Annotated in this window: 86 protein-coding genes, 1 tRNA gene, 1 rRNA gene and 3 pseudogenes (1 of these 91 running past the window's edge); 31 read left to right on the plus strand and 60 right to left on the minus strand. The window is 70.8% G+C overall.

Going from position 1 to position 111,514, the window contains the following annotated elements; genetic code table 11:
- Positions 1-527, minus strand: partial view of a citrate synthase/methylcitrate synthase gene (locus tag ACZ3I3_RS14115; RefSeq protein WP_467364844.1) — the 5' end (the start) only. 634 nt of this gene lie to the left of the window's left edge; only the first 527 of its 1,161 coding nucleotides appear in the window; it begins with the start codon at positions 525-527; its stop codon lies off the left edge, out of view.
- 109 nt (positions 528-636) lie between these two features.
- Between ACZ3I3_RS14115 and ACZ3I3_RS14120 the strand changes: the two genes are divergently transcribed.
- From ACZ3I3_RS14120 to ACZ3I3_RS14135, 4 genes are all read left to right on the plus strand, one after another.
- Positions 637-1,896, plus strand: coding sequence for a citrate synthase (locus tag ACZ3I3_RS14120; protein WP_467364846.1), 1,260 nt, complete (start codon positions 637-639; stop codon positions 1,894-1,896).
- A gap of 53 nt (positions 1,897-1,949) precedes the next feature.
- A complete protein-coding gene (locus ACZ3I3_RS14125; protein WP_467364848.1) occupies positions 1,950-2,894 on the plus strand; it encodes a sucrase ferredoxin in 945 nt (314 codons plus the stop codon).
- A 103-nt stretch (positions 2,895-2,997) separates the two neighbouring features.
- Positions 2,998-4,668 carry a sensor histidine kinase gene (locus tag ACZ3I3_RS14130; protein WP_467364850.1) on the plus strand — a complete coding sequence of 557 codons (1,671 nt, stop codon included), beginning with the start codon at positions 2,998-3,000 and terminating at the stop codon, positions 4,666-4,668.
- Positions 4,668-5,348, plus strand: a complete 681-nt coding sequence (locus ACZ3I3_RS14135; RefSeq protein ID WP_467364991.1) for a response regulator — start codon at positions 4,668-4,670, stop codon at positions 5,346-5,348. The genes ACZ3I3_RS14130 and ACZ3I3_RS14135 overlap by 1 nt, the downstream gene beginning before the upstream one ends.
- A 29-nt stretch (positions 5,349-5,377) precedes the next feature.
- On the opposite strand, the pseudogene ACZ3I3_RS14140 reads toward ACZ3I3_RS14135, so the two are convergent.
- Positions 5,378-5,876, minus strand: a pseudogene (locus ACZ3I3_RS14140) (type 2 periplasmic-binding domain-containing protein); the annotation flags it as partial.
- On the opposite strand from ACZ3I3_RS14140, the pseudogene ACZ3I3_RS14145 reads away from it, so the two are divergent.
- Positions 5,862-5,954, plus strand: a pseudogene (locus tag ACZ3I3_RS14145) (two-component system response regulator); the annotation flags it as partial. The pseudogenes ACZ3I3_RS14140 and ACZ3I3_RS14145 sit on opposite strands and share 15 nt — an antisense overlap.
- A 31-nt stretch (positions 5,955-5,985) precedes the next feature.
- Here the strand turns inward: ACZ3I3_RS14145 and ACZ3I3_RS14150 are convergent.
- From ACZ3I3_RS14150 to ACZ3I3_RS14175, 6 genes are all read right to left on the minus strand, one after another.
- Positions 5,986-7,578 carry a solute symporter family protein gene (locus tag ACZ3I3_RS14150; RefSeq protein WP_467364852.1) on the minus strand — a complete coding sequence of 531 codons (1,593 nt, stop codon included), beginning with the start codon at positions 7,576-7,578 and terminating at the stop codon, positions 5,986-5,988.
- A complete protein-coding gene (locus tag ACZ3I3_RS14155; RefSeq protein WP_467364854.1) occupies positions 7,575-8,129 on the minus strand; it encodes a DUF485 domain-containing protein in 555 nt (184 codons plus the stop codon). Before ACZ3I3_RS14155 ends, ACZ3I3_RS14150 begins: the two co-directional genes overlap by 4 nt.
- A 69-nt stretch (positions 8,130-8,198) precedes the next feature.
- Positions 8,199-8,882 carry a response regulator transcription factor gene (locus ACZ3I3_RS14160; RefSeq protein WP_467364856.1) on the minus strand — a complete coding sequence of 228 codons (684 nt, stop codon included), beginning with the start codon at positions 8,880-8,882 and terminating at the stop codon, positions 8,199-8,201.
- Positions 8,879-10,030, minus strand: coding sequence for a sensor histidine kinase (locus ACZ3I3_RS14165; protein ID WP_467364858.1), 1,152 nt, complete (start codon positions 10,028-10,030; stop codon positions 8,879-8,881). The genes ACZ3I3_RS14160 and ACZ3I3_RS14165 overlap by 4 nt, the downstream gene beginning before the upstream one ends.
- Entirely contained in the window at positions 10,027-10,551 is a 525-nt protein-coding gene (locus tag ACZ3I3_RS14170; RefSeq protein WP_467364860.1) for a DUF1453 domain-containing protein, read from the minus strand. Before ACZ3I3_RS14170 ends, ACZ3I3_RS14165 begins: the two co-directional genes overlap by 4 nt.
- 381 nt (positions 10,552-10,932) lie before the next feature.
- Positions 10,933-13,056, minus strand: a complete 2,124-nt coding sequence (locus tag ACZ3I3_RS14175; RefSeq protein ID WP_467364861.1) for a DNA gyrase/topoisomerase IV subunit B — start codon at positions 13,054-13,056, stop codon at positions 10,933-10,935.
- Positions 13,057-13,498: 442 nt separating this feature from the next.
- Between ACZ3I3_RS14175 and ACZ3I3_RS14180 the strand changes: the two genes are divergently transcribed.
- Positions 13,499-13,732 (plus strand): DUF7455 domain-containing protein, encoded by a 234-nt coding sequence (locus ACZ3I3_RS14180; protein WP_356923528.1) that lies wholly within the window; start codon positions 13,499-13,501, stop codon positions 13,730-13,732.
- Positions 13,733-14,018: 286 nt separating this feature from the next.
- On the opposite strand, the gene ACZ3I3_RS14185 is transcribed toward ACZ3I3_RS14180, so the two are convergent.
- From ACZ3I3_RS14185 to ACZ3I3_RS14215, 7 genes are all read right to left on the minus strand, one after another.
- The gene (locus tag ACZ3I3_RS14185; RefSeq protein WP_467364864.1) at positions 14,019-14,855 is read right to left on the minus strand and encodes a S1 family peptidase; all 837 of its coding nucleotides are present in this window, start codon (positions 14,853-14,855) and stop codon (positions 14,019-14,021) included.
- A 137-nt stretch (positions 14,856-14,992) separates the two neighbouring features.
- Positions 14,993-16,531 (minus strand): RNA polymerase sigma factor, encoded by a 1,539-nt coding sequence (locus ACZ3I3_RS14190; protein ID WP_356923530.1) that lies wholly within the window; start codon positions 16,529-16,531, stop codon positions 14,993-14,995.
- A 428-nt stretch (positions 16,532-16,959) separates the two neighbouring features.
- Complete coding sequence (locus ACZ3I3_RS14195) at positions 16,960-17,847, minus strand: FadR/GntR family transcriptional regulator (protein WP_467364866.1); 888 nt, start codon at positions 17,845-17,847, stop codon at positions 16,960-16,962.
- A 161-nt stretch (positions 17,848-18,008) separates the two neighbouring features.
- Complete coding sequence (locus ACZ3I3_RS14200; protein WP_467364868.1) at positions 18,009-20,210, minus strand: ABC transporter ATP-binding protein; 2,202 nt, start codon at positions 20,208-20,210, stop codon at positions 18,009-18,011.
- Between the two features lie 110 nt (positions 20,211-20,320).
- Positions 20,321-21,079 carry an NUDIX hydrolase gene (locus ACZ3I3_RS14205; RefSeq protein WP_467364870.1) on the minus strand — a complete coding sequence of 253 codons (759 nt, stop codon included), beginning with the start codon at positions 21,077-21,079 and terminating at the stop codon, positions 20,321-20,323.
- Positions 21,080-21,209: 130 nt separating this feature from the next.
- Complete coding sequence (locus ACZ3I3_RS14210) at positions 21,210-23,132, minus strand: glycogen debranching N-terminal domain-containing protein (RefSeq protein WP_467364994.1); 1,923 nt, start codon at positions 23,130-23,132, stop codon at positions 21,210-21,212.
- Between the two features lie 617 nt (positions 23,133-23,749).
- Complete coding sequence (locus tag ACZ3I3_RS14215; protein ID WP_467364872.1) at positions 23,750-25,606, minus strand: DUF4192 family protein; 1,857 nt, start codon at positions 25,604-25,606, stop codon at positions 23,750-23,752.
- Between the two features lie 141 nt (positions 25,607-25,747).
- Here ACZ3I3_RS14215 and ACZ3I3_RS14220 point away from each other — a divergent pair, with 141 nt between their 5' ends.
- Both ACZ3I3_RS14220 and ACZ3I3_RS14225 read left to right on the plus strand, forming a co-directional pair.
- A complete protein-coding gene (locus ACZ3I3_RS14220; RefSeq protein ID WP_467364874.1) occupies positions 25,748-27,913 on the plus strand; it encodes a RecQ family ATP-dependent DNA helicase in 2,166 nt (721 codons plus the stop codon).
- A 361-nt stretch (positions 27,914-28,274) separates the two neighbouring features.
- Entirely contained in the window at positions 28,275-28,889 is a 615-nt protein-coding gene (locus ACZ3I3_RS14225; protein WP_467364876.1) for a hypothetical protein, read from the plus strand.
- 352 nt (positions 28,890-29,241) lie between these two features.
- On the opposite strand, the gene ACZ3I3_RS14230 is transcribed toward ACZ3I3_RS14225, so the two are convergent.
- The 3 genes from ACZ3I3_RS14230 to ACZ3I3_RS14240 all read right to left on the minus strand — a co-directional run bounded on the left by ACZ3I3_RS14230 (position 29,242) and on the right by ACZ3I3_RS14240 (position 31,344).
- Complete coding sequence (locus tag ACZ3I3_RS14230) at positions 29,242-29,871, minus strand: hypothetical protein (RefSeq protein ID WP_467364878.1); 630 nt, start codon at positions 29,869-29,871, stop codon at positions 29,242-29,244.
- 68 nt (positions 29,872-29,939) lie between these two features.
- Positions 29,940-30,641, minus strand: a complete 702-nt coding sequence (locus ACZ3I3_RS14235; RefSeq protein ID WP_467364880.1) for a ribonuclease HII — start codon at positions 30,639-30,641, stop codon at positions 29,940-29,942.
- 82 nt (positions 30,642-30,723) lie between these two features.
- Entirely contained in the window at positions 30,724-31,344 is a 621-nt protein-coding gene (locus tag ACZ3I3_RS14240) for a TetR/AcrR family transcriptional regulator (RefSeq protein ID WP_467364882.1), read from the minus strand.
- Positions 31,345-31,531: 187 nt separating this feature from the next.
- On the opposite strand from ACZ3I3_RS14240, the gene ACZ3I3_RS14245 reads away from it, so the two are divergent.
- Positions 31,532-33,079 carry an MFS transporter gene (locus tag ACZ3I3_RS14245; RefSeq protein WP_467364884.1) on the plus strand — a complete coding sequence of 516 codons (1,548 nt, stop codon included), beginning with the start codon at positions 31,532-31,534 and terminating at the stop codon, positions 33,077-33,079.
- A gap of 369 nt (positions 33,080-33,448) precedes the next feature.
- Here the strand turns inward: ACZ3I3_RS14245 and ACZ3I3_RS14250 are convergent, their stop codons facing one another.
- The 3 genes from ACZ3I3_RS14250 to ACZ3I3_RS14260 form a co-directional block, all read right to left on the minus strand.
- A complete protein-coding gene (locus ACZ3I3_RS14250; protein ID WP_467364886.1) occupies positions 33,449-34,357 on the minus strand; it encodes an ADP-ribosylglycohydrolase family protein in 909 nt (302 codons plus the stop codon).
- 12 nt (positions 34,358-34,369) lie between these two features.
- On the minus strand, positions 34,370-35,029 hold the full coding sequence (locus ACZ3I3_RS14255; RefSeq protein WP_467364888.1) for a histidine phosphatase family protein: 660 nt from the start codon (positions 35,027-35,029) through the stop codon (positions 34,370-34,372).
- 151 nt (positions 35,030-35,180) lie between these two features.
- The gene (locus tag ACZ3I3_RS14260; RefSeq protein WP_307177836.1) at positions 35,181-35,786 is read right to left on the minus strand and encodes a YdbC family protein; all 606 of its coding nucleotides are present in this window, start codon (positions 35,784-35,786) and stop codon (positions 35,181-35,183) included.
- A gap of 155 nt (positions 35,787-35,941) precedes the next feature.
- Between ACZ3I3_RS14260 and ACZ3I3_RS14265 the strand changes: the two genes are divergently transcribed.
- Positions 35,942-36,475, plus strand: coding sequence for a TerD family protein (locus tag ACZ3I3_RS14265; protein ID WP_467364889.1), 534 nt, complete (start codon positions 35,942-35,944; stop codon positions 36,473-36,475).
- Positions 36,476-36,787: 312 nt separating this feature from the next.
- Here ACZ3I3_RS14265 and ACZ3I3_RS14270 read toward each other — a convergent pair whose 3' ends face one another.
- Positions 36,788-39,664 (minus strand): vitamin B12-dependent ribonucleotide reductase, encoded by a 2,877-nt coding sequence (locus tag ACZ3I3_RS14270; RefSeq protein WP_467364891.1) that lies wholly within the window; start codon positions 39,662-39,664, stop codon positions 36,788-36,790.
- 164 nt (positions 39,665-39,828) lie between these two features.
- Complete coding sequence (gene nrdR / locus ACZ3I3_RS14275) at positions 39,829-40,389, minus strand: transcriptional regulator NrdR (protein ID WP_467364893.1); 561 nt, start codon at positions 40,387-40,389, stop codon at positions 39,829-39,831.
- A gap of 621 nt (positions 40,390-41,010) precedes the next feature.
- Here nrdR and lexA point away from each other — a divergent pair.
- On the plus strand, positions 41,011-41,790 hold the full coding sequence (lexA, locus tag ACZ3I3_RS14280; protein ID WP_030845416.1) for a transcriptional repressor LexA: 780 nt from the start codon (positions 41,011-41,013) through the stop codon (positions 41,788-41,790).
- A gap of 206 nt (positions 41,791-41,996) precedes the next feature.
- Here lexA and ACZ3I3_RS14285 read toward each other — a convergent pair whose 3' ends face one another.
- The 4 genes from ACZ3I3_RS14285 to ACZ3I3_RS14300 form a co-directional block, all read right to left on the minus strand.
- Positions 41,997-43,973 carry an ATP-dependent DNA helicase gene (locus tag ACZ3I3_RS14285; RefSeq protein ID WP_467364895.1) on the minus strand — a complete coding sequence of 659 codons (1,977 nt, stop codon included), beginning with the start codon at positions 43,971-43,973 and terminating at the stop codon, positions 41,997-41,999.
- A 273-nt stretch (positions 43,974-44,246) separates the two neighbouring features.
- Entirely contained in the window at positions 44,247-45,140 is an 894-nt protein-coding gene (locus ACZ3I3_RS14290) for a GNAT family N-acetyltransferase (protein ID WP_467364897.1), read from the minus strand.
- An 82-nt stretch (positions 45,141-45,222) separates the two neighbouring features.
- Positions 45,223-47,427 (minus strand): IucA/IucC family protein, encoded by a 2,205-nt coding sequence (locus ACZ3I3_RS14295; protein WP_467364996.1) that lies wholly within the window; start codon positions 47,425-47,427, stop codon positions 45,223-45,225.
- A gap of 132 nt (positions 47,428-47,559) precedes the next feature.
- Positions 47,560-48,969: a diaminobutyrate--2-oxoglutarate transaminase family protein gene (locus ACZ3I3_RS14300; RefSeq protein ID WP_467364998.1), complete on the minus strand. Its 1,410-nt coding sequence runs from the start codon at positions 48,967-48,969 to the stop codon at positions 47,560-47,562.
- Between the two features lie 340 nt (positions 48,970-49,309).
- Here ACZ3I3_RS14300 and ACZ3I3_RS14305 point away from each other — a divergent pair, with 340 nt between their 5' ends.
- Positions 49,310-50,533, plus strand: a complete 1,224-nt coding sequence (locus ACZ3I3_RS14305) for a trypsin-like serine peptidase (protein ID WP_467364899.1) — start codon at positions 49,310-49,312, stop codon at positions 50,531-50,533.
- A gap of 249 nt (positions 50,534-50,782) precedes the next feature.
- Positions 50,783-51,985 carry a trypsin-like serine peptidase gene (locus ACZ3I3_RS14310; protein WP_467364901.1) on the plus strand — a complete coding sequence of 401 codons (1,203 nt, stop codon included), beginning with the start codon at positions 50,783-50,785 and terminating at the stop codon, positions 51,983-51,985.
- A 100-nt stretch (positions 51,986-52,085) separates the two neighbouring features.
- On the opposite strand, the gene hflX is transcribed toward ACZ3I3_RS14310, so the two are convergent.
- The 6 genes from hflX to miaA all read right to left on the minus strand — a co-directional run bounded on the left by hflX (position 52,086) and on the right by miaA (position 60,723).
- Positions 52,086-53,579 carry a GTPase HflX gene (gene hflX / locus ACZ3I3_RS14315; protein WP_467364903.1) on the minus strand — a complete coding sequence of 498 codons (1,494 nt, stop codon included), beginning with the start codon at positions 53,577-53,579 and terminating at the stop codon, positions 52,086-52,088.
- A 156-nt stretch (positions 53,580-53,735) separates the two neighbouring features.
- The gene (locus ACZ3I3_RS14320) at positions 53,736-55,268 is read right to left on the minus strand and encodes a M1 family metallopeptidase (protein WP_467364905.1); all 1,533 of its coding nucleotides are present in this window, start codon (positions 55,266-55,268) and stop codon (positions 53,736-53,738) included.
- 353 nt (positions 55,269-55,621) lie between these two features.
- Complete coding sequence (locus ACZ3I3_RS14325; RefSeq protein WP_467364907.1) at positions 55,622-57,817, minus strand: RelA/SpoT family protein; 2,196 nt, start codon at positions 57,815-57,817, stop codon at positions 55,622-55,624.
- Between the two features lie 309 nt (positions 57,818-58,126).
- Positions 58,127-58,999, minus strand: coding sequence for a diaminopimelate epimerase (gene dapF / locus ACZ3I3_RS14330; RefSeq protein ID WP_467364909.1), 873 nt, complete (start codon positions 58,997-58,999; stop codon positions 58,127-58,129).
- A gap of 128 nt (positions 59,000-59,127) precedes the next feature.
- Entirely contained in the window at positions 59,128-59,676 is a 549-nt protein-coding gene (locus ACZ3I3_RS14335) for a hypothetical protein (RefSeq protein WP_467365000.1), read from the minus strand.
- Positions 59,677-59,784: 108 nt separating this feature from the next.
- Complete coding sequence (miaA, locus tag ACZ3I3_RS14340) at positions 59,785-60,723, minus strand: tRNA (adenosine(37)-N6)-dimethylallyltransferase MiaA (RefSeq protein ID WP_467364911.1); 939 nt, start codon at positions 60,721-60,723, stop codon at positions 59,785-59,787.
- 182 nt (positions 60,724-60,905) lie between these two features.
- Here miaA and ACZ3I3_RS14345 point away from each other — a divergent pair, with 182 nt between their 5' ends.
- Positions 60,906-61,175, plus strand: a complete 270-nt coding sequence (locus ACZ3I3_RS14345; protein ID WP_467364913.1) for a hypothetical protein — start codon at positions 60,906-60,908, stop codon at positions 61,173-61,175.
- A 25-nt stretch (positions 61,176-61,200) separates the two neighbouring features.
- On the plus strand, positions 61,201-61,611 hold the full coding sequence (locus ACZ3I3_RS14350; protein ID WP_467364915.1) for an antitoxin: 411 nt from the start codon (positions 61,201-61,203) through the stop codon (positions 61,609-61,611).
- A 150-nt stretch (positions 61,612-61,761) separates the two neighbouring features.
- On the opposite strand, the gene ACZ3I3_RS14355 is transcribed toward ACZ3I3_RS14350, so the two are convergent.
- The 4 genes from ACZ3I3_RS14355 to ACZ3I3_RS14370 all read right to left on the minus strand — a co-directional run bounded on the left by ACZ3I3_RS14355 (position 61,762) and on the right by ACZ3I3_RS14370 (position 65,763).
- A complete protein-coding gene (locus ACZ3I3_RS14355) occupies positions 61,762-62,475 on the minus strand; it encodes a class III extradiol dioxygenase subunit B-like domain-containing protein (protein WP_467364917.1) in 714 nt (237 codons plus the stop codon).
- A gap of 82 nt (positions 62,476-62,557) precedes the next feature.
- Entirely contained in the window at positions 62,558-64,081 is a 1,524-nt protein-coding gene (gene miaB, locus ACZ3I3_RS14360; protein ID WP_467364919.1) for a tRNA (N6-isopentenyl adenosine(37)-C2)-methylthiotransferase MiaB, read from the minus strand.
- 63 nt (positions 64,082-64,144) lie between these two features.
- Positions 64,145-64,798: a response regulator gene (locus tag ACZ3I3_RS14365; RefSeq protein ID WP_467364921.1), complete on the minus strand. Its 654-nt coding sequence runs from the start codon at positions 64,796-64,798 to the stop codon at positions 64,145-64,147.
- On the minus strand, positions 64,798-65,763 hold the full coding sequence (locus ACZ3I3_RS14370; protein ID WP_467364922.1) for a sensor histidine kinase: 966 nt from the start codon (positions 65,761-65,763) through the stop codon (positions 64,798-64,800). Before ACZ3I3_RS14370 ends, ACZ3I3_RS14365 begins: the two co-directional genes overlap by 1 nt.
- A 344-nt stretch (positions 65,764-66,107) precedes the next feature.
- Between ACZ3I3_RS14370 and ACZ3I3_RS14375 the strand changes: the two genes are divergently transcribed.
- Positions 66,108-66,593 carry a cation:proton antiporter regulatory subunit gene (locus ACZ3I3_RS14375; RefSeq protein ID WP_355855355.1) on the plus strand — a complete coding sequence of 162 codons (486 nt, stop codon included), beginning with the start codon at positions 66,108-66,110 and terminating at the stop codon, positions 66,591-66,593.
- A 4-nt stretch (positions 66,594-66,597) separates the two neighbouring features.
- Positions 66,598-67,821: a cation:proton antiporter gene (locus tag ACZ3I3_RS14380; protein ID WP_467364925.1), complete on the plus strand. Its 1,224-nt coding sequence runs from the start codon at positions 66,598-66,600 to the stop codon at positions 67,819-67,821.
- Between the two features lie 67 nt (positions 67,822-67,888).
- On the opposite strand, the gene ACZ3I3_RS14385 is transcribed toward ACZ3I3_RS14380, so the two are convergent.
- A complete protein-coding gene (locus ACZ3I3_RS14385; protein WP_467364927.1) occupies positions 67,889-68,296 on the minus strand; it encodes a pyrophosphohydrolase domain-containing protein in 408 nt (135 codons plus the stop codon).
- Between the two features lie 99 nt (positions 68,297-68,395).
- Between ACZ3I3_RS14385 and ACZ3I3_RS14390 the strand changes: the two genes are divergently transcribed.
- Positions 68,396-69,397, plus strand: a complete 1,002-nt coding sequence (locus ACZ3I3_RS14390; protein ID WP_467364928.1) for a TAXI family TRAP transporter solute-binding subunit — start codon at positions 68,396-68,398, stop codon at positions 69,395-69,397.
- Between the two features lie 61 nt (positions 69,398-69,458).
- Here ACZ3I3_RS14390 and ACZ3I3_RS14395 read toward each other — a convergent pair whose 3' ends face one another.
- Together ACZ3I3_RS14395 and ACZ3I3_RS14400 are read right to left on the minus strand one after the other, a co-directional pair.
- The gene (locus tag ACZ3I3_RS14395) at positions 69,459-70,862 is read right to left on the minus strand and encodes a sensor histidine kinase (RefSeq protein ID WP_467364930.1); all 1,404 of its coding nucleotides are present in this window, start codon (positions 70,860-70,862) and stop codon (positions 69,459-69,461) included.
- Positions 70,863-70,871: 9 nt separating this feature from the next.
- Positions 70,872-71,558 carry a response regulator transcription factor gene (locus tag ACZ3I3_RS14400; RefSeq protein WP_467364932.1) on the minus strand — a complete coding sequence of 229 codons (687 nt, stop codon included), beginning with the start codon at positions 71,556-71,558 and terminating at the stop codon, positions 70,872-70,874.
- Between the two features lie 290 nt (positions 71,559-71,848).
- On the opposite strand from ACZ3I3_RS14400, the gene ACZ3I3_RS14405 reads away from it, so the two are divergent.
- The 8 genes from ACZ3I3_RS14405 to ACZ3I3_RS14440 all read left to right on the plus strand — a co-directional run bounded on the left by ACZ3I3_RS14405 (position 71,849) and on the right by ACZ3I3_RS14440 (position 78,483).
- Positions 71,849-72,625: an amino acid ABC transporter ATP-binding protein gene (locus tag ACZ3I3_RS14405; protein WP_467364934.1), complete on the plus strand. Its 777-nt coding sequence runs from the start codon at positions 71,849-71,851 to the stop codon at positions 72,623-72,625.
- A gap of 75 nt (positions 72,626-72,700) precedes the next feature.
- Entirely contained in the window at positions 72,701-73,549 is an 849-nt protein-coding gene (locus ACZ3I3_RS14410; RefSeq protein ID WP_467364935.1) for a glutamate ABC transporter substrate-binding protein, read from the plus strand.
- 128 nt (positions 73,550-73,677) lie between these two features.
- On the plus strand, positions 73,678-74,355 hold the full coding sequence (locus tag ACZ3I3_RS14415; RefSeq protein ID WP_467364937.1) for an amino acid ABC transporter permease: 678 nt from the start codon (positions 73,678-73,680) through the stop codon (positions 74,353-74,355).
- Complete coding sequence (locus ACZ3I3_RS14420) at positions 74,352-75,260, plus strand: amino acid ABC transporter permease (RefSeq protein WP_467364939.1); 909 nt, start codon at positions 74,352-74,354, stop codon at positions 75,258-75,260. Before ACZ3I3_RS14415 ends, ACZ3I3_RS14420 begins: the two co-directional genes overlap by 4 nt.
- 272 nt (positions 75,261-75,532) lie before the next feature.
- The gene (locus tag ACZ3I3_RS14425; RefSeq protein ID WP_467364941.1) at positions 75,533-77,140 is read left to right on the plus strand and encodes an FAD-dependent monooxygenase; all 1,608 of its coding nucleotides are present in this window, start codon (positions 75,533-75,535) and stop codon (positions 77,138-77,140) included.
- A 108-nt stretch (positions 77,141-77,248) separates the two neighbouring features.
- On the plus strand, positions 77,249-77,320 hold the full coding sequence (locus ACZ3I3_RS14430) for a putative leader peptide (RefSeq protein ID WP_309544753.1): 72 nt from the start codon (positions 77,249-77,251) through the stop codon (positions 77,318-77,320).
- A 99-nt stretch (positions 77,321-77,419) separates the two neighbouring features.
- Positions 77,420-78,037, plus strand: coding sequence for a cupin domain-containing protein (locus ACZ3I3_RS14435; RefSeq protein WP_467364943.1), 618 nt, complete (start codon positions 77,420-77,422; stop codon positions 78,035-78,037).
- Between the two features lie 17 nt (positions 78,038-78,054).
- Positions 78,055-78,483: a rhodanese-like domain-containing protein gene (locus ACZ3I3_RS14440; RefSeq protein ID WP_467365002.1), complete on the plus strand. Its 429-nt coding sequence runs from the start codon at positions 78,055-78,057 to the stop codon at positions 78,481-78,483.
- A gap of 43 nt (positions 78,484-78,526) precedes the next feature.
- On the opposite strand, the gene recX is transcribed toward ACZ3I3_RS14440, so the two are convergent.
- The 4 genes from recX to ACZ3I3_RS14460 form a co-directional block, all read right to left on the minus strand.
- On the minus strand, positions 78,527-79,366 hold the full coding sequence (gene recX / locus ACZ3I3_RS14445) for a recombination regulator RecX (protein WP_467364945.1): 840 nt from the start codon (positions 79,364-79,366) through the stop codon (positions 78,527-78,529).
- Between the two features lie 3 nt (positions 79,367-79,369).
- Positions 79,370-80,494: a recombinase RecA gene (gene recA / locus ACZ3I3_RS14450; RefSeq protein ID WP_467364947.1), complete on the minus strand. Its 1,125-nt coding sequence runs from the start codon at positions 80,492-80,494 to the stop codon at positions 79,370-79,372.
- A 229-nt stretch (positions 80,495-80,723) separates the two neighbouring features.
- Entirely contained in the window at positions 80,724-81,995 is a 1,272-nt protein-coding gene (locus ACZ3I3_RS14455; protein ID WP_467364949.1) for an AI-2E family transporter, read from the minus strand.
- A gap of 84 nt (positions 81,996-82,079) precedes the next feature.
- The gene (locus ACZ3I3_RS14460) at positions 82,080-82,274 is read right to left on the minus strand and encodes a DUF3046 domain-containing protein (protein ID WP_467364951.1); all 195 of its coding nucleotides are present in this window, start codon (positions 82,272-82,274) and stop codon (positions 82,080-82,082) included.
- Positions 82,275-82,354: 80 nt separating this feature from the next.
- Between ACZ3I3_RS14460 and ACZ3I3_RS14465 the strand changes: the two genes are divergently transcribed.
- On the plus strand, positions 82,355-83,299 hold the full coding sequence (locus ACZ3I3_RS14465; protein ID WP_467364953.1) for a hypothetical protein: 945 nt from the start codon (positions 82,355-82,357) through the stop codon (positions 83,297-83,299).
- On the opposite strand, the gene ACZ3I3_RS14470 is transcribed toward ACZ3I3_RS14465, so the two are convergent.
- The 3 genes and pseudogenes from ACZ3I3_RS14470 to ACZ3I3_RS14480 form a co-directional block, all read right to left on the minus strand.
- Positions 83,300-83,608, minus strand: a complete 309-nt coding sequence (locus ACZ3I3_RS14470; RefSeq protein ID WP_467364955.1) for an AzlD domain-containing protein — start codon at positions 83,606-83,608, stop codon at positions 83,300-83,302.
- Positions 83,605-84,312 (minus strand): AzlC family ABC transporter permease, encoded by a 708-nt coding sequence (locus tag ACZ3I3_RS14475; RefSeq protein ID WP_467365003.1) that lies wholly within the window; start codon positions 84,310-84,312, stop codon positions 83,605-83,607. The genes ACZ3I3_RS14470 and ACZ3I3_RS14475 overlap by 4 nt, the downstream gene beginning before the upstream one ends.
- Positions 84,207-85,180 (minus strand): annotated as a pseudogene (locus tag ACZ3I3_RS14480) (AraC family transcriptional regulator). Before ACZ3I3_RS14480 ends, ACZ3I3_RS14475 begins: the two are co-directional and overlap by 106 nt.
- A 92-nt stretch (positions 85,181-85,272) precedes the next feature.
- Between ACZ3I3_RS14480 and ACZ3I3_RS14485 the strand changes: the two are divergent.
- Genes ACZ3I3_RS14485 through ACZ3I3_RS14495 form a run of 3 tightly spaced genes read left to right on the plus strand, consistent with a single transcriptional unit; the run spans position 85,273 to position 91,921 of the window.
- The gene (locus ACZ3I3_RS14485; RefSeq protein WP_467364957.1) at positions 85,273-90,273 is read left to right on the plus strand and encodes an ATP-dependent helicase; all 5,001 of its coding nucleotides are present in this window, start codon (positions 85,273-85,275) and stop codon (positions 90,271-90,273) included.
- Between the two features lie 29 nt (positions 90,274-90,302).
- Positions 90,303-91,124 carry an Fpg/Nei family DNA glycosylase gene (locus ACZ3I3_RS14490; protein WP_467364959.1) on the plus strand — a complete coding sequence of 274 codons (822 nt, stop codon included), beginning with the start codon at positions 90,303-90,305 and terminating at the stop codon, positions 91,122-91,124.
- Between the two features lie 32 nt (positions 91,125-91,156).
- On the plus strand, positions 91,157-91,921 hold the full coding sequence (locus ACZ3I3_RS14495; RefSeq protein WP_467364961.1) for an SDR family NAD(P)-dependent oxidoreductase: 765 nt from the start codon (positions 91,157-91,159) through the stop codon (positions 91,919-91,921).
- A 108-nt stretch (positions 91,922-92,029) separates the two neighbouring features.
- Here ACZ3I3_RS14495 and ACZ3I3_RS14500 read toward each other — a convergent pair whose 3' ends face one another.
- The 10 genes from ACZ3I3_RS14500 to ACZ3I3_RS14545 all read right to left on the minus strand — a co-directional run bounded on the left by ACZ3I3_RS14500 (position 92,030) and on the right by ACZ3I3_RS14545 (position 107,126).
- Positions 92,030-92,287 (minus strand): hypothetical protein, encoded by a 258-nt coding sequence (locus ACZ3I3_RS14500; RefSeq protein WP_467364962.1) that lies wholly within the window; start codon positions 92,285-92,287, stop codon positions 92,030-92,032.
- Between the two features lie 190 nt (positions 92,288-92,477).
- Positions 92,478-92,948 (minus strand): Dps family protein, encoded by a 471-nt coding sequence (locus ACZ3I3_RS14505; RefSeq protein WP_467364964.1) that lies wholly within the window; start codon positions 92,946-92,948, stop codon positions 92,478-92,480.
- 222 nt (positions 92,949-93,170) lie between these two features.
- Positions 93,171-93,551 carry a helix-turn-helix domain-containing protein gene (locus tag ACZ3I3_RS14510; RefSeq protein WP_003993396.1) on the minus strand — a complete coding sequence of 127 codons (381 nt, stop codon included), beginning with the start codon at positions 93,549-93,551 and terminating at the stop codon, positions 93,171-93,173.
- Positions 93,552-93,660: 109 nt separating this feature from the next.
- Complete coding sequence (locus ACZ3I3_RS14515) at positions 93,661-94,206, minus strand: CinA family protein (protein WP_467364966.1); 546 nt, start codon at positions 94,204-94,206, stop codon at positions 93,661-93,663.
- On the minus strand, positions 94,203-95,111 hold the full coding sequence (gene pgsA, locus ACZ3I3_RS14520) for a CDP-diacylglycerol--glycerol-3-phosphate 3-phosphatidyltransferase (protein WP_467364968.1): 909 nt from the start codon (positions 95,109-95,111) through the stop codon (positions 94,203-94,205). Before pgsA ends, ACZ3I3_RS14515 begins: the two co-directional genes overlap by 4 nt.
- Positions 95,108-96,589 carry a 30S ribosomal protein S12 methylthiotransferase RimO gene (gene rimO, locus ACZ3I3_RS14525; protein ID WP_467364970.1) on the minus strand — a complete coding sequence of 494 codons (1,482 nt, stop codon included), beginning with the start codon at positions 96,587-96,589 and terminating at the stop codon, positions 95,108-95,110. Before rimO ends, pgsA begins: the two co-directional genes overlap by 4 nt.
- Before the next feature lie 93 nt (positions 96,590-96,682).
- Positions 96,683-97,537, minus strand: a complete 855-nt coding sequence (locus ACZ3I3_RS14530; RefSeq protein ID WP_467364972.1) for a helix-turn-helix domain-containing protein — start codon at positions 97,535-97,537, stop codon at positions 96,683-96,685.
- 260 nt (positions 97,538-97,797) lie between these two features.
- A complete protein-coding gene (locus ACZ3I3_RS14535; RefSeq protein ID WP_467364974.1) occupies positions 97,798-100,539 on the minus strand; it encodes an FtsK/SpoIIIE family DNA translocase in 2,742 nt (913 codons plus the stop codon).
- Between the two features lie 127 nt (positions 100,540-100,666).
- Complete coding sequence (locus tag ACZ3I3_RS14540) at positions 100,667-101,347, minus strand: response regulator (RefSeq protein ID WP_059418393.1); 681 nt, start codon at positions 101,345-101,347, stop codon at positions 100,667-100,669.
- A 307-nt stretch (positions 101,348-101,654) separates the two neighbouring features.
- Positions 101,655-107,126 carry a HAMP domain-containing protein gene (locus ACZ3I3_RS14545; RefSeq protein WP_467364976.1) on the minus strand — a complete coding sequence of 1,824 codons (5,472 nt, stop codon included), beginning with the start codon at positions 107,124-107,126 and terminating at the stop codon, positions 101,655-101,657.
- Between the two features lie 378 nt (positions 107,127-107,504).
- On the opposite strand from ACZ3I3_RS14545, the gene ACZ3I3_RS14550 reads away from it, so the two are divergent.
- Positions 107,505-110,258, plus strand: a complete 2,754-nt coding sequence (locus ACZ3I3_RS14550; RefSeq protein WP_467364978.1) for a SpoIIE family protein phosphatase — start codon at positions 107,505-107,507, stop codon at positions 110,256-110,258.
- Between the two features lie 43 nt (positions 110,259-110,301).
- Here the strand turns inward: ACZ3I3_RS14550 and ACZ3I3_RS14555 are convergent.
- The 3 genes from ACZ3I3_RS14555 to rrf all read right to left on the minus strand — a co-directional run bounded on the left by ACZ3I3_RS14555 (position 110,302) and on the right by rrf (position 111,345).
- A tRNA-Thr gene (locus ACZ3I3_RS14555) sits at positions 110,302-110,377 on the minus strand.
- Positions 110,378-110,451: 74 nt separating this feature from the next.
- On the minus strand, positions 110,452-111,114 hold the full coding sequence (locus tag ACZ3I3_RS14560; RefSeq protein ID WP_467365005.1) for a DegT/DnrJ/EryC1/StrS family aminotransferase: 663 nt from the start codon (positions 111,112-111,114) through the stop codon (positions 110,452-110,454).
- A gap of 114 nt (positions 111,115-111,228) precedes the next feature.
- A 5S ribosomal RNA gene (rrf, locus tag ACZ3I3_RS14565) occupies positions 111,229-111,345 on the minus strand.
- Between the last annotated feature and the right edge of the window lie 169 nt (positions 111,346-111,514).

Raw genomic sequence — 111,514 nt, forward strand, 5'->3', positions numbered from 1 at the left:
AACATGTACAGGTAATTGGCCGCGTACGACAGGTCCTCACGCGGCTGCACCGGCTCGAGCCCCTTCCCCAGCCGGTGCAGCGCGGTGAGCAGCGTGGGCACGGCCGCGGCCGCCTCGATGGTGTCCTGCCTGCGCCGGTCGGCATCGATGTCGTACACGGGCCGGAAGCCCTTGGCCGCGCCCAGCAGCGACAGCGCCGTGCGCATCCCGGCGAGCGGGCCGGAGCGCCCGCCGGCCGCCGCGATGGCCGGCAGGGCCGTGCGGACCTCGTCGGGCAGCCGTCGCAGCGCCGCGGTCCGTGCCGTGAAGGCGGCGCTCTGCCCGGGGTCCGGCAGGTCGCCGTGCACGAGCAGATGCCAGACGTCCTCGAACGCGCGGGTCCGCGCGAGGTCGACGGCGGAGTACTGCCGGTAGTGGTAAAAGCCCTCGACGCCACGGACGTCACCGATCCGGGTGTCGGTGACGACGACACCGGCGAGTCCCCGCGGTGCGTCGATGAGAGCGGTTGCGGACCTGTTGACGGACATGACTTCCTCCCTGGACTTGATTCGACTGTCCATGGTTGACTTGACTTGTGTCAATATTGATTGGATCAATACATCAGTCAATGGACCGCTAGGCGGATACGGTGACCCCATGCGCGATCAAGAACCCGCCCCCCTCGACGCGGAACGGCGGCTGAGCACCAAGGAGGCCGCCGAGCTGCTCGGCGTGAAGCCGGAGACCGTGTACGCGTACGTGAGCCGCGGTCAGCTCAGCAGCCGACGGATGGCCGGCGGCCGGGGCAGCACCTTCGACGCCAGGGAGGTCGAGGCGCTCGCGCGGCGCAACAGGCGGGAGAGCGCCGGGAGTTCCCCCTCCGGCGGCGAGTTGTCCGTACGGACCCGCATCACACTCATCGAGAGCGACCGCTACTACTACCGTGGTGTCGACGCGGTCGACGTGGCCACGCGGCACACCTACGAGGAGGTCGCCGAGTGGCTGTGGACCGGCCGGATGCGGCCGGGCAGCACGTTCACCGCGCCGGCCGCCCCGGTCGCCGTGGCCCGCCGGGCCGTCGACGCGCTGCCCGAACACGCCGCGCCCACCGACCTGCTGCGCGTCGCGACGATCGCCGCCGCGACCGCCGACCCGCTGCGCTTCGACCTGTCCGAGGACGCCGTGCTCGGCACCGCGCGCACCCTCATTCCCACACTGGTCGCCGCCCTGCCCCCGGCGTGGCGCGACCGCCGTGACGAAGGCCCCCTGGCCCACCGCCTGTGGTCCAGGCTGTCGGCGCACAAGGACCCCGACGAGGCGTCCCTGCGTGCCCTGGACACCGCGCTCGCCCTCCTCGTCGACCACGACCTGGCCGCCTCGACCCTCGCGGTGCGCGTCGCCGCGTCGGCCCGTGCCCACGCCTACGCGGCGGTCTCCGCCGGACTCGGGGTGATCGAGGGCCCGCTGCACGGCGCGGCCAGCGGGCTCGCGCACCGGCTGCTCCAGGACGTGCTCGACCAGGGCGACGCGGCACCGGTGATCGCGGACGAACTGCGCGCGGGCCGCCGTATCCCGGGGCTCGGCCACCGGCTCTACTCCGGTGAGGACCCACGCGCGCGTGCCCTGTTCGCCCTCCTGGAGCAGATCCCGCGCGCGGAACCCGCCCTCCTCGCAGCCCGCGACATCGTCGAGACCACCGCCCGCCACGCCCCGCTGCACGCCAACGTCGACCTCGCGCTCGCCGTGCTCTCCACGTCCTGCGGCATGCCCCCGACCGCGGGCGAGACGATCTTCGCGGTGGCCCGTACGGCGGGCTGGATCGCCCACGCCCTCGAGGAGTACGGCGAGCGCCCGCTGCGCATGCGTCCGAGCGGTCTCTACGCGGGGCCGAAACCGCCGCAGCCACTGCCGGAGTAGGCAAGGGCGGGGCCGAAATGAGCTGCGGACCAAGTCAGGTTAGGCTCACCTCTGTGAGTACGTGCTCAAGCGTCTCCCGGGACTCCGACGAGCCCGTTTCGGGAACCGCGGCCACCGCGAGGACCTGGCTGTTGCTGGAACAGCCCGGTCCGTGGGGTGCCAAGGCGCTCACTTCGAGCCACCTGGACCCCGCACTGGGCCGCGCCCTGGAAGCGGCCGCCAAGGACACCGGCGTGCGGATCGTGCTCATCCGCCGCCCCGGACGCCACGCGGACAGCCGGATGCCCGCCACCCGCCGGGTGTACGCGGCCCACACCGTTCCGGGAAACGTGTGGCTGCACGGCGCCACCACCTCGGACCCCGGGCAGCTCCTCGACCTCGACTTCGCCGCACTCGGCCGGGGCGACCACAGCACCTTCGACGCGGTGCTCGGCGGACGGCCCCACGACGGTGATCCGCTCGCCCTCGTCTGCACCAACGGCAAGCGCGACCGCTGCTGCGCCCTCCTCGGCCGCCCTCTCGCTGCCGAACTCGCCGCGTCCGGGGTCGAGGGCGTCTGGGAGGTCACCCATCTGGGTGGTCACCGCTTCTCCCCGACAGCACTCGTCCTGCCGTACGGCTACGCGTACGGCCGGGCCGAGGCGCACACCCTCAAAGAGGTCCTGCACGGCGCTCGGGAGGGGCGGATCGTCGTCGAGGGGTGCCGGGGCAGCTCGGCCTGGGAACGGCCCGGCCAGGCGGCCGAACTCGCCGTGCGCACCACGACAGGCGAATACGCCGCGGAAGCGCTGAGCGTCGTGCGGACGGCCGGCGCGGCCCCGCGCTGGGAGGTGACCGTCGCCCACGCCGACGGACGCCGCTGGCAGGTCGAGGTGGCCCAGGGCGCGGCGCTGCCGCCCCGGCCGGAGAGCTGTGGAGCGGCGGTCCTCGGTTCACCCGCGCGGATGGACGTGGTGGCTGTGCGCGAGGTGAGGATGACGACGGCACTCGCCGGCTGAACGGTCCGCCGGCCGCAGTCCGGGCCGTCTCCTCAAGCATTGATCAAGAGATCCACGCCACACCCGTTACGGCAGGTAGCCGGCCCCACGTACCTTCTTGGGTATGAGCCCCACTCCCCCCGCACGCCGCCTGCGCCTCGGCCTGCCGCGGCGGGTGTTCTCGCAGGTACTGCTGATGCAGGTGGCGATCGCCGCGGGAGTCGCGGTCCTCGCGACCGGGCTGTTCCTCGCGCCGCTGAGCGACCAGCTGGACGACCAGGCGATGCGCCGCGCGCTCGCCATCGCGCAGACCACCGCGCAGCAGCCGGGCCTCGCGGAGGAAGTGAGGGACACGCCTCCCTCACCGAACGGTCCCGTGCAGCGGGAGGCGGAGCGGATCCGGAAGGCCACCAAGGCCGAGTACATCGTGGTGATGGACTGGCGAGGTGTGCGCTGGTCGCACACCGACCCGAAGCAGATCGGCGGCATCGTCTCGACCGACCCGGGCCAGGCGCTGGCCGGCAAGGAGGTCATGGAGATCGACAGCGGCACCCTCGGCCGCTCCGCCCGCGGCAAGGTGCCGCTGCGTGACAGCGACGGCACGATCGTCGGTGCCGTCTCGGTCGGCATCGCCTACGACAGCGTCCGGGCCCGGCTGATCCACGCGATCCCGGGGCTGCTCGCGTACGCCGGAGGTGCCCTGGCCGTCGGCGCCCTGGCCGCGTGGCTCATCTCGCGGCGGGTCCACCGGCAGACCAGGGACCTGGCCTTCTCGGACATCGCGGCACTGCTGTCGGAGCGGGAGGCGATGCTGCACGGCATCCGGGAAGGCGTCGTCGCCCTGGACCGCAGCGGTCGTATCCGCCTCGTCAACGACGAGGCGCAGCGCCTGCTGAGCATCGGGGACGGGGTGGTGGGCCGCTCCCCCGACGAGGCGCTCGGCGTCGGCCGTACGGCCGATGTGCTGGCCGGGCGCGTGACAGGCACGGACCTGCTCACCGTGCGGGGCCATCGAGTGCTGGTCGCCAACCGCATGCCCACCGACGACGGCGGCGCCGTGGCCACCCTGCGCGACCGCACCGAGCTGGAGCAGCTGGGCCGCGAGCTGGACTCCACCCGCGGCCTGATCGACGCCCTGCGCGCCCAGGACCACGAGCACGCCAACCGTATGCACACGCTCCTTGGGCTGCTCGAACTGGAGATGTACGACGACGCCGTGGAGTTCGTCGGCGAAGTGGTCGGTGACCACCGGGCCACCGCGGAACAGGTCACCGAACGCATCGCGGACCCGCTGCTCGCCGCCCTGCTGGTCGGCAAAGCGACCGTCGCGGCCGAGCGGGGCGTCGCCCTGTGGGTGTCGGACCGGACCAGGCTGCCCGACCGGCTGATCGATCCCCAGGGGCTCGTCACCGTCGTCGGCAACCTGGCGGACAACGCCCTCGACGCCGTCGCGGGCAAGCCGCACGCGCGCGTGGAGGTCGAACTGCGCGCCGAGGGCCGTACGGTGATCCTCCGGGTGCGCGACACGGGCCCGGGAATCCCGCCGGAGCACCAGGAGTTGATCTTCACCGAGGGATGGTCCACCAAGAAGCCGCCCGCGCATCGAGAGCGGGGAATCGGGCTCTCCCTGGTGCGCAGGCTCGCCGAGCGGCAGGGGGGCAGCGCGACCGTCGGGGATGCTCATGGCGGGGGTGCGGAGTTCACCGTCGTCCTGCCGGAGGCGCTGGCCGAGCCGGGCCCGGAACCGGCCCTGACCGTGCCGTCAGCTCCGCAGACCGCCAAGGAGGAGTCGTGATGATCGAGGTCCTGGTCGTGGACGACGACACAAGGGTCGCGCGGGTCAACGCCGCCTACGTCGAGAAGGTGCCGGGCTTCCATGTCGCGGGTGAGGCCCACAGCGCGGCGGAAGCGCTGAGCCGGCTGGAGACGCTGCCCCGGCTCGACCTGGTGCTCTTGGACCACTACCTGCCGGACGAGACAGGGCTCGCAGTCGTGCAGGAAATGCGGCGGCGCGGCCACCAGACCGACGTGATCATGGTGACGGCGGCCCGGGACGTGTCCACCGTGCAGGCGGCCATGCGGCACGGCGCGTTGCAGTACCTGGTCAAGCCGTTCGCCTTCGCCGGTCTGCGCGCCAAGCTGGAAGCGTACGCGGAGTTGCGCCGCACCCTCGACGGCGGCGGGGAAGCGGAACAGGCGGAGGTGGACCGCATCTTCGGGGCGCTGTCGGCCCCCTCCGAGCCGGATCTGCCCAAGGGTCACTCCCCCACCACCGCGGAGCTGGTCCGTCAGTCCCTGATGAACGCCGACGGGCCCCTGTCCGCCCAGGAGATCGCCGAACGGACCGGGGTGAGCCGCCAGACCGCCCAGCGCTACCTGAAGCTCCTGGAGCGCACGGGACGGGCCAGGCTGACCCTGAAATACGGCGACGCGGGCCGCCCGGAACACCGCTACGTGTGGGCGACCCGCGCCTAGGGAGTGCCGGTCGGAGGCCGTTTCGGGTGTCAGCCCGTGGCCTTCTTCGCGAACTCGGTCGCGTAGGTCCGACTCAGGTCGATCTTGGCGTTCTTGATGTCGGGGTTGAACGCCTTGAGCACCTTCTCGACCGTCTCGGGACCGTCCGCGGGCATCACACCGTCCTTGGTGAACATCGGCAGTGTGCTCTTGATCGCCTGTGCGTAAAGCACCTTGTCACCCTGCGAGTAGTCGGGACGACGGATAGGGACCACCGAGCGCCTCCTGGGACCCCTGCGGCATCCGCGTGTCGAGAAGGATCTTGCCTGCCTTCTTGTCCAGGACCTGAGCCACCGTCGGATCGGTCGTCATGCCGCCGTCGATCGAGTCCTTCTGGAGCGCCGAGATGAACGTCGGGCAGGCACCGACGGCGACGGGCGTGAAGTCGCTGACGCTCACGCCGTTCTTGACCGCGAGGTACTTGGTGAGGAAGTCCGTCGAGGAACCGAGGCCGGTGATGCCGAGCTTCTTCCCCTTGAAGCCCTTGGGCAGTCCGGCCGTCTGCGCCTCTCCCTCAAGTACGGCGACACGGGTCGGCCCGAACACCGCTACGCGTGGGTGACGCCGCAGCCCCACGGCCGTGCGGGACCGCCGGCCTTTACACGGCTCCTGCCCCGGTCAGCGACCGCACCTCGGTCTCCGCGTGCTTGGCCTCGTCCGGCACCTCCGCCGCGGTGACCGTGCCCAGCCAGCCCGCGAGGAAGCCCAGCGGGATCGAGACCAGGCCCGGGTTCTGCAGTGGGAAGTACTGGATATCGACGTTCGGGAACAGCGAGTCGGGACTTCCGGAGGCCACCGGGGAGAGCACGACGAGCACCACGGCCGGGATCAGACCGCCGTAGACGGCCCACACGGCACCCCGTGTCGTGAAGCCACGCCAGAACAGGGAGTAGAGCAGCACCGGGAGGTTCGCCGACGCCGCGACGGCGAAGGCGAGGCCCACCAGGAACGCGACGTTGAGATCCCGCGCCAGCAGACCGAGGGCGATCGCCACGACGCCGACGCCGACGGCCGCGACCCGGGCCACGGCCACCTCGCTGCGGGGCTTGGCGCCGCGTCGCCGCAGGGACGCGTACAGGTCATGGGCGACCGACGCCGAGGAGGCGAGCGTGATCCCGGCGACCACCGCGAGGATCGTGGCGAAGGCGACCGCGGCGACCACGGCGAAGAGAACCGTTCCGCCCGTGGATCCGGCACCACCACCCAGGTCGAGCGCCAGCAGCGGAACGGCCGTGTTCCCGGATGCGTTCGACCCGCGTACCGCGTCCGGTCCCACGATGGCGGCCGCGCCGAACCCGAGCACGATCGTCATCAGGTAGAAACCGCCGATGAGCCCGACGGCCCAGACGACCGAGCGGCGTGCGGCGCGCGCGGTGGGCACGGTGTAGAACCGGGACAGGATGTGCGGCAGCCCCGCCGTGCCCAGCACCAGGGCCAGCCCCAGACTGATGAAGTCGAAACGGGCGGTCCAGTCCCCGCCGTACTTCAGCCCCGGCGCCAGAAACGCTTCCCCGTGGCCGCTGCGCTCGGCCGCCGTGAGCAGCAGCCGGTCCAGGTCGCCGTGGAAACGCACCAGGACGAGCGCCGTCAGCGCGATCGTGCCGCCGAGCAGCAGGACTGCCTTGACGATCTGGATCCACGTCGTGGCCCGCATCCCTCCCAGCGACACATAGATCACCATGAGCGCGCCGACTCCGATGACGGTCCAGGCCCGCGCCGCCCCGCTCGTGCCCCCGAGCAGCAGCGCCACCAGGCTGCCCGCGCCGACCATCTGCGCCACCAGATACAGAACGGACACGGTGACCGAGGAGGTTCCCGCCGCGATCCGTACCGGCCGCTCTCTCATCCGCGCCGCCACGACGTCGGCGAGTGTGAACCGGCCGCAGTTGCGGACCAGTTCCGCCACGAGGAACAGCACCACCAGCCAGGCCACGAGGAAGCCGACGACGTACAGCAGCCCGTCGTAGCCGAACAAGGCGATGAGCCCGGTGACCCCGAGGAAGGAGGCGGCCGACATGTAATCGCCCGCGATGGCAAAACCATTCTCCATGGGTGAGAAGAGCCTCCCACCAGCGTAGAACTCCTCCGCCGAACCACGCCGGTTACGGCTCACCCATGTCGTGATCGCCAGCGTGACCGCGACGAAACCGCTGAACAACAGCAGCGCCAGCGTCTGGTGTTCATCCGTCACGAGGCACCGCCGTTCACGCCGCGCGTCAGCTCCTGTGTGTCCCAGCGCAGGTCGAGCGCCGCCCGGTCCCTGCGCAGTCGCGCGTGCCGCGAGTAGGCCCAGGTGAACAGGAACGTGGTCAGGAACTGCCCGAGCCCCGCGACCAGCCCCACGTTCACCGCCCCCACCACGGGCCGGGCCATCAGGTCCGGCGCGGCCGTGGCAGCCACGACGTAACCCACGTACCAGGCGAAGAACGCCACGAAGGCCGGCACCACGAATCTCCGGTACTGCCGCCGCACCTCCTGAAAGGCATCGCTGCGCTGCACCTCCAGATAGACATCGGCCGCCGCCACCCCGGTCTCGCCCTCCCCGCGTGCCGACGGAACCACGACCGGAGTCTGCACCGCGGCACCGTCGGGCTCGCCCCACCCGGAGGCGAGGGCGTCGTACCAGGGATCGTCGTACCTCAGGTGTCCGGCTTCCTCGGCCGGGCCGACACCGTCGAGTCCATCGACCGGACTTTCCTGACCAGCCCCGTCTCTACGGGGACGGCCCTTGCTTGGCTGCATGCCCAAGGATGGACAGAACGGGAAGATCCCTGACTCTTCTTCCCTTCGCTGTTCACCCCATCAGGTGACTCAGCCCGCCGGGGGACGCACCAGCCCATTCGCGTACGCGTAACGCACCGCCTGCGCACGGTCCTTGAGCCCCGTTTTGGCGAACAGGTTGTTGATGTGGGTCTTCACGGTCGCGGTGGAGACATGCAGCCTGCGGCCGATCTCCTGGTTGCTCAGCCCCTCGGCGATGAGCAGCAGCACCTCCGTCTCCCGCGCGGTGAGCCCGTCCGGCGCCTCGGGCGGCGCGGTCGGTCTCATCTCGGCTTCCGTCAGACGCTCCAGCAACCGCCTCTGAATGCTGGGCGCGAGCCCCGCGTCCCCCGACAGCACACTGTGCACCGCCCGCACGATCTCGTCTCCGCCGGCGTCCTTCGTGAGATAGCCGCGCGCTCCCGCTGCCAGCGCGGGGAAGAGCGACTCGTCGTCGGCGTACGTCGTGAGCACCACGATCTGCGTACCGGGGTGCTCCGCGCGGATCCTGCGGGTCGCCTCCACTCCGTCGCAGCGGGGCATCCGCAGGTCCATCAGGACCACGTCCGGGGCGACTTCGGCCACGAGCCGCACCGCCTCCTCCCCGTCCCCCGCCGCGCCGACGACCTCGATCCCGGGCAGCAGACCGAGCAGCATCACAATGCCCTCCCGCACCACGGTCTGGTCGTCCGCGACCACCACCCGAGCGGTCTTCCGCTCGGTCTCATCCGTCATACCGGCACCTTCAACGTCACCACGAACCCCTCCTCACCCGGCCCGGCCTCCAGCGAGCCGCCCAGCAGCTCTGCTCGCTCCCGCATGCCCAGCAGACCGTATCCGGCTCCCGTCCCGGTCAGCTCGCCCGGCGAGCCGCCCGAGTCCCGGACATCCAGGGTCACTTCGTGTGGGTCGTAGTCGAGGCGCAGGCGCACCTTGGCGCCCGGGGCGTGCTTGCGGGCGTTCGTCAGAGCCTCCTGAGCCGCTCTGCGCACCGCCTGCGACGCCTCGGCCGGCAGTGCTCTGCGTTCACCCGTGATGGTGATCTCGGCACCGTCGGTCGTTCCCACCAATTGGTTCAGGAACTCCTCCAGCGGGGTCAGCTCCCCGCGCAGGGCGGAGAGCGCCTGCCGTGTCTCGGCGAGCCCGCCCCGCGCCATCTCCCGTGCCGCCACCACCCGTTCGAGAACCTGCTCCTGCTCACCTCCGCGCTCGATCAGCAGCCGGGCCGCCTCCAGGTGCACGAGCTGAGCAGACAGGCTGTGCGCCAGCACGTCGTGAATCTCCCGCGCTATGCGGGCCCGCTCCGCTAGCGCCGCAGTCTCCGCCTCGGCCGCACGCGCGGCCCGCTCCTGGGCGAGCAGCCGCTGGGCGCTGCCGCGGGCCTCGGCGTCCAGGCGCAGCGTGTATCCGGCCAGCGCGAGGCCGACGCCGGTGACCAGGGATGTCATCGGGTCGTCGCTGTTGACGACCCCGAACGAACCGAGCGCCACACCCGCCGCGCTGAGGGCGACTGCCGGTGGGAGCCGCTCCAGCGCCGAGACGGCACATCCACACCACATGACCAGGGCCGCGGCTTGGAAGCCCGAGGTATGGGCCGCGACGGCGACGCCCTGAAGCAGCGCGAGCGACGCCAGCGACGGCCAGAGCCGGTGCTGGAGCGTGGTCCGGAAGAACACCCAGGCGAGCAGCGCCGCCAGAAGCACCCCGCCGGCTCCGGCCACCGCCTTCCAGCCACGCGCCTCGCTTTCGGCGAAGGCACCCCACACGAGCACGCCGAGGACCAGAGCCCGCACCGTCCAGGCCAGCAGGCACCGGGAGCGTGAGAGGCCCTCGCGGCTGAGCGCCTCCCGGGAAGGCCAGCGTGTCCAGGCGTTCTCCTTCACACGCACTCCTTCCACGCAGGCGCAGGTGTGCTGTCACCGTACGCCCAGCCCGAGTTCACGGCAGGGCGCAGCAACCGACCGCGCCAGGCCAGGATTCCGGCCCGGACGAGCAGGGTGCCGGCGAGCCCCAGCAGGAGGGCGGAGCTGTCCTGGTGGACGCCCACCGCGGCGCCGAACGCGAAGAGCCCGAAGCGCAGCCCGATTCCGACGAGCCAGACGGCGACGCTCGCGCCGCTGCCCCTGCTCCACACGGTGCCGTCCGGCTGCGTCCATATGCGGGTGGTCCAGGCCCAGCCCGCCCCGGTGGCCAGGCCGACAAGCAGTTCGGCGCCGAGCAGCAGCGCTGAGGCCGTGTGGTGACGATCGTCGAGTATGCCGGGCTCGCGCAGCGCGCCGACGGCCAGGATCGCGGGCAGGAGCCACCAGCGGCGCTCGCCGTCGATGGGGGTTGCGCGGAACTGCCGGGCGATCACCAGTATGGCCACGACCACGATCACCAGCGCGTCGACGAGCCCGGACATCATGACCTCCGTGAGCGAGGAAGGGGATGCCGGCAGCGGTGCCGCCGACGCCTTCGACGTTACGGAAACCGCCAGGTCACGGGATCGGAGTGCGGGTGGATCATGGGTGGATCCCCCACCGACCGCTTCTCCACCCAGGGGTGGAGAAGCGGCTCAGGCACGGGGCCCCGGCTGAGGCACGGAGACCCGGCGGCCCGGCGGCCGGGGTCGTATCCGGGCCGGGTCGTCCAAGCCGGTCCGTTGGGCACCAGGCATGGCTCACACCACGCGCCGACTTCCCGCCGAAGCCGGACCCAACGAGGACCACGGAGTACGAGCCAGGCCGAACCTGCCCAGCCCGGCTCGGCCCAGCCTCAGCGCCCGCCAAGGCCGGCGCAGCGGCTACGCGTCGATCCGCGACCGATCCAGCGTCGCCGCCGAGTTGGAGATGAACTCCTTGCGCGGCGCGACGTCGTTGCCCATCAGCAGGTCGAAGACCTGCTCGGCTGCCTCCAGGTCGGAGAGGTTGATCCGGCGCAGGGTGCGGTGGCGCGGGTCCATGGTCGTCTCGGCCAGCTGGTCGGCGTCCATCTCACCGAGACCCTTGTAGCGCTGGATCGAGTCCTTGTAGCGGATGCCCTTGCTCTGGAGCTCCATGAGCTTGTCGCGCAGCTCCCGGTCCGAGTACGTGTAGATGTACTTGTCCTGGCCCTTCTTCGGCTGGACGATCTCGATGCGGTGCAGCGGCGGCACCGCCGCGAAGACCCGGCCGGCCTCGACCATGGGCCGCATGTAGCGGTGGAACAGGGTCAGGAGCAGGGTGCGGATGTGCGAGCCGTCGACGTCGGCGTCGGTCATCATGATGATCTTGCCGTAGCGGGCGGTGTCGATGTCGAAGGTCCGGCCCGATCCGGCTCCTATGACCTGGATGATCGCACCGCACTCGGCGTTCTTGAGCATGTCCGTCACGGACGACTTCTGGACGTTGAGGATCTTGCCCCGGATCGGCAGCAGCGCCTGGAACTCGGAGTTCCGGGCCAGCTTCGCCGTGCCGAGCGCGGAGTCGCCCTCGACGATGAACAGCTCGCTGCGGTCGACGTCGTCGCTGCGGCAGTCGGCGAGCTTGGCCGGCAGCGAGGAGGACTCCAGGGCCGTCTTGCGGCGCTGCGCGTCCTTGTGCTGCCGGGCGGCGATGCGCGTACGGGCCGCGGCGACGGCCTTCTCCATGACCACGCGGGCCTGCTGGGCGGCGTCCCGCTTCGTGGACGTCAGGAACGCCTTGAGTTCCTTGGTGACCACGTTGTTCACGATGCGGCGGGCCGCCGACGTCCCGAGGACCTCCTTGGTCTGGCCCTCGAACTGCGGCTCGGCGAGACGCACGGTGACGACCGCGGTCAGACCTTCCAGGGCGTCGTCCTTGACGATGTCGTCCTCGGCGACGCGCAGGAGCTTCTTGGTGCGCAGCACCTCGTTCATCGTCTTGGCGACGGCCTGCTCGAAGCCCGCGACGTGGGTGCCGCCCTTGGGGGTGGCGATGATGTTGACGAACGACCTGAGCGTCGTGTCGTAGCCGGTGCCCCAGCGCAGCGCGACGTCGACGCCGAGTTCGCGGGTGACCTCGGTGGGCGTCATCTGGCCGTGGTCGTCCAGGACCGGGACGGTCTCCTTGAAGGAGCCCGATCCGGAGAAGCGGAGGACGTCGCAGACCGGCTTGTCGTTCGCCAGGTACTCGCAGAACTCGCTGATTCCGCCATCGAAGCGGAAGGACTCCTCGCCCTTGCTGCCGCCCTCGCCGAGCCCGTACTCGTCGCGCACGACGATGGTCAGGCCGGGCACCAGGAACGCCGTCTGGCGGGCCCGCTGGTGCAGGTTCTCCAGGGAGAGCTTGGCGTCCTTGAGGAAGATCTGGCGGTCGGCCCAGTAGCGCACGCGCGTGCCGGTGCGGCTCTTGGGGATCTTCTTGGCCTTGCGCAGGCCGCTCTTGGCTTCGAACTTGGCGTCCGGGCCGTTTCCGGCGAAGGCGCCGGGGACACCGCGCCGGAAGCTGATCGAGTGGGTGTGTCCACCGCGATCCACCTCGACGTCCAGACGGGCGGACAGGGCGTTCACCACGGAGGCGCCGACGCCGTGCAGACCGCCGGAGGCGGCGTAGGAGCCGCCTCCGAACTTTCCGCCGGCGTGCAGCTTGGTCATGACGACCTCGATACCGGAGAGGCCGGTCTTGGGCTCGACGTCGACCGGGATGCCCCGGCCGTTGTCCCTGACCTCGACCGAGCCGTCGTCCTGGAGGATGACCTCGATGTGGTCGCAGTAGCCGCCGAGGGCCTCGTCGACGGAGTTGTCGATGATCTCCCAGAGGCAGTGCATCAGGCCACGGCTGTCGGTGGACCCGATATACATTCCGGGGCGCTTCCGCACGGCCTCGAGCCCCTCGAGGACGAGCAGGTGCCGCGCGGTGTAGTTGGAACCGTCCCGGTCTGCTCCTGCCAGCAGAGCTGTGGACGGCACGGACGTTTCGGCGGTCACGCGGTTCGCTCCTCGCTGAATTTCAGATGGGGCCCTCGTGGGTAAGGGCGCGGCTTCAGTCACCGGTGAGAGGGTACCGAGGCCTGGTAGAGCCGTTGTAACGCCACCCTCGTCGGAAACTCACCCTAGTCCAGACTCGTATGCCTGTTCGATCCCTCGTTGGAGTGAAGCACACATCACGTTCCCTTCGAGGCATGAACCATTTAGGCTCCGGGCACGTCCTCATGAACAACCGGCAACCCAGCCGGGAGGACCGACCACCGATACAACGCGAAGCTCCGTAAGACACATAGACACGCAATACGGCACATTCGCCGCCAACCGGCAGCAGACAGCCGCCTCGCAAAGATTTTTTCGAGGAAAAGCCACGAGCGGGAACGTTTTGGGGCTGGTTGGATGTTGACCCTGGTACGACAGCTCGTCGAGCTAGAGAAGAGGCGACGTGACTACTGTTCTGACCCCTGCGAGCCAGTTGACGGCCGCTGATCGCTGCGACCGCTGCGGCGCCCAGGCGTACCTGCGCGTCGTCCTGCTCAGCGGCGGAGAACTGCTCTTCTGTGCCCACCACGGGCGCAAGTTCGAGCCGGAACTCAAGAAGATCGCCGCTGAGATACAGGACGAGACGGAGCGGCTGACGTCCGCTCCCGCGACGACTGCCTCCGAAGAAGAGCGCTGACACCTCGCGTCCGACGACGAGCCAGCCCGGCACAGGCCGGTGAACGGGCGGCTGCCTCCACCACCGAGGCAGCCGCCCGTCCTCATTCCCGCGCGTCCGCCCAGGCCCTTCTGTGCGCACGCCGCGCGTCTTCTTCACACCCACGCTCAGTCGAACGTGCACATGACCTTCACGCCGTGACCGGCTTCACCGTCACGCCCGTGGCCAGATCCACGCCCATATTCGGCTTCACGCCCGTGTTCAGCCCCACGCCGGTGTCCGGTTTCACGCCCGTGACCACCCGAGTTCACGCCCGTGACCACCCGAGCGTGCGCATGATGTCGGACACGCGCATGTACACCCCCGGGCTGCCGGCCCGGCCGCAGCCGATCCCCCAGGACACGAGGCCGATCAAACGCCCCTGGGCCACCAGCGGGCCCCCACTGTCACCCTGGCAGGCATCCCGGCCCCCCTTCGATTCTCCAGCGCACAGCATGCTCCGGGCGTCGTAGACGCCGTCCGCGCCCCCTCGGTACGCCTCCTCACAGAGAGCGTCGGGAAGCACCCGCACGCGTGCCGCCCGCAGGCTGTTCGGGTACTCCCCGGCGCCCGAGACGTCGCCCCATCCGTACACCGTCGCGGTCCCGCCCACGGCGTACGCGGGGTCGCCGGCGGCCGCCATGCCGATGACGGAGTCGGCGGGGAGGGGCTCGGCCAGCGTGAGCACGGCGAAGTCCCCGACGTTGCTGACACCGTCGTAGGCCGGGTTCACCCACGTGTCCCGCACGCCGACCTCCCGGCCACCGCCGTCCGAGAGCAGGTCTGTGCGCCCCGCTATGACCCTGAGGTCGCGTACGCGCTCCGGTGGCCCGCCCAGGACCTCCTCGTCCACGCAGTGGGCCGCGGTGAGCACAGTGGTGCGGCCGACCGCCACGCCGCCGCAGAACTGCCCCGCGCGCGTTCCCCCGAACCGGTCACGACTGGACAGGGCCACCGTCCAGGGGCTCTCCGACGCGTCGACGGGGAATCCTCCTATGACCACCTTGTCGGCGGCCACAGGCGCACTGGAGCCCACTGACAGGGCGGATACCGCGGCTGCCACGACCAGAGATCCGGCCAGGGCCCGGCCAAAGCGACGACGCATACACACTCCTCACTCGGTGGTGTCGGCGAGACACCCAGAGTGATTCACCTCGTGGTAGCCCGCACCCGCGGAGAGGCATGAAGAAGACCCGGTCCCCTGAGGGGGCCGGGCCTTCCGCGTCGTAACGACCGCGACGACTAGTCGAGGTAGTCGCGCAGCACCTGCGAACGGGACGGGTGACGCAGCTTCGACATGGTCTTGGACTCGATCTGGCGGATCCGCTCACGCGTGACGCCGTACACCTTGCCGATCTCGTCGAGGGTCTTCGGCTGACCGTCGGTGAGACCGAAGCGCATCGAGACCACACCCGCCTCGCGCTCGGACAGGGTGTCGAGCACGGAGTGCAGCTGCTCCTGGAGGAGCGTGAAGCTGACCGCGTCGGCCGGGACGACCGCCTCGGAGTCCTCGATGAGGTCACCGAACTCGCTGTCGCCGTCCTCGCCCAGCGGGGTGTGCAGCGAGATGGGCTCGCGGCCGTACTTCTGGACCTCAATGACCTTCTCGGGGGTCATGTCGAGCTCCTTGGCCAGCTCCTCCGGGGTGGGCTCGCGGCCCAGGTCCTGGAGCATCTGGCGCTGCACACGCGCGAGCTTGTTGATGACCTCGACCATGTGCACCGGGATGCGGATGGTGCGGGCCTGGTCGGCCATGGCGCGGGTGATCGCCTGACGGATCCACCAGGTGGCATACGTGGAGAACTTGTAGCCCTTGGTGTAGTCGAACTTCTCGACCGCGCGGATCAGACCGAGGTTGCCCTCCTGGATGAGGTCCAGGAAGAGCATGCCGCGGCCGGTGTAGCGCTTGGCCAGGGAGACCACCAGACGGAGGTTGGCCTCCAGGAGGTGGTTCTTGGCGCGGCGGCCGTCCTCGGCGATGATCTCCAGCTCACGCTTGAGCTTCGGGGCGAGCTTGTCGGCGTTGGCCAGCTTGTCCTCGGCGAACAGACCGGCCTCGATGCGCTTGGCGAGCTCGACCTCCTGCTCGGCGTTGAGGAGGGGGACCTTGCCGATCTGCTTGAGGTAGTCCTTGACCGGGTCGGCGGTGGCACCGGCGGCGGCGACCTGCTGCGCCGGCGCGTCGTCCTCGTCCTCGTCGGACAGCACGAAGCCGGCGTTCTCCGTGCCCTCGGGCTCCTCGACGGCCTTGCCGGGAGCGGCCTCCTCGAGCACCTCCTCTTCGAGAAGCTCGACGTCGTCCTTCTTGGCGCTGGTCTTCTTCGCCGCGGTCTTCTTGGCGGGAGCCTTCTTCGCGGCCGCCTTCTTGGCGGTCGTCTTCTTGGCTGCTGCCTTCTTGGCGGGCGCCTCTTCCTCGGCGGCGGGCTCAGCGGCCGGCGCCTCGGGCGTGGCGGTGGCGGTGGGCTTCCTGGTGGTCACCGCCTTGGCCGCGACCGTCTTGGTGGCGGTGCGCTTGGCGGGACTCTTCGCTGCGACGCTCTTTCGGGTGCGCTTGGGCTCTGCGGCACTGACCATCAGCGTCACACCCTCTTCCTCGAGGATCTGGTTGAGGCTGCGCAGTACGTTCTTCCACTGAGTGGCCGGAATCTGGTCAGCTTCGAAGGCCCGACGCACGTCATCGCCGGCGATCTGCCCCTCAGCCTTTCCCCGCTCAATGAGAGCCATGACAGAGACGGACTCGGCGATCTCCGGCGGGAGCGTACGGGATGTGCTGGCCGACACGAACAACCTCTCGGAACGTTGGAAAACGGCTTCCGGCCCCGTCCACAGTGGACAGGAGCCGACCGCCGGCTTGGGGGTGGGCCGACGGCGCGGGCGGGGGCCGGGAAGATTCACAGCGCCGTGAACGGCGTCCGTATTCCCTCCGCGGCTGTCACCTCTTAGGTCATCGCGTTCTTCCCGCGAGCGTTACGCCCAATTCGCGTGGCCCGAGTCACACCCCGTAAGCGCACAAAAGAGATCAGACGCGGGCAAAGCAGGTCACATCTGGTTGTTACCCGGCCGCTCCGGCGGTTCATGCGGCCCCTTCGCGCCGTCGGACCCCGCAGGATCACCGGGATCCTGCGGGGTCCGACGGGAGGCGGATCACCGAACGGGCACTGCCACAGGAGGGGGGTGGCACACCCGGCCGCGCCGCCCGCGGAACGCGGTCAGTGCTCGCGGGGAGCGGGCACTACGCGTTCCACCTCGGGATGGACCGTGAGAAGTTGCCGCATCGCCGCCTCGGCCGCGGCTCCGTCCCCGGCGGCGAGGGCGTCGCAGATGCGGCCGTGGTGCGCCAGCGACGTCTCGGTCGGCCGGTCACAGCCCGCGACCGGACCGCCGGAGACCTGGAGGGCCGCGGACACGATCCCGGAGAGGTGCTCCAGCATGCGGTTGCCGGCGACCTGGATGAGCAGCGAGTGGAACTCGGAGTCGGCACGGGAGAAGGTGAGCGCGTCACCCTGGGCCATCGCGTGCCCCATGATCTCGACCATGTCCGTCAGGCGCTGCTGGACGTCCTCGCGCCCGTGTCCGGCGGCCAGGCGGGCGGCGAGCGGCTCGATCGTCCAGCGCAGCTCGCTCAGCTCGCGGCGCTGGTCGTCGCGCTGCGGACCGAAAGCCCGCCACTCGATGATGTCCGGATCGAGGAGGTTCCAGTCGCTGACGGGGCGCACGCGCGTGCCGACGTTCGGGCGGGCGCTCACCAGGCCCTTGGCCTCCAGGACGCGGAGCGACTCGCGGACGACGGTGCGGGAGACCTCGAACCGCTGGCCGATCTCCTCGGGTACCAGCGGGCGGTCGGCGCCCAGGTCGCCGGAGACGATCATCTGACCGAGCTGCTGGACGAGTTGGCCGTGCAGCCCGCGTCCGCGGCTGCCCGCGGCGCGCCTGCCCACCCGGCCCAGCTCGGGGTCCCCGCCGTCCCAGGCAGGGGCACCGACGCGGTCGACGGCGGGGGCCTCCGCGAAGGGGTAGCGGTCGAGTTCGCCCGGGCTCGCGAGGCCGGAGTCAGCGGAGCGGGCGGCGGTCATCATGGTGTGCGCAAGGGTACTCACGCATCCTTTGTCGGCGCCGTCTCCAACTCCCTTGAGGTCTTTGGTGAAAAGCACACGAAAGGGTGATCGCTCACCCCGTCGCAATTGACGCCTTATCGGAAAGAAATGGGCGTTCTGCGGGGAGTTGTGCGCATGGCCGGACTAAGGGTTACGGACAGTCGTCACCGGAACCGGCTCCGCAGCGCGGTGAGCAGGTACGCGCAGAGCAGTGCGGTCAGCGACAACGTCAGTGCGCCGCCGACAGGTTGGGAGATCACGCTGAGCGCGGCTTCCAGGTAGCGCTCTCCCCCGAAGGGCCATCGCGGCAGGAGAGCCTCGCGCAGCCGCACGGGAAGTCCCGCCGCGGTCCGCACGGACGGTCCTTCCAGGACCTTGTGCACCGCGGGTACGACGAGAAGCGGCACGGCGGCCACGGCGGCGAGCCCGGCCGTGGTGGATCGGAAGACGCCCGCTGCCAGTACGCCCGCCCAGGCGCAGCCGACCACGAGCCCGATCCAACTCGCACTCATGGGCAGCCAGTCGGCGGGAACCTGGGCGAGCTCCCGTCCGTAGACGAGATAGAGCACTTCGGCGTCGCAGCCGACGGTGAGGGCGGCCAGCAACAGCGCGGTGGCCGTGGCGACGAGCAGTTTGGCGGCCAGCAGCCCCAGCCGACGGGGCACGGTGCCGCGGTCCGCGGCCAGTGCGGGGTGGCGGAACTCGTCGCCGAAGGCCAGCGCGCCGAGCAGTCCCGCACCGAGCGCCGCGGGCGGCAGGGGCAGCTCCCGTGGCCATGCGGCCAGCAGGCGCGGTTGCGGGGTGTGCCCGATCCGGGCGAGCACGACGGCCGTCACGGCGGACACGGCGAGCACGGCGGCCGCGGTGAGGAACCCGGTGCCGATCCCGGCGGCACGGCGGATCTCGTAGCGAAGGGGGCGGAGGGGGCTGGGGGCGGGGCGGACAGAGATGGGAGGCGGCAGCGGGGGCAGTGCGTCGAGCGTGCGCGCCGTGCGTGCGCCCGCGTGGTGAAGAGCAAGAGGTGCTGTCGTCTCCTCAGGACGGGCATCGGCGTCGGACAAGTGGCCGACCGAGGGAACGCCCGGGCTTTCCTGCGGCTCTGTGGCGGGCTGCGCGGACCCGTCGGAGGACAACGGCTCGTCAGCGACCGGCTTCGGCACGTCAACGGCAGGTCGTGACTCAGCCGGGGGCCGCGACTCGGCGCCGGCGGCCACGGGCTCGGCGGTGACCGGGACCGGCTCAGGAGCATCGAGGAAGGGGCGTGGTTCACCGTCGGCGGCCTGGGACTCAACGGTCGTCCGGTGCGCGTCGGTGACGTGCCCTGGCCCTGGGACGGCACACTCCGGCTCGTCGCCGATGTTCCCGAACGCGCCGGCCGAGGCTCGCACCGGGTCGGCGGCTCCGTGCGAGCCGCCCCCCGTCTGCCCTGCCGTGCCCGGTACCGGGTCACGGCGGACATGCGGCTCACCCGCCGGCGCGGCTCCTGCCCCCGGCCCCATGTCGCCGATCTCGTCGGCGAGTTGGTGGACGACGATGCCGTGACGGAACGCCGTCTCGCCGACCTCGGCGCAGGTACTGCCGTACACGGAGAGGCGGTTGCCGCCTTCTCGTACGACTTCGACGGAGCGCCGCGCGGTGCGGGCCTGCTTGGTCAGGAGAACCGTCAGACGCGCCGCGTGCGGGCTGCGTACGGCGACCCGGGGACGCAGGCGGGTGCGCGAGAACTCCGCGACCTCCTGGTCGGCCACGAGCCTGCCCTGCTCCAGCGTGACGACACGGTCGGCGGTACGGGCTGCCTCCTTGGGGTCGGCCGTGGTGAGCAGGACCGTGCCGCCCTGGGCGGCGTGGGCGCGCAGCATGCCGTGCAGCCAGTGGCTCTCGCGGACGGACAGACCGTCGGCCGGGTCGTCGAGGACGAGTGTGTGCGGGTCGGCCAGGAGGACGCAGGCGAGGCCGAGGCGGCGGTCCATGCCGCGCGAGAGGGTGCCGAGGCGTTCGTCGCGCAGGCTCACGAGCCCGACCGCCTCGAGGACTTCGTCGGCACGCCGTACCGGGACCCCTGCCGCGGCGCACAGCATGCGCAGATGACCGCGGACCGTGCGGGCCGGGTGCCCCGGCACGTCGCCCAGCAGCACCCCGACCTCGCGCGAGGGATGGGCGATGCGGTGCAGGGGGCGGCCCCGGAAGTAGGTGACGCCACGGCCCTGTTGGAGTTCCAGCATGAGTCTGAGGACTGTCGTCTTGCCGGCGCCCGGCGCTCCGAGCAGCGCGGTGACGCGGCCCGCTCGCGCCTCGAAGGAGACGTCATCGGCTGCGGGCGGAAGCCCTTTGCGGGGGTTGCTGGTCAGTCCGAAGGCCTGGATCACCCGCAGCAAGATAGCGCGCTATGTCCGGTTTTTCGGGCAGCACGAGGCCTGCCTCGGGCACGATAATCTCCCTTGTCCGGGCAGCGGGCGCCTGGCGTTCCGGCCCCGCGTCAGACCTCGGGGCGCAGCATCGGGGGGTTGAGGAGAGTCGCACCGCCGGCACGGAAGAGCTGAGCCGGGCGGCCGCCCTGGCGGGTGGTCGTCCCACCGGTGGGGACGAGGAAGCCCGGTGTGCCCGTGACCTTGCGGTGGAAGTTGCGCGGGTCGAGCGCCACGCCCCAGACCGCTTCGTAGACACGGCGCAGCTCGCCGACGGTGAACTCGGGCGGGCAGAAGGCCGTGGCCAGCGACGAGTACTCGATCTTGGAGCGGGCGCGTTCCACTCCGTCCGACAGGATCTGCGCGTGATCGAACGCGAGCGGCGCGACCGGTTCGGCCTCACGCCCGTAACCGCCCTGCCGCAGCAGTTCCTCCACCGGGGCCCAGCGCGCGTTGCTGGCGTCGCCGCCGGCCCTGGGTGCGGGCAGGTCGGGAGCGAGCGCGAGGTGGGCGACGCTGACGACCCGCATCCTGGGGTCCCGCTTGGGGTCGCCGTAGGTGGCGAGCTGTTCCAGATGCGCCCCGTTGTCCTGGGCGGGGACGGACGGGTCGTGGACGCGCAGTCCGGTCTCCTCGGCCAGCTCGCGTGCCGCGGCCTGCGCCAGGTCCTCGTCGGCCCTGACGAAGCCGCCGGGGAGCGCCCAACGCCCCTGGAACGGCGGTTCCCCCCTGCGTACCGCCAGCGCACACAGGGCATGGCGGCGAACGGTCAGCACGACCAGGTCCACGGTGACGGCGAAGGGCGGAAACGCTGACGGGTCGTAGGGCATGCCGCGATCATAGTCGTCTGCCTGACGATAAACACTCCCTTCGCCGGTCGCATCGGCGACTGATCCACTTCGGTCGGACATGGAATCCGCTGCGGGGCCCGGTTCTCCAGCAGTTGAACGTCGTACCAGGTCACACCCCCAGTTGAAGTCCGTCGGCCGCTTCCTCGACCATGGCGAGGCCGAGCCGGCTGACCCGCACGGAGAACGGGGCGCCGGCGATCCGCAGGCCCGTGAAGCCGATCTCGCCCAGGGGCGCACTGCGCATGGGGCGCAGGGTCACCGTCCGGGCCGGGGCGTCGGGGCGGATGCCGACGAGCGTGGTCAGCAGCAGCACTCCGGCGGCCGCCGATGTGGCCGCGGGGCGGCAGGCGGCCGGGTGCGGGAGCGGAGCGCTGCCCTCCGTGCGCTGCTCCCCCGCGTACATGTCGGGCAGCCGGTGGGCGAAGGTCCCGGCGGCCGCGAGTACGCCGCGCAGCAGCGAGGTCGCCTCCTTGTCGTAGCCGGCGGCGGCCAGACCCGCGACGGCGAGTGCGGTCTCCTGGACCCGTACGGCCCCGGCACGGTGGCCGAACGGATTGAACCCCGGTTCCTTGGCGCCCAGTCCGCGCAGGCCCCAGCCCGAGTCCATGACAGGGCTGCCGAGCAGCCTGGCGAGGTTCTCGGTCTGCACCTTGTCGAGCAGACCCGGTGCCAGGGCGCCCTCGCCCAGCAGGCCGGTGTCGAGGAGGTGGACGGCGGCCGCGCCCAGGTGAGGCACCAACCTGCCGTCCGGAGCGCGGGCTGCCGCGGGCCGGCCACCCCCGAGGTCGTCGACCCAGAAGTCCCCGCGGAAGGCGGTCCGTATGGCCTGTGCCCACTGCCGGAGTGCCGGTCCGCCCGTGCGGCCGCAGGCGTCGAGCAGGTCGGCGCCGAGGAGCGCGGCACGGTGGGCGTGGGCCTGTGTCTCGCAGCGGACGGGACCGCCGGAATGCGGGTCGCGCAGGTAGGTGTCGTCGCCCACCGTGGTGCGCAACCAGGTCAGACAGCGCTCGGCGGCGGGCAGCAGTTCCTCTGTCTCCTGCTCGCCGAGGCCCCAGCGGCGGGCCTCGGCGAGCAGTGCGGGAAAGAGCAGCGTGGCCTCCGTACCGGTGCACTGGGGCGGAAGGTGCGGGCCCGCGTCCCGTCTCGGGCCGGGGATCATCCCGGATTGCGGTCCCGGGCCGGTCAGTTGCGTACGGGCGAGGATCCGCAGCGTCCCCGCCGCCAGGCCCGTGCCGAGCGGCAGGGCCATCCGGGCGGCCACGAGCGCGTCGGCCGGGGCCAGACCGCAGCGCCAGGGTGCTCCGGCCGCGAGGTGTGTGTCGGCGGGGTTCGCGGAATCACGCAGCAGGAGGGCCTGGAGGTCCTCGATGCTCGTCCTCAGCAGTGCGGGGACTCTCGGGTCGTCGCCTTCCGCTCGTGCAGCGGCGAGGGGGCTGGTCGCCGCGCGGCCCACGGCTCGGAGGGGACCGGCGCCGTCGGGCCGCACCCGCAGTTCCACGGTTCTGCTGCCGCCCGGTGGCAGGTCGAGCTCCCACCGAAGCAGGCCGGCCGAGGCCAGGGCGTCCGAGGGAGGCGGTGCGGCCGTGACGGACGCGTTGCCGGTGGCGCAGGACCAGCGCAGGCCTGAGTCGTGGACACTGGCGGGGAGTTCGGGTCCGGCGCGGCCCGAGGCGATCGACCCCAGGTCGGCCAGGTCCGTGCCCAGGGACACCTCGACCGGCAGACGCAGCGGACGGGGAGCCGAGTTGTGCAGGGTGATCCGCTCCGTGCCGTCCGCGAGACGGTTGCGTTCCACGATCACGTCCGGATCCGGGCCTGCCTGCGGCGACGTGCGGAGCGTGCCCACGAACCTGGCGCGGTCGGCCGCGGCCATACGGGCCTGCACGGCGAGCGGTTCCCGCCCGGCCACGCGGACCTCGCACCGGGAGAGCACCCGTCGGCCGGCGCGGTAGAACCCTTCCAGTCCCCGGCCGGTCATCTGCCCTTCCTGCGTCGAGATGGCCAGCCCGGGAAGCGCGACACAGATCATCATGGTGTGGGCGGGCGGCAGGTCGGCGGACCAGCGCAGCCCGGGGATCGTGGCGCCCCGGGGCGGCGTGGCGGGCTGCCCTGTGGGGGACGGGCCCCGGCTCTGGGCCACGGGCGGCGAGGGCGAACCGTACCCCGACGCGGAACCGGGGCGGCGGTTCTGGCCCGTCCCCTGGGGTGACGAACGGCCCCGGGCCGGTGTCGAGGGCGGGCAGGTGTCCGGGCCGGTGGGCGGCGAGGCGGGTGAGGCACCTCCGGGGAACCTGGGCCCGAAGCCGTCGACACGTGCCGCCGCCCGCGGAGGGGTGTTCTGGGCCCCCGACCGTGGAATGCCTGCCTCCGGCCGGCCGGGGCCCGACCCACGAGGTGCCGGCGGCCCACCCGGGGTGTGGCGGTCGTCGGCGGCGGAGGGCGGAGTCGGCTGATGCATGGAGAGGCTTCCTCTGCGCTCTGTGCGCCTCGATCGGGTTCGGCGCCGGTGCCGGAGGGTTCCGGCGGGGCAGGAGCGGTGCGGCGTCACGGCCCGTCCAGGCGTTCCGCCACTCAGGTGAACGGCGTGAACGTCCTTCGGGTCACGCCCGTGTCCCCGCCCCGCGCGCGTCGCCGACCCCGTGGGGACACTCACTCCTCCCCCTCCGTGCCCTGGCCGGGCTGTACGCCTTCCTGGCCGATGCCCCCGCAGGGCATGGCCGTCTTCCCCGACGTATGCGCACGCGTGCCGCTCGTGCGTCCGCTGCCGGGCCGCGGGGTGCCCGCGGTCGCTCGCCCGGTACGCGTGCCGGCCTCTGCGGCACCGGCAGGGTGCGTAGGGCCTGCCGGTGTGCGCCGACGGGGAGCCCGGGCGCCGGGGATGCGGTCTCCCCTGCGGGCCTCACCCGGGGTGGTGCCCGCAGCACCGGTGGAACGGACGGAACGGGTACGGCGTCGACGCCGTGAGGGCACCGGCGTGGACGCGGCTGCGGGCTCCGGGTCGAACGCGGCCGCGGGCTCCGGCTCGACATCGGACGCGGCTGCCTCGCCCGGGGCCACCTCGTCGGTGGTGGAACGAGCCGGGGAGGTGTCGTGCTGCTCGACGGAGCCGGTCGCCCGCCCGGCCAAGTCGTCCATCGGGACAAGGGAGTCGTCCGGCCGATCGACAGACTCTTCCGCCCGGGCCAGGGAGCCGCCTGCCCCGATACCCATGCCGTCGACCCGGGCCGCCGACTCGGCGGCTCCCGAGCGCCCACGGCCGTCGCGCTCCGCTCGCAGGCAACTGCGGATCGATTCCGGGTCGAGTCCTTCGTTGCAGGCCTGGTGCAGGAGACGGGCGAAGAGATAGTCGGGGTCCGCGCCCAGGGCCATGGCGAGGGCTTCCCGGGCCTCCAGTTCGTCACCCGTGGACCAGGCGACCCATCCGGCGAGAGTGAGCGGCGCCGCGGCGTGCTCGCCGTAGGGGCCGACGCAGCGGCGGGCCAGCGACCGCCAGAGGCGCAGGGCGAGTCCGGCCTCGTCGCCCTCCATCCACTCGGCCGCGCGGTCACGCGTCGCACGGTCCTGGAGGCCGAGGATCAGCCGGGCCGCCTCGTCGTGCGTGAGGAGTTCGTCGTCCCGGAGATCCGCCATGAGCATGCCCGAGACGGGTTGTGCCCCGTCGAAGCGGTCCAGGACCCGCCCTGCCAGTCGCAGAGTCTCGTCGGCGACGTCGGTGCGGCCGGCCTCGTCCAGGATCCTCGGGACCAGTGCCAGGCTGGCGACGTCCAGGGCGCTCTCCTGCTCGAGAGCGGCGGCGTTCTCCCAGGGGAGCAGCCGGGCCCGCAGCTCCCGCAGCGTGCCGCGCACCTGAATGCCCGCGTAGGTGGCAGCGGCCGCCAGCACCGATGTGCCGGGCAGGCCCATGGGGGCGCCCTCGGGCGGGCAGCACACCGCGTTGTCACAGCAGAAGGACCAGTAGCGACCGTCGGAGATGCACAGCGCCTCGACCACCGTCACGTCCAGGGAACCGCACTCCACGCGCAGCCTCTGCGCCAGCGGTTTCAGCCGCTCCATGACCTGCCGGCCGGACTCGCCCCTCTCCGGTTCCTGGCAGAGGAAGGCGACCATCGACTCGGGGCGGGCCCCTCGACGCTCGCTGCCCGTCACCAGTCCATGGGCCAGCTGCCGGGCCGCTGACGGCCAGTCGTCCGCGTTCGCGGGGATGCCGAGGCGGGCCCGGCCCCCGAACCGGCCTCGTCCGTCCTTGTCGTGCAGGGCGACCAGGACGATGCTGTCCTCCGGGCGGTACCCGAGCAGATAGGGCAGGGCGTCGGCAAGCTCGGCCGGGGTGCGCAGGGTGACCTGGTGCTCGCCGCCGTGGCCGTCGAACGCGGGACCGGGGACGTGCGGCCCGGTCGCCTCGCCCGCCTGCCTCCGCGGTCCGCCGTCCTTGTGCTTGTCCTGTGCGTCGGGTCCCGTGATGTCGCCGTTTTCGGAGGATCCAGTCGCTTCGCTGTGGTTCGTCATGCGGAGACGATCTCGCGGAATCCGAAGCTCCGCTTGACCCTGTGGATAACTCCGATCAGGGACACGTCACAGGAACAGCGAGGTGCCGGATTGACTCGTGCACCGCTCGCGCTGTCAGTGCCGTCCTGTTGTATGGAACGCATGGAGCACACGAGCAACGCGGATCTCCGGGCGGCGGCCGACACGGTCCTCGCCCGTCTCGTCGGGGACATCTCGGAAACGGCCCGGCTGCGTGAGGACCAGTGGCGGGCGATCGAGGCACTGGTCGCCGACAAACGCCGCGCCCTGGTCGTCCAGCGCACGGGCTGGGGCAAGTCCGCGGTCTACTTCGTGGCGACCTCGCTGCTGCGGTCGCAGGGCAGCGGTCCGACCGTGATCGTGTCCCCGCTGCTCGCGCTCATGCGGAACCAGGTCGAGGCGGCGGCCCGGGCCGGTATCCACGCCCGGACCATCAACTCCTCCAACACCGAGGAGTGGGAAGCCGTTCAGGACGAGATCGCCGCGGGCGAGGTCGACGTCCTGCTGGTCAGTCCTGAGCGGCTCAACAACCCGGACTTCCGGGACCAGGTGCTGCCCCGGCTCGCGGCCGCCACCGGGCTGCTGGTGGTGGACGAAGCGCACTGCATCTCCGACTGGGGTCACGACTTCCGGCCGGACTACCGCCGGCTGCGCACGATGCTCGCCGACCTCCCGCCCGGTGTGCCGGTGCTCGCCACCACCGCCACCGCCAACGCGCGTGTGACGGCCGACGTCGCGGAACAGCTCGGCACGGGCGGCAGCTCGGACGCCCTCGTACTGCGGGGCCCGCTCGACCGGGACAGCCTGAGCCTGAGCGTGCTCCGGCTGTCGGACGCCGCGCACCGGATGGCCTGGCTCGCCGAACACCTCGACGAACTTCCGGGTTCCGGGATCATCTACACACTCACTGTGGCCGCCGCCGAGGAGGTCACCGCCTTCCTCCGGCAGCGGGGGCACACGGTCACCTCGTACACGGGCAAGACGGAGAACGCCGACCGGCAGCAGGCCGAGGAGGATCTGCTCGCCAACAAGGTAAAGGCACTGGTCGCCACGTCGGCGCTCGGCATGGGCTTCGACAAGCCCGATCTGGGCTTCGTGGTGCACCTCGGTTCGCCCTCCTCCCCCATCGCCTACTACCAGCAGGTGGGCCGTGCGGGACGCGGCGTGGAGCACGCCGAGGTGCTCCTGCTCCCCGGGAAGGAGGACGAGGCGATCTGGGAGTACTTCGCGTCGCTCGCCTTCCCGTCGGAAGAGCTGGTGCGCCGCACGCTCGACATCCTCGCTCACGCGGACAAGCCCCTGTCGCTGCCCGCCCTGGAGCCCCTGGTGGAGCTGCGCCGCTCCCGCCTGGAATCGATGCTCAAGGTCCTCGACGTGGACGGGGCGGTCAAGCGGGTCAAGGGAGGCTGGATCGCGACCGGGCAGCCCTGGACGTACGACGCCGAGCGGTACGCGTGGGTGGCGCGGCAGCGCAAGGCCGAGCAGCAGGCGATGCGCGAGTACGCGTCGACGACCGACTGCCGGATGGAGTTCTTGCAGCGCCAGCTGGACGACGAGGCCGCCAAGCCCTGCGGTCGCTGCGACAACTGCGCGGGCCCGCGCTTCACCGCGGACATGTCCGCGGAGGCGCTCGACGCGGCGCGCGTGGACCTGGGGCGTGCGGGTGTCGAGGTGGAGCCCCGCCGGATGTGGCCGACCGGGCTGCCGGCGATCGGAGTGGACCTCAAGGGACGTATCCCGGTCGGCGAACAGGCCGCGCCCGGACGTGCGTTGGGCCGCCTGTCGGACATCGGCTGGGGCAACCGGCTGCGGCCCATGCTCGCGCCCCAGGCACCCGACGGACCCGTGCCGGACGACGTGGCCAAGGCCGTGGTGGGTGTGCTGGCCGACTGGGCCAAGGGACCCGGCGGCTGGGCCCCGGGCGTGCCGGACCCGCAGCCCCGCCCGGTGGGCGTCGTCACCGTCGCCTCGCGCACACGGCCCCAGTTGATCCACTCCCTGGGAGCGCGTATCTCGGAAGTCGGCCGGCTGCCCCTGCTGGGCACCGTCGCATACACGGGGGACGTGTACCCGGGGCCCCGGAGCAACAGCGCCCAGCGGCTGAAGGCGCTCGACGGGGCACTGACCGTGCCGCCCGCCCTCGCATCCGCCCTCGCCGAGGCCCAGGGCCCGGTCCTCCTCGTGGACGACTACACGGAGACCGGCTGGACCCTCGCGGTCGCGGCCCGCATGCTCAGGCGCTCCGGTGCTCAGGGGGTGTTGCCGCTGGTACTGGCCGTCCAGGGCTGACAGCACGTCGGGAGGCGCGGCCGCCAGGTCCTGGCCGGGCACCGCCCTACGACCGGGCACCGCCACCCACCTGCCCGGTCGCGCAGACCTCTGGACGCCGCGCACGCCAGTGACGTACGAACGTGTCGTGCTCGAACGCCCCATGGGTGGCCCGGCGACGCACAGGGTGAGGATATTAGCCGCGCATCATCTGATAACGGTCGACTGCGCCAATTGCTCGTTGCCGCATTCAAGTTCGACAGGAAGAATTGAGGTCCGCTCCCGCACGGTACGACCGCCGATCCGGTAGGGCTTCGCTGCGGTGCGCGCTCCCCGATTCCGACCCCGCCCGCAGTGCGGGCGCGTAGCCGAAGGGAGGACCGTGACCTTCGGATTCGCTCCGGCCTCGGCAGCGGCATCGACGTCCGCCGCTTCCGCCAACCGCTTGCTCGAACCCGCGGAATGGGCCGCCGCCGGGATCCCGCTTCTCCGTAACCCCCGTGAAGTCGTCAGCGGACTGCACGCCCGGCACCACCCGCAGCCGGCGACCGCCGTCATCGCCGTGCTCGATCCGGACGAGCGGCTGCGGGCGAGCGCCTCTTTCGTCCGCCGGACGGCCGCGGCCGACGGCTGGATGTCCCGCAACGTGCTGCTGGCGCAGCTGCGCCGGATCATCCCGCACGACCTGCGACGCCGCACACCGGTACGCACCGCCGTGCTGCTCTACTGCCGTGAGGGCGACGCGCGTTGGACCGAGGAGGACGGCGCGTGGATGTGGGGGCTGCGCGACGCCTGCACCCTGCACGGGCTGCGCTGCGGGGCGTACATCACGCTGACCCGCGACGGCTGGCAGGTGCTCGGCGAGGGCCGCGGCGGACGCCGACCGCACTCTGCGTCGGCACCGGAGCCGTTCGACACTTCGGAGGCACCGCCGCCGCTGCCACGCACCGGTGGCGCCGCCTCCGAGGTGCTGCGCCGCGCTGCGGCGGCACGCTGAGGCCTCCGGACAGACCGTTCCTGGGACAGACCGTCCCAGGCACAAGCTGTCCCTGAGACAGCCCCCAGGAGGGGCAGACCCCCTGCGGCAGGCCGCCCCTGGGCAGATCGTCCCGCACAGGGAGGGCCCGCAACGGGCTGAGGAGCCGCGCCCCTTCCTACGGCAGACCACGGTTCCTGTGACCGGCAACCGGGGAACGAACATCCCCGAACAGCACTGGGCCACCCCGGCAGGACCATGCGCAGCCGCGGCGCCCAGCCCTCCGGGCATGCCGAACCATCCGCCGTGCGGAGCCGCCGGAGCGGCGCCTGAGGTCAGCCCCCGGCGCCCGACCGGACGCCACGGCACCGACTCAGACGCTCGTGCCCAGCACCGAGTTGATGCGCTGCGGATCACCGCAGACGATCAGCAGGGCGGTGGCCCGGGAGTGGGCCAGCGACAGCGCGCTCGCGGCTGCGGCCTCGGCGCCGCCGTTGACGGCGACCACGACCACCGGACGAGACGCGGCACGTCCGGCGACGGTGGCGTCCGTGTAGAAGACGTCGTCACCGGCGTCGTGCTGGGCCCAGTAGGAGGTCTCGCCGAACGACAGCTCGTGGGCGGCCCACGGGTGCTGTTCGCCGGTCGTGATCACCAGGACGTCACCGGGGGCGCGACCGGAGTCCAGGAGCAGGTCCACGGCCTCCTCTGCGGCGTCGAGCGCGCCTTCGGCGGAAGCCGGGATCAGCTGGATCTGCGGGGTGGCCGGAGCGGCGGCATCGGCTGCCGGACCCGACGGGACGGGCTTGGCGGCCGCGTCACGCGGCGTGCGCTGCACCGGCGGTGCGGGTCGCACAGGACCGGGACGGCCGGGGCGCGACGGAGCCGCGGGACGGGGGCCGGGTACGGGGCGAGGGGTCGGCGCGGTGCGGCCGCTGGCCGGAGTGGCGCGGGGACCCTGGGCACTCTCGTGAATCTGAGGCTCCTCGGGAATGAGAGGCATGGGTTGATATTTATCAAACGTTGGTACGGCCCGCGTCGGCGGGTGGCGCATGCGTGCGAACGGAACTGTCAGAAATCGAAGCCCAGCTGACCCTCGATTTCCGGAACGCTTCCGTCCGTCCAGCTGCGGACCTTCTTGAGGTGCCGCCACTGGGGCAGCGCATCAAGATACGCCCACGACAACCGGTGGTGGGGGGTGGGGCCCCGCTCCGCCAGTGCGGCCTTGTGCACGGGTGAGGGATACCCGGCGTTGTCCGCAAAACCGAAGTCTGCATGGTCGATACCCAGTTCGGCCATCATTTTGTCGCGCTGAACCTTGGCGATCACCGAGGCCGCCGCGACCGCCACGCACGACTGGTCGCCCTTGATCACCGTACGGACTCGCCAGGGCGCACCGAGATAGTCGTGCTTCCCGTCGAGGATGACGGCGTCGGGGCGGACCGGCAGGGCGTCCAGGGCACGTCCTGCGGCGAGCCGCAGCGCGGCCGTCATCCCCAGGCGGTCTATCTCCTCTGGAGAGGCGTGCCCCAAGGCGTACGACGTCACCCACTTCCGCAGTTCCTCGGCGAGTTCGGTGCGTCGCTTGATGGTGAGCAGCTTCGAGTCGGTAAGACCCTCGGGCGGCCGGCGCAGTCCGGTGATCGCCGCGCAGACGGTGACGGGACCGGCCCACGCGCCGCGCCCCACCTCGTCGACACCTGCAACGATCTTCGCTCCGGTCGTGGCTCGAAGGGAGCGCTCGACGGTGTGAGTAGGCGGTTCGTACGGCATGGCGACCCTAGGTTACGCCGCCCCGAACCGCCCGCGACACCCCGGTCGGGCTCAGCGGTGCGACGGCCCCGGCCGACCCCGGTCAGGTGCCGTTCGACCGCAGCAGCGGAACCATCAACTGGTCGATCATCTCCTCGATTTCCTGGTCCCGCCATTCACAGCCGCACATCTTGGAGCGGTACATCATCATCGCCGGGATGGCGTCGAAGACGTATCCGTTCGCAGCGTCGGAACGCACCTCGCCTCGCCTGATTCCACGCTCGATGACTTCCCGCAGCATCTTGATGGTGGGCTCCACGACCCCGTCGAAGATCACGGCATGGAAGCGCTCGGCCTGCGTCGTGTCACATTCGTGAATCACCGAGCGAAGCGCGAAGCCCGGGCGGGAGAACATCGCGTCGCGGGCTCTCCGGCAGAGCGCCAAGAGGTCCTCGCGCACGCTCCCCTCGTCCGGTACCGCGTCGAAGAGTGGCAGTCCGGCGCGCAGGGCGTCGGCGACGAGGTCCTCCTTGGAGGGCCAGCGACGGTAGACGGCGGCCTTTCCGGTCTGGGCACCGGCGGCAACGCCTTCCATCGTCAGGCCGTTCCAGCCGACGGTGCTGAGTTGATCCAGCGCGGCGTCGAGGATCGCGCGTTCGAGCACGGCGCCACGGCGGCGGGCGGCCGTCTGAGCGGGGGCGTCCGCCCAGCTCGGGGTAACCATCGAACTCTCTCCAACGAGCAGATGAAGCGGGGATTCCGGGGTGGGGGGACGTGCCGGGCGGCGGCAAAGGGGGACGTGCCGCACGACGACGCCACAAGTGAACGCTTGCGTTCACTGTCGGGGACTCACTACCTTTGACGCGGCAGTGAACGCGAGCGTTCACTAACGCACTCGTGGGGGACCCATAGTGACAACCTCTCCATTGCTCAAGGACCAGAAGCCAGGTGCGGCACGCCGGGAGGGACACCCCGGCATCGCGCTCACCGTCATCGCGGCCTGCCAACTCATGGTGGTACTCGACGCGACGATTGTGAACATCGCGCTCCCGCACATTCAAGACGCACTCAAGTTCAGCACCACCGACCTCACCTGGGTCGTCAGCTCCTACACACTCACCTTCGGCGGTCTGCTGCTCCTCGGCGGCCGCGCCGGTGACATCCTCGGGCGCCGCAGGGTGTTCATGACCGGCATCCTGCTGTTCACCTTCGCCTCGCTGCTCGGCGGGTTCGCCCAGGAGCCGTGGCAGTTGCTGGCCGCGCGGGTCCTCCAGGGCGTGGGAGGCGCGATCGCGTCGCCCACCTCGCTGGCGCTCATCACCACCACGTTCCCCGAGGGCCCGGAGCGCAATCGGGCCTTCGGTGTCTTCGCCGCGGTGTCCGCGGGCGGTGGTGCCATCGGCCTGCTCGCGGGCGGCATGCTCACCGAGTGGCTCGACTGGCGCTGGGTGCTCTTCGTGAACGTGCCGATCGGCGTGCTGATCGCCGTGCTCACTCCGCTCTACATCAGCGAGTCGGAACGGCACACCGGACGCTTCGACATAGCGGGCGCGGTGACCTCGACGGCGGGCATGGCGTCCCTCGTCTACGGCTTCATCCGGGCGGCGGACGAGGGCTGGCGGGACAGCCTCACCATCGGATCCTTCGCCGCCGCGGTGGTCCTGCTGCTGGCCTTCGGGGTCATCGAGTCCCGGGCCAAGGAACCGATCACCCCGTTGCGGATGTTCACCGACCGGAACCGCTCGGGCACTTACGTGATCATGCTGAGCCTCGCGGCGGCGATGTTCGGCATGTTCTTCTACATCGTGCTGTTCGTGCAGAACGTGCTCGGCTACACCCCGATCGAGGCGGGGCTCGCCTTCCTGCCCGTGACCGTCGTGATCGCGCTCGGCGCGGGTCTGTCGCAGCGGTTCCTGCCGGTGCTGGGCCCGAAGCCGTTCATGGTCCTGGGCTCGACGCTCGCGGCGATCGGACTGGCGTGGCAAGCGCTCATCAGCTCCGACAGCTCGTACGTCGGCGGGGTTCTCGGCCCGATGCTGGTGTTCGGCTTCGGCATGGGCCTGAACTTCGTGACACTGACGCTCACCGCCGTCTCCGGTGTGGCCCAGCACGAGGCCGGCGCCGCGTCCGGACTGCTCAACACCACGCAACAGGTGGGCGGATCGCTGGGTCTGTCCATCCTGACGACCGTGTTCGGCACCGCGACCAGGGACGAGGCGGAGAAGCAGCTTCCGAAGTTCATGGCCGAGGGCTCTCCCGAGCAGAAGGCCGAGTTCGCCACGACGCATCAGCTGCCCGCGCCGTGGGGGCACGAGGTGCTGGCCCAGGGCATCTCCGCCGCCTTCATCCCGGCCGCGGCCATGGCCGTCCTCGCCCTGGCCACCGCCTGGCTGGTGATCCGGGTCCGTAAGAGCGACCTGGAGGCTCTCTCCGGCTCGGCCGGGCCGGGGCTGGGCTGACGCGAAGGCACTGCGAGACGGCTTCGGCGGCTCGCCGACGGGCCCGGAAGGGGCCTGCCGGCGGCTGCCGGGCCGGTCCGCGACCGGCCACCCATGTCCCGGGCGGCGTGTGCATACGTCCCACCAGTGGATCAGAACAGCCAGCAGAACCTCCATGATCACCCCCTTCGCCCTCCCGTTAGGGACCCGCAGCGCGTGCCGCCTCATGGCTCACACCGCTGATGTCACAACAACGAGCGGTCAGTCACGGAGAGTTCCCAATGGGCACGGAGAGTTCCGAACGCACGTCGGATCCGTTCTGATGCGCACCGGGAGTTCCGATGACCACCGGTTCTGACGGCTGGACCGACGCTGAAGAGGTTCTGACCGCTAGACCGACGCAGGCACCCAGTCCGGCAGCGGCTCCGTCCGCGCCACCCACTCGGCGGGCGGCGCCCCCGCCTTGCCCGAGGCGATCACGCCGCCCACGATGGCACAGGTGGTGTCGACATCCCCGCCGACCTGCGCGGTCGTCCAGAAAGCGTGCTGGTAGTCACCGAGACTTCGGGCGGCCGACCAGAGGGCGAAGGGCACCGTGTCGTGAGCGGTCGTCCGCCGGCCGCATCCCAGTACCGCCGCGACCGTGGCCGGGTCGGCGTAGTCGAGCATGTCCCGGGCCCGGCGCAGTCCCGCGCCCACCGCGCTCTTCTTCGGCACCAGGTCGATGACCCCGTCGAGGAGGGCCTCGGCCCCGGGCGGCCCGCCGGGAGCCGCGGCGAAAGCGGCGGCCGCGGAGACGGCCATGGCGCCGACGACGGCCTCGCGATGCTGGTGGGTGGTGTAGGCCGAGATCTCCGCCTGGTGAGTCGCCTGCTCCGGGTCGTCCGCGTACCAGGCGCCCAGCGGGGCGATCCGCATCGCGGCGCCGTTGCCCCAGGACCCCTGTCCGTTGAAGAGCCCGGCGGCGAGTTCACGCCAGTCGCCGCCCTCCCTGACGAGCCGCAGCAGGCGGTTGACCGCGGGTCCGTAGCCCCGGTCGAAATCGTGGTGCTCGGCGAAGGAGCGGGCCAGGGCGTCCTGGTCGATGCGGTGGTGAGCGACCAGGACGGCGACGACGGAGCCGGCCATCTCCGTGTCGTCGGTCCACTGCCACGGCCCGGACGGTAGCTCGCGGCGCTTCAGCAGCGGGTAGTTCACGGGCACGAAGTACTGGGAGCCCAGGGCGTCCCCGACGGACAGTCCGCGCAGGCTGGCCAGGGCGCGGTCCAGGCGCCCGTCGGGGGAGGAATCAGCGGTCATCGCCCTGCCACTCTATCCAGTGATCCCGTAGGTCTCGGGATCTCGCCAGCGGTCGAACGGCCGGTCCAGCGTGTACTTGCCGTCGTCTCCCAGAACGAGCATGCGCACCTCGCCGTTCCCCGGGTTCGACAGCGACTCGAATTCGGCGACCGTCCAGTGGAACCACCGCATGCAGAACAACCGCATGGCCAGACCGTGGGTGACGATCAGGACGTTCGGCGGATGGTCCGGGTCCTCGAAACTGCGGAACAAGCTCTCCAGGAAGCCGCCGACCCGGTCGTAGACGTCGGCGCCGGACTCGCCCTGGGCAAAACGGTAGAAGAAGTGGCCGTACGCGTCACGGTAGGTCTTCTGGAGGCGGACCTCGTCACGGTCCTGCCAGTTGCCCCAGTCCTGCTCGCGCAGCCGGGGTTCCTCGCGTACCCGTATGAGCCCGGGGTCGAGGCGGAAGGCGCGCAGTGTCTCGTGGGTACGGCGGTACGGGGAGACATACACGCTGACGCGCTCGCCGCCGAACAGCGCGCGCAACTGCTCGCCCGTCGCCTCCGCCTGCCGCCGACCGCGCTCGGTCAGCGCCAGGGCGTGGTCAGGTTCACGCTCGTACACGGAGTCATCAACATTGCCCGTTGACTCGCCGTGCCGGACAAGGACGATGCGCCGTGGTCGTGCCATGCCAAAACCCTAGATCGGGTGGGGCCACATCGAGCACCCGTACCGCCCCCATACAGCGTAGGTCACACACATCCTGCACCACAGATCACACAGGTCGCACTCCCGTCCGGCCTGAATCAATCAGTCCGGGCCCGCCCGGCCTGCCCGGAACTCAGACCGTCCAGCTCGGCTCCATATCCACGACGTCCCCGGTGAGCGCCGCCACGTCCGCCTCCGTCTGGGCCCTCAGGGCGAGCCTCTCCACGCGTTCCGTGCGGTACTTGCCGTGCTCGGCGGCCGACCGCCACATCGACAGCACCATGAACTCGTTCCCGGGGGCCTCACCGAACAGCCCGCGCACCATGCCGGGCGAGCCGGCCATCGCCGGGTTCCAGACCTTCTCCTGCATCAGCACGAAATGCTCGACCCGCTCCTCGTGGACACGGCACAGCGCCACGCGCAGCAGGTCGGCGTCCGTGAAGCGCGGTTCGAAACCGGTCTTCACATCGAAGCGATAGTCGAAGAGCCTGACCTGGGCGTCCTTGAACGTGCCCGACTGGGCCGACGCGAGCCGGTCGTGGGACCGCGCCATGAAGGAGTCGTAGAAGGCGCGGCTCTCCCAGAACGCGAAGATGTGCGCCACGTCCGGCCGCCCCCGGCTCCAGCCACCCCCCTGTCCCCGAAACCCCGGCTCCCCCAGAAGCCCCGCCCACTTCCGCTGCCCCCGCTCGAAACCGCGGCGGTCCACCACGGTGCAGCGAATCCACTTGACCAGCACCGCGCCATGGTAAGGCCACGGAGCGTGGCGTCGGTCACTCTCGGCTGGACCACTCTCCGGCGCGCGCACCCGCACGCGTGGCAGGATGGACAAACAGTCATGACTGCCCGGCAGTTGAGACGAGCGGGCGGGTCGGTACGGGGAAGGGGACGCTGGTGGACGGGCTGAACAAGGGGCTGCGCAAGGTCGAGATCGCGATGCGGTGGGATCCCAGTCCGGCGGGGCAGCCGTCCACCGACCTGGACCTCATCGCGGCGACCTACCCCGCGGAGGGTCCATACGGCGATCCGTCATACGTCGTCCACTTCGACAGCCGCTCCCCCGACGGCACCATCTATCTCAACCGGGACAGCAAGGACGGCCAGGGCTTCGGCTACGACGAAGTCATGATGCTGGAACTCGACCGGCTCGACGTCCGCTACGCGCGCGTGGTGGTCGGTGTCGTCATCCAGCAGCGCCCGGCGGAGCGTACGTTCGTCAGTGTGGTGAACCCCGGGTTGCGTATCCGCGAGGGGTACACGGTCTTGGCCGAGGACGACTTCGGGAGTGTCCTGGGAGCCACTGCGGCGACGGTCGCGGAGTTCGTCCGGGACGGTTCCGGTCCCTGGGACTTCCGCCCCGGCCTCCGTGGTTTCGAGGGTGACCCAGTGGACTTCGCCAGGACCATGGGTGCCTCACACGGGCCGTGAGTTCTCCCCGGACACCCCCCGGGAAACAGGGGTGAACTCGGTCTCGCTCAACAGCACCTCACCAGCATTCGCCGACGCCTGCGCCACCGCTTACAGGGCGCAGTCGGCCCTGCGCCAACGCTCCCCGATCTGGTACCGCCTGGGCCCCTGGTACGAGGTCACGCACGCGCTGGAGACCCGCGACCAGGACGCCGTCGGTTTCTGGGCGGGACTGCGTACTGGACAGGCTCCCCGGCATCCGCAGTCTGTGACGACAAGAGGGGCACCGGCCCGAAGGCGGTGCCCCTCTGTCATCGGGTCAGGCGCTCGGCGTCAGCTGCAACCGCTGGTCGAGCCGCAGCCCTCGCAGATGTAGCAGGAACCGGCGCGCTGCATCTTCGTGCCGCAGGAGAAGCACAGCGGGGCGTCGGCCTGGATGCCCAGCTGCATCTCCACCAGTTCGGCACTGGTGTGGGCCGTCTGCGGGGCGGGCTTGGCCGCCTCTTCGTTCTTCGGCGCGGAGACGGCCTTCAGTTCCTGGGCCCGCGGCGCCGACTGGGCCAGGCCCTCGACGTCGACCTCGTCCTCGTTCGGCTCGTACGAACCGGTCTCGAGGTGACGCTGACGCTCCTCGGCGGAGTGGATGCCGAGCGCGGAGCGCGTCTCGAACGGCAGGAAGTCCAGCGCCAGGCGGCGGAAGATGTAGTCGACGATCGACTGCGCCATCCGCACGTCCGGGTCGTCCGTCATACCGGCCGGCTCGAAGCGCATGTTCGTGAACTTCGAGACGTACGTCTCCAGCGGGACGCCGTACTGGAGACCGACGGAGACCGCGATGGAGAAGGCGTCCATCATGCCCGCGAGGGTCGAGCCCTGCTTGGACATCTTCAGGAAGACTTCGCCGAGACCGTCGTCCGGGTAGGAGTTGGCGGTCATGTAGCCCTCGGCACCGCCGACGGTGAAGGACGTGGTGATGCCAGGACGTCCCTTCGGAAGGCGCTTGCGGACCGGGCGGTACTCGACGACCTTCTCGACCTTGGCCTCGACGGCGGCGGGCTCCTCGGCCTTCTCCTCCCACTTCTTGGTGGAGAGCGGCTGGCCGACCTTGCAGTTGTCGCGGTAGATCGCGAGCGCCTTGACGCCCAGCTTCCAGGCCTCGAAGTAGATCTCCTCGACCTCCTCGACGGTCGCCGTCTCCGGCATGTTGACCGTCTTGGAGATGGCGCCGGAGATCCACGGCTGGATCGCGGCCATCATGCGGACGTGGCCCATCGGGGAGATGGCCCGCTCGCCCATGGCGCAGTCGAACACCTCGTAGTGCTCGGGCTTGAGGCCCGGGGCGTCGATCACATTGCCGTGCTCGGCGATGTGGGCGACGATCGCCTCGATCTGCTCTTCCAGGTAGCCAAGGCGGCGCAGGGCCTGCGGGACCGTGCCGTTGACGATCTGCATCGAGCCGCCGCCGACCAGCTTCTTGAACTTGACCAGGGCGAGGTCGGGCTCGACACCGGTGGTGTCGCAGGACATCGCGAGGCCGATGGTGCCGGTCGGGGCCAGCACGGACGCCTGGGAGTTACGGAAACCGTTCTTCTCGCCGAGGCGCAGCACGTCCTGCCACGACTCGCTGGCAGCGGCCCACACCGGGGTGTCCAGGTCGTCCATGCGGACGGCCTTGTCGTTGGCGTCGGAGTGCTGCTTCATGACGCGCTTGTGGGCGTCGGCGTTGCGGGCGTAGCCGTCGTACGGGCCCACGACCGCGGCCAGTTCGGCGGAGCGGCGGTACGCCGTACCCGTCATCAGGGAGGTGATGGCGCCGGCGAGGGAGCGGCCACCGTCGGAGTCGTAGGCGTGGCCGGTGGCCATCAGCAGGGCGCCGAGGTTGGCGTAGCCGATGCCGAGCTGGCGGAACGCGCGCGTGTTCTCGCCGATCTTCTGGGTCGGGAAGTCGGCGAAGCAGATCGAGATGTCCATCGCGGTGATGACCAGCTCGACGACCTTCTGGAAGCGCTCGGCCTCGAAGGACTGGTTGCCCTTGCCGTCGTCCTTCAGGAACTTCATCAGGTTCAGCGAGGCCAGGTTGCAGGACGTGTTGTCCAGGTGCATGTACTCGCTGCACGGGTTCGACGCGGTGATCCGGCCGGACTCGGGGCAGGTGTGCCAGTTGTTGATGGTGTCGTCGTACTGGATGCCGGGGTCGGCGCAGGCCCAGGCGGCCTCGGCGATCTTGCGGAAGAGCTGCTTGGCGTCGACCTCCTCGATCACCTCGCCGGTCATCCGGCCGCGCAGCCCGAACTGGCCACCCTGCTCGACGGCCGTCATGAACTCGTCGTTCACACGGACCGAGTTGTTGGCGTTCTGGTACTGGACGGACGCGATGTCGTCGCCGCCCAGGTCCATGTCGAAGCCCGCGTCGCGCAGGACGCGGATCTTCTCCTCTTCCTTGACCTTGGTCTCGATGAAGTCCTCGATGTCCGGGTGGTCCACGTCGAGGACGACCATCTTGGCGGCGCGGCGGGTGGCGCCACCGGACTTGATCGTTCCTGCGGAGGCGTCGGCGCCACGCATGAAGGAGACCGGACCGGAGGCGTTGCCGCCGGAGGACAGCAGTTCCTTGGAGGAACGGATCCGGGAGAGGTTCAGGCCGGCACCGGAGCCGCCCTTGAAGATCATGCCCTCTTCCTTGTACCAGTCGAGGATCGACTCCATGGAGTCGTCGACGGACAGGATGAAGCAGGCGGAGACCTGCTGGGGCTGCTTGGTGCCGACGTTGAACCAGACAGGGCTGTTGAAGCTGAAGATCTGGTGCAGGAGGGCGTACGCCAGCTCGTGCTCGAAGATCTCGGCGTCGGCGGGCGAGGCGAAGTACTTGTGGTCCTCGCCGGCCTTCCGATACGTCTTCACGATGCGGTCGATCAGCTGCTTGAGGCTGGTCTCACGCTGCGGGGTGCCGACGGCACCGCGGAAGTACTTGCTGGTGACGATGTTGACCGCGTTCACCGACCAGAAGTCGGGGAACTCGACGCCACGCTGCTCGAAGTTGACCGAGCCGTCGCGCCAGTTGGTCATGACGACGTCACGGCGCTCCCAGGCCACCTCGTCGTACGGGTGGACACCAGGGGTGGTGTGGATGCGCTCGATACGCAGGCCCTTGCTCGCCTTGGTGCTCTTGGCGCGGGAACTCCGTGCCGGACCGCTCGCCGTCTCTGTCATGCCGCCTCCCTGTACGGGCGAAAACGCCCTGAAGTGCCCCGTTGTTCCCGTGGCACGGTGTTCTGTCTGATGCTGCGGGCACCCACTCACATCGCCCGCAACAGGTCTTCACATCGCCGCCGCCCGGCCGGGCCCGGAGCTGCCGTCCGGGTCCGGCCCGCCGGTCAGTCGGCGGCGCCTGCGGGCTCGGGGACGTGTCCCGTCCCTCCGGGCCCGCGGTCGTCTTCCTGGCTCCCCGCCCCCGCGTCCCCGCGGTCTCCGTCGTCCGCGTCGGGGCGTCCCGTCTCTTCCCTGAGCTCCGCGATGGCCGCCTCGAAGTCCTCGAGCGAGTCGAACGCCCGGTAGACGGAGGCGAAGCGCAGATACGCGACGAGATCGAGCTCCTGCAACGGGCCGAGTATGGCCAGCCCCACGTCGTGGGTGGTCAGCTCGGCGCTTCCGGTGGCCCGCACCGCCTCCTCGACCCGCTGGCCGAGCTGGGCGAGCGCGTCCTCGGTGACGGGCCGTCCCTGACACGCCTTGCGCACACCATTGATGATCTTGGTACGGCTGAATGGTTCGGTGACTCCGGACCGCTTGACCACCATGAGCGAACACGTCTCCACAGTCGTGAAACGACGGGAGCAGTCAGGGCACTGGCGGCGCCTGCGGATGGACGTGCCGTCGTCGGTCGTACGGCTGTCGACGACACGGCTGTCGGGGTGCCTGCAGAAGGGGCAGTGCATGAACTCCAACCCTCCTCACAGCAGACTCATAAGCATCGCTGGGCCTCTTGCGCCCCACGAAGCAGCCCCAAGCATAGGCGATGACCATGGCCGCGAAGACCCGGGGGACCACAACTTGTGGGCTGCTGCTGCAATCCAACCACTAGATGTGGGGATTGGCTCATACATGCACGCCAATACGCGCGTGTCGCGGGCATAGACGCAGGTGACGTGCGACCGGCCCCGCCGCGCCTGCCCCGCACGTCCTCGGGGGCACCATCGAACAGGCCCGGCCGGCATCACCAGCCGCAGCCGTACGCGTACAGCCGTATCGCTGCGGCACATGCGGAGATACCGTGGTCGCCGCGAGGAGGGGACGTGGGACTCCCGCACAGATGAGGGCTGGTCCCGGGGCAGGAGAATGCCGGATGGCAGACTGGGCGACAGACCCCGAGGTGATCACCCCGGCGGTGAAGAGTACAGCAATGGGCGCTTTTGCCCGCCAGGTGGAGCGGTAGCCAATACACCCGGACACATGATCGCGTCAGCCGATTCGCGATTTTTCACTCGAACGTGTGTTTGGCGCAACCTTTCGAAAGCAACTACCGTTGTCCAGCAGGGAGACCATCGAGAGGGGCCGACGTGACCACCACCGCAGACAGTGCCGCCATCACTGCCCAGGACCGCTCCCAGGGCCGACTGGAGCCGGTGCATGCGATGAACGAAGCCACGAACCCTGAGGGGCACAAGCGCTCCCTGCCGGGGCGACCTCCCGGCATCCGGGCGGACAGTTCCGGACTCACCGACCGCCAGCGCCGCGTGATCGAGGTCATCAGGGATTCCGTGCAGCGGCGCGGCTATCCGCCGTCGATGCGCGAGATCGGCCAGGCCGTGGGCCTGTCCAGCACGTCCTCCGTCGCACACCAGCTGATGGCGCTGGAGCGCAAGGGCTTCCTGCGCCGCGACCCGCACCGCCCGCGCGCGTACGAGGTGCGCGGTTCCGACCAGGCCGCCTCCGTGCAGCCCACGGACACCGCGGGCAAGCCCGCCGCGTCGTACGTCCCGCTGGTCGGCCGCATCGCCGCCGGTGGGCCGATCCTCGCCGAGGAGTCCGTCGAGGACGTCTTTCCCCTCCCCCGCCAGCTCGTCGGCGACGGTGAGCTGTTCGTCCTGAAGGTCGTCGGCGACTCGATGATCGAGGCCGCCATCTGCGACGGCGACTGGGTCACGGTCCGCCGCCAGCCGGTCGCCGAGAACGGCGACATCGTGGCCGCGATGCTCGACGGTGAAGCCACCGTCAAGCGCTTCAAGCGCGAGGACGGCCACGTCTGGCTCCTGCCGCACAACGCGGCTTACGAGCCGATCCCCGGCGACGACGCGACCATCCTCGGCAAGGTGGTGGCCGTACTGCGCCGCGTCTGAGTCTGCGCACCGCGTCGGGTGGGCCGCCCAGTCGGCCCGCCCTCTGACCGGGCCCCGGGACCCCTGCGCCGGTTCCGGGGCCCTGCGCTGTCCGGGGGCTCCGGTGCGCGGAGGCTCCGGTACGCGGTGTCGGGGCCCAGTACTCCCGCTGTGGGGGCCGGCCCACGGCTCTCCACGGCTCCTTCGCCGCAGACCAGCCCCGGGGCTCAGTCGGCTTCCGTCTGCTTCGCCACCGCGTCGATCGCCGCCAGCGACTTCCGCACCTGGTTGCGGTCCGTCGTGTACCAGAAGTCGGGCAGTGACGCCTTCAGATAGCTCCCGTAGCGGGCCGTCGCCAGACGCGGATCCAGTACGGCGACCACACCCCGGTCGCCCGACGCCCGTACAAGACGGCCGGCGCCCTGGGCCATGAGGAGCGCGGCATGGGTGGCGGCGACGGCCATGAAGCCGTTGCCACCCGCGTCCTCCACGGCCTTCTGGCGGGCGCTCATCAGAGGGTCGTCCGGGCGCGGGAACGGGATCTTGTCCATGACGACCAGCTGACAGCTGGGTCCGGGGACGTCCACGCCCTGCCACAGCGACAGAGTGCCGAACAGGCAGGTCTTCGGATCGGCCGCGAAGTTCTTGATGAGCTCGCCGAGCGTCTCCTCGCCCTGGAGGAGAATCGGGAACTCCGGAATCCGGGAACGCAGTTCCTCGGCGGCCAGCTGGGCGCCCCGCATGGAGGAGAACAGGCCCAGCGTGCGGCCGCCCGCCGCCTGGATGAGCTCCGTGAGCTCGTCGAGCATGTCCCCGCGATCGCCGTCCCGTGCGGGGCGCGCCAGGTGCTTCGCGACGTACAGGATGCCCTGCTTGCGGTAGTCGAAGGGAGATCCGACGTCGATGCCCTTCCACTGCGGGAAGTCATCGCCCTCGGTGCCTTCCGGGGCGAGCCCGAGGGAAGCACCGACGCCGTTGAAGTCGCCGCCCAGCTTCAGCGTCGCGGACGTCAGGACCACGGAGCGGTCCGCGAAGAGCTTCTCCCGCAACAGCCCCGAGACGGACATGGGGGCGACGCGCAGGGAGGCACCGAAGCGGTCGTGGCGCTCGTACCAGACCACGTCCCACTCGGAGCCGTTCGTGATCCGCTCCGCCACGTCGTGCACGTTCTCCACGGAGGCCAGCGCCTGCTTGCGGACCGCATCCTCGTCCTGGACGGACTTGTCGCGGGTCGACCCGATGGCGGAAATGACGGTGCGGCACGCGTCGCGCAGTGCCATGAGGGCGTAGCCGAGGTCCTCGGGGATCTCCTCCAGGCGGCCCGGCAGCGCGAGCTCCATCAGCCGTTCAAAGCCCTCGGCGGCGGTCTGGAGCTGGTCCGCCGCCTTCTCGTTGACGAGTTTCGCGGCCCGGCGCACCGCGCGGTTGACCTGGCCGGGACTGAGCTCACCGGTGGCGACTCCGGTGACACGCGAGACCAGCTCATGGGCCTCGTCGACGATCAGCACCTCGTGCTGCGGAAGGACCGGGGCACCCTCGATGGCGTCGATCGCGAGCAGAGCGTGGTTGGTGACGATGACCTCCGAGAGCTTGGCGCGCTCGCGGGCCATCTCGGCGAAGCACTCCGCTCCGTACGCGCACTTCGAGGCGCCGAGGCACTCCCTCGACGACACCGACACCTGGGCCCAGGCCCGGTCCGAGATGCCGGGTGTGAGGTCGTCGCGGTCGCCGGTCTCGGTCTCGTCGGCCCAGTCGCGCACCCGCAGCAGGTCCTGGCCCAGCTTGCTGGTGGGCGCGGCCGCCTCGAACTGGTCGAAGAGGCCCTCTTCCTCGTCCTGCGGGACACCCTCGTGCATACGGTGCAGGCACAGGTAGTTCGACCGGCCCTTGAGCATCGCGAACTCCGGGCGGCGGCGCAGCAGGGGGTGCAGCGACTCGACCGTTCTCGGCAGGTCGCGCTCTACGAGCTGGCGCTGGAGGGCAAGGGTGGCGGTCGCGACGACGACACGCTCCCCGTGCGCGAGCGCGGGCACCAGGTAGCCCAGCGATTTACCGGTGCCGGTGCCGGCCTGGACCAGCAGGTGGGAGCCGTCGTCGATCGCCTCTGCGACCGCTTCGGCCATGGCCACCTGGCCGGGGCGCTCCGTACCGCCGACGGCAGTGACGGCAGCATGCAGGAGTTCGGGGAGTGAGGGCTTCGTCATAGCGCGACCACCCTACGACCCAGCACTGACAAACGGGTGATCAAGGCGGGGACGGGGGACGGGATCAAGACCTTGGGCTCCTCGGGACGGGTGGCTCGGATGGGTGGGCGAGTGGTGGGCCGGGTGGCTCGGATGGGTGGACGAGTGGTGGGCCGGGTGGGGCGGTTCTGCGGGGCATGACGCCGACGAGCGGCTCGAGAAATTTCTGCGGCGCGAGTGGGAACCGCGGCGACCCGCGTCGCGTTCAATGAGTGATGGCGCGGTGACACAGCGCTACATCAAACGCCGAGTGGACCGGTCTCGGACCATGAGGGCGGCTCGCTTGTCGGGCAGGTCGACCTCGGCGGAGAACCGGAAGCCGGCGGTCAGGAAGGCGGCGATGGAGGGGGTGTTGCGAATGTCGGGTTCTGCGATGACGCGTGCGCAGGATGGCCGCTGCGCGAGTACGAGATCGGCTGTGGCTCGGAGCAGCAGACCGCCGAGACCACGCCCTCTGTCGGCGACAGCGCCGATCAGGAGGTGGATCCCGGTGTCGTGAGGCCGGGCCGGGTAGTGCCGGGCCAACGGGTCCAGGTCCGCCCGGTAGATCTCCCAATAGCTCATCGGTGTTCCGCCCAGTACGCCGATGCACGGCACGCTGCGTCCGTCGCCGCCCAACTGGGACAGCACATGGTCCTCGGTCACCTGCTGGGGACCGGACAGCTCCCAGAACGCCGCAGCGGCGGGGTCGTTCATCCAGCGGCTGATGAGCGGAAGATCGCGTTCGACGCGCGCGGGGACGAGGTGGAACGGGCCCACGGGTGTGTCGGTCGGGCCCCAGTCGGCGACGCGGTCGAGGAGATCGTCCGACACGGAGGGCTGTGAGGAGGTCTGGTCCGGCCGCCAGACTCCCTGGCCGCCGGACGCCTCGTCCGCGATGAGGGCGAGGAGTTCGTCGGGGAGCCGTAGGTCCATGGTGTCTTCGCCGTGGCCGCCCGCACCGGAATCCGCCCCGGGGTCCGCACCGGAATCCGCACCGGCATCTGCGGTGGCTCCCGCGCTGGAGTCGACGTCGGCACCGGCGTCGGAACCGGCGGAGAAACGGGCGTTGGAGCCGGCACCGGCGTTGACGTCGGCCGTGGCCGGGACAGCGGCACCGGCATCGGCGGTCGGGTCGGCGGAAGGCACCAAACGCTCCTCTCAGGAAAAGGGGATGAGGCGTGTCCTCAGGGATGAAGGAGGTCGGTTGTGTTCGGGGCAGTCAGGGTGATCAGAGGTGCAGGGGGTTGGCGATGGTGACGTAAACGGACTGGCTGTCGACCGGGCCGACGAGTTCGTCGAGGCCGTGGAGCCGGGTCAGCAAGTTGGCCTTGCAGCGCAGCACGGGTGAGTCGAGCAGCCGGGCGGGCAACGAGGAACGCAGTCGGGCCGGACCGGCGGCGACGTTTCCGAGGAAACGGCGGAAGGCAGCGAGCAGCAGCCGCTCGTCGGCCAGCCCCTGGGAGCCGAACGCGCCGATGAGACCGAGGACGTTGTTGACCGCCAGGTAGTAGACGAAGCGCTCGTCGGTGACCTCGTCGCTCACGAACGTGTCGCTCCGCTCACCGACGCCGGGCAGCCGGGCGTCGAGGTCCGCGCGCCTGGACTCGCGGAAGTAATAGCCCTGGTTGTCGCGGTAACGGCCGCCCGCCGGCCATCCGTCGGCGTCCAGCAGGAGCAGGGTGTTCTGCTGGTGCGCCTCCAGGGCGATGCCGGCCTCACCGTCCAGCCAGAGGACGGGGCTCACGACGTGCTCGAGGTAGCGCAGGAACCACTCGGCGGCGACGGCTCCGCGGGGCCGACCGGTCCGGAGGGCGAGACACGTGACGACTTCGGCCAGCCGGGATCGAAGGACGGAGCCGTGAGTCTCCGGGCGGTCGTGAGCGGTTCCCGACCGTGCGGGTGAGTACGGGCGCGGGGAGACGAATCCGGCGAGGCAGGAGACATCGTCCGAGGGGCTGAACGGGTTGTGGCGGATCACCACGTCCAGTCCGGTCAACGGGGCGCCGTCGGAGCTTCCGAGACCGCCGAAACCTCCGGCGCCATCGGAACTCCCGGATCCATCGGAATTCCCGGATACGCCGGATCCGTCCACAGCGATCCAGGCCGGGTCGCGCACGATGTCGAAGCCCGGGTGAACGGCCCGCCATTGCTGCGCCAGTCCGCTGCGGAGCAGGCGGTGGACCTCGACACCGCGGTGGAGTTCCTTACGGAGGTTCTCGCGACGGGAGTTGGTGATGCGCAGGCCCAGTGACAGCTTGAGCATCGCGGGGGCACTGGACCGGTAGACGGTTCGTACGGAGGAGGTGGGGTGCCAGGGAGCGCCGTGGGCGCCGAGGTCGCGGAGCAGCCCGCTGTCGAGCAGGGCAGCGGTCTCCGGGCGGTGCCGGACCTCGCGTGCCTGCCAGGGATGCAGGGGCAGTAGGGCGTACCCGTCCGGCAGAGACAGGTCAGCCCCGGCCAGGCGTGCGGTGAGTCGGGCCGCGGCGACAGGGCGGCCGCGTTCGGTCCAGGCGGAGTCAGTGGAGAGGACGGAGGAGGCGACAGCCATCCAGTGCAGGGGGAAGGATCCGCCCAACTCGGGCGAGTACAGCCGAGCTTCGGCGTCGGAGAGACCCTCGCGGCTCTTGGCGGTCGGGTGCAGGGGGTGTCCGAGGACGAGTGACTGTTCCGCGGTGAGGAAGAGATCCGGGCCGTCCAGCGGGAGTTGGCGACGGTCGCTGAGGAAGGAGGTGACGCGGCGGAGGGAGTCGGCGACACCCGCGACGAGTTCGACGCCGTCGACACCACGGCCGCCGTTCTCGTAGCCAGGACCATGACCGATACCGTGGCCTTGTCCGTGGCCCTGTCCGTGGCCGCATCCGCGTCCGAGCCCGAGTCCGTCCACGGACGTTTCCCTGGAGAGCAGGGCCGCGATCGTGACGGCGTCGGCCGGTGGGGCGTGGTCCGGTGCGTCGGCAAGGCGCGGGAGGCCGAAGCGGTGCCAGCCCGTCGGGGACCAGTAGCGGACGGGGACGCTCAGGGCCGTGCCGCTGGCGGGCAGAGGGATGCGCAGAACCCCGTCGGCGGGGGCGGGCCGGCCGGTCTCGCGCACCCAGCAGCGCAACAGCGTCTCCACAGCTGCTGCCTGGGCGACGGTGCGCGGATCGGGGTGCTCCAAGGGGTCGGTGACAACCCCGCCAGCCCGCAACTCGGCACCCTGCACCTCACCGCTCAGCCCCTCAGCGAGCTGCGCCACCTCCGGCCTCCGACACGGGACCGCGGAGACCGCCGGGTCCGCCGGATCCACCCGGTTCGCCGGATCCACCCGGTTCGCCGGATCCACCCGGTTCGCCGGATCGACCGGGTTCCCCGGATCCACCGGACCCACCGGATTCGCAAGGCTCGCCGGCACCCCCGCCCCCCGGACATCAGCAGAGCCTCGTCCCGGCGTCATGGTGTGGTCGTCGGGGTTGGGGGTGGCGTTCAAGGCAGGTACCTCGTTGGGTGGTTCCGAGACGGCGGACTGGAAGGCTCACGGCATGAGCGCCCACGGCATGGAGGCTCACGGCATCGACGCTCATGGCGTCTACGGCGCCGCTGCCGTACCCCCACCGCACCGGGCAGCCGCCCGAATCGCGTCGGCCAGGCGGTCCTGCACGGCGGCCGCCTGTTCGTCGGTGATCGTCAGGGGCGGCAGGAGCCGGACGACGCTGGCGTGCCGGCCGCCGAGTCCGACGATGAGGCCACGCCGCAGGCACTCCCGTTGGACGGCGGCTGCCAGTTCGGAGGCGGCGGGAAGAGGCTTCCCCGCAACCCCGGCCTCCTGCCCGACTTCCCCGGCCGCACCCTCGGGATCCACGAACTCCACCCCGATCATCAGCCCTCGACCCCGCACCTCCCCTACGCACGGAAAGTCCCCGACCAGTCCTTGGAGTTGACTCAGCATGCGTGCCCCGAGTGTCGCCGCGCGTTCGGCGAGGTGGTTTTCCCGGACATGGGTGAGAGTCGCCGTGCCGGCGGCCATTGCGAGTTGGTTGCCGCGGAAGGTGCCGTTGGGGGCGCCTGGTTCGGGGACGTCGAGGTCGTCGCGGTGGACCACGACGGCCAGCGGCAGGCTGCCTCCGATGGCCTTGGACAGAACCATCACGTCGGGGGTCACTCCGCTGTGCTCCATGGCCCAGAAGGCGCCGGTCCGCCCGACGCCCGTCTGGATCTCGTCGGCGATCAAGGGGACGGACCGGTCGGCCGTGAGCTGCCGCAGGCGCCGCAACCAGGCATCCGGTGCGGCGATCACCCCGCCCTCGTCCTGGACGGGCTCGACGATCAGCCCGGCGGGGAGTGAAGCGCCCGCCCCGGGGTCGTCGAGGACGGACTCGGTCCAGCGGGCGGCGAGGTCGGCCCCGCGCGCGCCCCCGACGCCGAAGGGGCAGCGATAGTCCTGCGGGTAGGGCAGGCGGGTGACCCGTACGTCGTGGGCGGCGGCGGACGCGTCGAATGTCCCGGCCGCCCTTCCGTGGGAGGCGCCGGTGAACGCGATGAGACCGGTCCGGCCGGTCGCCGCGCGCACCAGTGCGCAGGCTGTCTCCACGGCGTCGCTGCCGGCCGGTCCGCAGAACAGCACGCGGGCCCGGTCGGCGAGCCCTGCGGGCAGGGTGCGGAACAGCTCGGTGATGAAGGCGTCCTTGACGGGGGTGGCCAGGTCGAGGGCGTTCAGGGGCGCGCCGGAGTCGAGGACCTTGCGGATGGCTTCCAGGACGACCGGGTGGTTGTGCCCCAGGGCGAGCGCGCCGGCACCGGAGAGGCAGTCCAGGTAGCGGCGGCCGTCCGCGCCCTCGATGGTCAGTCCCCGGGCCCGCACCGGCACGATCGGCAGGGCGCGGGCGTACGTGCGGGCCGCGGACTCGCGCGCCGACTGGCGTCGCAGAATCCCTTCGTGAGCGGCGCGCGCTCCCGGTGCCGTGCCGTCGACGGCACCGGGGAGGGCCCTCACCGGCATACGCCCCACAGCGGCCTCCTCGGACGCACATCCCCCATGGGTGGTTTCCGTCACGACTTCCCTGACCTCCCACTGGGCACGGGCACACAGGACCGCACACAGACAGCAGGCCCCCAACCGCTACCAACCCCGATCAGCTCACCGGGTTACGGGTTGCCTCAAGATCCTTTCCGTGACGGAACTGTTGCGGTTCCGTCGGGCCGCCCCCACAGCCACCGCATAGTGTGTGGTGCCGTTCCCGGACACCGTGAGCTTGGCCTGAACTCCCCGTGAGTCGGCGGAAACCAGGCGCCGAGTACCGGTTCGTCCATGTTCGTTACGCACCAGGGGGAGTCACATCATGCGATCCACACGGCCGTCGTCCAGCACCAGCCGAGGCGGGAGGGCGCGCCGCGGGAACTCCCCCGTACTGGCCGCGGTGGCCCTCGCCTCGGCGCTCGCACTGACCGCCACCGCCTGCGAGTCGGGCGACGCCGCGGCGGGCGGGGAGACCTCCGCGTCGGCCGGCGCCTCCGACGACGGCAAGCTGAGGATCCCGGACGACATCAGGGACCGGCTCCGCGAGCACGGGATCGACGTCGACAAGTGGAAGAACGGCGCCTGGAAGAACTGGGACCGGGACGACTGGCTGCGCGAGGCCAACGAGTACATCAACCCCATCATCGAGGGGCTCTGGGACCCGGACCGCATGCGGGAGGCCGAGGAGCCCGACCAGGGCGTCGACGACAGCGACCTCTCCGGTGACCAGGGCGTGACCGATCCCACGCCCGAGCCGGTCGAGGCGCAGGCCGTGCCGCCGTCGTACCACGCCAACGCGCCGACGGCCGGGAAGGTGTTCTTCGACTCCCCCAAGGGCTCGGCCGTCTGCTCGGCGACGGTGGTGAAGGACCCGGCCCACCCGGGCAAGTCCAACCTCGTGTGGACGGCGGGCCACTGCGTGCACGCGGGCAAGAAGGGCGGCTGGTACCGCAACATCGCGTTCGTGCCGTCGTACAACGACGACGGCAAGCCGGTCGCGGAACTGGAGAACGCCACCAGGCAGGACGTCGCTCCCTACGGCGTCTGGTGGGGAGACTGGGCGCAGACCTCGGACCAGTGGATCGAGCAGGGCGGTTCGACGGGCGGGGACGGCGCGCCCTACGACTTCGCGGTCATCCATGTGACGCCGGAGAAGGGCAGCGGCGGCAAGTCCCTGGAGGAGACGGTCGGTTCGGCACTGCCGGTCGACTTCAAGGCTCCCGCCGTACCGAAGGCGAAGAGCGTCACGGCGATCGGCTACCCGGCCGCACCGCCGTATGACGGGCAGAAGCTGTACCGGTGCCAGGACCAGCCGGGCCGGCTGTCGGTCACCGCGTCGGATCCGACGATGTACCGCATCGGCTGCACGATGACCGGCGGTTCGTCCGGCGGAGGCTGGGTCGCGACGGGCTCGGACGGCAAGCCCGCCCTGGTGTCCAACACCTCGATCGGCCCGGTGACGTCGGGCTGGCTGGCCGGTCCGCGCCTGGGCGAGGTGGCCAAGGGCGTGTACGACTCGGTCAGCGGGAAGTTCGCGGGCCGCTGACGGCCGGCTGATCAACGTCGGCGGTGGGGTGGCACGCCTGGTGCACCGGCAGCGCACTCGGTGCACCGACAACGCACCGGCACACCGGCGCACCGGCCCGTGGACTCACGGAAACCTTCACCACCCCACCCCGGTACACCCTCAACTCCACGGGCATAGTGGGGTTTCGCGCCGGGGTCGCCGGCGCCCACACCCATGACATGCACACGCAGCACCACACTGTCACGCACCAACGGGGGTCATCGCACCATGCGTTCCACACGTACGCCCGCAGCGCCGAGGCGCGGGCGGCGCACCGCTCTCGGGGCCACCGGGCTCATCGCCGTGCTGGCGCTCACCGTGACCGCCTGTGAGGGTTCGGCGGACTCGGCGAGCGACAAGCCCGACGCCACCACCTCGCAGGCCGCGGACGGCGCCGGCAAGGTCGAGATCCCGGCCGACCTCGCCGGCAAGCTCAAGGAGCACGGGATCGACGTCGACCGGTGGAAGGACGGTGGCTGGAAGGACTGGGACAGGGACAAGTGGCTCAGTGAGGCCAAGGACTTCGTCAACCCGGTGATCGAGGGCCTTTGGAAGCCGGAGCGGATGCAGTCCGCGAAGGAGGCCGACAAGACGGTCACGACGAAGGACGCGTCGGCCGGCCAGGGCGTCAGCGACCCGGATCCGGCGCCGGTCCGGGCACAGGCCGAGAAGACGCCGTACCACCGGAACGCCGCCCCGGTCGGCAAGGTCTTCTTCGACTCCCCCGACGGCCCGGCCGTCTGCTCCGGCACGGTGATCAAGGACGTCAACCACCCGGGCAAGTCCAACCTGGTGTGGACGGCGGGCCACTGCGTGCACGCCGGCGGCAACGGCGGCTGGTACCGCAACCTCGTGTTCGTCCCGGCCTACAACGATCTCGGCAAGTCCGAGGCGGAGCTGAGCAACGCGAACCCGACCGAGGTGGCCCCGTACGGCAACTGGTGGGCGGACTGGGCCTCGACCTCGAACCAGTGGATCCAGGGCGGCTCGGAGACGGGCGGGGACGGGGCGGCGTACGACTACGCCGTGCTGCACGTGAAGCCCGAGCAGGGTGCCAAGTCCCTGGAGGAGACGGTCGGTGCCGCGCTGGACGTGGACTTCTCCGCGCCGTCCGCGGCCGAGGCCGCCAAGATGGGCGCCTGGGGCTACCCGGCGGCGCCGCCCTACAACGGGCTGAAGATGTTCAAGTGCGTCGACGTCCCGGGCCGGTTCTCGCTCAGCCCGAGCCTGCCGACGATGTACCGCATCGGCTGCTCCATGACCGGCGGTTCGTCCGGCGGCGGCTGGTTCCGGGTGGTCAACGGCAAGTCCGTACTGGTCTCCAACACCTCGATCGGCCCGGCCGACAACACCTGGCTGGCCGGCCCGCAGCTGGGCCGCGACGCCGAGGCGCTCTACCAGAACATGAGCAAGACGTACGGCGGTCGCTGACCGGAACATGCTGAAGGCCCGCTCCCTGCGGACAGGGGGCGGGCCTTCTCACATCAGGCCTTCTCACATCTGGGCCTTCTCACATCACGCCCTCGAGCCGTCAGAGCGCCGGCGCCGGGACGTACGGCGCGAGCTCCGCCGCCAGTTCCTCATGCACCCGCACCTTGAGCAGGGTGCCCTCCGGAGTGTGCTCCTTGGAGAGGATCTCGCCCTCGTCGTAGGCACGGGCGACCAGCTTGCCGTGCGTGTACGGCACGAGCGCCTCGATCTCGACCGACGGGCGCGGCAGCTCGTTGTCGATGAGTGCGAGCAACTGGTCGAGGCCCTGGCCGGTGCGGGCCGAGACGGCCAGGGACCGCTTCTCGACGCGCAGCAGCCGCTGGAGCGTCAGCGGGTCGGCCGCGTCGGCCTTGTTGATCACGACGATCTCGGGCACATCGGTGGCACCGACGTCCCTGATCACCTCGCGCACGGCGGCCAGCTGCTCCTCCGGGTTCGGGTGCGATCCGTCCACGACGTGCAGGATCAGGTCGGACTCGCCGACCTCCTCCATCGTGGAGCGGAACGCCTCGACCAGGTGGTGGGGCAGATGGCGCACAAACCCGACCGTGTCGGCCAGCGTGTACAGCCGGCCGCTCGGGGTCTCGGCCCGGCGCACGGTCGGGTCGAGGGTCGCGAACAGGGCGTTCTCGACCAGCACGCCCGCGCCCGTGAGGCGGTTGAGCAGCGAGGACTTGCCGGCGTTGGTGTAGCCCGCGATGGCGACCGAGGGCACCTTGTGGCGCTTGCGCTCCTGGCGCTTGATCTCGCGGCCGGTCTTCATGTCCGCGATCTCCCGGCGCATCTTCGCCATCTTCTCGCGGATCCGCCGCCGGTCCGTTTCGATCTTGGTCTCACCGGGACCACGGGTGGCGAGGCCGCCGCCCTTGCCGCCGCCCATCTGCCGGGACAGCGACTGACCCCAGCCGCGCAGCCTCGGCAGCATGTACTGCATCTGCGCGAGCGCGACCTGCGCCTTGCCCTCTCGGGACTTGGCGTGCTGGGCGAAGATGTCCAGGATGAGGGCGGTCCGGTCGATGACCTTGACCTTGACGACGTCCTCGAGGTGGATCAGCTGGCCCGGGCTGAGCTCACCGTCGCAGATGACGGTGTCCGCGCCCGATTCGAGGACGACGTCGCGCAGCTCCTCGGCCTTGCCGGAGCCGATGTAGGTGGCCGCGTCGGGCTTGTCGCGGCGCTGGATCACACCGTCGAGCACCAGCGCACCGGCCGTTTCCGCGAGGGCGGCGAGCTCCGCGAGGGAGTTCTCCGCGTCCTGTGCGGTTCCCGTGGTCCAGACGCCGACGAGCACGACCCGCTCCAGACGGAGCTGGCGGTACTCGACCTCGGTGACGTCCTCGAGCTCGGTGGAGAGGCCCGCCACACGGCGCAGGGCCGCGCGGTCGGAGCGGTCGAACTGGTCGCCGTCCCGCTCTCCGTCGATCTCGTGGCTCCAGGCGACGTCCTCTTCCATCAGGGCATCGGCCCGAAGACCCTCGGGGTGGCTGTGCGCGAAGCGCTGGGTGTCCTGGGAAGGGGAAGAAGAGGAGGTCATTGGATCCTTACGTAGCTGGGAAACCGTTTACGGCGACGGAGCGCTGCGAGCTTTCCGTCACCGGGCATAACGCGCGAGCGTGCCGGGAGATTCCCGGCGCTCCGTGCCGCGCCGACCTGAAGATAGTCGCACGGCACGGGGCGTCTCGTCACCGTGTTATCGAGCGGCCGGTTTCGCGGGCGCCGTCGGCTTCGCGGCCGGTTTCGCGGGCGCGGCCGGCTTCCAGTCCGGGTGCCCCGGCATCGGCGGGGTCTTCTCTCCGTACAGCCAGCCCTGGAAGAAGCCGTCCAGGTCTCGCCCGGAGATCTCGGCGGCGAGCCGGACGAAGTCCTCCGTCGTGACGGTGTCGTCCCGGTACCGGTCGGCCCAGGCGCGCTCCAGGCGTTCGAAGGCCGGGCGGCCGATCTCCTCGCGCAGGGCGTACAGCACGAGCGCGGCGCCGTCGTAGACGTTGGGCCGGAAGATGCTGGTCTTGCGGCCCGGCTCGGGGGCCTTCGGGGCGGCGGGTGGTCCGCCGGAGGCGCGCCAGCGGTCGGAGGCGCCGTACGCGGCCTTCATACGGTCCCGCATCGGCTTGCCGGCCTGTTCCTCGGCGTACAGCGCCTCGTACCAGGTGGCGTGTCCCTCGTTGAGCCACAGGTCGGACCAGGTGCGGGGGCCGACGCTGTTGCCGAACCACTGGTGGGCCAGCTCGTGGACCATGATCGACTCGACGTACCAGGCGGGGTAGACGGACTCGGTGAACAGCTCGCGCTCGAAGAGGGAGAGCGTCTGGGTCTCCAGTTCGAAGCCGGTGGAGACGTCGGCCATGAGCAGGCCGTACGTCTCGAAGGGGTAGCGGCCGACCTTGCGCTCCATCCAGGCGATCTGCTCCGGGGTCTTCTCCAGCCAGGGTTCGAGCGCCTTGCGGTGCTTGGCCGGGACGACGTCCCGTACGGGCAGCCCGTGGGGGCCGGTGCGGTGCAGCACGGTGGAGCGGCCGATGGAGACCTGGGTGAGCTCGGTGGCCATGGGGTGCCGGGTGCGGTACGTCCAGGTGGTCGACCCGCCGGACCGGTCCACTCCGGCGGGCAGCCCGTTGGCGACGGCCGTGTGACCGTCGGGTGCGGTGACCCGGATGGTGAACATCGCCTTGTCGGAGGGGTGGTCGTTGCACGGGAACACCAAGTGCGCGGCGTCGGCCTGGTTGGCCATGGCGAGGCCGTCCGCGGTACGCAGCCAGCCGCCCTCGCGTCCCTCGGCGGGCACGGGGTCGCTGGTGTGCCACACGGTGATCCGCATCCAGTTGCCGTCCGACACGGAGTCCTCGGGCGTGATCACGAGGTCCTCACCGGCGGTGCTGAAGGTGGCGGGCTCGCCGTCGACCTCGACCGAGTGGACGGTGCCGTGGGCGAAGTCCAGGTTGACGCGGTCCAGGTCGGCGGTGGTCCAGGCGTCGATGGTGGTCACGGCCCGCAGCGGCTCGTCGTTGCTGCCGGGATAGGTGAAGGAGAGGTCGTACGACGCGACGTCGTAGCCGGGGTTGCCCAGGTACGGGAAGAGGCGGTCGCCGACGCCGAGCGGGACGACGGGGGCGGTCGCGGCGACTAGGCAGACGGAAACGGCCGAGGCGAGCAGCGCCGCGGACGTCCGCCGACGACAGGATCGGGAACGAGGGCGGGGGCGGGTGCGATGGGGGGTGAGGCGCATGCCTCACGGCTATCAGCGCGCGCGTGCGCGGCGCGGACGACGCGCGTCCGGCCCACCCGAACCGGGGACCGGAGCCTGCGCCGGGTGCCCCCACGTCAGGCGACCGACGCCCGGGCGGACTCAGCCAGACCCGTAACCGGTGGCCGATGCCCAGTCGGTCTCAGCCGACCCCGTAGCCGACGCCCCAGAAACGGGCTAAGCCGGCTCCGTAACCGGTAACCGACGCCCAGTCGGTCTCGGCCAGCCCCGAAGCCGGTAGCCGACGCCCACTCGGGCTCAGCCGGCCCCGTAATCGGTGGCCGACGCCCCAGGCGGGCTGCCGACCCGTATCCGGTGCCCGGCGCCGTGCGGGCTCAGCCGCCCTGCGTCTGCGGCTGGGCGCGGGTGACGTCGTAGACCCCGGCCACGTTGCGCATCGCGCGCATGAGGGCGGGCAGGTGGGCCGCGTCCGGGAGCTGCACCGTGTATGTGTGCCGGACCTGCTGCTGGGTCGGGGGTTCGACGGTCGCGGAGACGATCTCGGCGCCTTCGAGGGCCATGGCCTCCGTGAGGTCCGCGAGCAGATGGGGACGGACGAACGATTCGGCGACCAGCGTGACCCGGCACTCGGTGGCCTCACCCCAGCGCACGCCCACCTCCGCGCGCCCCGCGTCCTTCATACGCGCCACCGCCGGGCACTCGACGCGATGGACGGTCACCGCTCCCCCGCGTACGGCGAAGCCGGTGATCTCGTCGGGTCGTACGGGCGTGCAGCAGCCGGCGAGCCGGACGGCCGCACCGGGCCGGTCGGTGAGGACGTTGCCGCCGGCATGGCGTACGGCCGCCTGCTCGGGAGCCGACCCGGCCGGATCCGGCGCGTCGGCGGTCGCGGGCCGGACAGCCGCGGCGCGCTCCTCGGCCTGCCGCTCCTCCCGGGCCTCGGTCTGCTGGGCCTCGGCCTGCGCGGGGTGGGCGGCCAGCCAGCGCTGGATGGCGATCCGGGCCGCGGGCGTGTGCGCGTGCTCCAGCCACTCCCGGGAGGGCTCGGACGCCGGGTCCTGGCCCATGAGGAGCTGGACGGTGTCGCCGTCCTTCAGGACGGTGCTCAGCGTCGCCAGACGGCCGTTGACGCGGGCGCCGATGCACGCGTGCGCGTCCTCGCCGTACTGCGCATACGCGGCGTCCACACAGGTCGCCCCCTCGGGCAGGCCGATCGTGCCGCCGTCGGGCCGGAAGACGGTGATCTCGCGGTCCTGGGCGAGGTCCTCGCGCAGGGTCGACCAGAAGTGGTCCGGGTCAGGTGCCGCCTCCTGCCAGTCGAGGAGCCGGGAGAGCCAGCCGGGGCGCGTGGGGTCGACGCGCTCGCCGTCGACCGGGTCGTCGGGGGCCGGTGCGTACGGGTTGCCGAGCGCGACGACACCGGCCTCGGCGACCTTGTGCATCTGGTGCGTGCGGATGAGGACTTCGACGACCTGGCCGTCCTCGCGGGCGACGGCCGTGTGCAGCGACTGGTACAGGTTGAACTTCGGTACGGCGATGAAGTCCTTGAACTCCGAAACGACCGGCGTCATGCAGGTGTGGAGTTCGCCCAGGACGCCGTAGCAGTCGGCGTCCTCGTTGACCAGCACCAGCAGGCGGCCGAAGTCGGAGCCGCGGAGCCGGCCGCGTTTACGGGAGACCCGGTGCACGGAGACGAAGTGGCGGGGCCGGATGAGGACTTCCGCCGGGATGTCCGCCTCGCGCAGCACGGTGCGCACCTCGTCGGCGACCTCGGCGAGCGGGTCGTCCGCGCGGTCGGAGTTGCGGACGATCAACTCCCGGGTGTGCGCGTACTCCTCGGGGCGCAGGATCGCGAAGACGAGGTCTTCCAGTTCGGTCTTGAGTGCCTGGACGCCGAGCCGTTCGGCGAGCGGGATCAGCACGTCACGTGTCACCTTGGCGATGCGCTCCTGCTTCTCGGGGCGCATGACGCCGAGGGTGCGCATGTTGTGCAGCCGGTCGGCGAGTTTGATCGACATGACGCGGACGTCGTTGCCGGTGGCGACGAGCATCTTGCGGAAGGTCTCGGGCTCGGCTGCGGCGCCGTAGTCGACCTTCTCCAGTTTGGTGACGCCGTCGACGAGGTAGCGGACCTCCTCGCCGAACTGCTCGCCGACCTGGTCGAGCGTGACGTCCGTGTCCTCGACGGTGTCGTGGAGCAGGGACGCGGTCAATGTCGTGGTCTCGGCGCCGAGTTCGGCGAGGATCAGGGTCACGGCGAGCGGGTGCGTGATGTACGGCTCGCCGCTCTTGCGCATCTGGCCGCGGTGCGAGGACTCGGCCAGGACGTAGGCGCGGCGCAGGGGTTCGAGGTCCGCGTCGGGGTGGTGCGCGCGGTGCGCGTCGACGACGTGGCTGATGGCGTCGGGCAGCCGGCCGCGGGCGGCGGGGCCGAGCAGCGCGGCGCGGCCGAGGCGGCGCAGGTCGATCCGGGGGCGGGACTTTCTGCGCGGGGCTGTCGGCGTCACCGGCCCTGACACCGCGCCCGGCATCGGGCCTGGGGTCACGGAATTCGTGGCCTCCGCACTCATGGGCACCTCCGGCTGCATGGACCGGCGGACGGGGTGCCCCAGGGCGGACACGGCTCAGGGGGTGGCTTCGGTCCCCCGTCCGGGCCGGTGCTTGATGCTACCGAGCCCACCACGCGTGGCTGACCGCCTCTCGCCGAGCGTGAAACTGATCACCCATTCGAGGGATGAATGTGAAGTTTGCACCCCGGTACGTCGTGGCCCTTACGGTTTCGTTCCCGCCAAGTGGCCGGTTCTTTACGACTGTTTCAGGTCGCGCGGCCGACATCGGGCAGTAATTTCCGGACGGACGGACGGACGGCCGCGCCCGCTTCACGCGCGCGAGGCGGTCGCCAGCCACTCCGCGTCGATCTCGCCCTCGGCCACGATCACCGCAGGGCCTGTCATCTCGATCTCGCCGTCGGGCCGCTCGGTGATCACCAGGGTGCCGCCGGGCACGTCCACGGTGTACGTCGCCGGGGTGCCGGTGGCCGTCGGGTCGGCACCGTCACGGCGAGCGGCAGCCACCGCGACCGCGCACGCGCCCGTGCCGCAGGAGCGGGTCTCGCCGGCACCGCGCTCGTGCACGCGCAGCGCGACGTGCCCGGGGCCGCGGTCGACCACGAACTCGACGTTCACGCCGTCCGGATATGCGATTGCCGGGCTGAAGGGCGGCGGCGAGAGCAGGTCACCGGCGTGGGACAGGTCATCCACGAAGGCGACCGCGTGTGGGTTGCCCATGTTGACGTTCCGCGCGGGCCAGCTGCGCTCGCCGACGCTCACCGTGACGTCGCCCTCGGGGAGCAGCGCCTTGCCCATGCCCACGGTGACGTCGCCGTCCTTGGCGATGTGCACGGTCTTCACGCCCCCGCGCGTGGCGACGGCGAGGTCCCCTTCGGCGACGTGTCCGGCACGCTGGAGGTAGCGCGCGAACACCCGCACGCCGTTGCCGCACATCTCCGCGATCGAGCCGTCGCCGTTGCGGTAGTCCATGAACCACTCCGCCTCGGGCGCCATGGCCTTCGCCTCGGGATGCGCCGCGGATCGCACCACGTGCAGCAGTCCGTCACCGCCGATGCCCGCGCGGCGGTCGCACAGGACGGCGACGGCGGCCGGGGGCAGGTCGATGGCGTTCTCGGGGTCCGGGACGATCACGAAGTCGTTCTCGGTGCCGTGGCCCTTGAGGAAGGGGATCCGCGTGCTCATTCCTCGATCGTACGGGGCGCTCCGCGGGAAGGGCCGTGCGGATTCGCCGTGGGGATGCGCGTGCGTCGCGGTGTGCGGGTGCGTCGTGGCGTCTCGCGCAGTTCCCCGCGCCCCTTACGGGGCGCGCTTCAGCGGAGCCGTGCTACTCGCCAGACCGCCAGTACGACCACCGCCGCCACCATCACCGCGTACCCGAGGACGACCCGCCAGTCCGGTCTGCGGCCCGAGCCCTTGGCCGGCAGGCCCGGCAGGGTGTAGCCGACGCGGCGGGCGGCCATCATGCCCCAGCCGGCCGCGCAGGAGCAGATCAGTAGCCCGAGCATGGCGATCACGGCCCCGCTGTCGCCGAAGTCGAAGGCGAGCGGGAACGCGAACATCAGGGAGCCGAGCGCGGCCAGGCTCACGATGGGTGCGAGCTGCCAGATGCGCAGCCTGCGCTGCGGGCGCAGCTCGACCTCGACCTCGCCCGCGAACATCTCCTCGGGCTCGGGGCCGTCGTCCGTCACACCCTGCGTCTCGTCGGGACCGTCGGAGCTGAGACGGTCCGACTCCTGCTCCGGTCCGTTTCCGTGCTCCGGGTCATCCCGGTACTCCGGGGCATCCCGGCGCTCGGGGCCATCCCGATCGGCGGTGATGTGATCGGTGCCTTGTGCGGTGTCGCGAGGGCCGGCCTCCATCGCCACGCGCCCTCCCAACTAGGACTCAACTCGGTCGATCGAAGCTCGATGATGGCACGCCACCGCAGGCCCGGATGACGGCCTGGGCGTCCCGATGCCATGACGTGATCAGGCTGTAACCGGTCGTTCGACGAAAGACAGCGCGAGCTGCGGAAGTTCCGTGCGATCGGCCGCGGCCCCACTCAACCAGTGCACCCGGGGATCGCGCCTGAACCATGAATCCTGACGGCGCGCGAAGCGCTTGGTGGCACGTACGGTCTCGGCCCGCGCGTCCTCCAGGGTGCACTCCCCGGCGAGCGCCGCGAGCACCTGCTGGTAGCCGAGCGCACGCGAGGCGGTACGCCCCTCGCGCAACCCTTGCGCCTCCAGTGCGCGCACCTCGTCCACGAGGCCGGCCTCCCACATCCGGTCGACCCGGCGCGCGATGCGCTCGTCCAGCTCGGGCCGGGCCACGTCGACACCGATCTGGATCGTGTCGTACACGGAGTCGTGCCCGGGGAGGTTGGCGGTGAAGGGCCTGCCGGTGATCTCGATCACCTCCAAGGCCCGGACGACCCGGCGGCCGTTGCTCGGCAGGATCGCCCGCGCGGCCTCGGGGTCGGCCGCGGCCAGCCGGGCGTGCAGCGCGCCCGAGCCGCGCAGCGTGAGTTCCCCCTCCAGGCGGGCGCGGACCTCGGGGTCGGTGCCGGGGAACTCCAGGTTGTCGACGGCCCCGCGCACATACAGTCCGGAGCCGCCCACCAGGATCGGCCAGCGGCCCTCGGCGAGCAGAGCCTCGATCCGCTCGCGGGCCAGGCGCTGGTACTCGGCGACGGACGCCGTGACGGTCACGTCCCAGATGTCCAGGAGGTGGTGGGGTACGCCACCGCGCTCTTCGGGCGTCAGCTTGGCGGTGCCGATGTCCATCCCTCGGTAGAGCTGCATGGAGTCGGCGTTGACGACCTCACCGCCGAGACGCTGGGCCAGGAAGACGCCCAGATCGGACTTTCCGGCCGCAGTCGGTCCGACGACGGCGATGACGCGGGGGGCGGGGGGTGCGCTGCTCACGGCCCCAGTCTCGCAAACCTCGAACCCTGCTCTCGAACGAGTTACGTGACGCCACGGCCGCGGGGTCGTTGCCCGTTGCGAGGTTCCTGCCGCCGGATCGCAGAGGCGGTGGCCCGGGTCGCGCAAACGGACGCACCGGGCGACGCGGGATTTCGCCCGCACGAGTAACGTATGGAGTGGATATGGGCGTTTTTGCACGACTTCTCCGGCGGTCCAAGGCCACGGAGGCGGCTCCTGCCGCCGAGGCTCAGGCCGATCAGGCGACGGCCGGGACCGAGGCGGAGGAAACGGCAGGGGAAGAGGCGGCGAAGGGGGCTGACGGGGCAGCGGAAGCGGCCGAGCCGGTGGCGGAGGCGGCCGAGGTCACGGAGACCGAAGGCGTCGACATCCCCAAGCAGCAGTCCACCGACAAGGCGGCCGACAACGAGGCCGGCGAGGGCGCCCGCACCTGACCGCCCCGCGCGAGGAAGGTGAACCATGGGTCTCCTGGACAACGTGAAGGCCAAACTGGGCCCGGCCAAGGGCAAGGTCTCAGACCTCGCACAGCGGCACGAGGACAAGATCCAGCACGGCCTCGACAAGGCCGCGCAGGTCGTCGACAAGAGGACCAAGGGCAAGTACAGCGACAGGATCCAGTCGGGCACGGGCAAGGCCAAGGGCGCCATGGACCGACTCGCGCACAAGGGCGACAGCGGGCCGGGCACGGGCGGCACTACGCCGCCGCCGGGCCCGGCCGGCACCATGCCGTCGGACACGGGCCGTACGGCACCGTCGGACACGACCCGCACGGCGCCGCCGGACACGGGCCGCACGGCACCTCCGCGGGACGCCGGAGGCACCCCGCCGCCGGACGCACCACCGCGGGACGCGCCACCGCCCACTTCCTGAGCGCACATCGACGCACCAAGTCCTGACCACACATCGGCACACCGAAGGGCACATCGGCGGACGGCCGCGGAGCACGAGGGCTCCCGGCCGTCCGCCGTTTCCCGTGTCCCGTGTCCCGTGTCCCGCTGCGGTGGCCGTCCTGCCGCCGGTCTACGACCAGCTGGCCACCAGGTACCCCACTCCGTACGGCGCGTCCTCGTACAGCAGTGATCCGCCGAGGTCCGCGCCCTCGGCCGCGCCCGCCAGGACCTGCCAGGGCGCCCGGCCGGAGGCCTTCAGCTCGCGCGCCAGCCCTGTGTCCAGGGCCATCAGCGCGGCCATGTCCGCCGTGCCGAGTGCGCGCGCGGCCTCCGCGTCGAAGGGCGCCGCCCGTTCGTCCAGATACCCCGGGGCCTTGAGCGTCCGGCACGCGCTGGCATCCCCCATCACCAGCAGCGCTACCCGCTCGGCCCGTGAGGCGAGGTCCCGTCCGATCCGGCCGCACCGCTCGGGCTCGAGCCGGTCCCCCACGCCGAGTCCCTCGACCGGGGCGTCGGACCACGCGGTCCGCTCCAGCAACCATGCGGCCACCGCCAGCGAGTACGGCAGCCGTTGGCCCGCGGGCGCGCCCGCGACCCGTCCCAGCCGTACGTCGAGATCGACGCCGAAGCCCCGGAACGAGCCCCGTGTGCCCTCCGGGTAGGCCACGGGCCCGGCACTCTCCACCGGCCCGACGACCACGAGCCGGCCGGGCCGGGCGGCGGCGAGCACGCCCAGCGCGTCCGTACAGGCGGCCCGCGTGGCGTCCAGCTCCGGAGCGGCGCCCGCGGCGACGTCCGGCACCAGTAGGGGCGGGCAGGGGCAGACAGCGGCGGCGACAAGCATGATCGGCAGGGTAACTCAGCAGAACACAGGCCCTGCCAAGCCCAGCGCGGTCAGCTCCGGCCGCGGCCGGCCGGGGCCCGGCTCAGTCGCAGCCACAGCCGCTCGCCGCCACCGGGAGGGGCTCGGGTACACCGATCTTGGGCAGGCCCAGGAGCACGCCGGCCGGCTGGGTCTGCTTGCCCGCCTTCTCGGCGTTGCGCTTCTCCCAGGCGTCGCCCGCGCGCGTGCGGCGCACGTCCAGCACGGGGCCCTCGGCGAGGAGGTGGTGCGGGGCGGCGTAGGTGATCTCGACCGTGACCACGTCGCCGGGGCGGACCTCCTGGTCCGGCTTGGTGAAGTGGACGAGGCGGTTGTCGGGGGCGCGACCGGACAGGCGGTGGGTGCTGTCGTCCTTGCGGCCCTCGCCCTCGGCGACCATCAGCTCCAGCGTGCGGCCGACCTGCTTCTTGTTCTCCTCCCAGGAGATCTCCTCCTGGAGGGCGACCAGACGCTCGTAGCGCTCCTGGACGACCTTCTTGGGGATCTGGCCGTCCATCTCGGCGGCCGGGGTGCCCGGGCGCTTGGAGTACTGGAAGGTGAAGGCCTGGGCGAAGCGGGCCTCGCGCACCACGTGCAGCGTCTGCTCGAAGTCCTCGTCGGTCTCGCCGGGGAAGCCCACGATGATGTCGGTGCTGATCGCGGCGTGCGGGATGGCGGCGCGGACCTTCTCGATGATCCCCAGGTAGCGCTCCTGGCGGTAGGAGCGGCGCATGGCCTTCAGGACCGTGTCCGAGCCGGACTGGAGCGGCATGTGCAGCTGCGGCATCACGTTCGGCGTCTCGGCCATGGCGGCGATGACGTCGTCGGTGAAGTCGCGCGGGTGCGGGGAGGTGAAGCGGACGCGCTCCAGGCCGTCGATCTTCCCGCAGGCCCGCAGCAGCTTGCTGAAGGCCTCGCGGTCGCCGATGTCGGAGCCGTACGCGTTGACGTTCTGCCCGAGGAGCGTGATCTCGGAGACGCCCTCGGCGACCAGGGCCTCGATCTCGGCGAGGATGTCGCCGGGGCGGCGGTCCTTCTCCTTGCCGCGCAGGGCCGGGACGATGCAGAAGGTGCAGGTGTTGTTGCAGCCGACGGAGATGGAGACCCAGGCCGCGTACGCGCTCTCGCGCCGCGTCGGCAGCGTGGACGGGAACGCCTCCAGCGACTCGGCGATCTCGACCTGCGCCTCCTCCTGCACGCGCGCGCGTTCCAGCAGGACCGGCAGCTTGCCGATGTTGTGCGTGCCGAAGACGACGTCCACCCAGGGCGCCTTCTTCACGATGGTGTCGCGGTCCTTCTGCGCCAGGCAGCCGCCGACCGCGATCTGCATGCCCGGGCGGGCGGCCTTCTTCGGCGCGAGGTGGCCGAGGTTGCCGTACAGCTTGTTGTCGGCGTTCTCCCGCACGGCGCAGGTGTTGAACACGACGACGTCGGCCTCGTCGGCGCCCTCGGCGGCGCGGACGTAGCCCGCGTCCTCCAGCAGACCGGCCAATCGCTCGGAGTCGTGGACGTTCATCTGGCACCCGTAGGTGCGTACCTCATATGTGCGCGTGCCGCCCACTGACTGGCTCCGGTCGATGCTGCTCATGGGGACAAGGGTAGGCGGTCGCCGGGAGTGGCTCGGCCGCCTGTGGACAACCCGGGCCCGGGCTCAGGCCTCGATGAGACCGGCGCGGATCGCATACCTGGTCAGCTCCAGACGGTCGCGCATGCCGAGCTTCTGGAGGAGGTTGGCGCGGTGGCGTTCGACCGTCTTGGCGCTGATGAAGAGGAGTTCGCCGATCTCCTTGGAGGTGTGGCCCTCGGCGACCAGCTTGAGGATCTCCTCCTCGCGTTCGGTGATGGCGCGTTCCGGCAGGCCGTCGCCGCGGTGCAGCCGCTCCAGGTAGGAGCGGACGAGGGTCCGCTCGGCGCCCGGGTAGATGAACGGCTCGTCGCGTACGGCCGCCCGGCAGGCCTCGACCAGGTCGCGGTCGGCGACGGACTTGAGGACGTAGCCGCTGGCTCCGGCCCTGAGCGCCTCGAAGAAGTACTCCTCGTTGTCGTACATCGTCAGGATCAGGATGTGCAGGTCGGGCAGCCGGCGGGAGAGCTCGCGGGCGGCCTGGAGGCCGGTCATGCGGGGCATGGCGACGTCCAGGACGGCCAGGTCGACGGCGGTTTCCCGGGCCTTCGCGACGGCCTCGGCCCCGTCCCCGGCCTCGGCCACGACCGTCAGGTCGGGCTCCCCGTCCAGGATGAGACGCACGCCCCGGCGCACGAGGGTGTGGTCGTCGGCGAGCAGGACTCGGATCGGTGTGGACATCAGCGGGGCCCTTCGGTCGCTGGTTCGCGCGAGGTCACCGGGATGCGCAGCCGTACGTCGGTGCCCCCGCCCGGCGCCGGTTCCAGGGTGAGAGCGGCCCCGATCAGCAGCGCGCGTTCGCGCATACCCGTGATGCCGGAGCCCTCGGGGGCGTCGCCGAGGCCCGTGCCGTTGTCGCGTACGAGGAGTTCGACGCCGCCGGGGACCGGCCGGAGGCGGAGTTCGGCACGGTCGGCGCCGGCGTGCCGGGCGGTGTTGGTCAGGCCTTCCTGGGCCACTCGGTAGACGACGAGTTCCGATTCCGGGTTCAGGGCGGGGAGGTCGCCGGTGACGTGGTGGCGCACGGTCAGCCCGTGGGTCGTGAACTCGGCGGCGAGCGAGCGCAGGGCGCTGGCGAGGCCGAGCTCCTCCAGAACGCCGGGGCGCAGCCGCCGGGCGATCCGGCGGATCTCGTCCAGGCCGGCCCGGGTCGCCTCCTGCGCCTGGCCGACCTCGTCGCGCAGGTCTTCGGGCGCCCGGTCCGCGACGCGCTTGAGCTGGAGGAGGACGGCGGTCAGGGTCTGCCCGACCTCGTCGTGGAGCTCCCTGGCGATCCGGTGCCGTTCGCTCTCCTGTGCGGACAGCGCCCGGGCGGCGCCCGCGGCCCGCTCGGCCTCCAGCCGGTCGAGCATCGCGTTGTACGTCGTGATCAGCCCGGCCGTCTCCGCGGGTCCTGCGACCACCGGGCGGGAGCCCGGACGCAGCAGGTCCACGGTGGCCATGGCCCGGTCGAGCCGTTGCAGGGGCCCGAGACCGAAGCGCAGCACGAGCGCGTTGCCGGCGAGCAGCATCGCCAGGCCGCCGAGCAGGACGAGCGCCTCGCCCGCCAGGACGGGGGTCGACACGGTGACCGGGCCGAGCAGCAACGCCGTGGCCACGACCAGGCCGGCCGCGTTGAGCGAGAAGATCCGCCAGAACAACGACACGTTCCTGGATCCGCTCCTTCCGGACTTCGCGTATGACCCGGCTGATCCGGCCTCTGACCCGGCTGATCCGGCCTCTGACCCGGCTGACCCGGCCTCTGACCCGGCTGACCCGGCCTCTGACCCGGCCTTCGCGTCCTCGGCCCTCGCGTCCCTTGCCTGCGCGTCCTCGGCCCTCGCGTCCGACACCGCCCCCTCCACCCTCTCCGGCGACCGGCCGCCGCGCATATCCGTGACGACACCCATGTCGCCACCGTACGGCTGGATGACAGCATGCGGACTTGACCCGTCCGTTGATCGACACCGTTCACCAGACCGATAAAGCCAGACGAACAAGGGGAAGAAACGTGTCAGCTCCGCGCCTGAGGGCGACGCCGCTGCCGGGCATCGGGGTCCAGTACGACCTGGAGACCCGGGAACACCGCCATCTGTCGGTGGTGGCGCACCGCGACGGCACGCGCACGGTGAACGTGTACCGGGCCGACGACCCGGACTCCTGCGCGCAGTCGCTGCGGCTGACCAGTTCGGAGGCGGGGTCGCTGATCGACGCGCTGAAGCCGTCCCACCACAGCCCGAGTCTGCTGTACACCACGGACCTGGGGCTGGTCGCCGAGCGGATCGAGGTGGCCGCGACCTCGCGCTGGAACGGGCGGGTGCTGGGCGACATGCGGATGCGTACGGAGACGGGCGCGTCGGTCGTGGCGGTGCTGCGCCGGGCCGAGGCCATTCCCTCTCCCGCGCCGGACTTCCGGCTGGCGGGCGGTGACACGCTGATCGTCGTCGGTACCCGTGAGGGCGTCGACGCCGCCGCGACGATACTCGGTCGGGAGTGAGCCGGTGCACTCCGCGGTTCTGCTGATCGAGTTCGGTTCCATCATCCTCGGCCTCGGCCTGCTCGGCCGGTTCGCCGCCCGTTTCCGGCTCTCGCCGATCCCGCTGTACCTGCTGGCCGGTCTGGCCTTCGGCGAGGGCGGTCTGCTGCCGCTGGGCGCGAGCGAGGAGTTCGTCGCCACCGGCGCCGAGATCGGCGTCATCCTGCTGCTGTTGATGCTGGGCCTGGAGTACACGGCGAGCGATCTGGTCTCCAACCTCAAGACCCACTACCCGTCCGGTCTGGTCGACTGCGCGCTCAACGCGCTGCCGGGTGCGGCGGTGGCGCTGCTGCTCGGCTGGGGGCCGGTGGCCGCCGTCGTCCTCGCCGGTGTCACCTGGATCTCGTCGTCCGGCGTGATCGCGAAGGTGCTCGGCGATCTGGGCCGGGTCGGCAACCGGGAGACGCCGGTGATCCTCAGCGTGCTCGTGCTGGAGGATCTCGCGATGGCGGTGTATCTGCCCATCGTCACGGCGCTGGTGGCGGGAGCCGGGCTGCTGGCCGGCAGCCTGACCCTGGCGATCGCGCTGGGCGCGGCGGGCATCGTCCTGTTCCTGGCCCTGCGTTACGGCAGGGTGATCTCCCGCTTCGTCTCCAGCGACGACCCGGAGAAGCTGCTGCTGGTCGTGCTGGGTCTGACGATCCTGGTCGCGGGTGTGGCACAGCAGCTCCAGGTGTCGGCGGCGGTGGGGGCCTTCCTGGTGGGCATCGCGCTGTCGGGAGAGGTGGCGGAGGGTGCGCACACGCTCCTCAGCCCCTTGCGTGATCTGTTCGCGGCGGTCTTCTTCGTCTTCTTCGGCCTGCACACCGACCCGTCCAGCATCCCGCCCGTTCTGCTGCCCGCTCTGGGTCTGGCCGTCGTCACCGCCCTGACGAAGATCGCCACCGGCTACTGGGCGGCGCGGCGGGCGGGGATCTCCGTCAAGGGCCGCTGGCGTGCGGGCGGCGCGCTGGTGGCCCGCGGCGAGTTCTCGATCGTCATCGCCGGTCTGGCCGTCTCGGCGGGCATCGAACCGTCCCTCGGCCCCCTGGCCACGGCCTACGTCCTCATCCTGGTCGTCCTGGGCCCGCTCACGGCGCGCTACACGGAGCCCGTGGCGACCTGGTGGACCCGACGCCGCGAGCCACGCCGGGACACGGCACAGACGGCGCCGCGCACCACGGAGGCGGACGCGCAGGTGGCCGACTGAGGGGCGGCGCCGAAGGGGATACGGCAGGGAAGGGCGCAGTGGAGCCGCCGTCGGTGCGGGCGGCGGCTCAGGCGCCTGCGGCCGGTTCCCACCCCTGCTTCCTCAGCACCCCCGGCACATCCGGTGCCTCGTAGTGCTCCCCCTTGAGCACCTTGCCGTCCTCGCGGCGGGAGACGGAGCCGTCGGGACCGATCTTGGTCATGTTGGAACGGTGGATCTCGGTCAGCACCGCGTCGAGGTCTATGCCGTGGACGAGGGCGGTGCCGTACGCCACGTAGACCACGTCGGCGAGTTCGTGCGCGAGCCGGTCGAGCGGGCCCGTCACCGACACCTCGGCGACCTCCGCGGCCTCCTCCGCGAGGAGTTCGCCGCGGTGGGCGGCGAGTTCCGGGGACACCTCCGTCGGGGTACTGCGGGCGTCCAGGCCGAAGGCGAGGTGGAATTCACGGACCAGGTCAGCGGGCGAGGAGCTCATGGGGCCGACTGTAGTGGCCGCCACTGACACTCCCCTCACCCCCCACCGTGTGAGCCCGCCCCTGGTCAGCGGGGCACCACGGCTGGCAGGATCTCGCGCATGCCCAAGACGTTCCCCCCTCTCGGCAGGCGCCGGGCCCTTCAGGGCGGCGCCGCCGCCCTTGTGGTCCTCGGGCTGCTCCTGTGGTGGCTGCGCCCCTGGGCCGAGGAGCCTCCGAGCGGGACGATCAGGTTCAGCACGGGCACCCAGGCGGGGGTCTACCACGAGTACGGCAAGCTCCTGCGCACCGAGATCGACAAGGACATGCCCGATCTGAAGGTGCGGTTGCTGACCAGTGCCGGCTCGCAGGAGAACGTCGCGGACGTGGCGACGGGCAAGGCCGACTTCGCGATCGCCGCGGCCGACGCGGTGGCCACGTACAAGCTCGACAACAGCACGGGCGCCGATCGCCTGCGCGGGGTCGCGCGCCTGTACGACGACTACGCCCAACTCGTCGTACCGCCGGACTCGGACATCCGCTCCGTCGCGGACCTGCGGGGCAAGCGCGTGGCCATAGGGCTGCCGAACTCCGGCGTACGGCTGATCGCGAACGGCGTGCTCAGGGCGGCCGGCATCGACCCGGAGAAGGACATCAAGCCGTCGTCGGACGGCATCGACACCGGGCCCAAACGGCTGGGACACGGGCTCGACGCGTTCTTCTGGTCCGGCGGACTGCCCACGGACGGGCTCAGCCGTCTGGCGAAGAAGTCGGCGTCGGCCTTCCGCTTCGTGCCGATCGACGTCGGCCTCGTGGCCAAGCTGCACGACCAGGGCGGTGCCACGCGCTACTACCGCGCCACAAAGATGCCGGAGTCGGCCTACCCCACGATCCAGCGCGGCGACCCGGTCCCCACCCTGGCGGTGTCCAACCTGCTGGTCACGCGCGACGACCTGGACCCCCGGCTCACCGAGTGGCTGACCCGTACGGTGATCGACAGCCGGGACGGCATCGGCGCGACCGTCCACTCCGCCCAGCTGGTCGACGTCCGCACGGCGATCTACACCGATCCGCTCAAGCTGCACGACGGGGCCCGGCGCTACTACCGGTCCGTCAAGCCGTAGCCCGCCCTCGACCCGGCCTCGGCTTCGGCCTCGGTGACGCGCGTGCCCGAGGCGCCCTCGGCTACGCCGGTCCGACCCTGGGCACCGTCACCGTCACCTTCAGCCCGTGCGGCTCATGATGGTCGTACGCGATCGAACCGCCGCCCGCCGCGAGCAGCGCCCGCGAGATGGACAGGCCCAGGCCCGAGCCCTTGATGTTCTGGTGGCGGCTGCTGCGCCAGAAGCGGTCGCCGATGCGGGCCAGTTCCTCGTCGGTGAGGCCCGGACCCTCATCGGTCACGACGACGGTGGAGGTGTCGCCCTTCGGGGTGACGGTCACCTCGACGGTCCGGCCCTCGGGCGTGAACTTCACCGCGTTGTCGATGATCCCGTCCAGCGCGCTGGACAGCGCCACCGGATCGGCCCACGCGGTCGTCGGCGGGCAGTCGGCCACCAGGCGTACGCCCTTGGCCTCGGCGGTCGGGGACCAGGCCGCGACCCGTTCGGCCGTGAGCTCGCCGATGTCGGTGATCTTCAGATCGGCCTCGGTGTGCTCGGCCAGGGCCAGGTCGAGCAGATCGTCCAGGACCTGCGCGAGGCGTTTGCCCTCGGACTGGACCGAGGCGATCTCCTTGTTGCCCTCGGGCAGCTCGAAGGAGAGCAGCTCGATGCGCAGCAGCAGCGCCGCGAGCGGGTTGCGCAGCTGGTGCGAGGCATCGGCGACGAAGGCGCGCTGCTGCTCCAGCACGTCCTCGACGTTGTCCGCCATCTCGTTGAACGACCGGGCCAGGCGCCTGAGTTCCGGCGGACCGCCGGCGGCGGCGACCCGGGACTTCAGCCGCCCCGTGGCGATGTCGTGGGTGGTGGCGTCCAGCACCCTTACGGGCTTGAGCACCCAGCCGGTCAGCCGCAGGGCGGCGCCGACGGCCAGCAGCATCGCGGCGAACTCCCCCGCGCCGATGACCAGCCAGCCGTGCAGCGTGCGCGAGCGCAGCTGCCCGGTGGGCGAGTCGGTGACGACGACCGCGACGACGTCACCGTCCCTGATGACCGGCGAGGCGACGACCAGGTTGCGGCGCTGCCAGGGCCACACCTGCCGCGGATCGTGGCTGCGGCGGCTGAGCAGCGCCTCGTCGAAGGCGTCGCGTACCTCACCCTCCTTCGGCAGGGACCACCGGGCAGGTGCGTGGGCCATGGCACTGCCACTGCGGTAGAAGACACCGGCACGGATGCCGTAGACCGTGTAGTAGTTGTCGAGTTCGCGGCCGAGTGTGGCCAGGCGCTCGTTCTCGAAAGCGCTGGCGGTCCCGGTGGGCGAGTCGGTGACGAACTGGGCGAGGGCCGCGAAGCGCGCCGTGTCGTCGATGCGGTCGACGACGACCTTCTGCTGCTGGGCGCCGGCCAGGCTGACGGCGAGCGGGACGCCGAGCGCGAGCAGCACCGCCGCCATCAGGACGATCAGCAGCGGGAGCAGACGAGTGCGCACGCGGCCCCGCTATCCGGCAGGCGCGACGAGCCGGTAGCCGACTCCGCGTACGGTCTCGATGAGGGCCGGCATCCGCAGCTTGGAGCGCAGGGACGCCACGTGCACCTCCAGCGTGCGCCCGGTCCCCTCCCAGCTGGTCCGCCACACCTCGCTGATGATCTGCTCCCGGCGGAAGACCACCCCGGGCCGCTGCGCGAGCAGGGCCAGGAGATCGAACTCCTTGCGGGTCAGCTGGATCACGGTTCCGTCCACGCTGACCCGGCGCGTGGGCAGTTCGATGTGCACCGGGCCGAGGCGCAGCTCCGTCTCGATGCCGCTGGAGGTGTCCTCCTGCGAGGTGCGCCGGCTGACCGCGTGGATGCGGGCGAGCAGTTCCCCGGTGTCGTACGGCTTCACCACGTAGTCGTCGGCGCCGAGGTTGAGGCCGTGGATGCGGGAGCGCACGTCGGAGCGGGCGGTGACCATGATCACCGGTGTGCTGGTGCGCTTGCGGATCTTGCCGCAGACCTCGTATCCGTCCTGGTCGGGCAGGCCGAGGTCGAGCAGGACGACACCGAAGCCGTCGACCTCCGGGACCAGCGCCTGAAGGGCCTCTTCGCCGCTGCGCGCGTGCGTGACGTCGAACCCGTGCCGCGCCAGGACCGCCGACAGGGCGGCGGCGACGTGGTTGTCGTCCTCGACGAGCAGCAGTCTCACCCGGGCCCCCTTCGGTTCACTGGTCGTACGATCTATCTGTGTACAAAAACGCGTGCACGCGCGCGCGTGCACCTTGTGCAGTCACGCTGATGGATGAGGACGGCGTCAAGAGGGTTCCGGTTGCGGAGAGCTTCCGTTACCCGGCCGATATGAGCGCTGCCCATAAGTGCTACGACACGTGTCCGATTGCTATCGGATCGTGATGCTCAGATTCCCCTCAGATGTAATGACGCAGGTCGTAGAGGGTTACTACTGTCCTCCGAAACCGAGGAGGACGGAGCCTGAGAGCGATGACCGAAGTATCGGTGGCCAAGGAAGATGTGGCCGCGACCGGAGAACTGGTCGTCCTGAAGAGCGTCAACAAGCACTTCGGCGCGTTGCACGTACTCCAGGACATCGACCTGACGATCGCGCGCGGTGAAGTCGTCGTGGTCATCGGACCCTCCGGGTCCGGCAAGTCCACGCTGTGCCGCACCATCAACCGCCTGGAGACGATCGACTCCGGCTCGATCACGATCGACGGCAAGCCGCTGCCCTCCGAGGGCAGGGAGCTGGCCCGGCTGCGGGCCGACGTCGGGATGGTCTTCCAGTCCTTCAATCTCTTCGCGCACAAGACCGTGCTCGAGAACGTGATGCTCGGCCAGATCAAGGTCCGCAAGAAGGACAAGGCCGCGGCCGAGGAGCGGGCCCGTGCCCTGCTCGACCGGGTCGGCGTGACCGCGCAGGCCGAGAAGTACCCGGCACAGCTCTCCGGCGGCCAGCAGCAGCGCGTCGCGATCGCGCGGGCACTGGCCATGGAGCCGAAGGTCATGCTCTTCGACGAGCCGACCTCCGCGCTCGACCCCGAGATGATCAACGAGGTGCTGGAGGTCATGCAGCAGCTCGCCCGGGACGGCATGACCATGATCGTCGTCACCCATGAGATGGGTTTCGCACGATCGGCCGCAAACCGCGTGGTGTTCATGGCGGACGGCCGAATCGTCGAGGAGGCTGCGCCCGACCAGTTCTTCAGCAACCCGCGCAGCGACCGTGCCAAGGACTTCTTGTCGAAGATCCTGCATCACTAGGGCGCGCGTCGCTCCTGCGACGACCCGCGTCACCCGAAACGACGGTTTTTCTCTTCACGGCAAAGGATGTTCACCATGAAGCTCCGCAAGGTCTCCGCCGCAGCCGCCACCGCTCTCGTTCTCGCCCTGACCGCCACCGCCTGTGGTGGCGATGACGGCGGTGACTCGAACTCCGGCTCCGGCTCCGGCGGCGGCGACAAGATCAAGATCGGCATCAAGTACGACCAGCCCGGTCTGGGCCTGAAGGAGCCCGACGGTTCCTTCTCCGGCTTCGACGTGGACGTGGCGACGTACGTGGCCAAGGAACTGGGCTACAAGCCCGACCAGATCGAGTGGGTCGAGACCAAGAGCGCCGACCGCGAGAACGCGCTGTCCCGCGGTGACGTGAAGATGATCGCGGCCACGTACTCGATCACCGACGAGCGCAAGCAGAAGGTCGACTTCGCCGGTCCGTACCTGCTGGCCCACCAGGACCTGCTGGTGAAGAAGGACTCGGACATCACCAAGGCCACGGACCTGAACGAGAAGAAGCTGTGCTCGGTGGCCGGCTCGACCTCGGCGCAGAACGTCAAGGACGACTTCGCACCGAAGGCCCAGCTGGACCAGCGCGGTGGCTACTCGGAGTGCCTCGCCGCCCTGCAGAGCGGTGCCGTGGACGCGCTGACCACCGACGACTCGATCCTCGCGGGTTACGCCGCGCAGGAGCAGTACAAGGGTCAGTTCAAGCTGGCCGGCCTGAAGCTGAGCAACGAGAACTACGGCATCGGCGTCAAGAAGGGCGACAAGGCGACCCTCGACAAGGTCAACGCCGCCCTCGAGAAGATGGTCAGCGACAAGTCCTGGGACAAGGCCGTCAAGGAGAACTTCGGCCCGGCGAACTACAAGAACGAGCCCGCCCCGAAGATCGGCCAGATCGTCCAGTAACGCGGGACTTCGCCGACGCAGGATCCCCGCAGTCCCTGCGGGGATCCGCAGGCGCGCCGCTATCACGTCTCTGACGGCGGCGCGCCACGTCCGCCACCTACGCCACCCACCCGGAAGCGCGGGAGATCGTGTTCGACTTTCTTTCAAAATATGACGACCCGTCCGTGCTGGGCGCTTTCTGGGTCACAATTCAGCTCACCGTCTTCTCGGCCATCGGTTCCCTGATCTGGGGCACCCTCCTGGCGGCCATGCGGGTCAGCCCCGTCCCACTGATGCGCGGTTTCGGCACTGCCTACGTGAACGTTGTCCGGAACATCCCGCTGACCGTCATCATCGTCTTCACGTCGCTCGGCCTCGCCGACATCTTCGGCATGACGATGGGCGCGACCGATGACTTCGAGCTCAAGAACTTCCGACTGGCTCTCCTCGGTCTCATTGCCTATACGGCTGCCTTCGTCTGCGAAGCCATCCGCTCCGGCATCAACACCGTGCCCGTCGGTCAAGCGGAGGCGGCACGGGCCATCGGGCTCAGCTTCAGTCAGGTACTGAGGCTCGTCGTACTGCCGCAGGCGTTCCGCTCCGTCATCGGACCCCTGGCCAACGTGCTCATCGCGTTGACCAAGAACACCACCGTGGCGGCTGCGATCGGCGTGGCTGAGGCCGCCCTCCTGATGAAGGAGATGATCGAGAACGAGGCACAGACGCTGCTCATCGGCGCGATCTTCGCCTTCGGGTTCGTGGTACTGACTCTGCCCACCGGCCTGATCCTCGGCTGGCTGAGCAAGCGACTGGCGGTGAAGCGATGACGTCCGTTCTCTACGACGCCCCGGGCCCGAAGGCCAAGCGGCGCAACCTGCTGTTCTCGGTGCTCTTCTTCGTTCTGCTCGCCCTGCTCCTGTGGTGGGTCTGGCAGACGCTGGACGACAAGAACCAGCTGGAGTGGTCCCTCTGGAAGCCGTTCACCACGTCCGAGGCCTGGACGACCTATCTGCTGCCCGGTCTGGGCGACACGCTGAAGGCCTCAGCCCTCGCCATGGTCATCGCCCTCCCGCTGGGCGCCGTCCTGGGCATCCTGCGCCTGTCCGACCACCGCTGGGTGCGCATCCCGGCCGGCGCCGTGGTCGAGTTCTTCCGGGCCATTCCGGTGCTGCTGCTCATGCTGTTCGCCAACGAGTTCTACGTCCGCTCTACGGGCATCCCCAGCGATGAGCGGCCCCTGTACGCGGTCGTCACCGGACTGGTGCTCTACAACGCGTCGGTCCTCGCCGAGATCGTCCGCGCGGGCATCCTCTCCCTGCCCAAGGGGCAGTCGGAGGCCGCCATGGCGATCGGCCTGCGCAAGAGCCAGACGATGTCGAGCATCCTGCTCCCGCAGGCCGTCACCGCCATGCTGCCCGCCATCGTCAGCCAGCTGGTCGTCATCGTGAAGGACACCGCGCTGGGCGGCGTGATGCTCGGGTTCACCGAGCTGCTCAGCACACGTGCGACGCTCGCGGCCAACTACGCGAACGTCATCCCCAGCTTCATCGTCGTGGCGGTCATCTTCATCATCCTGAACTTCATCCTCACCTCCTTCGCCTCCTGGCTGGAGGGCAGGCTGCGCCGCAGCAAGCGCAGCACAGGGGCTGTTCTCGGTGCCGACAAGGTCGACGACGTGAACGCGGCCGAGGTGGGCGGCACCTACGGCACTGGTGCCGAGGGCAGGCTCTGACGGCCCGCCAACCGGCAGGACTGTGGCCCGCCAGATTTCTGGCGGGCCACAGTCCTGCCGAGACCTGAGCCATCCGGCTCCCGGCCACCCACCAAGTGACGAGCGTGCCGCCCGGCTACCCTTGGTGCGGCGGCATGATCGCCACCGGCCGCCGGTCACTTGACGCAAGCACCGGCAATGGGTTGCATACGTTCTGTGATCGTGCACCCTGCTCCAACTTCCTGTTCACCTACGTCTCTCAGGACATCACCACGGGCAGGGGGCGCCGCGCCGTGGACCCGGTGATCATCGTCGGAGCGGGGCCCGTCGGGCTCACGCTCGCCCTGGCGCTGGCGCGTCAGGAGGTGCCGTGCGTCGTCCTCGACGAGGGGCCGGGCAAGGACGAACCCCGTGCGGCGCGCACCGTCGTCCTGCGCGAGGACACCGCCGCTCTCGTGGAACGGCTGACCGGCGTGCCCCTGTCCCGGGCCGGTGCCCACTGGGCCGGATGGCGGTCGATGCGGCGCAAGCAGGTGATGCGCGAGATCGTTTTCGACGGCACCGAGCCCGCCCCCCTCCACATCGCCCAGCACGTGCTGACCGGCGCCCTGCGCGCGGCCCTTTCCGGCGAACGGCTCGTCAAGGTCGCGGTGGAGAGCCGGCTCGACGACATCGAACAGGAGTCCTCGGGCGTCACGGCCCACACCCGCGGCCCCAAAGGCACCTGGTGGCGCGGCAGTTATCTGGTCGGCTGCGACGGCCCACGCTCGACCGTGCGCAAACTCCAGGACATCCGCTTCCCGGGCCGTACGGCGGTGGAACGTCACGCCGTTGCCGCGCTGCGTACGGAACTGCCCTGGCACGACGAGGCGTTGCTGCACCGCATGCCACCGTGGCGCATGTCGGGCCCCTCGGCAGGTGAGGTCACCGCGCGCCCGCTGCCCGACGGCGTCTGGCGTCTGGACTGGCTCCTGCCGCCCGGCAAGGACCTGGTCACCCCCGAACTGCTGCTGACCCGCATCCGGGAGACCCTGGCCGGCTGGTCGGGCGGCACGACCCCGCCGTACGAACTGCTGGACACCGGAGTCCACACGGTCCACCACCGGCTGGCCCGCCGCTGGCGCGCCGACCGCGTCTTCCTCGCCGGGGACGCGGCCCACCTGCTCGGCGCGCTGGGCACGCACGGTCTTGACGAGGGCCTCAGGGACGCGGACAACCTCGCCTGGAAGCTGGCCCTGGCCTGGCACCACGGGCCGCACGACGCGCTCCTCGACAGCTACCAGACCGAGCGCCGGGCGGTCGTCGCCGCCCGGTTGCGCGCTGCCGACCAGGCACTGCCACTGCTGCGCGGCGGCGGAGGCCTGCGCTCCTACGTCCCCGGCTCGTCCCGGGGCCACGACGCGCTCCTCACGGACGGTCACTTGGGGCATGGCCAACTGGGCGCGCCGGGGGCGTACGCCGACTCGCCCCTCGCGCCCCCACGCCTCGAGGGAGAGACCCCCGTCGACACACCGCCCGGAGCCCCGGTCACCGACGTGCGGGTCACCGCCGAGGACGGCACCTTCGTACGGCTGCGGGACCGGCTCGGCCGCGGCGCGCTGCTCGTGGTGCTCATCGCGCCGGGCACGGGTGTGTGGGAGCGCAAGCACTGGGTCAGCGCCGGCATTATGCCCCGGCTCGCGGCCGCCGTCACGGCACTGCCGCACCCCGCCGAACTACTGGTCGCCGAGAGCTATCCGGGTGCTGCCGCGCACACGGTGCTCCTGGTGCGGCCCGACGGGCACCTCGTCACCGCGCTGAGCGGAGTGCGCCCGGACGACCTGTACGCGGCGGCGGAGGCCGTGGTGGGCGGGCCGGTGAAGGCACGGGCCGAAGCCGGTGCGTCGGCCGGCTCTCGCTGACGCCGGCACCGGGGTGACGTGCTCACTGTCACCGTGCGTCCGCATGGTGACAGTGAGTTGACCGGTCCGGGCGGTCATGGTGTACTCCGGTGCGTGACCGACACCTGTGTGCGCCTGTGGCGGAGGGTCCATATGGACCTCGTCCGCTATGCGGGCTGCGTGTGTCGCCCGTCCTGCTGACTTCGCCTCCCTCTTCCTCTGTGCGCGCGCCGCGCTCTGTCTGCCGCGGCCGACGCGCCTGATCCGCGAACCCTCATCAGGACCGTCAGGACGGCACCCGTGTCTGTATCCCCATCCCCTTCCGCATCCCCCGCTGTCTCCTCTCCGGGATCCGCTCCGGGATCCGCTCCGGGATCCACCCCCGGATCCGCTTCCGGCTCATCGTCTGCCTCCTCCGCCGTTTCGACGCCCGCTCAGGCCGACCTCTTCGACTTCGTGCGGCGTACGGCCGCCGACACCGAACTGATCGCCTCCCTGCCGCTCGACCCGGAAGGCCGCACCTGGGTGCGGCTGGACGGGCCCGGCGGCAGCGAGGCCTGGCTGATCGGCTGGCCGCCCGGCACGGGCACCGGCTGGCACGACCACGCCGACTCCGTCGGCGCCTTCCTGACCGCGTCGGGCGAGCTCAAGGAGAACTCACTTGCCGCGCGGCTGCCCACCGACGGCTGGAAGACGCTGGAGCTCACCGACGGTGTCGACCGCGAACGCCGGCTGCGGTCCGGCCAGGGCCGCGCCTTCGGCCGCCACCACGTCCACGAGGTGCTCAACGAGTCCCCCGACCGGCATGCGATCTCCGTCCACGCCTACTACCCGCCCCTGCCGCGGATCCGCCGCTACAGCCGCAGCGGGTCGATTCTGCGGCTCGAGCAGGTGGAACGACCGGAGGACTGGCAGTGAGCGCGACGCACGAGCGGGTGAGTGACGGTAACGGCAGTGGCAGCAGCAGTGGTGGTGGTGTCCAACGTCCCGTCGGTATTGATGAGTTGCTGGAGCGCGTGCGGGCGGGCTACGAGCGGATCGAGCCGCAGGAGGCGTACGAGGCCGCGCTGGCCGGTGACGCGCTGCTGGTGGACATCCGCTACGCGGCCCTGCGCGAACGGGACGGTCTGATCTCCGGCGCCCTCGTCGTCGAGCGCAACGAGCTGGAGTGGCGCCTCGACCCGCAGGGCAGCCACCGTCTCCCCGAGGCGACGAGCCACGCCCTGCGCGTCGTCGTGATCTGCAACGAGGGGTACGCCTCCAGCCTGGCGGTCCAGTCCCTGCACCAGCTGGGACTGCACCGGGCCACTGATCTGGTCGGCGGGTTCCAGGCTTGGCGGGCGGCGGGGCTTCCGGTGGTGTGACTCCGGGGGCTCGACAGCGGCGCGGCCCCATGAGGGTCGCGCCTCAGACCCCCTCGTCCCCGAGGAACTCCGTGTCCTCGCCCTCCTCCTCCAGCGCCTGCCGGACCACGCGCAGGGCCATGCCCTCGGGGTAGCCCTTGCGGGCGAGCATGCCCGCGAGGCGGCGGAGCCGCTTGTCCCGGTCGAGCCCCCGGGTGGAGCGGAGCTTGCGCGCGACGAGTTCCCGCGCGGTCTCCTCCTCCTGCTCGGAGTCGAGCTGGGAGACGGCCTCGTCGATCAGCGTGGAGTCGACGCCCTTGGTCCGCAGCTCCCGGGCGAGCGCACGCCGGGCCAGTCCCCGGCCGTGGTGCCGGGATTCCACCCAGGCGTCCGCGAAGGCGCCGTCATTGATGAGGCCTACCTCTTCGAACCGCGACAGCACCTCCTCGGCGGCGTCGTCCGGGATCTGCCGCTTGCGCAGGGCGTCGGCGAGTTGCTTGCGGGTCCGCGGGGTCCCGGTGAGCAGGCGCAGGCAGATCGCCCGAGCCTGCTCGACCGGGTCCCCCGGAGGTTCCCCCTGCTCGGCCCTCGACGAGGAGAGAGAACCTCCGCTTTCGGCATCCGCCGCGTCGAAGCCGCGCCGGCGGCGCCCACGTCCACGCCTGCCGGGCGGCCCATCGCCGCGCGAGCCGTCCCTGGAGGAACCGCCTCCGCGTGCGCCTCCAGCCGATGAGCCTCTGCCGGACGGGCCGCCGCCCAGGGAGGCGTCCCCGTACGGCCCGTCAGCCTCGTACCGCCCGTCCTCCCCGTCCACGGCCGAGCCCGTCTCCCCTCCGGTGCCCCTCCCCCGTGGGGCACCGGAGGCGGCGTACTCGTACTCCGCCCAGTCGGTTCGTCGTGTCACGGGTCAGCTCTTGGCTGCGGCGGCCTTGGACTTGGCGGTCTTGGCCGGTGCCGGGGCGGGGACCGCCGCAGCCTCGGCCGGTGCCGGAGAAACCGCCGCGTCCGTGCCCGGCTCGACGGCCGGCTCCTCGGGACGCACGCCGACGCCCAGCTTCTCCTTGATCTTCTTCTCGATCTCGTTGGCCAGGTCGGGGTTGTCCTTCAGGAAGTTGCGCGCGTTCTCCTTGCCCTGGCCGAGCTGGTCGCCCTCGTACGTGTACCAGGCGCCGGCCTTGCGGACGAAGCCGTGCTCCACGCCCATGTCGATCAGGCCGCCCTCGCGGCTGATGCCGTGACCGTAGAGGATGTCGAACTCGGCCTGCTTGAAGGGCGGCGCGACCTTGTTCTTGACGACCTTGCAGCGGGTGCGGTTGCCGACCGCGTCCGTGCCGTCCTTCAGGGTCTCGATGCGGCGGATGTCGATACGCACCGAGGCGTAGAACTTCAGCGCCCGGCCACCGGTCGTGGTCTCCGGGGAGCCGAACATCACGCCGATCTTCTCGCGGAGCTGGTTGATGAAGATCGCGGTGGTCTTGGACTGGTTGAGCGCGCTGGTGATCTTCCGCAGGGCCTGGCTCATCAGACGGGCCTGCAGACCCACGTGGCTGTCGCCCATCTCGCCCTCGATCTCCGCGCGCGGGACGAGCGCCGCGACGGAGTCGATGACGATGAGGTCGAGGGCACCGGAGCGGACCAGCATGTCCACGATCTCCAGGGCCTGCTCGCCGTTGTCCGGCTGGGAGAGGATGAGGTTGTCGATGTCGACGCCGAGCTTCTTCGCGTACTCGGGGTCGAGTGCGTGCTCCGCGTCGACGAAGGCGACCTGGCCACCGGCCTTCTGCGCGTTCGCCACCGCGTGCAGGGTCAGGGTGGTCTTACCGGAGGACTCCGGTCCATAGATCTCCACGACACGGCCGCGGGGCAGGCCGCCCACGCCGAGGGCCACGTCGAGGGCGGTGGATCCGGTCGGGATGACCTCGATGGGCTCATTCGTCCGGTCACCCATGCGCATGACCGCGCCCTTGCCGAATTGCCGTTCAATCTGTGCGAGAGCGGCATCCAGGGCCTTCTCGCGGTCGGTTCCTGCCATGGGTTCCACCCGATTTGCTTGAGTCGATCGCTTCACGTCAAAGACGCTAACGCCTGCCACTGACAATGCGCCTCGACGCACGTCCGGCCTGTGGATAACTCGGGCACTTCTCCACCCAAAGTACGTCGAACTGCCCGTCGTTGAGCTTCGCCGGAGACTCCATAAGAATGGATGTTCGATTTTCGTGTCAAGCGCACCACAGGGCACCTGCGTGACACCCGGCGGCGACTCAGTCCGGGCCCTGCCCGGACTCCCCGTCCTCGGGCCGCTCCGTCCCGGCCCGCCGTACCCACAGCTGCCTCGCGCGCGAGACGAGGCTCGGCCCCTCCCCGCGTCGGCGATGGCCGTGCACCCGGGGGTCGTCCGTGACGGCGTACCGCTTCACGTACGCCCCCAGGAAGGCCTGGAGCGTGGCGATGGCGGGAATGGCGATCAGCGCGCCGACCGCGCCCAGGAGCGCGGTGCCCGCGATGACCGAGCCGAAGGCGACCGCCGGGTGGATGTCGACGGTCTTGGACGTCAGCTTCGGCTGGAGCACGTAGTTCTCGAACTGCTGGTAGATCACCACGAAGATCAGCACCCACAGCGCGTACCAGGGGTTGACCGTGAACGCGATCAGCATGGGCAGCGCGCCCGCGAGATACGTGCCGATGGTGGGGATGAACTGCGACACCAGGCCCACCCACACGGCGAGCACGGGCGCGTAGGGCACGTCCAGGGCCTGCAGGAGGACGAAGTGCGCTATGCCGGAGATCAGTGCCATCAGGCCGCGCGAGTAGATGTAGCCGCCGGTCTTGTTCACGGCGATCTCCCAGGCGCGCAGCACCTCGGCCTGCCGGGCGGGCGGCAGGAGGGAGCAGATCGTGCGGCGCAGTCGCGGGCCGTCCGCGGCGAAGTAGAACGAGAACAGCGCGATCGTCAGCAGTTGGAAGAGGCCCCCGATGACCTGGGCAGAGACGTCCAGGACACCCGTGGCGCTGTTCTGCACGTAGTTGCGCAGCCAGTCGGAGCGCAGGAGGCCCTCCTGGATGTCCACGCGTTTCAGGTCGGTCTTGAAGTGCGTGTTGATCCAGTTGATGACGGAGTCGAGGTAGGCCGGGAAGCCCTCGATCATTTTGATGATCTGGTCCGCGAGGATGGAGCCGAGCAGCGTGACGAAACCCGCCGCCACGATGATCACGCCGATGAAGACGATGAACGTGGCCAGTCCCCGGCGCATCCCGCGCGAGGCCATCCAGCTCACCGCCGGTTCTATGGCGAGCGCCAGGAAGAACGCGATGAGGATGTTGATCAGCAGGCCGGTGAGCTGGTGGAAGGCCCAAGTGCCCAGCTGGAACAGGGCGACGAGGGTGAGTGCGAGCACCAGGGCGCGCGGCAGCCAGCGCGGCATGCGGCCGTTCGCCCCAGTGTCTCCGGCCGGGGGCGGGGGCGGGGCGGGCGGTGTCGTACCGAACGGGGAGGACTGCGGGGCTGCCTGCCCGGTCTCGTCAGTGGGTGCCACGCACCAAGTCTCACCCACGCCACCGACAGCCGTCTGCCCGCCTGCGATCTTCGTGGGCCGTCGGTCAGCGGTCTCCACGACGGGTCAACGCTTCTCCCTCGGCACGTCCATCACCGCGCACACCACCTGCCAGACCTCCTTGGCGCCCCAGCCGGCGTCGAGCGCCTCGTGGACGGTGCGACCGCCGAGCTCCGCCATCACATGGTCACGCGCGAAGGTGTCCGCGTACCCCGGACCGAAGTGCTCCGCCATCCGCTGCCAGAAGACCGTCAACCGCATGACTCCAGTATCCCGCCCCTGAGGGTGGGCCTGGGCCGGGACCGCCTGCCGGCGCCGTGTTCCGTCCTACGGTCTGATCCATGGCCGAAACAGGAGCTCCCTCACTCCCCCAGTCGCCCCCGCCGCACACCCCCGTGGCGCGTGCGGAGCGCTTCGTCTGGCTCACCGCGCGCGTGCTCGAGCAGCGCCTCTTCGCCCACCACTTCCGGGGCGGCGGCGCCGACCCGGTGGAGACCGCCCTGGACGCCTACCGCAACGAGGACGGCGGGTACGGCCACGCGCTGGAGCCCGATCTGCGCGGACCGGTCAGCCAGCCGCTGCACACCGCCCGCGCGCTGCGCGTCCTGGACGCCGTGGGGCGCTGCGCCGGTCAGCGGGTGGAACACGTGTGCCGCTATCTGACGTCCGTCTCCTCGGCGGACGGCGCCCTCCCGGCGATCCACCCCAGCCAGCGCGGCTACCCGGCGGCACCCTTCGTGCCGGTCGTGGACGACCCGCCCAGCGACCTCCTGGCCACCGGGCCGGTGGTGGGGCTGCTGCACCGCAACGAGGTGTGGCACGCCTGGCTGTTCCGGGCCACGGACTTCTGCTGGCAGGCGGTCGAGTCCCTGGAGAAGTCCCACCCGTACGAGATCGAGGCCGCCGTGGCCTTCCTCGACTCCGCCCCGGACCGCCCGCGCGCGGAGGCGGCCGCCGACCGTCTGGGCCGTCTGGTCCGCGAGCACCGTCTGGCGGCTCTGGACCCCGACGACCTGGACGCGTACCCGGTCTCTCCCGGTTACGCCCCGGGCGAGCACCACTTCCCGTACGACTACGCGAGGACACCGAGCTCCCTCGCGCGCGCGTGGTTCACGGACGACGAGATGGCCCGCTCCCTGGACCACCTCGCGGCCCGGCAGCAGGAGGACGGCGGCTGGCCCCTCAGCTGGCGCCGCTGGGCCCCGGCTCCCGCCCTGGAGGCCCGTCCAGCGGTGACGATCGAGGCCCTGCTCACCCTCAGGGCATACGGCCGGGGCATCGGCTGATCAGGCCCCCATGGCCCGCACTCCCGCGGTCACCACCACGGCCGCCGCGACGACGAGCAGGAACGGTGCCCGCAGCATCAGCGCCACGGCGGCGGCTCCGAGTCCGGCGGCCCGCGCGTCCAGGACCAGCGTCTGCCCGTCGGCGAAGGTCTGCTGGGCCGTGAGGGCCGCCAGCAGCGCGACGGGCAGCAGCGCGGCGAGCCGCTTCACGACGGGCCGCTCGAGAGCCCCCGCGGGCACCAGCAGCCCGGCCAGCTTGACGGCGTAGCACCCGAGGACGGTCACACCGATCGCGATCCAGACGTTCACTCCTGCTCCCCCTGTCCCTTGCGACGGCCGTCCGCCCAGAGCACGACCGGCGCCGCCAGCGCGGCCAGCAGAACCGGCACGCCGGCGGGCAGCACCGGCAGCAACCCGAGCCCCAGCAGCACGGCGAGCCCGGCGACGGCCCGCTCGGTGCCGGTCTTCAGCATCGGCGCGAGCAGCGCCAGGAACACCGCGGGTCCCGCCGCGTCCAGCCCCCAGGCGTCGGTGTCCCCGATGGCCTCGGCGCCCAGGGCACCGAGCAGCGTGGTGAGGTTCCACAGGACGTACAGGCTCAGTCCCGTCACCAGGAACCCGATCCGCGCACTGCGCCGCGTGGGCTGTGCTAGCGCGACGGCGGCCGTCTCGTCGATCACCCACTGGGCGGCGAACGGCCGCACCGCGCGCGGGAGGGCCAGCACCTGCGACAGACGCAGGCCGTAGAAGGCGTTCCGCACGCCCAGGAAGAAGGCCCCGGCCGCCGCCGTGAACGGGCCGCCACCGGCCGCGAGGGCGCCCACCAGGGCGAACTGGGACGCCCCGGTGAACACCAGCAGACTGAGCGCGCACGTCTGCATCAGCGTGAGTCCGGCGCCCGCCGACGTCACCCCGAAGGCGAAGCCGGAGAGCCCGACGGCCACCCCGACCCCCAGGGCGTCCCGCACGACGGCCCGGTCCGTCTTCCCACCGGTCTCTGTATCTCCGAGAATTGTCCGATCTGCCACGCCCGCACGCTACGAGGCGCCGCTACCGCAGGTCTTGTACGTTCTTGCGCTCCCGCTGATAGGCCCCGGGAGGCACCCCGACCATCCGGCTGAAGTGCCGGTTGAGATGCGGCTGGTCGGTGAATCCCACGGTCACGGCGACCTCCGAGGGTGCCGTCCCGAGGTCCAGCAGCCGCCGCGCCCGCCGTACCCGCGCGTCCGTGAGCCACGCGTGCGGCGGCATCCCGTAGGCGTCCCGGAAGGCCCGCAGCAAGGCGAACGGGCTGGTCCCGAGATCGGCCGCCAACCGCTCCAGGGTCGGCGGCCGAGCCATCCGCTCCTCCAGCACGGCACGCGCGCGTGCGGCGACCCGGGCCCCCGCCGTCCGCACCTCCCGACGCGGCATGGGCCCGCCGTTCAGCCGCAGCAACCTGGTCACGGCGACCCGCAGCAGTGTGTCCGCGGCCAGCGCGTTGCCCTCGTCGGCGGCGCGCAGCACCTGATGCACCAGCCCGACGGCATACGGGTCATCCACCACCGGGCTGACGAACCCCGGTGTCCCCCGCAGCGTCGTGGTCTCGGCCGCGATCTCCGCCACCACGTCGACGGACGGATACACGGCCCCGTACCGCCACCCCTCGGGCACACCGGCCCGCCCCGTGTGCGGCGTATCCGGATTCACCAGCGCGAGCGCACCGGCGCCCGCGTACTGGTCGCCCCCGCCGTGGTGGAAGACCTCCACCCCGTCGGCGATGGCGGCGATCACGAAGTTCTCGTGCGTATGCCGCACGAACGTCTTCCGCACGTACCGGGCCCGCAGCAGATCCACCCCGGGCAGCTCCTCGTACTGCCAGTGCCGCGCACGCTCGCTCATACGGCCATTGTCCGGTCCCCCGGCCGACCACGAAACGGCAGGCGGAACCGCCTCGGCCTCCCGTTGTCAGTGCCGGGGTGCACGATGGACGCATGCCCAGCAAAGCACCCGGACCCCTGGACGGCTTCTCCCCCGCGACCCGCGCCTGGTTCTCGGGCGCCTTCTCGGCGCCCACCACGGCCCAGTCCGGTGCGTGGCAGGCCATCCACGAAGGTTCGGACGTGCTGGTCGTCGCCCCCACCGGCTCCGGCAAGACCCTGGCCGCCTTCCTCGCCGCCCTGGACCAGCTCGCCTCGACCCCTCCCCCCGCCGACCCCAGGAAGCGCTGCCGGGTGCTGTACATCTCCCCGCTGAAGGCCCTGGCCGTGGACGTCGAGCGCAACCTCCGCAGCCCCCTGACCGGCATCCGCCAGGAATCCGTACGGATGGGCCTGCCCGAGCCCGAGGTCAAGGTGGGCATCCGCTCGGGCGACACCCCCGCCGCCGAGCGGCGCGCCCTGTCCACCCGCCCGCCGGACATCCTGATCACCACCCCCGAATCGCTGTTCCTGATGCTGACGTCGGCCACGCGCGACGCGCTGACCGGCGTGGAGACAGTGATCCTCGACGAGGTGCACGCGGTCGCGGGCACCAAACGCGGCGCCCACCTCGCGCTCTCCCTGGAGCGGCTGGACGAGATCCTCCCCAAGCCCGCCCGCCGCATCGGCCTGTCCGCGACGGTCCGCCCGGTCGACGAGGTGGCCCGATTCCTCTCGCCCCGCCGCAAGGTGGAAATCGTCCAGCCGGAGTCGGGCAAGGAATTCGACCTCTCCGTGGTCGTCCCGGTCGAGGACCTGGGCGAACTGGGCGGCTCCCCGGTGGCGGACGGCTCGGAGGGCGCCGAGCGCCCGTCGATCTGGCCGCATGTGGAGGAGCGGATCACCGACCTCGTCCAGTCCCACCGCTCCACGATCGTCTTCGCGAACTCCCGCCGCCTCGCGGAGCGCCTGTGCAACCGCCTGAACGAGATCGCGTACGAACGGGCCACGGGCGAGACCCTCGACGAGCACCACTCCCCCGCCGAGCTCATGGGCGGCTCGGGAGCCGCCCAGGGCGCACCCCAGGTCATCGCCCGCGCCCACCACGGCTCGGTGTCCAAGGAACAGCGTGCCCTCGTCGAGGAGGACCTCAAGGCGGGCCGCCTCCCCGCGGTCGTGGCCACCTCCAGTCTCGAACTGGGCATCGACATGGGCGCGGTCGACCTGGTGGTCCAGGTCGAATCACCCCCCTCGGTGGCCTCCGGCCTGCAACGCGTCGGCCGGGCGGGCCACCAGGTGGGCGCGGTCTCCACCGGCGTGGTCTTCCCGAAGTACCGCGGTGACCTGGTCCAGGCGGCGGTGGTCACCGAGCGCATGCGGACCGGCGCCATCGAGTCCCTCAGGGTCCCCGCCAACCCGTTGGACGTCCTGGCCCAGCAGATCGTCGCCATGACGGCCATGGACACCTGGCAGTTCGACGACCTCCTCGCCGCCGTCCGACGGGCCGCCCCCTTCGCCTCGCTCCCGGAGTCGGCCTTCACGGCGGTCCTCGACATGCTGGCCGGCCGCTACCCGTCCGACGCCTTCGCCGAGCTGCGCCCGCGCGTGGTGTGGGACCGCGTCACCGGCGAGATCACAGGCCGCCCCGGCGCCCAGCGCCTCGCCGTCACCTCCGGGGGCACGATCCCCGACCGCGGCCTCTTCGGCGTCTTCCTCGCCGGTGCCGACCCGAAGAAGGGCGGCGGCCGGGTCGGCGAGCTCGACGAGGAGATGGTCTACGAGTCCCGCGTCGGTGACGTCTTCACGCTCGGCACGAGTTCCTGGCGCATCGAGGACATCACCCGCGACCGCGTCCTGGTCTCCCCCGCCCCGGGCGTGCCGGGCCGGCTGCCCTTCTGGAAGGGCGACCAGCTGGGCCGCCCGCTCGAACTGGGCCGGGCGGTGGGCGCGTTCCTGCGTGAGGTCGGCTCGCTGTCCAAGGACGACGCCCGGCTGCGCCTCCTCGCCGCCGGCCTGGACGCCTGGGCGGCGGACAACGTGCTGTCGTACCTGGACGAGCAGCGCGAGGCCTGCGGCCACGTCCCGGACGACCGGACGATCGTCGTGGAGCGCTTCCGCGACGAGCTCGGCGACTGGCGCGTGGTCGTGCACTCGCCCTTCGGCGCCCAGGTGCACGCGCCCTGGGCCCTCGCGCTCGGCGCGAAGCTCTCCGAGCGCTACGGGATGGACGCGCAGGTCATGCACGCCGACGACGGCATCGTGCTGCGTCTGCCGGACGCGGACCTGATGGGCCTCGACCTGCTGGACCAGGAGCCGGTGAAGATGGGCCGGGAGTACGACGCCGAGCAGGCCCCCGTGGGCGCCGCCGACGTCGTCTTCGACAAGGGCGAGGTCGATCAGGTCGTCACCGACCAGGTGGGCAGCTCGGCGCTGTTCGCGGCCCGATTCCGCGAGTGCGCCGCCCGCGCGCTGCTGCTCCCGCGCCGCAACCCGGGCAAGCGCACGCCTCTGTGGCAGCAGCGCCAGCGCGCCTCCCAGCTACTCCAGGTGGCGAGCGAGTTCGGCTCGTTCCCGATCGTCCTGGAGGCGGTCCGCGAGTGCCTCCAGGACGTCTTCGACGTCCCCGGTCTCGTCGAGCTGATGGGCGACCTGGAGTCCCGCAAGGTGCGCCTCATCGAGGTCAGCACCCCCGAGCCGTCCCCCTTCGCCCGCTCTCTCCTCTTCGGCTACGTCGCCCAGTTCCTGTACGAGGGCGACTCCCCGCTCGCCGAGCGCCGGGCCGCCGCCCTGTCGCTGGACTCACGGCTGCTGGCCGAGCTGCTGGGCCAGGCGGAGCTGCGCGAGCTGCTCGACGCGGAGGTGCTCACGGAGCTGGAGCGGGAGCTTCAGTGGCTCACCGAGGACCGCCGCGTCAAGGACGCCGAAGGGGTCGCGGACCTCCTCCGCCTCCTCGGCCCGCTCACGGACGCGGAACTGGCCGAGCGGGGCGCCGAACCGCAGTGGGCTGAGGACCTGGCCGGCGCCCGCCGGGCCATCCGGGTCCGGATCGCGGGCAGCGACCACTGGGCGGCGATCGAGGACGCGGGCCGGCTGCGCGACGCACTGGGCACCGCCCTGCCGGTCGGCGTCCCGGAGGCCTTCACCGAGCCCGTCAAGGACCCGCTCGGCGACCTCCTCGCGCGCTACGCCCGCACCCACGGCCCGTTCACCTCGACCACTGCGGCGGCCCGCTTCGGCCTGGGCGTGGCCGTCACCGAGGGCGCCCTCCAGCGGATGGCCGCGGCGGGCCGGGTCGTCCAGGGCGAGTTCCACCCGGCCGGGATCGGCCAGGAGTGGTGCGACGCGGCCGTGCTGCGCCGGCTGCGCCGTCGTTCCCTGGCCGCCCTGCGCCATGAATTGGAGCCGGTGCCGCCGGCCGCGCTCGCCCAGTTCCTTCCCCAGTGGCAGCACATCGGCAAGGGGCACTCCCTGCGCGGCATCGACGGCCTGGTGCGCGCCATCGAGCAGGTGCAGGGCGCGTCCGTGCCCGCCTCCGCCCTGGAGAAGCTGGTCCTGCCCTCGCGGGTCGTGAACTACAACCCGGCCATGCTGGACGAGCTCACCGCCGCCGGAGAGGTCGTCTGGGCCGGGGCGGGCTCCCTCCCCGGCAAGGACGGCTGGGTCTCCCTCTACCTGGCGGACGCGGCCCCCCTGCTCCTGCCGCCGCCGCACCCCTTGGAACTGACCGCCCTGCACCAGTCGGTCCTGGACATCCTCTCCGGCGGCTACGGCCTGTTCTTCCGCCAGATCGCCGACCAGGTCCGGGCCACCACCCACCCCGACGCCACCGATCCCCAGCTGGCCGACGCGCTCTGGGACCTGGCCTGGTCCGGACGCCTGACCAACGACACGCTCGCCCCCATGCGCTCCCTGCTCGGCTCGGGCCGTACCGCCGGCTCCACAGCCCACCGCGCCAAGCGCGCGGTTCCGCGCGGCCGCTACGGCTCCCTGACGGCCGCGGCCCGGCCCGCCTCCCGCTCCGGCCCGCCGACCGTCGCCGGCCGCTGGTCCCTGCTCCCGGCCCATGAGCCGGACCCGACGGTGCGGGCCCACGCCCTCGCCCGCACCCTCCTCGACCGGCACGGCGTGGTGACCAGGGGCGCGGTCTCGGCGGAGGGTGTCGAGGGCGGCTTCTCGGCAACGTACCGCGTCCTGTCCGTCTTCGAGGAGAGCGGCCAGGCCCGCCGCGGCTACGTCGTGGAGGGCCTCGGCGCCGCGCAGTTCGCGATGGACGGCGCCGTGGACCGCCTGCGCGCGGTGGCCAACGCCCGCGACCGCGGCGAAGACCTGCCGGGCCCCCCTCCGGGCCCCGACCTCGATCCGTTCCCCGCCCAGGACTTCCCCGCCCAGGACTTCCCCGCTCACGACTTCGCCGCCCATGACTTCACCGCCCATGACTTCACCGGACAGGACGACGGACTCCCGTCCCATGAGCACCCCCGCGACCCAGGCGACTCCGGCGCCCCCGGCCCTGACGGCTTCCCCAGCCTCGGCCCCGCCTACGTGACCCCCACCCCCCAGCCGTCCCGGGACGAGTACGTCTCGCCGCGGGACTTCGCCCCGCAGGACCCCCCGCCCTGGCAGAACGGCGGGCGCGCACCGTACGCCCCCGGATCCCCGGGCCGCCGCACCCGCCCGGACCCCGCCTCCCGGGCCGTCGTCCTCGCCGCCGCCGATCCGGCGAACGCGTACGGCGCCGCCCTGCCCTGGCCCGAGCCCCCGACCGGCGCCGGTCACAAGCCGGGCCGCAAGGCGGGCTCCCTGGTGGTGCTCGTCGACGGCGAACTGACGCTCTACATGGAGCGCGGCGGCAAGACCCTGCTCGCCTGGGCCACCGACCCGGACGGCGACCCCACCGACGACCCCCGCCTGCGCGCCGCGTCGGAGGCCCTGGCCGCAGCCGCCCGCGCGGGCTCCCTCGGCACGGTCACGGTGGAGCGCGTCAACGGCGCCCAGGCCCTGACCTCCCCCATCGGCACCCTCCTGGAAGGAGCGGGCTTCATCGCGACCCCCCGTGGCCTCCGCCTGCGCGCCTGATGGTCCCGGCGACGTGCCACCCTTGACCCATGCCCGAAGGTGACACGGTCTGGCAGACCGCGAGCCGGCTGCACAACGCCCTCGCGGGCAAGGTGCTGACCCGCAGCGACCTCCGGGTGCCGCGACTGGCCACGGCCGACCTCACGGGCCGTGCGGTGCTCGACGTCACCCCGCGCGGCAAACACCTCCTGACCCGCGTGGAGGGCGGCCTGACCCTCCACTCCCATCTGCGGATGGACGGCTCCTGGAAGGTGTACGAGAACGGCCGGCGCTGGAGCGGCGGCCCCGGCCACCAGATCCGCGCGATCCTCGGCACCACCGACCGCACGGCCGTCGGCTACCGCCTCCCTGTCCTGGACCTCCTGCGCACCGCCGACGAGCACCGCGCGGTCGGCCACCTCGGTCCCGACCTCCTGGGCCCGGACTGGGACCCCGACCGGGCCCTCGCCAATCTCCTGCAGGACCCCGCCCGCCCCTTGGGCGAGGCCCTGCTCGACCAGCGCAACCTCGCCGGTATCGGCAATGTCTACAAGAGCGAGCTCTGCTTCCTGCTCGGGATCACCCCCTGGCTCCCCGTCGGCGACCTGCCCGCCGAGCGCGCCGCCCAGCTGCCAGCGCTCGCCAAGAGGCTGCTGGAGACCAACCGCGACCGCCCGATCCGCACGACGACGGGCCGCCGCGGCCAGGACCTCTTCGTGTACGGCCGGGCGCCCCGCCCCTGCCTGCGCTGCCACACCTCCGTCCGCGTCGCCGACCAGGGCGACGGCTCCCGCGAACGCCCCACGTACTGGTGCCCCACCTGCCAGCCGGGCCCCGCCCCGGCCCCTGCCCGGCGCGGCCGCAGTAATTGACGGCCCGTCAGAAACACTCGTACGGTCCCTGTATGCCCGTCACGGCGTACGACCTCACCGGCCGCACCGCGTTCGTCACCGGAGCCGCGAGCGGCATTGGCCGCGCCTCGGCGCTGCTGCTCGGGGAGGCGGGCGCCACCGTGCACTGCGCGGACCGCGACCCCGAGGGCCTGCACGAGACGGCAACCCTGATCAAGGACGGCGGCGGCACCGCCCACACCCACGAGCTCGACGTCACCGACCGCGCCCGGCTGAGGCAGGCCATCACCTCCTGCGAACGCCTGGACGTCCTGGCCGCGGTCGCCGGGATCATGCACAGCAGCCCGGTTCTGGAGACCCGGGACGAGGACCTCGACCGAGTACTCGACGTCAACTTCAAGGGAGTGCTGTACGCCTGCCAGGAGACGGCCCGCCTGATGATCGCCCGGGGCACCGGGGGCAGCATCGTCACCATGGCCTCGGGCGCCGTCGACACCGGCGCCCCAGGGCTGCTCTGCTACGGCGCGGCCAAGGCGGCGGTGGTCCAGCTGACCAAGACCCTCGCGGCCGAGGTGGGCCGGCACGGCATCCGCGTCAACACGGTCGCGCCGGGCTGGATCCGCACCCCCATGACCGACCGCCGCGACAGCGAAGCCCAGGCGAAGACAGAGGCGGTCATGGCCCGTATGTCACCCCTGGGCCGGGTCGGCGCCCCCGAGGACATCGCCCACGCGGTCCTGCACCTGGCCTCCGACGCCTCGTCGTTCACGACGGGCCAGATCATCCGCCCGAACGGCGGCGTTGCGATGCCCTGGTGAGTCCCCGGACCGCGGTATGGCGATGCCCTTGGGTAAGACACAGACACATCTGGCACACCCGCACACCCGCGCACCGTCCCCCGCACCCCGAAGCATCCCGCCACGGCATCACCCCCTCCGCGACACCACACCCCGGCCTCCTACCCCCAGCACCCTCCGCCACCGCCCCGTACTCACAGCCCCCTCCGCCCGCCCCTTCGGCATGCAGTGCACCGGCAGCACGCTCAGCCCCCATCCCCCGGCCGCGACCGTCGCCTCCAGCACCCCGGCCCCGGGCGCGACCACCAGCCGCAGCACCGCCCACCACCACAGCGCTCCCAGCCCCAGCACAGCTCCGCGGGCCCCCCAGCGCCCTATCCCCGCCATGGCCGCCACCTCCAGCCCGACGCTATTCGGCCGCCCGGGCCGGCGGACAGGGCGCACCAACGGCACACAGGCGCACCGCGCGCCCCACTGCGCCGAGCTACGAGACCGCGAGCCGCGAGACCGCGAGCCGCGAAACCCCGAACGGCGAGCCCTCCGGCCGGCCCGTCGCCCGCTGCCGTGCCCGCTGCGGTCACCCGTTCTCGGCCTGGAACATCCAGTGATGCTTCTCCAGGTCCGCTGTGATCCCGATGAAGATGTCCTGGCTCACCGGATCCGGCTCACCGGTCGCCTCGACCCGTTCCCGCATCCGGGCGATCACCGCACCCAGCGCCTCGACGAGCGCCCCCACGGCGGTCGTGTCGTCGACCCACCCCTCGGGGGTCACACCGATCCCGCTGCCGACGGCGACCGTCGCGGCCCGCCCGTCGGGGGAGATCCCGAGCGCCGCGGAACGCTCCGCCACTGTGTCGGAGTACTTCCGCGCGATGTCGACGACCTCGTCGAGCTGGAGATGCACGGAACGGAAGCGCGGTCCCACCACGTTCCAGTGGATCTGCTTCGCCACGAGGGCGAGGTCCACCAGGTCGACGAGGGCGCCCTGCAACGCCTCGGACACGGTCTTCAGGCTCGCGTCGGACAGCGGGCTCTTCACGACGTACATCCGCACCTCCGTTGGCTTTCCCCGGCCATCCCCTCAACGATGACCGTCACAAGCCCCACGGGCAAACGCAGACAAATCGGCCCTAAAACCGCCCGACCGTCTGCGGGCAAGCGAAAACCCCGACCGTCACTCCTCCGGATCTCCCGGAGAACCCCGGCCGGGGCCTCACCAGTGTCGACGCCTGGTCAGCGCCGCTCGTTCATGCCACGCACGCGCGAAGCGTCACGCGGCGACGACGTCCACCGCCTCGGCGGGCGCCTTGATGGTCACCCGTTCGGGTGGCACACCGGTCACCGAAACGGAACCCAGCATCGGGCGAACCGGCGTGGGCACAGGTTCGCTGGGGGTGGCCGCAGCGGACTGGGCCAGCTCGGCCAGGGCGAGCTCGTCGCTCACTTCCCGCATGAGCTCGGACATCCGTACGTCCAGCGCGTCGCAGATGGCGGAGAGCAGTTCGGAGGAAGCCTCCTTCTGCCCCCGCTCCACCTCGGAGAGATAGCCGAGTGAGACTCGGGCGGACGAGGAGACTTCGCGCAGAGTACGGCCCTGGCGCTGGCGCTGCCGACGCAGCACGTCACCCAGCAGGCGACGGAGCAGAATCATCGGTGGCTCCCTCCTCGGACCGCGTAGCCGCATCCATTACGCCCCACCGTACCGCCTTGCGCCGCGGCCGTGCGGGGAGCGATGTCGTGTTCACTCAGGGCTGCAAACATCAAAACCCCCCGTTCCGTTCCGTATCCTGTGCCCGCTCATTCCCAGTCTGTTCGCCCGCAAGCTCCTCCAGGAGCAGTGCGAGTACGCTCCGTACACTCTCTCTACGAATTTCCTCGCGGTCGCCGTTCAACCGCAGAGCCTCCACTTTTCCGCCGCCGGCAGAACCGGAATCGGTCCTCCGGGGTCCGTCCACGGCGACGAAGACCGTCCCGACGGCCTGCCCGTCCTGCGGCTCGGGACCCGCGACACCGGTGGTCGCGACGCCCCAGTCCGTGCCGAGCGCCTTGCGCACTCCGGCCGCCATCTGGGCCGCGACCTGCGGATCCACCGCTCCTCGCGCCGCCAGCAGGATGGCGTCGACCCCGAGCAGTTCCTGCTTCAGCTCGGTGGCGTACGCCGTCACCGAGCCCCGGAAGACCTTGGACGCCCCGGGGACGGATGTGATCTCCGCCGCAACGAGACCACCGGTCAGCGACTCCGCGACGGCGAGCGTCTCACCCTTCACCGTGAGTAGTCGCACCACGTCGGTGGCCGTGGAACTCACGCTTCCTTCTCCTCCAACGCGGCCTTGCGCTCGGCGATTCCCTGCCGGCGCAGCACAATGGCCTGTTTCACATAGTCGAGCCCGGTCACCACGGTCAGAACGACCGCCGCGGCCATCACCCAGAACCTCAGGGTGGCCAGCCACCCCGTCAGTGCCAGCACATACATGCCCACGGCCACGCCCTGGGTGAGCGTCTTGAGCTTGCCTCCGCGGCTGGCGGGGATGACGCCGTACCGGATGACCAGAAAACGCAGCAGGGTGATCCCGAGTTCCCGGCCGAGGATGACACCGGTCACCCACCACGGCAGATCGCCGAGCGCGGACAGACAGATCAGCGCCGCCCCCATGATCGCCTTGTCGGCGATGGGGTCGGCGATCTTCCCGAAGTCCGTGACGAGGTTGTACCTGCGCGCCAGATGACCGTCGAAGAGGTCGGTGATCATGGCGATGGCGAAGGCCGCCCAGGCGAGGGCCCGCCATGCCGGGTCGTACCCGCCGTCCGCCAGCATCAGCGCGACGAAGGCCGGTACGAGGATCAGCCTGAGCATGGTCAGGAGGTTGGCGACGTTCCAGACGCTGGCCTGGTTGACGGCCGCGGCCGCCAGCTTCCCGCCCCGCGCCGGCTTCCCGTCGTCCTGCGCGTCGACGACGGTGCTCTCGGAGCCGTCACCGACAGCGGCCCCGCTGTCACCCGCATCGGACGCCGCACCACGCCCGGTACCCGGCGTCGCGCCGGCCGCCGCACCCTGCCCTGCAGCCGGCGCGGCACCGGTCACCCCGCCCTCGGTCGACCGCGCGGCCGACCGGCCCACAGAAGCCCCGGGAACCTTCCCCGAGGCCGCACCGGCCGCGGCCCTCCTCGCGCCGGAGGGGCCTCCCGCCGCGGATGCCGGAACACCGGTCATCTGCCCGCCTCCTCACTCCACGCCGGCGACGCGTACGAGCCCTGAAGCGGCTCGGCCACCAGGTCGACGCCCTCGGTACCGACCACCTTCGCCTCGACCATACGGCCGCTGCTCAGACCCGCGCCGCTCGTGAGCAGCACCTGGCCGTCCGTCTCGGGCGCCTGGTGCGCCGCGCGGCCGTACACGCCCTCCTCGTCGTCGACGGACTCGACGAGCACGTGCACCGTCTGGCCGACGCGCTCCTCGGCGCGCTGCGAGACGAGTTCCTCGGCCAGCCGCGAGACGCGGGCCAGCCGCTCGGCGACGACGTCCTCGTCGAGCTTGTTCTCGTAGGTCGCCGCCTCGGTGCCCTCCTCGTCGGAGTATCCGAAGACGCCGATGGCGTCCAGCCGCGCGCCGTTCAGGAACCGCTCCAGCTCGGCGAGGTCGGCCTCGCTCTCGCCGGGGAAGCCGACGATGAAGTTGGAGCGCACGCCGGCCTCGGGCGCCTTGCTGCGGATCGTGTCGAGCAGTTCCAGGAACCGGTCGGTGTCGCCGAAGCGGCGCATCGCGCGCAGCACGCCGGGCGCGGAGTGCTGGAAGGACAGGTCGAAGTACGGCGCGACCTTCGGGGTGGACGTCAGCACGTCGATCAGGCCCGGCCGCATCTCCGCGGGCTGCAGGTAGCTCACCCGGACCCGCTCGATGCCGTCCACGTCGGCGAGCTCGGGCAGCAGCGACTCCAGCAGGCGGATGTCGCCGAGGTCCTTGCCGTAGGACGTGTTGTTCTCGGAGACCAGCATGATCTCCTTCACGCCCTGCTCGGCCAGCCAGCGCGTCTCGTTCAGCACGTCGCTCGGACGGCGGGAGATGAAGGAGCCGCGGAAGGACGGGATGGCGCAGAAGGAGCAGCGCCGGTCGCAGCCGGAGGCCAGCTTCACCGAGGCGACCGGGGAGCCGTCCAGACGGCGCCGCAGGGGCGCACGCGGACCGGAGGCCGGGGCGAGACCTTCCGGAAGGTCGGCCGGGGCGTGCCCGGGCAGCGCGACCTCGGTGGCCGACTCCTGCCGCTCGGCCGGGCTGATCGGCAGCAGCTTGCGCCGGTCGCGCGGGGTGTGCGAGGCGTGGATGCCGCCGTTGAGGATGGTCTGGAGCCGGTCCGAGATGTCCGAGTAGTCGTCGAACCCGAGCACACCGTCGGCCTCCGGGAGGGCCTCGGCGAGTTCCTTGCCGTACCGCTCGGCCATGCAGCCCACCGCCACGACGGCCTGGGTTCTGCCGTGTCCCTTGAGGTCGTTGGCCTCCAGGAGGGCGTCGACGGAGTCCTTCTTGGCGGCTTCGACGAAGCCACAGGTGTTCACGACGGCGACGTCCGCGTCCTCGGCGTCCTCCACGAGCTGCCAGCCGTCCGCCTCCAAACGGCCTGCGAGCTCCTCCGAGTCCACCTCGTTACGGGCGCAGCCAAGGGTGACGAGTGCGACGGTACGGCGTTCAGGCATGGGCTCAAGAGTACTTCGTCCCGCTGACACCCCACGTCGACGGGGTTGGCCGTTTCCGGACCAACCCCGTGGCGAGTGCACCTCTCGGACCGGTTATCCGGCCTCGGGGTCACCCTTCGTGTAGGTCAGGCGCTCCACGGCGCCCGGCTGGAAGTCGTCCTTGATCTTCTTGCCGTTGACGAAGAGGTCGATCGCGCCGGCGTCCCCGAGGACGAGGTGCACCTTCGAGCTGTCCTGGAAGGTCTTGGTCTCGCCCTGCTTGAGGACGCCGTCGAAGATCAACCGGCCGTTGTGGTCCTTGGCGGCGATCCAGCTGCGGCCGTCGGCGGCGGCCACCTGGACCGTCACCTTGTCCTGGGGCGCGGCCGCGATGGCGCTGTCGGACGCCTCGGGCTTGGGGTCGGCGGGCTTCTTGGTCTTGGTGGTCGGGGAGGCGGAGCCGCCGGTGGTGGGTGTGGAGCCCTCGGCCACGTTCGCCTCGCCGCCGCTGTCGCCGCCGCCCTGGAACATGGTGAAGCCGACGAATCCGATCACGGCGACGATCGCCGCGACCATGGCGGCGGTCCAGTTGGGGCCCCGCCGCTCCGGGCGGATGCGCTCCGCCTCGAAGAGGGGAGCTGCCGGGGTCGGAGCCGGGCGCCCGCCGTGCTCGTCGCCGTACTGGGCGAGCAGCGGTGCCGGATCGAGGTGGACGGCCTTGGCGAGGGTCCTGATGTGCCCCCGGGCGTAGACGTCCCCACCGCAGGCGGTGAAGTCGTCCGCCTCGATGGCGTGCACGATGTTCATGCGGACCCGGGTGGCGCTACTGATGTCGTCGACGGTCAGCCCAGCGGCGATACGCGCCTGCTGAAGGGCACGGCCGATGGAGGGGCGGGCTTCCTCGCGGTCTTCTTCGACGCGCTCGTCTTCGAACGGACGCTCGTCTTCAGGGGAGTTGCCGATGGACACGGGGGCGCCTTTCGAGCGTGTAGCCGCCTGTGCTGGAGGTTCAGTCTAGGGGGGGTACAAAAGGGTGGGGCAACCGGGCGGTGGCACTTTGTACGCCATCGGAATGGCCCGACATTCCGATGGTGGGGAAGCTGTTCCTCGCTTCCCTCAACTTGACGTACGCCGAAGGGAAACGGTTGCTCAAGGATCCCTTACGGGTGAGTCACGATCCGGACACCCGATTGCAGTACGACTCGGCGTGGCGGCCGTGACCCACTTCCCTACCCTTCAGACTCCCCCCGGATCAGCGCCAGCACGCCATCCAGCTCATCAGGCTTCACAAGAACGTCACGAGCCTTCGAACCCTCGCTCGGCCCGACGATGTTCCGGGACTCCATGAGGTCCATCAGCCGCCCGGCCTTGGCGAAGCCGACGCGCAGTTTGCGCTGCAGCATGGACGTCGACCCGAACTGCGTGGAGACGACCAGCTCGGCCGCCTGGCACAGCAGGTCCAGGTCGTCGCCGATGTCCTCGTCGATCTCCTTCTTCTGCTTGGTGCCGACGGTGACGTCGTCCCGGAAGACGGGCGCCATCTGGTCCTTGCAGTGCTGGACGACGCCCGCGATCTCCTCCTCGGTGACGAAGGCGCCCTGCATACGGGTCGGCTTGTTGGCGCCCATCGGCAGGAACAGCCCGTCACCCTTGCCGATGAGCTTCTCGGCGCCCGGCTGGTCGAGGATGACCCGCGAGTCGGCGAGCGACGACGTGGCGAAGGCCAGTCGCGACGGCACGTTCGCCTTGATCAGGCCGGTGACGACGTCGACCGACGGCCGCTGTGTGGCCAGCACCAGGTGGATGCCGGCCGCGCGCGCGAGCTGCGTGATGCGCACGATCGCGTCCTCCACATCCCGCGGCGCGACCATCATCAGGTCGGCGAGCTCGTCGACGATGACCAGCAGATACGGGTACGGCTGGAGCTCGCGCTCGCTGCCCTCGGGCGGCTTGACCTTGCCCTCGCGCACGGCCTTGTTGAAGTCGTCGATGTGCCGGTAGCCGTAGGCGGCCAGGTCGTCGTAGCGCAGGTCCATCTCCCGCACGACCCACTGGAGCGCCTCGGCGGCCCGCTTGGGGTTGGTGATGATCGGGGTGATCAGGTGCGGGATGCCCTCGTAGGCGGTCAGCTCGACCCGCTTGGGGTCGACGAGGATCATCCGGACGTCCTCGGGGGTCGCCCGCATCATGACCGAGGTGATCAAGCAGTTGATGCAGGACGACTTGCCGGAGCCGGTGGCGCCGGCGACCAGCATGTGCGGCATCTTCGCCAGCGAGTGCATGACGTAGCCGCCCTCGACGTCCTTGCCGAAGGCGACCAGCATCGGGTCGTCGTCCTCGGCGGACTCCGCGAGCCGCAGGACGTCACCGAGGTTGACCATCTCCCGGTCGGTGTTCGGGATCTCGATGCCGACCGCGGACTTGCCGGGGATGGGGCTGATGATCCGCACGTCCGGGCTGGCGACGGCGTAGGCGATGTTCTTGGCCAGCGCGGTGATCCGCTCGACCTTCACGGCGGGGCCGAGCTCGATCTCGTAGCGCGTGACCGTCGGCCCGCGCGTGAAGCCGGTGACGCTGGCGTCCACCTTGAACTCGGTGAAGACGTTGGTCAGCGCGGCGACTATGGCGTCGTTGGCGGCGCTGCGCGCCTTGCCGGGGCCCCCGCGCGTGAGGAGGTCGAGGGAGGGCAGGGCGTACGTGATGTCCCCGGACAGCTGGAGCTGTTCCGCGCGCGGGGGCAGGTCGCGGGGCTTGGCGGGCGGGGACTTGGTGAGGTCGCGGACGCCCGCCTTCGGCCTCTCCTGCTCGGGCTGGTCCTGCTTGAGCTTCTCCTGCTGGGGCCGGGCGGACGGGACGGGCGTCGGCGTGGTGGGCTCGCGGTCCCCGACGGTCACGCCCTGGGTGAGGTCCGCGACGATCGGCGAGGGCGGCATCCCGTGCAGCACGGCGCCGTCCAGCGCGGCGGCCGCCGCCGCGGCGACGTCCACGGCGTCCATGGGCCGGTCCATGTCGGGCTGCGGCACGGCGGACCGCCGGGGCCGGCCGCGACGCCGGGAGAGCGCCTCCTGCTCGGCGCTGTCGGGGTCGTACGCCGCGGGCGCCGGCGTACGCCTGCCGCGCGGGCGCGCGGGCAGCGCCTCCCGCCACTGTTCGTCGTAGCGCTCGTCGTCCTCGGCGAAGCCGAACTCGTCCTCGGCCGGGTCGCGGACGATCCCGAGCCGCACCCCGGCCTGCCGCAGCCGCTGCGGGATGGCGTTGACCGGGGTGGCCGTGACGACCAGCAGCCCGAAGACCGTCAGCAGCACGAGCAGCGGCACGGCGAGCATGTCGCCCATGGCGTACGACAGCGGGGTCGCCATGGCCCAGCCGATGAGGCCGCCGGCGTCCCTTATGGCTTGCATGCCCTCGCCGCGCGCCGGTGAGCCGCAGGCGATGTGGACCTGGCCGAGCACCCCGATGACGAGCGCGGACAGGCCGATGACGATGCGTCCGTTGGCCTCGGGCTTCTCCGGGTGGCGGATGAAGCGCACGGCGATGACGGCGAGCAGGATCGGCACGAGCAGGTCGAGCCGGCCGAAGGCACCGGTCACCAGGATCTCGACCAGGTCGCCCACGGGGCCCTTCAGGTCGGCCCAGGTGCCCGCGGCGACGATCAGCGCGATACCGAGCAGCAGCAGGGCGACGCCGTCCTTGCGGTGCGCCGGGTCGAGGTTCTTGGCGCCCTGCCCTATGCCGCGGAACACGGCGCCGACGGCATGTGCGACCCCGAGCCACAGGGCGCGCACGAGCCGGTAGATGCCCCCGGTAGGGCTCGGAGCCGGTTTGGGCGCGGCTTTCTTCGCCGCGGCCTTCTTGGCGGGCGCCTTCTTCGCGGGAGCCTTTTTGGCAGCGGCCTTCTTCGCCGGAGCCTTCGCCGAACCGGCCGCCTTCTTCGCGGGCGGCTTCTTGGCTGCGGAGGGACGTGAGGCCATGGGTGTGAGGTTACCGGGGGAGACGACAAGGGACACGTGTGCCTACGGCTTCACCCGTTCGTGTCGCTCCGGGAGAGGCGCAGAACTGACGCGGGCTCATCGGCGCGCAACCACGCCTGCCCGGGCGTCAGTTCTGCGAGGACACCGACGACGTGCTCCCGGTGCCCGGCTCCAGCGCGTCCAGCGCCCGCCGCAACCCCGTGAGCTTGCGCTCCAGATGAGCCGCCGTGGCCACCGCCGCCGCGTCCGTCGAGTCGTCGTTGAGCTGCTTGGTCAGCGCCTCGGCCTGCTCCTCGACGGCCGCGAGCCGCGCGGAGAGCTCGGCGAGCAGCCCGGCCGACTCCTTGGCCTCGCCGTCCGCGTCCTTGCCGTTGCCCTCCAACTGGAGCCGCAGCAGCGACGCCTGTTCACGCAGCTGGCAGTTCTTCATGTACAGCTCGACGAAGACGGAGACCTTCGCGCGCAGCACCCACGGGTCGAACGGCTTGGAGATGTAGTCGACCGCGCCCGCCGCATACCCCCGGAAGGTGTGATGCGGCCCGTGGTTGATCGCGGTGAGGAAGATGATCGGGATGTCCCGGGTCCGCTCCCGCCGCTTGATGTGCGCGGCTGTTTCGAAGCCGTCCATGCCCGGCATCTGGACATCCAGCAGAATGACCGCGAAGTCGTCCGTGAGCAGCGCTTTGAGCGCTTCCTCCCCGGACGATGCCCGCACCAGCGTCTGATCGAGCGCAGAGAGGATCGCCTCCAGCGCAAGCAGATTCTCCGGCCGGTCATCGACCAGGAGGATCTTGGCCTTCTGCACCATGGCCCGCCCTCCTCGCCCCGGCTTGGGGCCTCCCCTGTCCGCAGGACCTGGGGTCGCACCGGTGGGTGCCGCCCCAGGGGACGACTCCCTTGCGCCGCCCGTCCTTGTGCCGGTCATCGTAGCCGCACCCTGCCTGTCGCCACACCCTGTCACCGGGATGTCACTGTGCACGTAGCAGAAACGCAGCAGGAGACCAGAAGGTTCCCCAGATCTCGTACTTCTACACGACTATGCGCACACTGAGTTCGCAACTCCGTGTGAACACCGAACCTTCCCGCCAACGTTGCGTAACGGTCCAACGTTCCCCTCATTCCCCTCGCATCCACTGATCCATCACCGTCAGCAGGTGATCGGGGTCGACCGGCTTCGTGACGTAGTCGGAGGCGCCCGACTCGATCGCCTTCTCCCGGTCGCCCTTCATCGCCTTCGCGGTCAGCGCGATGATCGGCAGCCCGGCGAACTGCGGCATCCTGCGGATCGCCGTGGTCGTCGCGTACCCGTCCATCTCGGGCATCATGATGTCCATCAGGACGACCGCCACGTCCTCGTGCTGCTCCAGCACCTCGATGCCCTCACGGCCGTTCTCCGCGTACAGCACGGACAGGCCATGCTGCTCCAGGACGCTGGTCAGCGCGAAGACGTTGCGGATGTCGTCGTCGACGATCAGGACCTTCTGGCCGCCGAACCGGATGCCGCGCCGCGGCTTCGGCGCCGCCTCCTGCTCCGCCGGCGTCCACTGCTCCGGCTGCGCCGGGCGCGGAGCCAGCTCCGGCATCCTGCGCCGCCGCCGGAACAGGGCGGCCGGCCCGTTCTGCGTCTCGCGGTACGACTTGACCTCGGCCGGGGTCTCGGACTCCACCTCGGACAGCTCGGACATGTCCGACGTCGAGGCCATCAGGTCACCGGGCTCCAGGGACGGCAGTTGCTGCTGGTAGCCCTGCGGCGGCAGTTCGCTGGGGTGCAGCGGCAGGTACAGCGTGAACGTCGAGCCGCGGCCCGGTTCGCTCTGCGCGTGGATCTCACCGCCGAGCAGCTGGGCGATCTCCCGCGAGATGGACAGCCCGAGACCCGTACCGCCGTACTTGCGGCTGGTCGTGCCGTCGGCCTGCTTGAACGCCTCGAAGATCACCCGCATCTTGCTGGACGCGATGCCGATCCCGGTGTCGGTCACGGAGAACGCGATCAGTTCGGCGTCCGGGTCGGTCAGCGACCCGGTCTCCAGCAACTGCTCCCGGATCTTCTGCGGCACGTCGTCCCGCGCCGGCCTGATGACCAGCTCCACCGACCCGGAGTCGGTGAACTTCACCGCGTTGGACAGCAGGTTGCGCAGCACCTGCAGCAGCCGCTGCTCGTCGGTGTGCAGTGTCGCCGGCAGCTCCGGCGAGACCCGTACGGACAGGTCCAGGCCCTTCTCCGCGGTCAGCGGGCGGAAGGTGGCCTCCACGTAGTCCACGAGCTGGACGAGCGCGATCCGCGTCGGGGAGACGTCCATCTTGCCCGCCTCGACCTTCGACAGGTCGAGGATGTCGTTGATGAGCTGGAGCAGGTCGGAACCGGCCCCGTGGATCGTCTCGGCGAACTCGACCTGCTTCGGGGAGAGGTTCCCCTCGGCGTTGTCGGCGAGCAGCTTGGCCAGGATCAGCAGCGAGTTGAGTGGCGTCCGCAGCTCGTGCGACATGTTCGCCAGGAACTCGCTCTTGTAGCGCATCGACACCGCGAGCTGCTCGGCGCGCTCCTCCAGGACCTGCCGCGCCTCCTCGATCTCGGTGTTCTTCACCTCGATGTCGCGGTTCTGCTGGGCCAGCAGCTCGGCCTTCTCCTCCAGTTCGGCGTTGGACGCCTGGAGGGCCTTCTGCCGCTGTTCCAACTCGGCGGAGCGCTCACGCAGTTGCTCGGTCAGCTCCTGCGACTGCGCCAGCAGCAACTCGGTCTTGGTGTTGACGGAGATGGTGTTGACGCTGGTGGCGATCATCTCCGCGATCTGGTTGAGGAAGTCCTTCTGGATCTGCGTGAACGGCGTGAAGGACGCCAGCTCGATCACGCCGAGCACGCTGCCCTCGAACAGCACCGGCAGCACGATCACCTGCGCGGGCGGCGCCTCACCGAGCCCCGAGGAGATCTTCAGATAGCCGCTCGGCGCGTTCTCCACCAGGATCGTGCGCTTCTCCTCGGCGGCCGTCCCGACCAGCGCCTCACCGGGCTGGAACGACGTCGGCATGGAGCCCATCGAGTAACCGTACGAGCCGAGCATGCGCAGCTCGTACTGGTCCTCGTCCGCGGCGCTCATGTCCTCGCCGTCGACGAGCGGCATCGCCACGAAGAACGCCCCGTGCTGCGCGGAGACCACCGGCGTCAGCTCACTCATGATCAGCGAGGCCACGTCCTCCAGGTCCCGGCGGCCCTGCATCAGCGCCGAGATCCTCGCCAGGTTGCCCTTGAGCCAGTCCTGCTCCTTGTTGGCGATCGTGGTGTCGCGCAGGTTGGCGATCATCTTGTTGATGTAGTCCTGGAGCTCCTGGATCTCCCCGGACGCGTCCACGTCGATCTTCAGGTTCAGGTCGCCACGGGTCACCGCGGTCGCCACGCGCGCGATGGCACGCACCTGCCGGGTCAGGTTCCCGGCCATCTCGTTCACCGACTCGGTCAGGTCCCGCCACGTGCCATCGACGTCACGCACGCGTGCCTGACCGCCGAGCTGTCCCTCCGTACCCACCTCGCGGGCGACTCGGGTGACCTCCTCGGCGAAGGACGACAGCTGGTCGACCATCGTGTTGATGGTCGTCTTCAGCTCCAGGATCTCGCCGCGCGCGTCGATGTCGATCTTCTTCGTCAGGTCACCCTTGGCGATGGCCGTGGTCACCATGGCGATGTTGCGCACCTGTCCGGTGAGGTTGGACGCCATCTGGTTCACGGACTCGGTCAGGTCCTTCCACGTGCCGGCCACACCCGGTACGTGTGCCTGCCCGCCGAGGATGCCGTCCGTGCCCACCTCACGGGCCACCTTGGTGACCTGCTCGGCGAACGAACTCAGCGTCTTCACCATCGTGTTGATGGTGTCGGCGAGCTGCGCGACCTCACCGCGCGCCTCGATGGTGACCTGCCGCGTCAGGTCACCGTTGGCGACCGCCGCCGAGACCTGGGAGATGTTCCGCACCTGAGTGGTGAGGTTCTTGGCCATCAGGTTGACGTTGTCGCTCAGGTCCTTCCAGATGCCCGTGACACCCGGCACGTGCGCCTGGCCACCCAGGATGCCCTCGGTGCCCACCTCACGGGCCACCCGGGTCACCTGCTCGGCGAAGGAGGACAGCTGGTCGACCATCGTGTTGACGGTCGTGACCAGTTCGAGGATCTCGCCCTTGGCGTCGACGGTGATCTTCTTCGACAGATCGCCCCGGGCGACCGCGGTCGTGACCTCGGCGATGTTGCGCACCTGGATGGTCAGGTTGTTGGCCATGCCGTTCACGGACTGGGTGAGGTCCTTCCAGGTGCCGGAGACGCCCTGCACCTCGGCCTGGCCGCCCAGGATGCCCTCCGTACCCACCTCACGGGCCACACGCGTGACCTCCTGGGCGAACGACGACAGCTGGTCCACCATCGTGTTCAGGGTGTTCTTCAGCTCCAGGATCTCGCCGCGCGCGTCCACGTCGATCTTCTGCGACAGATCACCCCGGGCCACCGCGGTCGCCACCTGCGCGATGTTGCGCACCTGCGCGGTGAGGTTCCCGGCCATGCCGTTCACGGAATCGGTGAGGTCACGCCACACACCTGCGACACCGGGCACCTGCGCCTGACCGCCCAGCCGGCCGTCCGTACCCACCTCGCGCGCGACCCGGGTCACCTGGTCGGCGAAGGCCGAGAGCTGGTCGACCATCGTGTTGATGGTGTTCTTCAGCTCCAGGATCTCGCCGCGCGCGTCCACGTCGATCTTCTGCGACAGATCACCCCGAGCCACCGCCGTCGTCACCTGCGCGATGTTGCGCACCTGGGAGGTGAGGTTCCCGGCCATGGAGTTGACGGAGTCGGTGAGCTCCTTCCACGTGCCGGACACGCCGTCCACCTGGGCCTGACCGCCGAGACGGCCCTCCGTGCCCACGTCCCGGGCCATCCGGGTCACCTGGTCGGCGAAGGACGACAGCTGATCCACCATGGTGTTCACGGTGTTCTTCATCTTGAGCATCTCGCCGGAGACGTCGACCGTGACCTTCTGCGAGAGGTCACCGTTGGCCACAGCCGTCGTCACCTGCGCGATGTTCCGCACCTGTCCGGTGAGGTTCCGGAACGCCGTGTTGACGGAGTCCGTCAGGTCCTTCCACGTCCCGGCCACACCCGGCACCTGCGCCTGACCGCCCAGCTCACCCTCGACACCGATCTCGCGGGCCACACGGGTCACTTCAGCACCGAAGGCGGAGAGCTGGTCGACCATCGTGTTGACGGTGTTCTTCAGCTCCAGCATCTCGCCGGCCACGTCCACGGTGACCTTCTGCGACAGATCACCGTTGGCCACGGCCGTCGTCACCGCGGCGATGTCCCTCACCTGAGTGGTCAGATTCCGGAAGACCGTGTTCACCGAATCGGTGAGGTCCTTCCACGTCCCCGCCGCACCCGGCACATTCGCCTGACCACCGAGCCGCCCCTCGGCCCCGACCTCGTTGGCCACACGCGTGACCTCGTCCGCGAAGATCCGCAGCGTCTCGGTCATCTGGTTGATCGTCTCGGCGAGCTGCGCGACCTCGCCCCGCGCCTGCACGGTCACCTTCCGCGACAGGTCACCGTTGGCGACCGCCGTCGTCACCTCCGCGATCCCGCGCACCTGGGCCGTGAGGTTCCCGGCCATGGTGTTGACGGAGTCGGTGAGCTCCTTCCACACGCCGTCCACCCCGGGCACCTGCGCCTGCCCGCCCAGCGCACCCTCGGTGCCCACCTCACGGGCCACCCGGGTCACCTCGGAGGAGAACGCCGACAGCTGGTCCACCATCGTGTTGACGGTGTTCTTCAGCTCCAGCATCTCGCCGGCCACCTGAACCGTGACCTTCCGGGACAGATCACCCTTGGCGACCGCCGTCGTCACCAGCGCGATATCCCGCACCTGAGCGGTGAGCCGGTACGCCATCGTGTTGACGGAGTCAGTGAGATCCCGCCACGAACCCGACATACCACGCACACGGGCCTGCCCGCCCAGCTTGCCCTCGGTGCCCACCTCACTGGCCACACGCGTGACCTCGTCGGTGAACGTCGACAGCTGGTCGACCAGGTTGTTGACGGTCCTCCCGACCTTCAGGAACTCGCCGCGCAGCGGCTGCCCGTTCCCGTCCGGCACCTGCGTCCGCAGCTCCATACGCGGCGACAGATCACCCTCGGCCACCGCGGACAGCACCCGGCTGACCTCGGAAACCGGCCGCACCAGGTCGTCCACCAGGGCATTCGAGTTGTCGATCGCGGTCGCCCAGGAGCCCTCACAGGCCCCCGTCTCCAGCCGCTCGGTGAGCTTGCCCTCCCGGCCCACCATCCGCCGCACGCGCGAGAGCTCACCCGTCAGATGCAGATTGCGGTCGGCCACCTCGTTGAAAACCGCCGCGATCTCGGCCATCACGCCGTCCCCGGACACCGTGAGCCGCTTGCGGAAGTTGCCGTCCCGCATCGCCACCAGGGCGACCATCAGCCGATTCAGGGCTGCCGTGTCCACCTCAGTCGTGCCACTGCGCACTTTTCCCTGGTTGCTCGGGGACTGTCCGCCTTTCGCGCGCGTCCTCTTGCCACGCGTCGCTGCGCCAGACTCCACTGTGTCCCTCCCGCAGGGGTCGACCATCACTGCTGTGCTGGGGTACCACGCTCGGCGTACCGGTTACTACTGCGTATTCTCCGCCCTGCATACCAGGCCGTGCCCAGGGGGCTGCTGCCCCCCGTACGCAGAAGACACTCAGCCTGCCCGGACTTTCACAAGAAGCTTGCCCAGTGTTTCACCCTGCCCGAACCAGGCCATAACAGTTCGGCAGCTTCGCACACCGTCCGCACACCCTCCGGACGGAAACACTGCAGACCGGCATCCGCATGGACCGCGAAGGTAAGTAACCTTGCATCCGGCTGTCCAGCCGCGCCGGTTCGTCCGGCCTGGGCGGTGGCACGAAGACGAGCGGGCATCGGAGGGGCGGCCGCACACATGACCACCGGACTGATCCCTGGGGGACAGCCCCCGGACCCCCGGCCGACGGGCGGCCTGCCGCAACAGCGGCGCGAGCCGGTCGGCCACGCAGCCCAGCACGTCGAGAACCGGTCGAGGAGTTCTGTGATCACCGCGCGCGCGGCCGCCAGTTTCGAGCCCGTCGGGCGATCTGTCGCGAGCGCCCGCTCCTTCGTCCGCGACACCCTCCAGGGCTGGGGCTTCGCGGACATCGTCGACGACGCCGTCGTTCTCACCAGCGAACTGGTGACCAACGCCGTGGTCCACGCCGGCACCTCCGCCGACCTGCTCTGCCTGCGCACCGACGAGGGGGTGCGCATCGAGGTGGCCGACCGGTACCCCGAGCGTGAGATCCCGCTCCAGGCCTCGGCGATCAACATGGGCAGCCCCGACCGCGAGGGCGGACGCGGCCTCCAGCTGTGCGCGGCCCTCGCCGGCCGCTGGGGCGTCGAGTACACCCCCACCCACAAGACCGTCTGGTTCCAACTCGACCTCCCGGCCCGGGCCGTGGGCACCCGCGCGGCGGGCCCGGCCCTCCCCGCCGACCTCCTCCCCCTCGCCGACGGCCGCGTCCGCGTGGCCGTCGTCCAGATCGACCGCACCGGCCACATCACCGCCTGGAACGAGGACGCCGAGGACCTCTTCGGCTACCCGGCCGAGCAGGTCACCGGCAAGCCCCTGACCGACCTCGCGGCCTGGCCGCACACCCCGGGCACCAGCACCGGCATCGCGGAGGCACTCCGGCTCTCCCGCTGGGAAGGCAGCTACGGCATCCGCGCCGCCGACGGCCGCGTGACCCCCGTCTACGCCTCCCACCTGCGCGTCCGCGACACCGGCGGCGAACCGTCAACCGTGTGCCTCCTGGTACGGGACCACGAACGGGCCGTTCTCCAGACACCCCTGCGCGTCCCCGCCTCCGACACGGGCACCACCTCCGAGGGCCAGAGCACCGACCCCTTCGAGGTGTTCATCGGCTACCCCGCCCCGGACGACCTCGACGGCCTCCTCCAGCGCACGGTCGAACGCGCCCGCGACATGCTCGACGGCGACTCCGCGTTCCTCCTGCTGGCCACCGACGACGAGACGGAACTGGAGGTCCGCGCCTCCACGGGCCTGCCCTCCGCCCGCCAGCGCTTCGCCCGCGTCCCCGTCGAGGCGGGCTCCGGCCGCTACGGCTCCGCCCGCATGCCGGCCGTCCACGACGACCTGACGGCGGTCCCCGGCGCGGTGCCACTGCTGAACGGCACGGGCATGCGCTCGGTCGTCACGGTCCCGCTGAAGGTCGAGGGCCGCCTCACCGGCTCCCTCGGCGTCGCCGCCGAAGCCCCCGGGAGATACTCGAACGAGGAAGCCCTGCGCCTCCAGTTCGCCGCCGACCGCATCGCACTCGCCGTCGAATCGGCCCGCCTCGGCGAACTGGAGCGCCTGCGCCGCGGCTCCCTGAACTTCCTGGTCGAGGCCTCCGACCTGCTGGCCGGCACCCTGGACCGCGACCAGACCCTGGCCCTGATGGCCCAGATGACGGTCCCCACCCTCGCCACCTGGTGCGCCGTCTACACGATCGCCCACCAGGCCTCCGAGCCCTACCTCTCGTACGTCCTGCACGAGGACGAGGAACTCATCGACGGCATCAAGTCCCTGCTGTCCAAGGTCCCCCCGCCCGACCCGGTCCCCACCCCCGGAGCCCGCGTCTGGACGGCCCCCGCCGAGGTGGCCCACCAGGCCGCCCTGCGCAGCTCCATGCGCAGCCTCGGCCTCAGCGGCGGCCCGACCCACCAGGTCACCCCCGGCATCGGCCCGACCCTCGCCACGGCCTCCGCGGTGGGCGGCGAGACAGTCGTCCTCCCCCTGGTCGCCCGCAACCGCGTCATCGGCATGCTCACGCTCGGCAAGCCGACCGACGAGCACTTCCGCCAGGAGATCCTGGAACTCGCCGAGGACCTGTCCCGCCGAGCCGCCCTGGCCCTGGACAACGCCCGCCTCTACTCCGAGCGCACGGCCATCAGCCAGTCCCTCCAGCGCAGCCTCCTCCCCCCGGAACTCCCCACGATCGAGGGAGTCGAGGTCGAGGTCATCTACCGCGCCGCCGGCGAGGGCAACGAGGTCGGCGGCGACTTCTACGACGTCTTCCCCATCAGCGACGGCGCCTACGGCTTCGCCATCGGCGACGTCTGCGGTACGGGCCCGAACGCGGCGGCGGTCACCGGCCTGGCCCGCCACGCCCTGCGCCTTCTGGCCCGCGAGGGCCTCAGCGGCCCGGCGGTCCTGGAGCGCCTCAACTCCGCCATCCTCGACGAAGGCGCCCGCAGCCGCTTCCTCACCCTCCTCTACGGCGAGATGCGCCCCCAGGAGGACGGCAGTGCCGAACTGAAGGTCGTCTGCGCCGGCCACCCGCTCCCACTGCGCCTGCGCCAGGACGGCTCGGTGGAACCGGCAGCCGAACCCCAGCCGCTCCTCGGTGTCATCGACGACCTGGAGCTCTACGAGCAGACGGTCACCCTCGACCCGGGCGATGTCCTGCTGTGCGTCACGGACGGCGTCACCGAACGCCGTGAAGGCGCCCGCATGCTGGGCGACGACGGCCTCGCCGACGTCCTGACGACCTGCACGGGCCTCACGGCCGGCGCGGTCGCGGCCCGCATCATGCGCGCGGTGGAACGCTTCGCTTCGGACGCCCCGTCCGACGACATGGCGATCCTGGCGATGCGCGTCCCGGGCCTCCACAAGGACTAGGACATGAAAAAGGCCCCACCCGTGAGGGTGGGGCCTTTTCTGCTGGAGCCCCCAAACGGAATCGAACCGTTGACCTTCTCCTTACCATGGAGACGCTCTACCGACTGAGCTATAGGGGCCTGTCGCTTTGCGGGGTTTCCCGCGCGGCAACGGAATAGATCATACCCCGAACAGACCCGTGCTCCCAACCACGTCAGAAAGCGGGCTGGAGAAGCCCTCCCAGGGCATTACAGGCGGACACGATCCGCTGCATGTCCCGCTTGGTCAGGGTCGCGTCCACCGGCAGTGCGAGCGTCTCGTCGGAAGCCCGCTCCGTCTCCGGAAGCGAAACACACCGCCGGAATTCGGGCAGTCGATGTACCGGAGTCTTCACCGGAACCCGGCACTCGACTCCCCTGCCCCGCACAGCCCGCGCGAAAGCGTCCCGGTCCGGCCGTCCATTGCCCGGGACGCGCACGACGTACTGCTGATACGTGTGCCCGTCACCGTCGTCCGGCGTCCGCACACCCCTCAACTTGGCATGGAGATAAGCCGCCCGCTCCCTGCGCTGGGCTATCTCGTCGTACGGCGCCTCGGACTCCCCCTGCTCCAGCACGAGCAGCCCGTGCCGCGCTCCCAGCGCGTGCAGCCGCGCGATATCGGCGAGCCGCCCGAAGCGGTGGACCACCACGACGGCCGCGGTCCGCGGGGTCAGCGCCGCTTCCACAGCGGAGGCATCGAGGCAGTAGCTGACCGGATCTATGTCGGCGAACACCGGCAGCGCCCCGGCCTTGGCCACGGCCTCGGCGACCTCGACGTTCCCGAAGGCCGGCACGACGACTTCGTCACCGAGTCCGACACCGGCGGCCCTGAGCATTGCAGCAGTACCCATGCTCTGGATGCTGATCGCGCAACGTGAACTTCAAGTGACGGAGAACAAAAAAGGGCTGGACCCGTAACCGAAGTTACGGGTCCAGCCCTGTCAATAATTGTTCGGCGGCGTCCTACTCTCCCACAGGGTCCCCCCTGCAGTACCATCGGCGCTGTAAGGCTTAGCTTCCGGGTTCGGAATGTAACCGGGCGTTTCCCCTACGCTATAACCACCGAAACACTATGAAACTGTGGAACTATGCCGCACCACACCCGTGACCAGGGCATGGGGCCGTTCGTGGTTTCAGAACCAACACAGTGGACGCGAGCAACTGAGGACAAGCCCTCGGCCTATTAGTACCGGTCAACTCCACACGTTACCGTGCTTCCATATCCGGCCTATCAAC

The sequence above is a fragment of the Streptomyces sp. NPDC016851 genome (assembly GCF_055562795.1).

What these genes read in the sequence shown, in the direction of transcription:
- ACZ3I3_RS14120 (WP_467364846.1), top strand. Translation starts at nt 637, where the DNA reads ATGCGCGATCAAGAACCCGCCCCCCTCGACGCGGAACGGCGGCTGAGC.
- ACZ3I3_RS14130 (WP_467364850.1), top strand. Translation starts at nt 2,998, where the DNA reads ATGAGCCCCACTCCCCCCGCACGCCGCCTGCGCCTCGGCCTGCCGCGG.
- ACZ3I3_RS14135 (WP_467364991.1), top strand. Translation starts at nt 4,668, where the DNA reads ATGATCGAGGTCCTGGTCGTGGACGACGACACAAGGGTCGCGCGGGTC.
- ACZ3I3_RS14155 (WP_467364854.1), bottom strand. Translation starts at nt 8,129, where the DNA reads ATGCAGCCAAGCAAGGGCCGTCCCCGTAGAGACGGGGCTGGTCAGGAA.
- ACZ3I3_RS14160 (WP_467364856.1), bottom strand. Translation starts at nt 8,882, where the DNA reads ATGACGGATGAGACCGAGCGGAAGACCGCTCGGGTGGTGGTCGCGGAC.
- ACZ3I3_RS14170 (WP_467364860.1), bottom strand. Translation starts at nt 10,551, where the DNA reads ATGTCCGGGCTCGTCGACGCGCTGGTGATCGTGGTCGTGGCCATACTG.
- ACZ3I3_RS14185 (WP_467364864.1), bottom strand. Translation starts at nt 14,855, where the DNA reads ATGCGTCGTCGCTTTGGCCGGGCCCTGGCCGGATCTCTGGTCGTGGCA.
- ACZ3I3_RS14205 (WP_467364870.1), bottom strand. Translation starts at nt 21,079, where the DNA reads ATGCCCTACGACCCGTCAGCGTTTCCGCCCTTCGCCGTCACCGTGGAC.
- ACZ3I3_RS14210 (WP_467364994.1), bottom strand. Translation starts at nt 23,132, where the DNA reads ATGATGATCTGTGTCGCGCTTCCCGGGCTGGCCATCTCGACGCAGGAA.
- ACZ3I3_RS14215 (WP_467364872.1), bottom strand. Translation starts at nt 25,606, where the DNA reads ATGACGAACCACAGCGAAGCGACTGGATCCTCCGAAAACGGCGACATC.
- ACZ3I3_RS14220 (WP_467364874.1), top strand. Translation starts at nt 25,748, where the DNA reads ATGGAGCACACGAGCAACGCGGATCTCCGGGCGGCGGCCGACACGGTC.
- ACZ3I3_RS14230 (WP_467364878.1), bottom strand. Translation starts at nt 29,871, where the DNA reads ATGCCTCTCATTCCCGAGGAGCCTCAGATTCACGAGAGTGCCCAGGGT.
- ACZ3I3_RS14235 (WP_467364880.1), bottom strand. Translation starts at nt 30,641, where the DNA reads ATGCCGTACGAACCGCCTACTCACACCGTCGAGCGCTCCCTTCGAGCC.
- ACZ3I3_RS14240 (WP_467364882.1), bottom strand. Translation starts at nt 31,344, where the DNA reads ATGGTTACCCCGAGCTGGGCGGACGCCCCCGCTCAGACGGCCGCCCGC.
- ACZ3I3_RS14250 (WP_467364886.1), bottom strand. Translation starts at nt 34,357, where the DNA reads ATGACCGCTGATTCCTCCCCCGACGGGCGCCTGGACCGCGCCCTGGCC.
- ACZ3I3_RS14255 (WP_467364888.1), bottom strand. Translation starts at nt 35,029, where the DNA reads ATGGCACGACCACGGCGCATCGTCCTTGTCCGGCACGGCGAGTCAACG.
- ACZ3I3_RS14270 (WP_467364891.1), bottom strand. Translation starts at nt 39,664, where the DNA reads ATGACAGAGACGGCGAGCGGTCCGGCACGGAGTTCCCGCGCCAAGAGC.
- nrdR (WP_467364893.1), bottom strand. Translation starts at nt 40,389, where the DNA reads ATGCACTGCCCCTTCTGCAGGCACCCCGACAGCCGTGTCGTCGACAGC.
- ACZ3I3_RS14285 (WP_467364895.1), bottom strand. Translation starts at nt 43,973, where the DNA reads ATGACGAAGCCCTCACTCCCCGAACTCCTGCATGCTGCCGTCACTGCC.
- ACZ3I3_RS14295 (WP_467364996.1), bottom strand. Translation starts at nt 47,427, where the DNA reads ATGACGCCGGGACGAGGCTCTGCTGATGTCCGGGGGGCGGGGGTGCCG.
- ACZ3I3_RS14300 (WP_467364998.1), bottom strand. Translation starts at nt 48,969, where the DNA reads ATGCCGGTGAGGGCCCTCCCCGGTGCCGTCGACGGCACGGCACCGGGA.
- ACZ3I3_RS14305 (WP_467364899.1), top strand. Translation starts at nt 49,310, where the DNA reads ATGCGATCCACACGGCCGTCGTCCAGCACCAGCCGAGGCGGGAGGGCG.
- ACZ3I3_RS14310 (WP_467364901.1), top strand. Translation starts at nt 50,783, where the DNA reads ATGCGTTCCACACGTACGCCCGCAGCGCCGAGGCGCGGGCGGCGCACC.
- hflX (WP_467364903.1), bottom strand. Translation starts at nt 53,579, where the DNA reads ATGACCTCCTCTTCTTCCCCTTCCCAGGACACCCAGCGCTTCGCGCAC.
- ACZ3I3_RS14320 (WP_467364905.1), bottom strand. Translation starts at nt 55,268, where the DNA reads ATGCGCCTCACCCCCCATCGCACCCGCCCCCGCCCTCGTTCCCGATCC.
- ACZ3I3_RS14325 (WP_467364907.1), bottom strand. Translation starts at nt 57,817, where the DNA reads ATGAGTGCGGAGGCCACGAATTCCGTGACCCCAGGCCCGATGCCGGGC.
- dapF (WP_467364909.1), bottom strand. Translation starts at nt 58,999, where the DNA reads ATGAGCACGCGGATCCCCTTCCTCAAGGGCCACGGCACCGAGAACGAC.
- ACZ3I3_RS14335 (WP_467365000.1), bottom strand. Translation starts at nt 59,676, where the DNA reads ATGGAGGCCGGCCCTCGCGACACCGCACAAGGCACCGATCACATCACC.
- ACZ3I3_RS14345 (WP_467364913.1), top strand. Translation starts at nt 60,906, where the DNA reads ATGGGCGTTTTTGCACGACTTCTCCGGCGGTCCAAGGCCACGGAGGCG.
- ACZ3I3_RS14350 (WP_467364915.1), top strand. Translation starts at nt 61,201, where the DNA reads ATGGGTCTCCTGGACAACGTGAAGGCCAAACTGGGCCCGGCCAAGGGC.
- ACZ3I3_RS14355 (WP_467364917.1), bottom strand. Translation starts at nt 62,475, where the DNA reads ATGCTTGTCGCCGCCGCTGTCTGCCCCTGCCCGCCCCTACTGGTGCCG.
- miaB (WP_467364919.1), bottom strand. Translation starts at nt 64,081, where the DNA reads ATGAGCAGCATCGACCGGAGCCAGTCAGTGGGCGGCACGCGCACATAT.
- ACZ3I3_RS14365 (WP_467364921.1), bottom strand. Translation starts at nt 64,798, where the DNA reads ATGTCCACACCGATCCGAGTCCTGCTCGCCGACGACCACACCCTCGTG.
- ACZ3I3_RS14385 (WP_467364927.1), bottom strand. Translation starts at nt 68,296, where the DNA reads ATGAGCTCCTCGCCCGCTGACCTGGTCCGTGAATTCCACCTCGCCTTC.
- ACZ3I3_RS14390 (WP_467364928.1), top strand. Translation starts at nt 68,396, where the DNA reads ATGCCCAAGACGTTCCCCCCTCTCGGCAGGCGCCGGGCCCTTCAGGGC.
- ACZ3I3_RS14405 (WP_467364934.1), top strand. Translation starts at nt 71,849, where the DNA reads ATGACCGAAGTATCGGTGGCCAAGGAAGATGTGGCCGCGACCGGAGAA.
- ACZ3I3_RS14410 (WP_467364935.1), top strand. Translation starts at nt 72,701, where the DNA reads ATGAAGCTCCGCAAGGTCTCCGCCGCAGCCGCCACCGCTCTCGTTCTC.
- ACZ3I3_RS14420 (WP_467364939.1), top strand. Translation starts at nt 74,352, where the DNA reads ATGACGTCCGTTCTCTACGACGCCCCGGGCCCGAAGGCCAAGCGGCGC.
- recA (WP_467364947.1), bottom strand. Translation starts at nt 80,494, where the DNA reads ATGGCAGGAACCGACCGCGAGAAGGCCCTGGATGCCGCTCTCGCACAG.
- ACZ3I3_RS14460 (WP_467364951.1), bottom strand. Translation starts at nt 82,274, where the DNA reads ATGCGGTTGACGGTCTTCTGGCAGCGGATGGCGGAGCACTTCGGTCCG.
- ACZ3I3_RS14465 (WP_467364953.1), top strand. Translation starts at nt 82,355, where the DNA reads ATGGCCGAAACAGGAGCTCCCTCACTCCCCCAGTCGCCCCCGCCGCAC.
- ACZ3I3_RS14485 (WP_467364957.1), top strand. Translation starts at nt 85,273, where the DNA reads ATGCCCAGCAAAGCACCCGGACCCCTGGACGGCTTCTCCCCCGCGACC.
- ACZ3I3_RS14490 (WP_467364959.1), top strand. Translation starts at nt 90,303, where the DNA reads ATGCCCGAAGGTGACACGGTCTGGCAGACCGCGAGCCGGCTGCACAAC.
- ACZ3I3_RS14495 (WP_467364961.1), top strand. Translation starts at nt 91,157, where the DNA reads ATGCCCGTCACGGCGTACGACCTCACCGGCCGCACCGCGTTCGTCACC.
- ACZ3I3_RS14500 (WP_467364962.1), bottom strand. Translation starts at nt 92,287, where the DNA reads ATGGCGGGGATAGGGCGCTGGGGGGCCCGCGGAGCTGTGCTGGGGCTG.
- ACZ3I3_RS14505 (WP_467364964.1), bottom strand. Translation starts at nt 92,948, where the DNA reads ATGTACGTCGTGAAGAGCCCGCTGTCCGACGCGAGCCTGAAGACCGTG.
- ACZ3I3_RS14510 (WP_003993396.1), bottom strand. Translation starts at nt 93,551, where the DNA reads ATGATTCTGCTCCGTCGCCTGCTGGGTGACGTGCTGCGTCGGCAGCGC.
- pgsA (WP_467364968.1), bottom strand. Translation starts at nt 95,111, where the DNA reads ATGACCGGTGTTCCGGCATCCGCGGCGGGAGGCCCCTCCGGCGCGAGG.
- rimO (WP_467364970.1), bottom strand. Translation starts at nt 96,589, where the DNA reads ATGCCTGAACGCCGTACCGTCGCACTCGTCACCCTTGGCTGCGCCCGT.
- ACZ3I3_RS14535 (WP_467364974.1), bottom strand. Translation starts at nt 100,539, where the DNA reads ATGGCCTCACGTCCCTCCGCAGCCAAGAAGCCGCCCGCGAAGAAGGCG.
- ACZ3I3_RS14540 (WP_059418393.1), bottom strand. Translation starts at nt 101,347, where the DNA reads ATGGTGCAGAAGGCCAAGATCCTCCTGGTCGATGACCGGCCGGAGAAT.
- ACZ3I3_RS14550 (WP_467364978.1), top strand. Translation starts at nt 107,505, where the DNA reads ATGACCACCGGACTGATCCCTGGGGGACAGCCCCCGGACCCCCGGCCG.
- ACZ3I3_RS14560 (WP_467365005.1), bottom strand. Translation starts at nt 111,114, where the DNA reads ATGCTCAGGGCCGCCGGTGTCGGACTCGGTGACGAAGTCGTCGTGCCG.